This is a genomic window from Mucilaginibacter sp. JRF (genome assembly GCF_015223065.1).
Taxonomy (GTDB): Bacteria; Bacteroidota; Bacteroidia; order Sphingobacteriales; family Sphingobacteriaceae; genus Mucilaginibacter.
Genome location: NZ_JADFBY010000004.1, coordinates 115344 through 230686 on the forward strand (window position 1 = coordinate 115344; position 115343 = coordinate 230686).

A 115343-nucleotide genomic window follows, 5' to 3' on the forward strand; every position below is an offset into this window, starting at 1 on the left:
CGTACCGCCCAGCAAGGTTACACCGGCATTGCCCAACAGCTTTTTCATGGCCGATACGGTCATGCTGTCCTTCGCGCTTTGCCTGCTCATGGCCCTGCCCGCCCCGTGCGATGCGGAATACAATGCCTCTGCCCTGCCTTTACCTGCAACCAGGTAAGCCGGGGTGGTCATGCTACCGGGAATGATACCCAGTTCGCCCGCATGCGCCGGGGTTGCCCCCTTACGGTGAATGATGGCTTCGCTACCATCGGCCAGCTTATCCTTCCAGGCAAAGTTGTGATGGTTCTCCACCACATGCAGCGCCTTTAAGTCTAATGCCTTTAACAGGTTGGCATGTATACGCTCGTGGCAGGCCTTAGCATAATCGCCGGCCAGGGTCATGGTGAGCCAGTACTCCTGCCCCGCCTCGGTATCCATATCCAGCCAGGACAATTGCTGGGCATGGCGGGGCAGCTTGCAGGTGTTCATGGCTATCTGCGTGTAATGCCTCGCTATGGCCGAGCCCAGCCCCCTGCTGCCCGAGTGGGTTAGTAATGCCGTATACTTTTTGGCCGGTAAGCCCAGGCTGTTATCATCAAACAACTCTATCTCGCCAAACTCAACAAAGTGGTTGCCATTGCCCGATGTACCCAGTTGTCGCACCGCCTTGCCCCGTAATGGTTTCAAAAAAGGTATCTCGTTAAATACCTTACTATCCAAAATCTCGTGCTCCTGCCGGGTGTCCAGGCCGCCCTCCATACCAAAATGGGTATGGTTTTTCAGCGCTTGTTTTATCTGGTACTCGTAGCGTTTCAGGTAGCCATCATTCTCGTCAATAATAGATAGCGCCATGCGGCAGCCTATATCCATCCCAACGGCATACGGAATCACCGCGTTGCTGGTAGCCAGCACACCGCCAATGGGTAAACCAAAGCCCATGTGCGCATCGGGCATCAGGGCACCCTGCATGCTTACGGGCAGCAGGTTGGCCAGTTCCATCTGCCTTTTGGCCGATGCTTCTATACCCTTGCCGCCGTAGGTTTTGCAAAACACCGGCTCATGGCGCAGCTCAAACACCTTAAATGGCGCCGCTTCTGTTTTACCTATTATCTTTTCGGCAATGCGGGCGGTTAATTCATCATCCAGATATGCTTCCGGATCGTTCTTAATGTCCACCAGCAAATCAAGCAATTGCTGCTTGCTGTGGTGCTTAAAATTTTTAGAGGCTATGCCGATGACCAAACTTCGCAGCTGATCATTATGATAACCTATTTTACTCAGATCTTTTGTTCGTAAATTGCCCATGTGGGTTATAATTTTAAATCCTGATACGCATCAATGTTGCTGTACCGGGGTAAGTTTTTAATTCTGTTAATATATTTGGCTCGTTGCGTGTACAACTTATTCCACGGGTAGCTTTTGCCGCGTGTTAATCTTTCAATACGATGATAAATTGCGCGCCCATCGATATAATTATCTATGTACGATAGTTCACGCTCAATATCTGCGTCGATCAGTTTAGTATGCGTTATCATGTGCGGAACTATCTTCAGCACAAATCGCCAGGGTTCGGTAACCACATATTTTACCTCGATGCCCTTTGTCTGTAAACTGTAGCTTTCAACGCGGGTAAAACAGGCCTTCTGTTCGTCGGTTAATTTTGCCCAGTTGACATTCCACTCACGTTCATTAAACTCCTGTAGCAATTGCGTTATTAATTCGTATCCATAGCGCCTGCGGCGACGCTTTTTCCTTTTAAATACCCTTTCAGCATTATACTGAACCGTATTTACCGTGGCCAGCAGTGCTGTGTAAAACTCCGCTTGCTTACTATCCCTCACATCATCGCGCAGCACAAAAGTTCGCTTCCACCCGCTTTGATAAGGGCTTTGAAGCGGCACTAAGGGCATTGATAGCTGTTGCTGGTGGAGTTCCTGCAAACGTTTATATAATTGTATCAGTTGCTTATCGCGGTCAGTTTTTACGAGCCTTTTTTTACGGCGTGCCGATTTAATACGGCAAGGCCATTCATGTGCATTCATCACATGCTTAATTAATTATTCTTTAAATCGATGCTGATCTCTTGTTCGTCCGTTGAGTACGGATATACCCTTTTTTAGGAGCGCTCAAAAGATGCCATGAAAGCGGACAGGCAAAAACCAGATGCACAGAATACCATCCGTACAAACATTTATAATTTAATAAAATACAGGGTATGCCTGCCGGTTAGGCAATGAGCGAAAGGGGCGATATGTAAACTTGCTCTGTCATGATTCCTTGATATTTAAATGGTTAACAAATCAGGAATTGGGTGAAAATATATAAAAAGATATTACAAAGCTCAATAATCAAATATATGTTCAATAGTTATTTTTTCTCTTTGCAGCCAATTTATAATAACAGGTAAGTCTTTTACCTTCACTACTAATGCCGTACGGGTTAACCAGGGTTTAGTTGTGATAGGCTGTTTAAATATTACAGTGCAAGTACCATGATAGTCTACAGCTTTATCGGCGATCACGGTAAGCATCACAGCACCGGTATTACCTGCTATTGCTTTTTAGCCAGATCTTTTTCGATAGTGATCATAATGTTTCAGTTTAAATGGTATCTAATAAATTGTCTAATTGGTCAAACTTATCCATCCACATTTTGCGGAAGGCGGTCATCCATACATCTATCTCCTTCATTTTTTCAGCCTCTAATTGATAATATATTTCGCGCCCCTGTTGTTTTTGTTTTAGCGCGCCGCATTCAGTTAATATTTGTATATGCTTTGATACCGCCTGCCTGCTGCTATCAAAATGTTCGGCAATGGCATTGGGTGTCATGGCGCCGCTTACCAACAAGGTTAATATGGCTCTGCGTGTAGGGTCGGCAATGGCCTGGTAAATATCTCGCCTCATGTTATTTGCAACTGATTGATTGCAAATATAAACGCAACCGATCGATTGCGCAAATTTATTTTGAAAAACTTAAACTAATCACGGATATGTACAAATACATACTGCACAAAAAGGGGATGGCTATATAGCCATCCCCTTTTTGTAAAATCGAAATTAAACTCTCTGGTTAACGTAACACATTACGCCAAAAGCTCTTTCAACCCGTAAGCCACCATCGCTTTATCAAATTCAGGCTTAACGGCATCGTTTATCGCGCTGATATATTCGCCGGTAGTTGGGTCAACCACTGTGCGTAATGGTCTTTCGCCTTTAGGCAAGCCTATCAGTTTTACCACACCGTCTGCCACATCCTGCGGATTTGGGTTTGTAGCCTCAAACAATTGACCTATGGCCGCGAAGATTTTTTCGGGATAACCGGCGATCGCCGCGTAGCCATCGGCAACTGAGGCATCAGTCCCCAACTGCACCTTTTGCGACATTTCGGTAGGGAAACCACCCGGTTCCAGTATCACCACATCAACCCCTAACGGCCTTAGTTCATAATGCAAGCCTTCAACTAATCCCTCCAAACCAAATTTTGAAGCGCAGTACACCCCAAAAAACGGAAAGCCTACCCTGCCAAAACCGCTTGTAACGTTAATAATTAACCCTTCCGATTGGTTACGCATGTATGGCAAGGCCAGTTTCGTCAGCCTCCAGGGGGCTATAACATTAATATCAAACATACGCTGCACATCGGCAGGGGTAGCCGTTTCGGCCACGCCAAACATGCTTGCTCCGGCATTGTTCACTAATACATCTATGGTTCCGTCTGTTGCAATGATGGTATCGACGGCATTTTTTACGCTGGCCTCGTCGGTTAGTTCAACATCTAAAACGGTTACATTTTCTAATTGCGATAAGGCCTGGGCCCTTTCGGCATTTTTGCCGGTGGTATCGCGCATGGTGGCGTAAACCTTATGCCCCAGGGCGGCAACGCTATGGGCGGTAAGCCAGCCAAAACCACTATTTGTTCCGGTTATTAATACAACTTTTTTGCTCATTTTTCTATATGATAAATAATTATGCAAAGTTTGCTAACTGCACAGGGAATCCATTTACCATATGGTAAAAAGTGAGTTAACGAATATTTTTCCGGATGCGGCTTAATGATTGCTGGGTAATACCCAGGTACGAGGCCACATATGATAGCGGCAAACGCCCAACCAGCTTCGAAAAATTTTCAAGAAAGGACAAATAACGGGTGGTAGCATCTTCAGCCACCAGCGGACTGCGCCTTTGTATTGATTCGTTAAGGCATTTTTTAACCATCTTGATCTCGATATTATCCCAGCCTACTATGGTGTTCGCAATCTCGTCCCAATCCTTTTTTGAGAATACGAGCATTTTACAATCGGTAACCGCCTGTATATATTCCGACGCTAAAATCTGTGCCTCAAACTTTGGATAGTCGGTAATAAACTGATTTTCGCCGATAAAGTAATGCGTGATCTCCTGCCCCTTGTTGTTGTAATAACAAAACCGCAGCACACCCTGCAACACAAAGGCCACCTGCTTCGGCACCTTGCCGGCTTCCGAAAAATAGGCATCCTTGGGCAGCTCAACCATTTTGGCCTTACTGGTAACAAACGCCAGCTGCTGCTCATTCAACACCCCAAATTGCAGTATATAATCAATGAGTTCTTTCATTGATTGAATTTACCAATAATTGATGGGAGTAAAGTTAGTGCAGGGTAAAATCAATATAAGTAATTGAACAAAATGGACGTCAAAATTCTTCCATCGGCTGAATCATGCCAAATTAAATTTAACTATAATTTAACATAAGAATATAATCCCAAAACAAAAATTTAAAAGTACCTGAAAACAAGTAAGTTAAATATATTAATACTAAGTTAATATTGATTTTTGAAAAATACTTTCAGACCGTTGTAACGTTAGGTGAGCTTAGCCCGTAATGGTTATTAAAATACTGTCTATTTACATTTGTAATTCGATTTAGGTAATGTATATTTGTGTAATTTAAATCTTATCAACGTGCGTTTTTCGAAATTACTTCGACCCTTCACTTTTGTTCTCGATTTATTCGTCTTGAATTTTTCGCTACAGTTAGCAAATTTTTTAGTGATAAATTACTTTTCTTCAGAAGCTGAGATTAGTCATTTTATATTATTAATTAATTTGACTTGGATATCAATTGCGTCGATTACCCGTAGCTACGAAATCAAGCGGCCATTAAATTTCGCACAGAACATTAATCGATTTCTTACCGCTGTCACCTATCATTTAGTGATGGTTCTAGGTATAATATATTTTTTTAAGCTTTATGAGGTAAGTCGCATACTGATGATTACGACCTATTTCATGTTTATTTTGTTCATAGTTGCTGAACGTTCTGTTATTTTTTTTACGCTCGATTATATTCGGAAAAAAGGTTATAATCTTAAACATATACTGATCATCGGTGATGTTGATGTATCAGATAGGGTGAAGAATACATTCAAAAAGTATCCGGAATATGGCTATAATTTTGTGAAAGTCATTTCGACAGAAACCTTTGAAGCAATGAACTCAAAAACATTGTTTGAGCAAATAACTAAAGCGGAAGTTCGTGAAGTATTTATTTGTTATAAAACAATGAATCAATTATTATTAAGTGAACTTGTAAGATTTGGTAGCGAGAACGGCATCAAAATGAAACTTGTACCTGACTTATCACTGAATAATAACTTTGCAAATATTGTTAACTACAAGGATTTTCCAGTAATTGAATTATCGGAGTCAATTGAGCTTAGTCTTAAAGTTAAGTTATTTAAGAGGTCTTTCGATATCGTTTTTTCACTATTGGTGATGATTGCAGGCCTACCGCTTTTTTTAATATTGACCATAATCACGAAGTTATCTTCGAAAGGTCCTATATTTTACATGCAAGAACGTTTAGGTAGGAATGAACGCCCGTTCAAGATCTATAAATTCAGAAGCATGTATATTGATGCAGAATCTTGCGGACCACGTTTATCGAGTGATAATGATCCGAGAATCACGAAGTGGGGACGCATCATAAGAAAATCGCGTTTAGATGAATTGCCGCAATTCTGGAATGTTTTTAAAGGAGAGATGTCAATTGTCGGACCAAGACCGGAAAGACAGTTTTTTGTAGAACAACTTTTAGAATGCTCTCCCAATTACAAAAAGCTACTACGCTTGAAACCGGGTTTGACCTCTTTGGGCCAGATTAACTATGGTTATGCAGAAAGTGTTAATCAAATGCGAGATCGCGTTCGTTACGACTTGATATACCTTAAAAATATCAACTTTGGCAGTGAAATTGCAATTATCTTACAAACGATTAAAGTGATGACACAGCTCAAAGGTAAATAAGGAGATTGTCAATTATTTTTAGTGAGATCTATAATTAATAATAACTTGTTATGTTATACAAATGATTAAAGCTTCTAAATCTGAGCTCCATTGTCCAAGTTGTAAAAATCAAAACGTAGAGCGAATCCCACGACCAAATATTGTCCGGTTTTTTCTTTCTAAATCCTTGAAACGCTACCAGTGTCAAAAATGTCTCAAAAAGTTTTATGTCAGCATTGATAGCCCAGAATTGACGGGATGATTGATACTTTTCCTGTTAGTCACATTATCGCAATAGTGGGGATAATGCCAATCATTGTCAGGTGCAATTAATTAAAATCTTCTGAGGTGCTGTTTCATAATGCTTCATTAAAAATTTCCACTTATAGTGTTTATCAATAAGGATGATTACATAGGATCTTAGAAAGAAAGGAATTACTTGAAACAGTATGAAAATATTAGTTACGAAAAGTTTGAATCAGTACGACATTAAGAATCAATTTTATTTTCAAAAATATAATTGATGGTTTCCATCTAATCAATGATCAATTGATAGTTATGGTTTTAAATTTATGCAAACTAAATTCCTATTGCTTTATATCATTATATTAACATCAAGCAGTGTTTATTCTCAGAATATACCGACTGGGAATTATATTGAAGATGTTTTGCGATGGAAGCAAGTTTCCGGTAAACATGAAATTAAAACTTCATTCGCTATCCGACCGATCTTAATGCCGTACAACGACACGACTATCAACGGCTTAAAAGGAATTGAGGTAAACAAATTATATAACTTACTGAATATCGGTGCCGTCTCTGGATTAAAGATACTCCCATTTAGCCTATTAACTGAATATAATTTCAAGCGCCCCTATGGATACAATAATGGCACATTATACCCTAACCGAGGATTTCAAACCAGATTCAGCGGCGGTTTTTTGTATAGCACGAGGTTTCTAAAGATACAGATCAACCCCGAATTTGTCCATGCAGAAAACAAGAAATTCGACACTTTCACAAGCATCCACGCGACTAACAATTCGCAGCAATTTTTAGCATCATATTTCGAAACTATTAACGGTATAGATGCTCCTGAACGCTTCGGAAACAAGTCAATTAGCCGTATATATCCTGGTCAATCAAAAATCACTTTAAATTACAAAAACGTTGAAGTGGGTATCTCAACAGAAAATTTATGGTGGGGACCAAGCATTAAGAATTCCATTATTATGAGTAATTCAGCTCCCGGTTTTCTACATTGGACTGTAAATTCGACTGGACCAATCAGAACCAATGTAGGTTCTTTTGAGTGGCAATTAATCGGCGGTAAGTTGAAGCAATCGGACTATGAGCCTTACAATATAAATCTTTTAGAATATGGTACCGATTTATACAACCCGAAACCCAGAACGGATCGTTACATATCGGCTGTCACTGTAAATTGGCAACCCAAATGGTTAAAAGGGCTTTACTTGGGTGTGAGTGGTTCAACTTACATGGACATAGATTCTGTGTATAAAAAAAAGAATGTCATCCAAAAAACAGTTCCAATATTCGTGGGCTCTTCCATGAAAGCAAATGACATTAATAATGGTTCAAATGGAGATGGTCAAGATTTCGCGTATGCTTTTAGCCTAAGACAGCTTTTGCCTTATTATTCAGCGGAATTATATTTCGAGTGGGCCCGGAATGACCGAAGTGGTAATTTAAACGATTTCATTCAGGAACCAGGACATTCGTCAGCCCTTACAGTAGGAGGCAGGAAGTTATTTGAACTAAAGAAAAATATTTTTTTACAGCTAAAGTCAGAAATTACTCAATTGCAGCGGCATCCGACATATTTATTACGGGAAAGCCCAATCTGGTATGTTCACTCAGTAAATCCCCGCGACGGGTACACTAATCAAGGGCGCTACCTTGGTGCGGGCATAGGACCCGGTGGCAACAGTTTTATGATTGACGCAAGCTATTTGAATGGATTAAATTCTTATGGATTTACTTTTGAAAGATATGTTCACAATAATGACTTGTATTACCAGGCATTTCGGGGAACGTCTGTCAGTAATCGGCACTGGGTCGATCTCTCCTATTCGTTTTACAGCAATGTTAAGATTCGGAGATACTTATTATCAATAAACGTAACTCCGATCTATACCTTAAATTATCAATATACAAATGGCTCTAGTTTCAATCTGCATGCTAGATTAAATTGTGCTTACTATTTTAACTAAATTAAATTCAGCGTAAGATTAATCTACAATCCAATCCCTTCATTCTTATTACATCGAACATAATACTAATTTAAACGAAATAGATTTACCTTTACAGGAAATAATGTAATCGTGTTATTTCGTTGACTATTTATCAAAATGAATAAATTCAAATTTCTAATTTCTTTAGTTCTTTTTTGCTTCTCATTTGGAGTTTATACAAAGGTGATCGCTCAAACTAACCTGCAAAACATATCTTCAGTGAACGTTGATGAGCTTACAGATCAGCAAGTTGTTCAACTATTAGAGCAAGCTGCTAAAGCCGGGCTTTCAGATGAAAATTTGTTGCAACAGGCTCAGGGCAGGGGTATGTCATCTTCTCAAGTTCAGAAATTACAAGAACGGATTAAAGCACTTAGAAGTCGAAATAGGGCTTCTTCACGCATCGATACAACGGTTAATTCGGAGCGAAGCCTCAATTATCAGCCCGATACTGTAAGTCAGAATTACAGCAATATTGATTTATTTGAAAGTTTAAAACCGAAAGTGTTTGGGGCGGATATTTTCAAAGGGAAGAACAGTTCATTTCAACCCAATCTTCAATTGGCTACCCCTCTTAATTATATTGTGGGCCCAAAAGATCAGCTTAACATCAACGTGTATGGCAGTTCATTGGTTAACTGGAAACTTGATGTTTCTCCCGAAGGTAATATTAATATACCAGGTGTTGGAATATTAAATGTCAATGGAAAAACTATAGAACAAGCTACTGCTCTCATAAAGAATAAGCTTAGCCAAAATAATTATGCTATTAATCGTGGAACCAGCGTACAGGTTACGTTGGGCAATATTCGTAGTATAAAAATTTTAATGATTGGCCAGGTTTTAAACCCTGGAACTTATACCCTACCATCATTGGCTACCGTTTTTAACGCATTGTATTCCGCAGGTGGTCCAAACGATAATGGTAGTTTAAGACAAATAGAGATTATTAGGAATAATCGCATTATCCGGCATCTTGATGTTTATGATTTTATTTTAAAAGGAGATCAAAAAAATAATATTACGCTCCAGGATCAGGACATAATTCGTGTGCCCACTTACAGAACCCGTGTAGAACTCGCCGGAGAAGTTAAAATACCAGCTCTGTTCGAAGTTTTACCTGGTGAAACGTTAGATAACATTATAACATACGCGGGAGGGTTTACCGATAGTGCTTATACCGCACGCATCAAAGTTTCCCAAATCAGCGACCAGCAGAGAAGAATAACAGATGTTCTGGAAGCTGATTTTAAGAATTATATTCCACTCCGTGGCGATAAATATACAATTGAGTCTATTTTATATCGATTCGAAAACAGGGTGGTAATAGAAGGAGCAGTGTTCAGGCCTGGCGATTATGAACTACAGAACGGATTGACATTATTGCAGCTAATCGATAAATCTGCCGGCTTGAAAGAAGATGCCTTTACAGAACGTGGAACAATTACCCGATTGAGAACAGATAATACGACTGAAATCATAGGATTTAATGTAAAGGACGTGATTAACAAGGTGGTAAATATTACTTTACAACGCGAAGATATTGTGAACATTTCGTCCATATTTGATTTGCGCGACAAATATGTTGTTACAATAAATGGGAACGTCAGAAAACCCGGACGATTCGCATTTTCCGAGAACATGAAAGTTGAGGATCTTATTTTAAAAGCAGGAGGTTTTTCAGAAGGTGCAAGCACAAATCGTATTGAAGTTGCCCGTAGGATTACTAATGGCGACCCAGCTTCCAAAAACAGTTCGGTGTCACAAGTATTTAGTGTTAATATTGATGGTCAATTAAAGCCTGCTGACGCAAATTTTGTACTTACACCTTTCGATATTGTATCTGTTTATAGCTTACCAGGATATGAGAAACAAAAAACAGTAAAAATAGAAGGTGAAGTTTTATATCCAGGTTCATACACAATTAAAAATAAAAACGAGAAGATATCCGATTTAGTAGCCAGAGCAGGCGGCCTTACAGCTTCGGCAGATGCTTCAGGCGGCTCGTTGCGACGCGATAACTTTGCAATTCTAGGAATTGATAAAAGTAAATCTGATACTGCATCTATTAATGCTGAAAGAAATGCCAGGATTAGCAGATTAAAAAGATATTATAAAGACTCAACAAATGTAAATACAGACACAGCGCAACTGAGAAATAACTATGTAGGTATTGAGTTGGATAAGATATTAAAATCGCCAGGCTCTAAGACAGACCTGCTCTTGGAAAACGGAGATATTGTACGTGTGCCAAAACAGCAACAGATTGTCCGAGTAAACGGACAAGTACTTTACCCTAGTGCGGTTGTATTTGACAAATCTAAGTCATTCAATGATTATGTCTCTAATGCTGGTGGGTATAGTCCTGATGCACTACGCCGGGGTGCTTACATTGTTTATCCTAATGGAACCGTACAAAGTACTCGTAAATTCTTATTTTTTAACAACCACCCTCCGGTTAAACCAGGCAGCGAAATATATGTTCCTAAAAAAGCCCCAAGCCGAGGTAATCTTATTCAGAACATTTTGGGACTCACAACAGGTATTGCTTCGTTAGGTGCGATAATATTAGGTATAGTAAGTTTGAATAAATAATTAGAACTGTTACGGATAATAAGCTCATGAATCAGGAAGTCCAGCAACAACATTATTCAAACGAATTAACTTTTGCCGATCTAATTTCAAGTGTAAAATCCGGAATTAGGTATTTAAAGAGCAAATGGTTAATTATTTTGATTTGCGCATTAATAGGAGGCTTATTAGCTTTAGCCTATTCTTTTCTTAAAAAACCGACCTACACCTCGGTCAGCACTTTTGTTTTGGAAGAATCAAATCCCGCTGGTGGTTTAGGTCAATATTCGAGTTTAGCATCTCTTGCAGGCATTGATTTGGGCGGCGGAGGTGGAGGTATATTTCAGGGCGATAACATCCTGGAGCTTTATAAATCACGCTTGATGCTGCAGAAAACATTATTAAGTGAATACAATTTCGGTATAAAAAGGGAATTATTAATTGACCGATATATTGAGTACAATGACTTGCTTGAAGAATGGAGAAAAGAGGACAATATAAACAGCATCTCATTTCAGGGTGATCCTTCTAAATTTGGACGCTTACAAGATAGTTTGGTAGCAGATATAATCTTGAAGATTAATAATGGTATGTTAGCTGTGACTAAGCTTGATAAAAAGCTAAATATTATCAAAGTAGAGGTCACAGCCAAAGACGAATTGTTCGCTAAAGAATTCAACGATAAATTAGTTGAAAACGTCAACAATTTTTATGTATTGACCAAAACAAAGAAAACGTCTCAGAGCATCCGGGTTATGCAACATCAAGCCGATAGTGTAAGAAGAGTTTTAAATTCATCGATTAATGGAGTTGCCGCTGCTATTGACGCGGCTCCTAATGCCAACCCATTATTATTGACGCTTAGGGTACCTTCACAAAAAAAGCAGATAGACGTTCAGGCCAGCACAGCGATTTACGGAGAGATTGTTAAAAATTTGGAAATATCAAAAATTTCTTTACGGCAGGAAACACCTTTAATACAGCTTATCGATCAACCTATATTACCTCTTGAAATACATAAAGCGGGTAAAATTACGAGCTCTTTGGCTGGCCTTTTTTTAGGAGCATTTGCAAGTATATTAATGTTGTTTATAAAAAACATCAGCAAAGGTTTATAACCTGTAAGCAAGTACACACTCTGTTAATCATGTTAGTTAATCAAAATTTCTGCACTACAATTCAGCGAAATTCGAATCAACAATAGCCGGTATCTTAATTAAGATTCATCTCTATTAATGGTTTGACAAACGGAAATTCAGTAGCACTAAAAAAAATAATTTGAAAAAAATCAAAGATTACTTTACACAGTCGAGTCGGAGGACAAGCGTTGGGTTGGGAATATTAAAGCTGGTAAAGGCAGTTCTTACATTTTTCATCTTGGTTGTTTCTGCAAAATATTTTGGAGCGTCAAGTGACAGGGATACATGGATAATAGCAGGTTCAATAATTACTGTTACCATTCAGATTCTATTCGGACCGATAAATGAAACGTTTATTACTAAATACATTCACATACGGGAAGAAATTTCGGAGAAAGTAGTTGTTGAATCTACCAATTCCCTTGTTTCGTCAATAGTGATATTATCAATAAGCGTTAGTGGCTTAATATTTCTATTTGCAAGCCCTATTGCTGATTTATTTGCTCCCGGTCTTGATCACTTGGAGAAAAGTACTTTATTGGCAATGATAAAAATACTTATTCCATCATTAATAATTTTGGAAGTAACCGCAATTTTAAGTTCTATATTAAATGCATACAAGTCTTTTTTTATTCCTGATCTGTTCTCGTTTATTTCACTAATACTAAATATCGTATTAATTATATTTCTATCTCCAGCAATCGGCATTTACTCGTTAATAGTATCATCATATCTAAGCTCAGTATTGTTACTATTTATATTGATTAGGCAACTTAGAGTAAAATTCAAAATCAACTTTGGATTAGTTATCCCTCAATACAGATTAATAAAACCATTTTTTCTATTTGCATTACCTATTTATATCAACTACTTATTTTCTCAAACTGATGTTATTATCGAAAGAAACTTAACATCTTCATTAGGTGAAGGAAGTGTTTCAATTTTAGATTATGCGCGGAAATTTTCAGAACTACCAGCAGGGATGCTTGTGTCAATAGCAACAACGGTTTTAACACCGCTGCTTTCATTATATTTTGTAAAACACACGAAGAAAGAACTTTTCGAAGAAACACAGAAATATTTCAGGTTTCTGATTCTTCTAATTATACCAATATCGACGATGTTTTTTGTAGCAGCCCGGGATATTGTTACAATTACTTTGGTTCATGGAAAATTTAGCGATAAGCTTACAGATCCTACAAGTACTTTACTACAGTGGTATGGTTTAGGCTTATTTGTTAATACTATTTACATTGTCTACACTCAATTAATTATAGCTCAAAAGCGTATATATTTTTTTTCGAAGATTGTCATCGTCACTTACATAGTGAAGATCTGCTTCAATCTGTTTTTTTACAAAATCATAGGGTTATCAACCTTTCCAATTTCATCTATGCTTGCTAATTTAATAATGGGAGCAATTATGCTTAGTACTGCTTTAACAGGATTCACCAAAAAGGTACTGTATCAGACTTTACTAATGACCTCAATATTTTTTACCGTTGCGATCTCTTCCTACTTTATACACCACATTCTGCAAGAATATTTAGCAAACGTATATGTAATCACTGCCTTAGTGTTGACATGGGTTTTAATTGTTGAAGCTGTTCTTATAACCTTATTAAAACTGGAAGAGGCTTCAGTAATATTGAATTTTGTAAAATCTATCCAAAATCGCGCTAACAAATGAAGAAAATTAAAATTATAGAATGTGCTAATCAACTTGGATTAGGTGGTACAGAATATGCCCTTCAGTTATATTGCAAATATTTTGATAAAGAAAAATTCGACGTTATAGCCGTTGGATTATTAGATGGAGGCCCAAGAGAGGATCTGATCAGGAATTTGGGAATTAAGGTGGAGGTATTAAATGGCGATCTAAATCGTTTAAAGACATTACTTACCGATACTGATGTGTTTCACTGGCATGGTTCAGGTGATATTAGCTATAGCCTCTTTGAAGTGATTCGAGATAACAGACCCAAGTTAGTCTTACAAACAAACGTTTTTGGGTATTATACTAACACGCCATTATACGATTTAATAGACTACGATCTTTTTATATCAAAAATGATCTTAGTGAGAAGAATGAATGCCGATAAAGGTACGTATCCGGATAAAAGAAAGGTATTACCATATCCAGTTGACATTGATTTTTTAAATAATTCAGACATGCTACCTCAGCAAGATGAAGTCGATGAATTTAAGGTTGCGAAAAACATCCAAAATAACTTTATAGTAGGAAGGATTGGCAGGGCTGATGATCATAAATTTGATCTTATAACACTTGATGGCTTTAAAGAATACACCAAAATAAACGCTAAAGCCAAGTTTCTATTAGTTGGCGCAACTAAAAAAATTATCAAATATGCTGACAAAATAGGTATAAGGGATAAATTGATATTAATTCAAAATACATCTGATCTTAAAACGCTGCTATTGTATTATAAGGTTATGGATGTGTTCTTGGCCGCAAGTAACATAGGTGAAAGTTTTGGTATGGTCATGGCTGAAGCTATGGCTATGGGTACCCCCGTAGTTACTATAAGTACACCTGATAGGGATAACGCCCAAATTGAGGTCGTAGATAATATGAAAACAGGTATTGTAGTACCTCGTTTAAAAGAACAGATTGCGGCTGCTTTAAATAAAATTGCTGCCGATAAAGAGCTTGCCACGAAGTTCTCAGAAGAAGGTAAGAGAAAGATATATAAATCGTTTAGGGCTCAAAGTATAGTGAATAGCATGGAGCAGTTGATCTTGAAGCATTTCGGTCATGATAATAATTTAAAAGGTTCACTAATTGTTGATTGGACTGTGAGTTTAAAAAGCGAATACAATTTAAGATGCGAGGATGTTTATGGGAGTATTAGTAACTCCGACAGAGCAGTATTATGGTTTAGAAGAACCTACCTCTTTAAAGTTTTTATGCAATTGTTAAAAAAACTCAATTCATAGATTCATGAAAATACTTTTCATAAGTCAAGGTTTACAAAGTGATTATCAATGTGATTGTTTATACCACGGCTTAAAATCTCAATTCGGTATTGATGTTGAGTCAACAAGTGACATGTGGTTTATGTATAATACACTCATTGAAGAAGAACGTCAATATATATATGGCAAGGGATTTACCTTATACGGCTTATTGGATTCCTCAATTAAGTGTGTCCCGGAGCCTAGTGAGATTGAAAACAAGATCAAAGAAAGATATTATAACTACATAATTTTTGGATCTTCTACGAGGGATCTATCCTACTTAGACATAGTCTTAACCAATTACTATTCAAATGAGATTGCTTTTGTTGATGGAGAGGACGTAACTCGGGTTAACCTTAAGCTGTTAAATTCCGGCACTTATTTTAAAAGGGAGTTATCTGAAAAAGTAAAAGGAGTATATCCCATTAGTTTTGCTATCCCTGCTCAAAAAATAATATCACATGTACCTGAAAAAAGCAAACATTGGGGAATAAATTATCCTGGTAAACTCAGTACTTATATTTTTGATACAGAGGACGAGTATGTCAAAGACTATCAAACTTCCTTTTATGCAGTAACCTTTAAAAAAGCAGGATGGGATTGTCTTCGACATTACGAAATAATTGCTAATGGGTGCCTCCCTTATTTTACGGACATTTTTAATTGTCCTGAAAATACAATGCATAATTATCCTAAGGCTATAGTTAGGGAATTATGTGAGAAAATTAAAAACAGCACTCTTATTGGTGTAGCCGAATATCAAAACTATGTCAATATACTTTTGGACTACTGTCGCAAGAAACTGACAACAATAGTACTTGCAAACTATGTAATTGATACGTTAGTTAGCATTACCCAAAACAACAAGACGGTACAGGCCACATCTAATCCCAGAGTTGGTATTAACTTTATTAATAAGGTTATAAGAAAACATAAAACCAAAGATGACTACGTAATTAATTATCAAGGCTTATCATCTATACAAGACATTCTCTATTTAAACACTGATGATGCTGTAGTATTTGCGAGTGATGAGTTTCTCTCAGCCCAAAATTCCCTTAAAAATATAGTAAAGAGTGAAAGGCTCAAAATTGGTCAACTTAATGAGAATGCTGATCTTATTATAATTGATCAACTATTACCATATAAAGAAAATCTTCACCAATATATGCTGATGCTTATAAGCATGCTTAATAGCGATGGACGATTAATCATTATAGTTCCAAATTATAGTAATTACGGTACAGTCTTAGGCTTCTTCAAAGGTGATTATAAATTTGGTCGGTTAAAGATGGCTAAACAATCACAGGTAAATTTTTATTCGGTAAAAACTATTATCGAGTTTTTAGAACGTTACGGATTTAAGGTCCTTGGGTATGACGGTTTTGAATATGATGACAACAACAGTGTCAAACGTTTTCTAAACAAAAGAAAATCGTTAAAGTATTGGTCATGCAAAAAAATTATTATAGAAGCATCTTTTGGAAATGAGTAAGGTTTACATCATTTTGGTAAATTATAAAAAGTACTCAGATACGGTTGAGTGCCTTGAAAGTATATTTAAAAATTACTACAACAACTTTCAGGTTTTAATAGTTGACAATTCACCTGACCTTAGTTCATTAACTAATTTAAGCAAATGGCTAAATAATCAATACGGTCAGATTCCTACGCTGTTTGAAGATCTTGTTTATCCTTTAAACAATAAGCTCATTCCTCATGCCACTTTAATGGAAGCGGAATTACAAAATTCCGCAAGGGCTTACCAAGAGCAGGTTTTATTGATAAGAGCCGAAAATAGAGGTTTTGCAGCTGCTAACAATATTGCGCTTAATTATATATTAAAAACAGGTGAAAAAGACGATTTTATTTGGATTTTAAACAATGATACTGTCATCGATAAATACAGTTTAACCAATTTGCTTAACTTCTACAGTAATGGCGATAGTTACGATAAACTTATCGGAGCAAAATTAATGCATTACCATGATAGAAATACATTACAAGCTATTGCCGCTACCTATAATAAATGGTTAGGTATAACCAAGCATATTGGTGATGGTGAAACAGATGTTGGGCAGTATGATAAATATGAAGTTAAGAAAACTGACTATATAGTAGGTGCATGTATGTTTTTGCCATTTGAATACCTGCAGAAAGTAGGTGTACTAAACGAACAGTATTTTTTATTTTATGAAGAACTCGATTGGCTTTTATCTGCTGCAAAATTAAACTTAGGGTATGCAGTACAACCCAAAGCAATTATCTATCATAAAGAGGGATCAACGATAAGAGGCGCTAAAGAGAGCAAAAACATGGACGTTGCTGATTACTATATCAATGTTAATAGAATTAGGTTTACTCTGAAATGGTACCCTTCATACATCTTGTCAGTTTGCACCGGGCTTTCTTACTCATTGTTAAAACGACTAATACAAGGCCGATTTAAATTGGTTTTAAGCATTCTTAAAGGGACATTAAGTTTGATATTTAAAAGGAGGATTATAAATAATAAGTAATTTTTATGACCCCAATTATAATAAATTGTATTGCGCTATGTGCTTTTTCTATAGGGACTTATGCTATATGGTTTGATAGAAAAAATGTGTTTAACCATATGCTTATTGGATTTTGTATAGTAGGTTACATAATACCATGCTTATTGGTTGACTTTGATTTTATTGTAAGCAAGGAAATTTTAAACTTATACATTAAAATAAATACAATTGGTATGGTATTATACATGGCCGGATTGTATTGCGGTTATAAATGGAAAACAGTACCCATTGTTGATGTAGTAATAAAATTCTCAAAATTTGAGATTGCCACTTATGATGAAAATTTCAAGAACAGAATAGTAAAAACATCTACCAAGATTTTCATAGCAAGTTTGATAACAATGGCTTTGTGCTTTATTGCTATGGGATATATCCCCATGTTTGCTTCTGATCCATATTCTGCGAAACAATTTAAAGGAATCTATCAACCAAGTTATCAGAGAGTTGCACTATTTTACCGAACAGCCAAGCAATTTGTTGGGCTTCTATTGCCCTTTTTAGCCATAGATGTATACGTTAACAAAACCGTAAAGTCTACGTTGTTGGTTGGCATCGGTATCGTTATGATTTTTATTACCATGAGTCGCGGCGAAGCTATTTCCGGATTATTGGTCGCTTCGTCTGTAATCATAGCTTTAAAAGGTAATCGCAAAATATTTCTTGCATATATCTTATTCTTGGTTATTGTTTTTTCTTTAGGGAGTAGCTTATGGACCATACTAAGTATTTTTTTTCCTAATAGCGGATTCGCAGCAGGTTGGGAAGATTTGAGCCCATTTGAAGCTATTGCAGCAGGTGCTCCGGATATTAGCGATCAATTGGGATTACTAACTTCATTTGTTAATAATCATGTTGGTTACACTTATGGTTTAACTTTTTTTGGAGGACTAGTTCCTTTTAATTTTAAATGGAATCCATCAGTATGGTCAATTGCCATTCTAAATCAAAATGATGACATTTCTGAAATAGCATCCGGTGGTTTAAGGGCATCGGTATCATTATGGGGCTACTTTAGTTTCGGTTGGCTGGGTGTAGTGTTGGTCCCTTTCATTTCAGCATTTTTTACGGGCTACATAATCAAAAAAATAAAAAACATTGTTAACAAATTAAAGGCCGACTTTAATGGGATGATTGTTTTTTGCTTTTTGGTCTTTATCTATAATAACATAGCTCTGGTATACATAAACTTCTTTAATCTATCAATTTACAGTCTGCCTGCATTTATTTTTTATGCATATATTTTTTATTCAAAAAAAAAGCAGCTTACATAGATATATAAATATCAATAAGAACATTTGCTATGAATCAAACTAAAATATACTTAGATACCATTGTTTTTAGAATCCAAACTTTTGGAGGAGCATCAACCTATTGGAAAGAGCTATTAGTTAATTACTCAAAATTGAACAACATAAATCTTGTAATTCAGGATGATGATACAAACAAGCTAAATCATGATGGAAAATCAGTTATAGATTCATATCGAAACAACCGACTGATTGTAGAAAACAAGCTTCCGGTGGGTTTATTAAGATATATGCCTTTTACTAAAAGGCTTCCTCCAGCATCGTTATATCATGCCAGTTATTACAGAGTGTCTTTTCAACGCGATATAGCGAATATATTCACTGTTCACGATTTTACACATAAGAGAGGATATGCATCAAGGTTCCCAAGAAAGTTGGTACATATTGGTTTAACAGCAATTGGCTTAAAAAGGGCTGATGGAATAATTTGCATATCAGAGAACACAAAAAAGGACCTACTTCACTTTTATCCTGAAATTGAAGAAAATAAGGTTAAAGTGATTTACCATGGTGTTAGTGATGACTTTCACCCTCTGCAGAAGAATTCAGGCTATAAATTTAGAGACATAACTGATTTAAATGAATCCTATGCATTATTTGTTGGTAAAAGAGGAGGATATAAAAAATTCGACCTCGTTCCGGAAGCAATAAAAAGAAATACAGATTTAAAGTTATTCATAATTGGTGGTGGTCCATTATCTGCTGCTGAGTTGGAGCTGCTTGAAAATAATTTACCAGGCAGATATGTTAAGTTAGATAATGTTAATAATTCTGAACTTAATATATTGTATAATTATGCTCATAGTTTAATTTATACCTCCATTTACGAAGGATTTGGCATTCCTCTATTGGAGGCAATGAAAGCCGGATGCCCGGTAGTGACCAATCAACTGTCATCACTCGGAGAAATTTCAGGCGATGCTGCATTATTTATAGATCAAATAAACTCCGAGGAGTTAGCGAAGAAACTTAGCGCTTTAGCAGACATCAACCTTCGAAAAACACTCATAAGTAAGGGTTTTGATCAAAGTGCAAAATTTACATGGGATAAATGCGCCGCGGATACTTATAATTTTTATAAAGAAATTTATTATAAACGGTTTAGTAAACATTTAGATGATTTATAAAATAAAGTGGCTTTTAATGACCTTGTTAGTTAGATTAAAAGTGCAAAAAATAGGTTTATTATCATACGTAGGTAAGCCTCTGTTTATCATCGGTGGCCGTAGAATTATTATTGGTAACAAGGTGAGAATATTTCCCGGAGCTCGTTTTGAAACACATAATAATGGCCACATTCTTATTGAAGATGATGTATCAATTGGCCAAAATTTTCATTTAATCAGTTCTAATCAAGAATTAGTTATCGGTAAACATACCACCATATCAGGTAACGTATTTATCACCAATATGGATCATCAGTATGACAAAATTGGTATACATGTTCTAAAGCAGGATTATTTAGTCAAAACCACTAATATAGGTGAAAACTGTTTTATTGGATACGGTGCAGTAATTCAGGCGGGGACTACTTTAGGTAAGCAATGTATAGTGGGGGCAAATTCGGTAGTTCGTGGATCTTACCCGGATTACTGTGTTATTGTCGGTTCCCCCGGGCGAATTGTAAAACAATATAATGTTACTACCCAAAAATGGGAGAAAATGAATTAATATAAAGAACTTTGAATATTACTATATGAGTAAAAGAATTTTAATTACTGGAGGAGCTGGTTTTATAGGCTCAAATTTGGCTTTAAGGTTAATTGGTAAAGGGCATATTGTTACCGTTTTGGATAATCTGTCCCAACAGATACATGGAAATGATCCGGAGCGATCTTCTCCTTTATTTCAATCAATACAAAATAAGGTAACCTTTATTAAAGGCTGCGTCACATCACGTGAAGACCTGAAAAAAGCGATTGAAGATCAAGAAGTGATTGTACACCTCGCTGCAGAAACAGGTACAGGCCAGTCAATGTATCAAATAGAGCAATACGTAAATATAAATATTGCGGGCACCGCAATACTACTTGATATTTTAGCGAATGAAGCAAACAGTATCACTAAAGTAGTGATTGCATCATCAAGATCGATTTATGGCGAAGGCAGGTATTTGAGCAAAGAGTTGGGATATGTTTATCCCTCGCATCGTGCAGATCCAGACATGGCAACTGGAAATTTTGAGGTAAGTTACCCCGGAATTGTAACGCCATTACAATTAGTTGCTACTGATGAAGAATCAAAAATACATCCATCTTCAGTGTATGGCATTACTAAACAGAACCAGGAACAAATGATAATGACTGTTTGTCCAACTATTGGTATAGCTCCCGTAGCATTAAGATATCAGAATGTATATGGGCCAGGCCAGTCTCTTTCTAATCCATATACCGGAATTTTATCTATTTTTTCGACTTTGATCAAAAACGACAAAGAGATAAATATTTTCGAAGACGGTAAGGAATCTCGCGATTTTGTATTTATTGATGATGTTGTCGATGCTACCATACTTGCAATCGAAAAAAATGAAGCCGATAACAATGTATTTAACGTAGGAACCGGAATAGCTACGGATGTATTAACTGTTGTAAATCAATTATTTAAAAACTATCAAAAGGAAATTCCTTATAAAGTTTCCGGAAATTACAGGTTAGGAGATATCAGACATAACTATGCTGATATCACTAAAATATCGACTATGCTTGGTTTTAGGCCGAAAGTTAGCTTTGAAGATGGAATTGTGAAATTTACCAAATGGGTAAATTCACAAGTCATAATAGCTGATAAATATTCTGAATCGATAATTGAAATGAAGGAGAAAGGTTTGTTTAAATAATTATGCAAAAGGGATCAGTTTTATTTATTTCACCAGCTTTCTTTGGTTACGAAACCGCCATTTGCAGCGCCATTAGGGCAAATGGATATGATGTTGATTTTTATGATGAACGAACATCCAATAATTCATTTTTAAAAGCAGTTTTTAGAGTAAAAAAAAGTTTATTGTCCTATTCAATTAACAAATATTACCATAAAATTCTAAATCAAATAAAGGGTAACAGGTACACCCATTTTCTCTTAATCAAAGGTGAGGTAGTTCCGATTTGGTTTATTAAAGAATTTAGGAAGCTAAATCCAGATGCAAAGCTAATTTATTACACATACGATTCATTTAATAACAACAATCAAAATTCACTCTTCATACTGGATCAATTCGATCATTGTTTTAGCTTTGATTTTGAAGATGTAAAACTAAATCCGGTTTTTAAATTAAAGCACTTATTTTTCACCAACGAGTTCCTAAATCATGCTGAAAATCCGGCAAGAACTTATACTGCTGCATTTGTTGGCACGCTACATTCAGGGCGATATGCTATTGTGAAACAGTTGTTTAATAAATTAGAAAACGCATATGTATTTTTCTACTCTCCGGCCAGGTGGTTCTTTTTTTTGGAAAGACTTTTAAACAAAACATATAAAACTATCGACATATCTGACGTTAGCTTTAGTAAAAAAGATCGAAAGGATGTCGCAGATGTTTTTAAATCATCAAAGTGCGTACTAGATATTCAACGCACAGGTCAAACCGGATTAACAATGCGAACATTTGAAGTGTTGGCATCTGGAGCAATACTATTAACTACCAATTCCTACATAAAACAAACTGAATTTTACGATCCGTCTTATATAATAATCTGTGATCCTACAAATCAGTTAGAATTAGACAACTGTAAAAAAGAAATTGAGCAAATCGTTGTACCCGAAAAGCCACTTTTTAACAGATCAGATGATTGTTACATAAATAATTGGGTACAGGAGTTTTTGGTAGTTGACTAAATTTGACGTAGGATCTTGCATTGAAGTTAACTAATTATTGCTGAAACTTATCGTCGTTAATCAATACTACCTGTCTATTACTGCTTAAGTCATAATCACCTGCTTTGGTGTATTAAACCACTTATCGAATAATAGTATTAATGTTCTTTCTACAAGTCTATAAAAAACAATGCTAAGGATTACGCAGAAAGGAATCACTGAAATCAAATAAAACTCTATGCCCAAATGCAAGTATTTAAATAAATATGCCTGTATTGCATATAGTTGCGCATGAATCAGATAGCAAGAATAAGAGGCATCGCCAGCCAATACTAAAACATTTACAATCCGCTGATGAAAAACTCTTTCAAACAATATAATTCCTAACATAAATATGGCCGATGGGACTCCCCAAACAATAGCCCGATAGAAAGCATGACCATTGTTGTTTTCCAATTCGTGCATTGAATGCAAATCAAAATTGGGAGTTACGAATATTGTAATACTCATTAATGTTAAACCGATAACTATGCTAAGAACTACCAGAATTTTCAAATCATTGCCTATATGAGTCAACTTGTTAACTCGCTTATATATCAAGCCACAAATCATTCCAAACGCAAATTCTAATAGTATTGGACTGGTTAAAAATTTCAATAATGGACTTTGAATATTAAAGGTCAATCCAACTATGACTAATAATGAAATTGCGATAAATAACGATTTATAAATGTTTTTTCCAAATACCAAAAAAATACTGATTAACGTATAGAAATAGATCTCATACGATAAGGACCACCCTACTCCTACAATTGGGTCAACAAACTTATAATCATCGAAAAATGGAAAAAACAATATAGACTTAAGCGCGCTTAGAATTGTTACTGATTGATGGTGAACAAAAATCATATTTAACGCAGTTAAGATCGTGAGCAGATAATACAATGGAAGTATTCTGATAAGTCTTCGTCCAAAGAACTTCTTCCAGTCGCTCCGCTGAGAATAGGAGGGAACAACAATCGTCATTATGAAACCACTTATTGAAAAAAACAGATCTACACCGATTGCCCCCCAGGTACTCAGATGATAAAATGATGCTAACGAATTTTCGACAGATAGTTTTTCACTGCCACTCAATCCTGCATGAAGAAATATGACAAGGCTAACTGCTATAACCCGTAATAATTGTACCGAGTTTATCTTTTTTGCGGACATGTAGTAATTTTTGCGCGAGTAGAATAAGACCAGCAAATCTGTGTCTTAATTCAAATTTGTAACGAAGTTTTTTTAGCGATAGCATTGACGATACAGCAAATATCTCCTCATTTACAAAGAAACATCCCGAGTAAGTAATGACACCTGCACAAAATTAATGAAAAACTATATACTTAGCCGGGTTATATAATTTAAGAGTATATAGCATTAAGGTTAGAAATTTCATTTGTCTAAGTTTGTTTCGATAAGGATAAGTTGAATGTAGGAAAAGAACGGCTCTCGGCACCAATTATTGCAACCAGTATAAAGCTTAGTACTTACAGCGTTCGATGGCGTATATTCAACACAACAAGTATCGCGGCCTGATTGGTCTTAAATATTATGCAGACAATGTACGTTCACATCTATTGATCGAATGTCTTTCAGGCTGGAAATAAAAAATTTAATCATTGTTAGGAATGGTCGTTTTATTATTAAGAATCAGATCATTGCTTAACCGGAGAGAATTATCTTAATAGTGTGATGAACCCTTTGATTTCGGACAGCCCGTTCCCAGGTCGAACAAGATAGTAATAAGTGCCGGCGGGAAGAGGTTTGCCTTGGTGATTGCCATCCCAGGCCAGGACGTGATCTGTCGAAAAAAATAGCAATTGACCATAACGATTAAATATGGTGACCGACGCACCCTGGATATTGAGACAAGCCGTCGATTTTCCATTGGTCATTGATCCCGTCGCCGTTCGGCGTAAATGTATTTACGATTTCCAGTTTAGGAAGTACGTTTACCCGAATGTTTGCGTAAGCGATGCAGCCTCCCTGTGACAACTATAGGGTGTAGTTCATTGTTTTTGCTGGGTCGGCGATCGGTCGCTGCCCTTCTGCGTCACTTAGTCCGCTTGCAGGGGACCAACGATATTTGATTCCTGTGCTTGTTGATTTAGGATCGAGTACCACATGGCCCTCTATGACAAATACTTCCTGGGCAGTAGGGTAACCGGAGGGGGCAGGACTTGGACCGATCGTTTTGCGGAATCTACACAGCCGCTCACTGAGCGGAAATAATAAACGATCCGATGAGTACCAAGACCAGCCATCTGCGGATCAAAGCGGCCGTCAGCATTGACCCCTGCGCCACTGTAATATCCTTGTCCCGGCACTGCAGAGCTTTCCCGCCCCTGATCGAGTATGACAGGTTGGCTATCCACGCAAATGTCTGGAATGGAAACCAGTTCAGCTATTGGTTTCTGATAGACATGGATAATGTGGGTACGGACCACCTTACACGACCCGATCTGCTACTTCCTAAAGCTATCGAAACGATATCAAACATCGCAGTTTTATATCAAGGAGCTGATAATGAAAACAAAAGAGCTATAGTTGGTTCGATGTACCCCGAATGAAGTAAACACCAATTATTTGATTTATAATATTTTATACTATATTTACTAACATTGAATACAGTATTATTCAACGCCTAAAATCCTTCTAAAAATATCACAATTAAACAATGAGAAAACTATCATTGCTAACCCTCTTGATGTTTGTATTAGCAGGTCATCTGCTTGGGCAGGATGTCAACAATTTTCCTGTAGGAACCCCAACTATAAAGTATGACCTAAAATCTAAAAAACTGGAAGGTAAAATCCCTATAGACCATCCATTTATTTTTAGCATTTCCGGTATAAATGGTAAGGCCATAAATGCAATAGAAATATTTAAAGTATACTATGAAGATGGGATCAGAAAACTTGACAGTGGCAAAGCAAGTTTGATCGTCAGCAAAAGAGATCGTTTGATAGAAGACAACGGTATTAGTATTGCACTTCCAGCTTTTCGTGGTAATAAAGATTTCGACATCCTACTAACAAAGCCTATTTCGGATAATGTCCGGGAGGAAATATTGGAACTTAACAAAATCTTGCACAAGATGCCTGCAGCGACCGATGCTGAACTTAAAGCGAATGATTCCTTAAACAAGAAAGCAAGAAGCATTTTTGACCAGATTAACGATTTCGCTCCTAACGTCCAAAATCGATATTTCAGTGATGATTCCACTTTATTGCAAATAAAGTCCAAAATATATGATCGCGCTAAGCCATCCTATAATATTTTAACAAATCCATTGCCAGTTACGGTATATGTCCGTCAAGATTACCTACTACAATCTGAAGTGACGACCATAGCTAATGCAATTGATAAAACTTCTCCCGTCTATAAAAGATTATTCATTATTCAAAAACTAGTTAATGACACTACTTTTCTTCCAATTTCAAGGGGGCATTATGGAGTGGATTATAAATATCCTTTACTAAAAAATCAGATAGATACTTTTGCTTTCAAAAAAAGAATAGAAAATCTAAATGCTACAACCAATTACCTGGATTCTCTTCACAATGAAGTAACATTTGTTCAAGCACAATCACCATTGATTTTTGATTTAATTGAAAAAAAGATCAGATTGTTACTCGATGCATCCATTGCCAATCAAAAGTCAATTACCAAATATTTCGCAAAAATAAATGAGGCTATAGATACGGTATATAAAGAACAACCTATCTGGATTACAGCAACGAGTAACGTCGACGATTTGAATGCAAAAGGAGGTCGAATATTTGCGTTGGATGCGGGTATCATGTCATTAGGCGCGTTTGATAACAATAATCATTTTACCACTATCCCCAAGTTATTTCTTGGTCTGAATATTTTCTTTAAACCGTACGATAAAAACATATCATCGAAGTATAGTATCAAAAGAAAACCCACTAAGAAGGAAACCCACAGTTTGGAAAGCTACCGGTCTATTTGGAACAAATTATGTCTTACTGCCGGTTTTACACTGGGTGCGATGCAAAATAAAGATTTCGACAATCTCACAAATGGTGTAGCCATAACCCTTGGCCCGAGTTATAGTTTTTTCAACGCAGCGAGACTAAGTGCGGGAGTGTCTTTTCTGCGTAGAAACACCACCAACCCATTAGCATCGGACAATAAAGTCATTCTGGGAGGATATGTTGCTATAAGTGCCGACTTAGACTTATTAGAACCAATCAAAAAAATCACATCTATCTTTTTTTAACCGTTCATTATGAAAAAATCAATTACACTAATACTTATTGTTTTATTCATGGGATGTAAAACGGAAAAAATCGATCCGAATAAGATAATTTATGACTTATTCATTAGTAATCGTACCCCACCGGCGAATGGGAGTAGCATAGTTGACATTGCTGTTCAATTAGATCCGACTGCTGACGACGATAAGAGAGAAGTTGTTTTTCATACATCAGCGGGCACATTCACAGGGAATAAAGACACGCTTTTTACTCGAAAAGCGGAATACATTGATGGCAAACTAACAGCAAACGTAAAGCTCTCTATTCCAATGTCACCGACTAAAATCTATCTGACCGTAAAACCAGCGAGTACCTCGAGATTTAATTCTTTTAATTTGAAGGATTCCCTTGAGGCAATTTTGGTAGCACCTGATAAAATTAAACTTAGTCCTTCAGCTCTTGCCGTTTCAACGGGATTCAGTGGGGAAGTATTATTAACGGCAACTCTTTCCAGGAATGGTGATAATGTGTCCCGAGGTACTAAAGTCTTATTCGAAGATTTTCTGACTAATGGTCAACCAGCAAATGGTAGATATAGAATGGTCAAAGCTTCATCGGACGCCTCATCAGTTGCAACTTGTTACTATTCCCCCAATTACTTGACTCCAGGTACCGATATCTTGATTAAATGCACTTATATAGACAATGTAAGCATAAAAGATTCTTGCTTTATAAATGTTGTACCTAAAAATTAAAACAATGGAATTAAATGACGAACACATGGAAGGGGTTAACAACCGCTTACCCGACCTAATCAAAAAATTCAATTCACTTCTTGACGAAGAGGGATTTAAACATTTAGAAATCGCAGACTTAGTTTTCCGACTTAGTCAATGTACCCCCCCAGGCTACTGCCCTTCAGGTATAGGACGATGGGTACGAAATAATCAAGGCGGTTTCGATTGTGTTTGCCAATAAGTAAAAGCCTTTTACATCGAGAATCAAGCTCATATATCAGTGAATTTGATTCTCATCTCTTCTTCTTTATCTCGAAATATTTAACCTTAATAATATGACCGATACAGATAAAAATAAAGATAGAGCACCAGAAGACAAAGAGATCAAAGTAGCAAAAATCGCGGCATGGCAGGCTATCATTATTGCAGTTATAACAACTGCCGGGGGATACTTTGTTGCTAAAATTTCGGCTGGCACATCTGACCAAAACCCTACACCTGTTAGTGTCACCCCAAAGCAAAACACAAACCTGGTAAACAAACTTCCAGAAGAAAAGAACTCCGACTTGTATGAACTGCGTAAAGACATCAGCATCTTTGATCTAAGACAATGAAAATCAACACCAGACAGCTTAAAAGATACAAGATTCAGCCCAGTCAACTATACCAACTACCTGCATATAAAAAAATCAAAGAACTCGACAATATTGTAATTCACTATGCAACTTCCGGTTACGCTATTGACATGCGGTGTATTACTAATAACTCAAAATTTTACCAAAAGGAAAAGCCCAGTAACCATGATGGCAAGTCTTACAAAGAATATGCTTTGGTAATTGATATAAAAGATATCCCTCTAAATCAGGAATTTTTAATAGTTGTAGAGGCTACTTATTGGAATGGTTTTAAAAATCCACTTGAAGAAGATGCTTCTACCTATACAGATGATGAAATTCACGGGCTCGACGAGTTAGGATTAATCATTTTTTTCCCAGAAAGTAAACCTTTTAAAAGCATTGAAAAACTGGAACGCAACAATTCGACGGGTGAAGAAAACACATATAGAGCTGTCGATAGTTATTATGAAGACAAAAATAAAAAAGTTTGTGTATTGGAGTATCAAGAGCAAGCATGCCAATCATCACTACCGTTTTAAATGGCATTGGTAATAATTAAGCTTTAACAAAGCTATCTCCCATATCAATCATCGTATAGCTTAATAACGTTATGCCACCATCATTCATTTCCGCGATATTCAAGTAGTGCTGCCTTTTCTTTGGCGCTACTTGTTTTATCCTATCGGTATTTAAAAGGCAATATTTCACATCGCTCGACCCGCGGCTACAATAACCGAACTCCTCGATCACTTTACCTTTAATAAGATAGCAACTAGACCTTTTGAAAGGCTTAAACTGAAATGACAGCAGAAAATGACAGGCATAATGATATTTTTTCCTTACATCAAAAAAGGCTAGCTGGCTCTGATCAACGCCTTGTGATATAAATTGATGCACCTCCCAAATAAAGACTTGTTTATTTTTGCTGGTAATTCGTAATACCCAAACACCGATCAGGATTTATCTTGCTTAAGGGGAATTCTGGTATGACATACAAAATCTTCGAGGTCAGCAAAGACACCGTTACGTAAACCCTCAAACGGTATATTTTGATAAATTCTATTTCCAAGCCTGCTATCCCTCAGTAACCCAACCGAGCATTAATGCCATATATGCAAACCTCTACCTCGCTATAGTTAAGGGAAAGTAAATGGATACAGGCACCCGACTTTTACAATTCAAAAAGATACAATCAGAGTGCGTAAAATCAACATACCCAATCAATACCCCGACAATAAATCCATGGGGACAATAGGTTTTAAGAAATAAGCTTTGATAACTTTCAACGGCGAACGAGCCTAAGTTCGCTTTAGAAAAACTGTAACCTGTAAATGCATTGACCACTTCCCTAATGTGCAAGGATATCGCTTCAATTTATCAGAGCCAAATTAATCAAATGGCAGTTCTTGAAGACGCCGTATGTAGCTCATAACGTGTTCATCAAAAAGTAAAGAGTTTCCGGGTATATCTGAATAAGAATTTGTAATATCTGCTCCTGATTTTTTTAAATGCAATGCACGTTGAAGCATAAAGCAGATGAGCAAAAAACTCTTATTCCCCCCTATGCTCAACCACTGGCCAAATACCTGAAATACACCAGAGAGTTGTGCTGACATCTCCTGTTTAAATTCATAGCCCGGAAGCACTAATGGATTGGCAAGATATATTGTCAGAAGCTGCACCTCTCTCCGGTAGTAATACGAAAACATAAATATTAACGACCATACCTGTTGCGGGGTCCAGGTAGTAACTCTTTTGGTAGAACCCTCACGTTCTAAGTAACCAACAAACGCATTTAAACTAAATTTCAAACATTCTTCCTTGATCACTGTGATATTCTTAAATACTGCAAAAAGCTGAGAGCGCTTGACCTTAGAGCTTACTACGATTTGATTCATGGTTAAGGATTCAAACCTATATCGATTTACCAAATATAGCACAGCATGTATAACATAGATTTTGATCTGAGGAACCGATTTTGGAGGTGCTTCTTTATCTATTTGTTTTTTACGTGTATTCATTACTTAATTAATATAAACAGCACACTATGATCAGAATATGTACTGTTAGCCCTGATAGTATAATATTTCCATGAGTTAATCATCACTTAGTAGCATAATCAGAAATGCAATCAAAATGGTAATGACGGTCAAAATAAAGGGGCGTCGCCAGCACAAGTAATTCCAATAGAAATTCAGCCATGTGCCGAGACTCCTTCTTTTTTTTGTATTGAAAACGTTCAATGTAAGTTTGCGCCTTGTGATCGGAATGATGCATTGTCCCAGATATCTATCGGCTGTTTGAGCAACCCGCCACATTTATGTAAAATCTCGAATAGTCCACATTATACGAGAATGTTTTGTTCTTGCACCTTTTTGCGTGCTGGCAAAGGGCGGGTTATGTATCTATCTCTTTCAGGATGCAGCCATGGCCAGGGAGCACCATCCCGAGATCCGGCTGGAAACCGATGCGATCGACGAAGTTTATAAACAAATTGTTGCTTCCCATCCTGAGTTTCTGCATCCGAATCTTAAGGCGGTTACACTTAGACCATGGGGAGCAAAAGAATTTGCGCTGATGGATTGCCAGCTTGGAGTGAGATTACAGCAGTGGTCGTAATTGGGAGCCGATGGCTATTTCAGAGATCAACTCATTTTCCGTACTCCAGCTCTTACTTCATACGGCCGGTTGAAAGCCTCTTGTTTAACTTTAAAGTGAGCTCCTAATTTGCGGATCACATCTTTAGACAGGCTTTTTTTGTAATTAAGAATATCTGATACATAACCTTTACTTACCCCAAAAGGTCAACTAACTGTTGTGCCTTTAAGTTATGCTCTGACATAAATGAGCGCAATAAGGCAATGGGGTCAAGTTCCGAAAGCGAATTATTTCTTTCGTCATACGTTTCGATCAGCAAGTTAAGCAGATCGATCTCATCCTGATCGAAGCTATTAATGGATGAACTCAAAAGGCCGTCCAATATTATGCAATATGAATCATATTGCGCCCGGTCCTTGATCACCTTGTATTTTAATCCGGCCATGTTTACGATTATAAATCAACAAAAATAACAAAAGTTCACATATTGTGAACTTTTGTTAGATAATCAATTTGTTTATGACGATCAAAATACCAAATGGAAATGGCCGTTTAGCCCCTTTTCAACGATATTCTGAAGTGTCGAAAAGCGTACATCTTTAAGGTTATTTTCAACTTTGGATATGTAGGCTTTGTTCGTACCGCACTTTTCTGCGAGTTGCTCCTGGGTCAAACCTTTTGAAAGCCTTGCTTCCTTTAACATCGTACCAATGATAAACGCTTCAGCATCCCTGTTATAAGCTTCCCGTTCAACCGTTCCTGGTAGGCCGAATTCTTTGTCCTTAAATTCGTCAAAGGTCGTTATATCCTTATTTGCTGTCTTCATACTCTTTTTTAATTTTTAAAGCTCTTTCAATTCCGTTAGCAGGGGTTTTCATAGTTTTCTTTTGAAAGTCGTTCATTAATACAACAAGCTTGCCTTTATCGAAAAAACAAAATATCCTGAAAATATTAGTTCCCGCCGCTATTCTTATTTCGAATAATCCATTCGTGCCTGCTATATGCTTCAAATATTTTTCAGGTACCCTTTCAATGATCTCAATGAGATCGATCACCCTTGAGATCTTAGCCAGAATCTTTGGAGAAAGTTCACTGGCAAAATCTAAAAAGTATCGTTTATAAAAAATTACTTTTCTGATCCGCTCCATACAAATTTAAATAAAGTTGCCCAATTGGGAAACTCGTTAGATAATATTTTTATAAGAAAAAAGCTGTTCGATAATGAGCACACTTACCTGAGCGGCCCGAGGACCTTTCAGGACACTTGAAAGCATAAATAGCCCTCCATTTGTAAATGCCAATGGAGGTATCTTTTTTGCCGCGGCAAGTCCGGGCGATATTTCATCAGCGACCTACTTCCATTCATCTTGGGTTAGCCAAAACATGAAGTCGGCTGGAAATCGTCTCGAATGCCTCGTGACTGTTTTATGAAGTGTAGAAATGTTTACTTCATATAAGGCGGCTGCGTCAAAATCAAGCACTACTGCCTGCCCACGCACCTTGAATACTTTTCCGGTCAATATTTCTATTAATTTATCTGGTGTTGACATACGATCTTTAATGATTAATAGTTGGGTTTAAGCAACTGTTGCAAAAATGCAACGCTTGCCTTTTTATTCTTCTTCGTTGCTAGTCTGTTTATTCTCAATGATCTTTTTGAGTTGCCCCATATCATCGCTGATCTTCTTTAGTAGCACCCAGGCATAGATCTGCGTGGTAGCGATCTTGGTGTGGCCCATCATTTTGCTCACCGTCTCGATCGGAACATTGTTGGAAAGGGTTACTGTGGTGGCGAAGGTGTGACGCGCAACCCCGAAAGTGAGCACTTTTTTGATCCCATTCATCAAACCGATCTCTTTCAGGTAACTATTCACCTTCTGATTGGACAGATTGGGAAACAGTGTGCCGGTGATCTCTGCCCGGTCCGAGCGGAGGTAACGATCCAGTATTTGCTGTGCGACAGGAAGTATCGGGATGTTGGTCGGCTCGTTGCTTTTCTGGCGAAACAATTTGATCCATTGCGCGCCATCTTCGCCGGCAGTGATATTGGACTCTTTGAGATTCATCAGATCTATGTAGGAGAGCCCCGTATAACAACTGAATACGAAAAGGTCCCGTACAATATTCAGTCGGTCCACTGCGAAATCTTTTCCCTTGATGGAGTCAAGTTCTTTTTGATTAAGGAAGGCGGTCTCGACCTTTTTGTAGCGGAATTTATAATTCTTGAAAGGATCACGGGATATCCAGGTAAGTTTGAGCGCCAGGGTCGTCATCTTACGCAGGCGGATCAGGTGTTTCATCACGCCGTTGTTGTTCATCGGCCGCTGATGGTCTTTGGGCTTGTGGTTCCGCAAATAGGTCTCAAAATCAATGATGAACTTATAATCGATATCATTGATCCGGATATCCGTCGTATTTCGCTTTTCTTTTAGAAATTTTTCCAGGTAGCGGCGTGTAACGGCGTAATGTTTAAGCGTGCTCCAGGTCAGGGCCGCTGCGGCCGTCTCGTAATGGTAATCCATCAATTTGCTCAGCGAAAAGGTTTCCTCAACTTCTTCTCCCTGGTAATAAGTGGTGATCGTGAATTTGACCTGCTCCAGGTAAGCATTGGTCTCTTTTGCTTCGGGGACTTTGATCTTCAGGCCGCCCCGTCCTTTGTCCCAGTTGTCAACCTTGACGTAGTGCTTGAGCGCAAAATGGATTCGCTCTTTGTTGATCGTTACGGATACGTAAACGTTGGTCACGCCATCCTTTGCCTTTTCTTTTTTGATGGTGAAATGCACACCAAATGACTGCGATGTTTTCATCTTTTTACAGTTTTTAAGTGAATAAATGAATAATTACCGCCTGAAACCGTCATTTTTCAGGGCGCAAAAAGGGCGCAGGAAAGATTTGAATAGCAGTCTTTTTAAGTCTTTTTTGATCTATATTTCAAGACTTAAATAACTGTTTAACAGTCCATTAACCAATAAATGCGCCTAAAATTAAAATTTAATTCCAGGGTGCCGGATTGGTGTTTTTCCCTGTGCATTCGTAAGGACTGAAAAGGATCAGAATAAAAAAAAAACCCTCTAAATCAGCGATTTAGAGGGTTGAGTGATCTTAAAAAATCACGTTTCAGTGCGCCCACCTGGGCTCGAACCAGGGACCAAAAGATTATGAGTCTTCTACTCTAACCAACTGAGCTATAGGCGCTGAAAATTTTGTTGATTTTCGAGGCGCAATATTACATATTTGTCCTGAATTAGTAAAGCAAATAATGAAAAATATTAAAAATATCATCTTTGATTATGGCAACGTTATTTTCAACATCAGCTTCGAAAAAGCGCAACAGGCTTGGGCTGAGCTGGGTATAAACAACTCAGCCGACTTTTTTGGTCACCTTAAACAGGATGCTATTTTTGATGCCTTTGACCGTGGCGAGATCAGCGCGGCACAATTCCGCGCGCACATACGCCAAATTACCGGCAATGCCAACCTTACCGACGCGCAAATTGACACTGCTTGGAACAGTATGCTGATCGGCGTAGCCGAGGGTACGCACGATCTGTTATTGCAATTAAAGGCCAAATACCGCACCTTTTTGCTCAGCAACATCAACCCTATCCATTACGATTTTATCATGAACTACCTTGAAAAGGAGTTTGGTTTTTTGGGGAATGACCATCTGTTCGAGAAAACATATTATTCGCACCTTACCGGCAAACGCAAGCCCGAGCCTGCCATATTTGAGCAGGTATTGCAGGAGAACGATCTGAAAGCTGAGGAAACGCTGTTTATTGATGATAGTCCGCAACATTTAGAGGCTGCCGGCAAACTGGGCATCAACACTTTTTTAATGACGGCGCCCGATACCTTACAGGATTACTTTAAGCGTAACAGCTTATTGTAATTGTTGCTGCTGATCAAAGGGCACCTTGATAATGAAGTAGGTATACTGCTTTAGCTTGCTCTGCACATATATTTCGCCGCCTAATGATTTTACCAGTCGGCGTACCACGTATAAGCCAAGGCCGCTTCCGGTTGATTCGGAGTGGCCGCGGTAATACATATCATATATCTTGCTAACAATGCGTGGCGATATGCCCTGCCCGTTATCGCTGAATTTGATCACCAGGTTGCCTTTAAAGCTGAACACATATACCTGTATCAGCAAATTGCCTTTGTGAAAGGTGATCGAGTTCTCGATCAGGTTATCCAATATGTTGATATAGCTGTGCGCATTGGCTACGTGTTGTTCGGTCAGGTTGATATCAAACAGCATACGGCCCCCTATATCATCTAACCTGTACTGATATTTATCGCGCAGATCGCGCAGCAATTGCTTAAAGTTAACCTCGGTTATCTGGCTCTCGTACGAGTAAGTGCTCAGTACGTTCAGCTTTGATAGCATGGCGTCCAGCTTTTGCACTACCTGCTGGCATTTGTCAAACAGGTCGAGCGCGTTCTGATCATCAGTAACCAGCTTAGCCAGGTTAGCCAAACCCATAATGTTGGCCAGCGGTGCCCTAAAATCGTGCGAGGTACGGTAAAAAAGTGTTAACAGCTCCTGGTTGGCGGCGGTTACTTCGGCGGTGCGGGTAGCTACTACCTGTTCAAGGTTGCGGTTAAGTTTTGTGATCTGCTGATTCTTTTTCTTGAGCTCACGATTGGTTTGCTCTATCTCCTGCAACAGTTCCAGTTGCAACAGTTTATTGGCCGCCAGATCGGCAATGCTGCGTATGAACTTAAAATCAAGATCAACGTGCATTACCTGCGATTTTGCCGCCGTAGTTACCACTACCGATTGATCTTCAAAATAAAATACAGGCAACGAGCGCACATACTTTATCTTCGGGTCAACAAACGTGGTTTTAGCTAATGGCAATACCGCTATATCATCCGCCGTGTAACTTACCGGCAAGCCATTGGCCAGCACCTCAAGCTCAAACTTGCGTATGGCATCCTTTTTAGGCTTGAATATTTCACACTCGCCGCGCGATACCTCAAAGCACCATACCTCATCACGGTGGCTGTGGCATATCCGCAAAATATAGGTATCGATTATGTACTTGGCATGCGCGGTAAGCGCCTGTCCAATATCGGCAAATGAGGTGGCCTTATTTAAATCAGTAGCGAAGTTTGATAACGCCTCGTAGCGCAGCCTTTGTGAATTCTGGAGTATCCCCGCGGTGGAATCCATATTATTTAGGCTCCATCAATTCGTTATCAATATGTATGCCCGATATATCGGCAATAGTATTCACCATATTAGTCAGGTCGGCAAGGGCCATTAGTTCCTGTACTTCCTGCAAACTAAAACCTTCATCGCGCAGCTCCTCAAAATCATCATCAGTAGTATTGCGTGGCGCCAGGGCACAACGGGTAATTACCTCGATAGCCTTGCGGTATGATGACGGAATATAGGTACTCTCCAGGTTATCGGTCAGCTTCAGGTCATCCTTACCGGTAAGCGCCTTGCCCAAACTATCGGCAATAACGCCATGCGTTTGCGCACAGTAATCACAACCTTTTAAGTTTGATATATTATAAATGATGAGTTGCTTTAACACAAATGGCACCGAGCCGCGTAACATGGTATTGCGGAGTTTCTCCCAGTTACCGCGCAGTACGGTGGCATTATTGCCCTGGCATTTAAACCAGTTTAATACGAACGGGATTCCCATCTCCTTCATGGTTTCCTCGTATATCAACTTCACTTCCGGACCGGCATCTTCGTACTCAACTAACTTAAATCTTTGCGACATATATATTAAGGGTATTTACACAATAAATCACCCCTTATCAGAAACGAAAACGGCTTGCTTTTCAGTAAATAACAATGGTAGATGTAATGGTTACAGCCAGGGCTGCTAAGTGTTCAGGATGATATTTCTCAGATACCCCTGCGTTTCTTTTCCTTTACAATGAGGCTCAATTCGCGGCCCATTTGCCCGGCAATGGCGGTGTTCTCCTGCGCGCGGCGAAACAAGTAAGGCAACACAGCCTTGATTGGTCCGTAAGGTACATATTTTACAACATTATACCCCGCGTTGGCTAAATTAAAGCTCAGGTTATCGCTCATACCCAGCAGCTGCGAAAAGTACACATGCGGATGCCTGTGTTCTATGCCCTGCTTATCCATCAGTTCGGCTAACAGGCGGCAGCTATTCTCGTTATGCGTACCGGCAACAACGGCCAGGGTATTTATATTTTCAACCGCATAACGCACGGCCTCGTCATAATCCTTATCGGCCGATAACTTATCGGGCTGAATAGGCGATTGATAGCCCATCTCAGCGGCACGCTTACGCTCTTTTTCCATATAAGCGCCACGTACTATTTTGGCACCTAAAACAAACCCCTCGTTAACCGCTACAGCATGGTCGGCCTTTAATGAAGCCAATTTATCATGACGGTACAACTGGTAGGTATTATAAACAATGATCTTCTCTTTGTTAAAGCGGCGCATCATGTCCATAGCCAGTGCATCAATGGTTAGCTGTATCCAGCTTTCCTCGGCATCTATCATTACAGGTACGCCTGCATCATAAGCCTTTTGGCAAATATCAAGCACACGTTGCTGTACCTTAGCCCACTCGGCCTGCTCATCGGCAGTCAATGTGGTGCCTGCATCCAGCTTCTCCAGCAATGAAAAACGACCTACGCCGGTTACCTTGAATACGGTTATGGGTATAGCCGGATCGCCGGTGGCGCGTTTTATGGTGCGGATGATCTCGTCGCGGGTTTCATCAAATACGGCTTCCTCGTCCTCACCCTCAACCGAGTAATCAAGAATGGTACCTACCCCGCCATCGTGCAGGTTTTTAATGGTAGCATCGCACTCGGCAATAGTTTCGCCGCCGCAAAACTGCTTAAATATAGTAGCCTTGATAATTCCCTTTATGGGCAAGCCAATATTAACGGCAAAATTGGTAATAGGCGGACCTATCTTCACCAAAAAATTCACATTGATAATGCGAAACAGCCAGTAAGCACGTTTTAGCTCAGCATTGCTTGAATGCCTGAAAGCCACTTCAGTATTATCAAAAGATAATCCTTCGGCGGGTTTAGCACTGCCGTTTGTATAGTACGAGGTCATATAAATGCAAAAATATAAAATGCTTAATTAAATCGTTCATTTATGGTGCAATAGTTTAATTTTGCCTCACACATGATCGATTTTGAACTACAGGGCGAGTACATCCCACTAATTCAGCTACTTAAAGCCACTAACCTGGTACAAACCGGCGGCGAAGCGCAAATTGTTGTTACCGAAGGCGAAGTAAAATATAATGGCCAGGTTGATTACCGCAAACGCCTTAAGGTTAAACGCGGCGACGTTGTAGAGTTCAGAAAGCAAACCATCAGGATCATTTAAATTATGCAAACCATACAGAGCGATAACTACCCTATTTTTTTTGAGAACAGTATTGATGAGCTTATAGCGTTTATTGAGCGCGGCAAATACAGCAAGTTTTTTGTTTTAACCGACGAAAATACCAGCGTACACTGCCTGCCCAAACTAACCGACAAGCTTAATACACTGGGTAATTACGACCTGATAGAGATAAACGCCGGCGAGGAAAGCAAGAACATTGACTTTTGCATTGGCGTGTGGAAAATGCTGATAGATTTTGAGGCCGACCGCAAAAGCCTGATGGTGAACCTTGGCGGCGGCGTGATTACCGATATGGGCGGCTTTGCGGCATCAACCTATAAACGGGGTATCGATTTTGTGCACATGCCTACTACCCTATTGTCGCAGGTTGATGCATCGGTAGGTGGTAAAACGGGTATTGATGTGGATGGCATTAAAAACATCATAGGCACATTTACCCAGCCAAAAGCGGTATTTATTGATACTGTTTTTTTGGAAACCCTGCCGCCACGCCAGATACTATCGGGCCTGGCCGAAATGTTGAAACATGGCCTTATACTGGATGCCGCTTACTGGAACGAGTTAAAGAACAGCGACCTCACTAAACCATCAACTGCGCTGGTACACCGCTCGGTAGTGTTGAAAAATGAGGTAGTGATTGAAGACCCGACCGAAAAGAACATTCGCAAGAGCCTGAACTTTGGCCACACCATAGGCCATGCCATTGAAACCTGGGCATTGAATGATAAACCCGACTCGCTTACCCACGGCGAAGCCATTGCCATAGGCATGATATGCGAAAGCTACCTGGCCCATAAAAAAACCGGACTAAAGGCTGAAGAACTGAACGAGATCACCTCCACATTCAATAAGCTATACCCACGTTTTAGCTTTAGCCGCGATATTTACGAGGAACTTTACAGCATTATGCTGAAAGACAAAAAGAACATGGACGGCAAAGTGAACTGTACGCTGCTATCAGCCATCGGCCAATTCAATATTGATAATATTTGCACCAAAGAGGAACTTTTTGAAGCGCTGGATTATTATTTAGCGGGTTAAGGTGTGTCATGCTGAGCCCGTCGAAAGCATTAACGGACTAGACTATTACAGCTAACCAAAGAAAATTCTGTAAATTCAAAAATTCCGCAAATTCTGGTTCAGACCACCTTCTGGTTTAGACCACCGCTACAAATCCTCACCTGCCGGGCCTTGCTCTTTGTTTGAACTTTCTGATTCTTCCTGCTCAATAGCATCGGTTTTAATGCTCTTGTTCAGCAGCGTATCGGTGCCGGTGTTCTCCCCTATTTCATCGCGGTGCAGGTCGCTATCGTCGTTGGTTTGTTTGATATCTTTTGGATCGTTATTCATGGTGTAGATGTTTAATTGAATAACGCTTAGTGGGGGTTTTGGTTTAAATAACTATATTAGTTAATAATACTATGCCTAAACTCATATCAAAAGTACAGTACAAAAATTACGAAACCGGAGAATTTACGAACGAGCAACCTCGTGATTTGGATGAAACCATAGCGCTTATTAAAGCCTTCCCCTGGGATGATGAACGGCATTTAACCGACATTCAACTTACGGGACCATCGATTATTATATGTAATGAAGCGGATGAGTACTTAAAGATCGGGCTTTATTTTAATGGCAAATTTGCATTATACTATTTTGACCATAAAGAAAACCTTTACGAATACTACGTACCCGACCTGGATAAAGTAACATCAATAGTTCGTAGTTTTTTTCAGGACGATCTTGATAGGAATCCATTTCAAAAGAAGTTCTTTAGTTTTGGTAGTGAGGGCCATTTTTTAACCCATAATTTCACCTATGAACTAAACATTTATCGATGGTGGTTCATGGCTCTGTTGGGTGGCACGTTTACATTATTTTTTGCCTGGGTCGGCATCATGGTTTTATATAGTTCCGCTTCGGTACTCGCTATATTTAGTATAATACCCGCATTAATGTTATATCGTAGTATAAACAATTACATATACGCTAAAGATGTTAAGCTTAACATATCAAAAGGCAAGGGTTACTTCTATTTATATCAAAAGGAAATAAAAACCAAGATCTATAAAAAGGATATTGAGAAAATAATCATTTCGGAAATTCCGTTTACTGATATGCCTGCATTATTATGTTCAAAGATCATCTTAAAAGATGGCAGCAGCATAAAATTATCATCGAATGTAATACAGCCTTTAACATTGATCAAAAAAATTAAGGATGTGCCACATGAGTTTAAATTTGATGTTTTCCCTCTTTTAAATAGGCGATCCATCAACATACAAAACCCAATAAAATTCTGAAAACACCCCTTTTCAACCAAAAAATGAAATTTTATTTGGAACAAATATTTCAAACGCTTACATTAGCGGCATCAAACAAAAACATGATAAATAACAACGCATATTTTTACGGTTTTTACTTTTACTTTAACAGGTAAGAGCCGGGACTGATATGCACTAACTAACATACAGAAGAAACTGAAAAGTCCCGGCCCCACAAGGTCGGGACTTTTTGCTTTAACAGGGTTATGATAAACGGAACACCACGGGTTGCAATACAGGGCATACGCGCTTCCTTCCATGAGGAGGCCGCCTTCAGGTACTTTGGCGAGGACATTCAAACCATTGAATGCAACTCATTTAAACAAACTTTTGAGGCCCTTAAAAACGGCGAAGCCGACTACGTAGTTATGGCCATTGAGAACAGTATTGCCGGTAGCCTGCTGCCCAACTACTCGTTGCTGTTAAACTATAACTTCCCGGTGGTGGGCGAGGTTTACCTGCCTATACAACTACACCTGATGGCGCTGCCGGGCGTGGCCTTTGAGGATGTTAAAACCGCCATGTCGCACCCTATTGCCATACGCCAGTGTGTTGATTTTTTTGATGATTACCCGCAGATAAAGGTGATCGAAAGTAACGATACAGCCGCCTGCGCCAAACGCATCCGCGATGAGCAGCTTACCGATACCGTGGCCATTGCCAACACATTAGCCGCCAAGCTATACGGCTTGCAAATATTGGAGCGTCGCATCGAATCCAACAAAAAGAACTTTACCCGCTTTTTGATACTCACCACGCATGATAATGCCGCCAAGGTAGAGGCTAACAAGGCTTCGCTATGTTTCCAGGTGAGCAATGAGGTGGGCTCGCTGGCCAAGGTGCTTAATATTTTGGCCGAGAACAACATCAACATGAGCAAGATACAGAGCATGCCGGTGCTGGGCAAACGCAACGAGTACAACTTTTACCTGGATGTAGAGTGGGACGAACAAGCCAAATACGATACCGCCCTGCGCCAGATATTGAAATATACACACAACTTTAATATTCTGGGTGAGTATAAAAGGTATGAGGAGGGGATTTAGTTCATAGTCGATAGACCATGGATCATAGCCCATAGCTGAATTTAGAAATAGCAATTAAGAAACATTCGATTTATAACAATTAACAAAATTTGAACATCACCATGGACCATTAACTATGGCCTATGGACAAAACAAAAAACGACCATGAAACTGAATTTAAACATACAGCCGTTAAGTACCTGGATAACTTCGGGTAAAGAACCATTGGTGATTGCAGGACCATGCAGCGCCGAAACTGAGGATCAATTAGTAGCCACCGCGCACCTGCTGGCTAAAACCGGAAAGATCACTGCCCTGCGTGCAGGTATCTGGAAACCACGTACCCGCCCGGGTGAGTTTGAAGGTATTGGCAGCATTGGCCTGGAGTGGTTAAAACGCGCTAAAGAAGAAACCGGCCTGCCTACAGCAGTTGAGGTTGCTACCGCTAAACACGTTGAAGAAGCCTTGGCTGCCGGTGTTGATATTCTTTGGGTAGGTGCACGTTCAACCGCTAACCCTTTCACCGTACAGGAAATTGCTGATGCCCTTAAAGGTACCGACGTGCCTGTTATGGTTAAAAACCCGGTAAACCCTGACCTTTCATTATGGATAGGCGCTTTAGAGCGTATCAACAACGCGGGTATCACTAAACTGGCAGCTATTCACCGTGGTTTCTCATCATACGGTAACACTACCTTCCGTAACGACCCAATGTGGGACCTGGCTATCAGCCTGAAAACTCAGGTACCAGAGCTGCCTATCATTAACGACCCAAGCCACATTACCGGTAACCGCGACCTGATCGGCTACATCGCTCAAAAAGCGTTCGACCTGGATATGCAAGGTGTAATGATCGAATCGCACATTGACCCTTCAGTTGCCTGGACAGATGCTAAACAACAGGTTACCCCTGCTGCCCTGTCAGACCTGATCGACAACCTTACCCTGCGCAAAGCCGAAGTAAAAAGCTCGGCCGTAAACGATAAACTGGCTGAACTACGTGGCAAGATCGATAAGATTGATGACCTGATCATCCAAAAAGTTGCTGAGCGCATGACCATTGCCGAGCAAATTGGCAAGTATAAAAAAGATAACAACATCACTATCTTACAGGTAAACCGTTGGGAGGAGATCCTGAAAAAAACTACCGATTATGGTAAGGCATTAAAACTTGATGCTGAGTTTACCGAGAAACTGTTAGAGCTGGTTCACACTGAATCTATCCGTCGTCAGGGTATCATCCTTAACGAAGGTCAGGACAAGGTAGAAGAAAAATTAACGCACGCGTAATTAGGGATAATGAGTAGCAGTAACATCATCCTTAGCAAAAACAACAAAACCGCCAACGGCACCATACAACTTACAGGCTCAAAAAGCGAGTGCAACCGTGCACTCGTTATTGAGGCCCTTAGCGGTGGCCGTGTAAAGGTTAAAAACCTATCGGACGCGGCTGATACCGTTACGCTGGCGGGGATACTTAAAGACCATAGTTTATGGATCATAGACCAAGGACAAAGTGTTGACCATGGACCATCGACCATAGACCATGGACTAAGTGTTGACCATGGACCATCGACCATAGACCATGGACTAAAAACCGTCAACATCGGTCCGGCTGGTACGGCTATGCGTTTTTTAACGGCTTATTTTGCCCTGCAACCCGGCGAGGTATTGCTTACCGGTACCGAGCGCATGAAACAACGCCCTATTGGTATTTTGGTTGATGCCTTGCGCAAATTGGGCGCTAACATTACTTATGCTGAAAAGGATGGCTTTCCGCCGTTGCAGATAAGCGGTGGTTTTGAGCAGCAAACTAACCAGATAGGCATTAAGGGTGATATCAGCAGTCAGTATATTACTGCCCTGTTGCTGATAGCCGCTAAACTGCCACAAGGCCTCGAACTGCATATTGAGGGTGAGCTTACCTCACGCCCTTACGTGGAAATGACTTTGGCGATGTTAAAGCAAGCAGGCATTCAGCACAGCTGGCAGGGCAACGTAATCAGCATAGCTAACCAAGAGTTCAGCGAAACGGCCTTGCCTGTTGAGCCTGATTGGAGCGCGGCATCATACTGGTACGCCATAGCTGCTTTGGCTGATGAGGCTGAACTATTTTTACCCGGCCTTACATCATACAGTCTCCAGGGCGATAGCGTGATCACCGAGATCATGGCTAACTTTGGCATCACCTCACAATTTAAGGATGGCGGCGTTCACCTGAAAAAGGAGCCCAAGCCTATCCAGCGCAAAATATTCGACATGAAGGAATGCCCTGACCTGGCGCAAACCGTTATTGTGGTATGCGCAGCATTAGGTCACGAAGCTACCTTTACCGGCCTGGAAACCCTTAAGATAAAGGAAACCGACCGTGTAAAGGCCTTACAGAACGAATTGGGCAAAATGGGCGTTAAGCTGATTGAAAAAGGTTTAGTTTACAAACTGGATTGCAGCGAAAAGTTCATTCCCGAAAGCATGTTCATCAACACTTACGAGGATCACCGCATGGCCATGGCCTTCGCGCCGCTGGCATTGGTAATTCCGCAATTAGAGATTGAAGATGCCCGGGTGGTCGAAAAATCATACCCGGCATTCTGGCAGGATCTGGAGAAGGTCAATTTCGAGGTTAAAGCATAAAGACCAAAGCTAAAAGCAAAGTATAATAACAAAACCGTCATTGCGAGGTACGAAGCAATCTCTAAACCCACCCAACCCTCCCAAAGGGAGAGCTTAAGAAACAAAGTCCTCCCCTTGGGGAGGATTTAGGAGGGGTTACCTCGCAATGACGTAAACATAATATCTAACATCTCATATCTACAGGCACAATGGCAGGCAATACCTTCGGGCAAATATTCAGGATAACAACATTTGGCGAATCGCATGGCGAGGCTATCGGTGTGATAGTTGACGGCTGCCCGGCGCAGTTACCGGTTGACCTTGACTTTATTCAGGCCGAGCTGGATAAGCGTAAACCAGGGCAGTCAAAGATCACTACACAGCGTAAGGAGAGCGATACGGTACAGATACTTTCGGGCACGTTCGAGGGTAAAACTACAGGTACACCTATCGCCATGATCATCCCGAATGAAGATCAACGCTCAAAGGATTACGGCCATAATGTGGATGTATTTCGCCCCTCGCATGCCGACTTTACCTACTTTACCAAGTATGGTATACGCGACCACCGTGGTGGCGGCCGTTCATCAGCCCGCGAAACCGCGGCACGTGTGGCGGCAGGCGCGCTGGCTAAAATGTTCCTGAAAACACAGGGCATCGAGGTGTTTGCGCATGTTAGCAGTGTAGGTAAAATAAATGCCCCCAATGTTGATATTAATAATGCTACCGAGTTTATTGAAGCCCGTGAGCAAAATATAGTTCGCTGTGTTGACCCAGCCACTGCCGAAGAAATGATCGAGTTTATTGACGGCATACGCAAGCAAGGCGATACCGTAGGCGGCAAGGTTACCTGCTTTGCTACCAATGTACCCACAGGCTTAGGCGAGCCGGTATTTGATAAACTGCATGCTGATCTGGGCAAGGCCATGCTGAGTATTAACGCTGTGCACGGCTTTGAATTCGGCTCCGGGTTTGAGGGCAGCGAGATGCGCGGCTCTGAGCATAACGACATCTTTCGCAACAATGGCGGTAAGGTTGAAACCATCACCAATTTTTCGGGCGGTATACAGGGCGGTATCAGCAATGGTATGCCTGTTGAGTTCCGTGTGGCGTTCAAGCCTGTGGCTACCATTATGCACAACCAGCAAACGGTAAACAGCGCCGGAGAAGCATCAGAGATCAGCGGCAAAGGCCGCCATGACCCATGTGTGGTACCACGCGCTGTGCCTATTGTTGAGGCAATGGCCGCGTTGGTTTTGGCCGACCATGTGCTGCGCAACAGGGCTGCCAAAGTGTAATTTTCTGAAACATCGATATAAAAAGCACGTTATCTTTACATGATACGTGCTTTAATATACGACCTCGACAATACCATTTACCCGGTAAAATCCATCTCCGACGGATTATTTGATGGCTTGTACAAGCTGATCGATGACAATGCCGATGGCCTCAGCCTGGCTTCGGTTGAAGCGGCTAAAGAGGAGATCACCCGCCGCCCGTTTCAAAAGGTGGCTGATGAATTTGGCTTTAGCGATGAGCTGAAGGAAGAAGCTACCGAATATCTGCGTGGCCTCACCTACAGCAAGCCGATGCAGGCTTATGATGATTACCGCTACGTTAAAACGCTTGATGCCGATAAATTCCTGGTGACTACCGGTTTTGTTAAGCTGCAAAACAGCAAGGTAAAAATGCTGGGCATAGCCGCGGATTTTAAACAGGTATACGTGGTTGACCCCGACAGTACCGAAAAAACCAAACGCCACATTTTTACCCAGATACTGGAAAAATACAATTACAAGGCTGAGGAAGTATTGATAGTTGGCGACGACCCGGAATCTGAAATTAAGGAAGCCAAAGCTGTAGGCATTAAAACCGTACTGTACGATCCTGAAAAGAGGTATACCGCCGCCGATGCCGATTACCGCATCACCAACCACCGCGATGTTGGCGAACTGATATTATAAGCTTGCCTGCAATATTTTCACTGTAACCAATAATTGCCCCGTATGGCGCATGGTATGCTCGGCAGCGTGCACCAACAGGCCTATTACGGTTGAGGGTATTTGCGCACGCCCTACCCCGCGCCCGTCGGTCAGGGTGCTTTCGTCGGTATGTTTTATTTGATGGATAGCCTTTTGCACCTGGCTGCTAAAGGCTGCGGCAAGTTGGGTTGCGGTGTATGCTTTTTCGGCCACCTTGCCCTCATTTGCAAGATAATTTAACTGCTCCGGCGATAACATTTCCGCACGGGCGTAGGTCAGCAATCTATCTAACACGCCGGTTAAGTGCTGCAAATGGAAAGCGGGCGATGCTAAACCTGCCGGCTTCTCGTACAACATATTATTCTGAAAATCGGCCATTAGGGCTGTAATCTCCTCATCTGCCTGCAATAAGGCATGTGCCACGGGCTGTAATAATGCCGGTACACCTGCTGTTGGGCCACGCTGCCATACTTCCGGGAGTTTGTTATCATCCATAATACTAAGCTATATAAAAAGCAATTCATCAGCGTAAGCCCTGTGTAAATACTATGTGGTACGGCTATTGCTTTATACGGTGTAACACATTTATCCATTTATGATAACCAAAATATATAATAAAAAACCACTACTGCTTATCGCATCTATCATCCTGATTTGTATAGCCATTATACCCGGATGTAAAAAAAGCCAATCAGATTTAGGGAAAAAACTGGCCGAAGCTACCGGCAACAAGGCATTTAAGCAAATGACCGACGAGGGTTATGCCGAGGCATTTAACAAAGCCATGGCCGATAACAAGGCCATTATCAGCTACCCTAAAGTTATATCATCATATTATAAACAAAACAACTACGAGCCTGTACTGGTGCTCAACAATATTAAGGGCGATGGCCTGCAAAGCCTTACCACTTATTTAGGTAACGCGGCGCAGCATGGCATTAATCCGCAAATATTCAGGGGTGATAGCATTAAAATCCTGCTTGCCCATATTAAAGATAAAAAGGCGATAAAAAACGTCGACGAAGCGTACAGTACCCTTGCCAAATTGGAATTGCTTGCAGCCAACTCGCTGATAAGGTATTCAATGGCATTACAGTACGGATTGATCAGTCCGCAGAAGATATACCAGCGTTACTATACAAAAACCCAGCGACCGGACAGCGCGGCCATGAGATCGGTATTCGCGGTTAAGGAGTTAAAAACATACCTGGATAGTATACAACCCGCTAACCCGCAATACAAGGCGCTGCAAAAGGCCTTAACGGATAAGGTGCAGGCTCCGGGTATGTCGCCCGAAGAAAGCGAGCGCTACTTTGCCGTTAACCTTGAACGCCTGCGCTGGAAGAATAAACCCGACGCTAAAAAATACGTCATCGTAAATATTGCTGATTACCGCCTGGATGTAATGGAAGACGGTAAATCGGCCCTGAATATGAAGGTTTGTGTGGGCGAAGGCCGCAATATGGATAAGGAAAAAAGCCTGGTAGAATATAACGAGAGCGATAAGACCGACCAACCTTTCTCGCGCGAAACGCCGCAGCTAAGCAGCGAGATATACACCGTGCAGGTTAACCCGGTATGGAATATCCCGAAAAGCATAGCTACTAAAGAAATTACGGTTGAGGCCGCTAATGACCCTTATTACCTGGATAATAAAGGCATTGATGTGTACCATAATGGCAAAAAGGTAGATGACCCGGAAAGTATTGACTGGAGCAAGGCATCAAAAGGAGGCTATACCTTTAAGCAACGCCCCGGCGATGAGAACGCATTAGGACAAATAAAATTCCTGTTTAAAAACGGCAGCAGCGTTTACCTGCACGATACCCCTGCCAAAAATGCCTTTAACCAAAACATGCGTGCCGTTAGCCACGGTTGCGTACGTGTTGAAGAACCCAAAAAACTTGCCGAAGCCCTGTTTGGCGAAGGCGAAAAATACGACAAGATTGTGGATAAAATGGATAACCCAAGCGACGAACCTACCAATATTGCCCTGCCCAACAAGGTACCGGTATACCTTACCTACGTTACCTGCTGGGCCGATAGCAGCGGCAAATTGCAGTTCAGGCCGGATGTGTATGGGTTAGATGTGGTACTGTATGGCCACATGAAAAAGCTGATAACGGTGTAATTATTCCAAACAATTACAGCAAATAAAACGGGGCAGGCCTGGCGGCTTGCCCCGTTTTACGTTTATTTAAAATGAAGGATATTATTAAAGTACCTGTGCCGTATCTGCCTGCATAGCAGGGAACAGGAATTGTTCGGCTACATTTTCGTCGAGGTATTTTGACGAGTAACGGTTATCATTACCGGCAATATATAGCATGTTTTTGCCTTTTATGGTATTGATAACGGTTTCGCACACCTCGGGCGATACCGCGGGGCAACCATGGCTGCGGCCTAAACGGCCCAATTGATTAATTGAGGATTGGCTCACATAGTCGGCAGCGTGTACCACAATGGCGCGCTGGCGGGCATTACTGTTAAAACCTAAATCCATACCATCCAGTTTTAATGAGCGACCGTGTTTACCTACGTAAACATCATCGGTAACATAAAAGCCCAAACTGCTTTGGTGCGAATGCTCGGTGTTTGAAAAAGCGGTGGCCATATCATCACCACTACCCTGCCCGTGCGATACCCATGTATTCAACAATAGCTTTTTGGCTACCACATCAATTATCCACATACGTTTTTCACGGCTCGATCTGTTAAAATCAACCACGGTAATAACGCTGCTGTTTTCGGGTAATTTGTGTGCCAGCTTAAGGTTAATGTAACCTGTTATGGCTTTTTGAAATACAAAGGCATCCATACCGCTTAGCTGTAGCTGCGCGGTATTATAAATATCGGTAACATACTGTCCGTACAATTCGCTAAGCGAGGCAGCATGTTTTGTGGTTGAGGCGACCTTATTTGCACTTGTTTTACCATTTGCAGCAGGACTCCAGCTGATAAAACCTATCGAAAACACGATCAAAAAAGCGCAGATCACCCACCAGAAATTTTTTCTCATACTCAGTTAAAATTTATCAGTTAATAATTTTAAAAGCTCTGAGATTTAGGTATAGAAAGGATCGTTAATCCCGAATTGTTATACAAATATACGTACAAACGGATGATTTATTGTCACCCCATTTACATAAAATAGCCTTAAAAGAAAATAAATTTCTTTTAAGGCTATTTTAAATATTAAAGTTAAATTTTTGACCTTATTTAACCCATTTGACCTTTTGCTCAAGCGGGGTAACCCTGCGGCCTTCAGGCTGATTATCAGTATGGCCTAAGTACAGTAAACCAAGCACGGCATCATCCTCACCAAGTTCCAGAAAATCTTTCATGGCCGGTTTAAGCGTCATGCCGCCGGTGCTCCAAAACGAGGCGATGTTTAGCGATGTAGCCGCCAGCAAAATGTTTTGTACCGCTGCCGATGCCGCCGCAACCTCCTCTATAGCCGGGATGTTAGGGTTGGCACCACGTTTCATAACCGCAATAACCACGTGCGACGCATTGTTGCCCAGGTTTTGCAGATTAGTGTAAGTAGCCTCCTTAAAGTTTTCGGCCGGGGTGTGGGTTTTGTATAGTTCGGCGTGTTGCTTGCAGAAAACGGTCGGATCTTCATAGATCACAAAGCGCCAGGGCTCGGTAAAGGCGTGGGTTGGAGCCCAGTCGGCCAGTTCAAGAATAGCGGCAATGTGCCCGTTTGGAATTTTTTGACCGTTCATCATACCCGGTTTAATAGTACGGCGGGTTTTAATTACGGTTGATATAGTTGAAAATGTGCTGTTATCCATAAAATTTGATCTTGCTTTAAAAACGGGCGCAAATTAAATAAATTTTATGGCGTGGTGTAATAGCTTTGGCTTAATTACTCGAAATACTCAAAAAATTCGGGCTTTTTAAATGAGAACTTGCGCATTTGCTTGCGGGTAAAGTGATTGGTTATTTTATAGTTATCACGATATAGTAGCTGAACCAGTATAGGGTAATTATTTTCGGCGCTTACATTAACAAACTTTCCATCCCGAAAGTTGAACATATCAAATACCCAGTAAGAGTGGTTGTTCTGTAATAAATAATGCTGTGTAACTATATCAAAGCACCCATCGCCATTCAGATCACGCTCAATATTATCGAAAAAATCCATGTATTGCACGGCCGAGAATTTGTTTTTGCCTTTATTGAACAGAAACAGTTTATTCATTCGCGAGCCAGCCAAACCGCTACCATTATTGTAGGTTTTTAGCTTAAAGTCGACCAAGCCATTACCATCAATATCGGCAGCATAGAGGGTAGAATCTGTTTCTAAAGTCAACCTGGTATAACCTAAATCCGATTGTAATTTTTTGATGAGTTTCTGTTTATAGAACAATCGAAGTATTTGCGCTTCACTATCTACATCCTCTAAGGTTATATGATACCCTTTATAACTTGCTGATCGTAAAACATACTTTTTTTCATTATCAACAATAACCTTAAAAGGCACAACCTTATACTTAGGTTTCGGATATTTCTCAAACGGATATTGGGCGTAACTATTCAACCCAAAGTTTAGCAGGATAATAAGGATGAGGTATTTCATGATAAACAGTGCCTTCCCAAATATATCAGGAAGGCATTGTAATTCAATATTTTACAGACCATAAATTTTACAGTAATAGCTGTGACTTAATTACTCGAAATACTCAAAAAGCTCAGGCTTTTTAAATGAGAACTTGCGCATTTGCTTGCGGCTAAAGTGCCTGGTTATTTTATAGTTATCACGATATAGCAACTGAACTAATATTGGACAATTATTTTCAGCGCTTACATTAACAAACTTTCCATCCCGAAAGTTGAACATATCAAATACCCAGTAAGAGTGGTTGTTCTGTAATAAATAATGCTGTGTAACTATCTCAAAGCACCCATCGCCATTCAGGTCACGCTCAATATTATCAAAAAAGTCCATGTATTGCACAGCAGAGAATTTGTTTTTGCCTTTATTGAACAAGAACAGTTTATGCATCCGTACACTTGCTAAACCACTACCGTTATTGTAATTCTTAAATTTAAAGTCGACCAGGCCATTACCATCAATATCAGCGGCGTAAAGTGCAATATCTGACTGTAAGGTTATTTTTTTATAACCTAAGTCAGGCTGTATCCTTTTGATGAGCTTTTGTTTGTAATATAAACATAGGGTTTTTACCCGGCCGGTATCTTGCTCTATGGTGATATGATACCCTTTATAATTTGCTGATCGTAAAACATAGCTTTCACCATTATCAACTACCACTTTAAAAGGTATAACCCTATACTTAGGTTTAGGATATTTCTCAAACGGATATTGGGCAAAACTATTCAGCCTAAATGTTAGCAGCAGGATAAGGATAAGGTATTTCATACAAATAACAATGCCTCCCCAAATATATCAGGAAGGCATTGTTATTCAATTAATTTGAGTCAGGTATTTTTAGAAATTAATACCAATATTTAGTGCCGATACTGAGCTACGTATGGTTGAACCTGAATTATCTTTGAACAGATCAGAAATTCCGCCCTGTCCGTTGAATTCTATAAAGAAACGGGCTTTGTCTGATACGGGGATCTTTACACCTATACCCAAATCAAGACCCATTTCAGGGCTTGCCATGTAAGGTTTTAAATCAGTACCACCCGCAACTTCTGATGCTGAAAGCAGTATGCTGGCATACGGACCAAAATTCAAATACCAGTTTTTGGTACGACCAAAATGCCAGTTAGCTAATACAGGTATGGTTAAGTAGTTTAAGCTGTAATCGGTGGTCATTCGTAAATTATCAAAAGCTACATAGCCATTGTCCCAACCTTTTTGATCGTAGATCAGTTTAGCTTTTAAGCTCCAGCTTTCTGAAAAATAATGATCAATTGATACACCGGCGTTAAAGCCAACACGGTAGCTACTGTTGGTTATGCCATCAGCATGTACGGTTGCGCCGTTTAAGCCAATTTGAACACCGAATTCGTTAGAGTTTTTTGTTTGCGCGGAAGCCGCTGAGCAGAAGCACACCAGTGCTAACACTGCTTTGAAGAATTTTGTCATGAGTGTGATAAAGTTTGCTAAAAAAATTACGGCGCAAATATAATACTTTAAAGTATCGGCCGAAATTTATTCACATCGCTTTAGTTTACCATGTCGGCACCGCTTATATATCGTCAACATTTAAAGAGTAAATAGTTTATTTTAGCTTAGAAAGCTTTTTAAAAATTCAACCCAACATTAATGCTCGAAACGTTACTGCGGATCAATAGCGCCCGAACCCTCGTTAACAATATTATTTAATCCTTTTTCACCATTAAGTTCAAAAAACAGTTTAGCCCTATTTGAAAGCGGTATCTTGATACCGATACCCAGATCAAGATCGTTTAAGGCTGATCTTACATCCCTATCAGATCCTACTTCCTCAACATTTAATAATATACTTGTATATGGTCCAAGATTCAGATACCAATTTTTGGTACGGCCAAAGTGCCAGTTGGCTAAAACCGGAATAGTTAAATAATTAAAATCATATTGGGCTCCATACAAAGCGCCCCTCATTAATAAAGAGGGGCCTTCCCAGCTTTTTTGATCATATAGAACCTTCGCCTTAATACTCCAGCTTTCAGAAAAGTAATGATCTATTGAAACACCTGCGTTAAACCCAACTCTATAGTGAGTTTCATCCATAATACCGAGTTTCGAGCTCGACGCATTCATACCAAATTGAACGCCGAATTCATTAGAATTTTTTGTTTGTGCAGATGCTGATGAGCAAAGGCACACAAGTGCCAGCACCATCTTAAAAAGAAATTTCATGATAAGTTTTAAAGTTTATATATCAAATATAACACTTTAAAATATCGGCGGAAATTTATTCGGATTGCTTTCGCTCACCATGGCATATACCGCTTCAATTACATCATCAACATTGGGTTTGGTAAAGTAATCACCATCCGAGCCGTATGGCGGGCGGTGTTCTTTAGCCGTTAGGGTTTGTGGTTGGCCATCCAGGTAGTAATAACCTTTTTGGTTCTCCAGTATCTGCTGCAATATATAGGCCGATGCTGATCCGGGCAGGTCTTCATCTACCACCAGCAACTTATTGGTTTTTTGCAGCGATGCGCCACAGGCATTATCCAGATCGAACGGATATAATGTTTGCGGGTCTATAAGCTCAACACTAACGCCCAGCTTATGCAGCTCGGGCAATGCCTCCTGTACCACGCGCAGGGTTGATCCGTACGATACTACGGTAATATCAGTACCCTCATTCAATACCTCAGCTTTGCCCAATGGCACGGTAAAATCGCCAACGTTGGCCGGTAATTTTTCCTTAAGGCGATAGCCGTTCAGACATTCCACAACAATGGCAGGTTCATCGCCACGCAGCAGGGTGTTGTACATACCGGCAGCCTGGGTCATGTTACGGGGAACGCAAACATGCAGGCCGCGCATAGTACTCAATATCATTCCCATTGGCGAGCCCGAATGCCATATACCCTCTAAACGGTGGCCACGGGTACGCACTATTACCGGCGCTTTTTGGCCGCCCGCGGTGCGGTAGCTTAAACTGGCCAGGTCATCGCTCAATACATTCATGGCATACAACAGGTAGTCCATGTATTGTATCTCGGCAATAGGTTTAAGGCCGCGCATGGCAAGCCCAAGCCCCTGCCCTATAATGGTTGATTCGCGGATACCGGTATCCGTAATGCGCAGATCGCCGTATTTGGCCTGTAAGCCTGCAAAGCCCTGGTTAACGTCGCCAATGGCGCCTACATCCTCACCAAAAGCTACAATACGCGGGTCGCGCTCAAAGTTGGCATCAAAGCAAGCGTTAAGCACTTCACGGCCATCAATCAGTTTGGCGTTATCATCATACTCGGCAGCTACAACAGGTATGTTAAGCGGCGAGTATGGCGTATTTGAAAACAGCTTTGAATTATAGCGAACACCGTTTTTAGCAAGCTCCTCGGTCAGCCAATCCAGCAAGGGTTGGCGTTCGGCCAACTGCTCGTGCGCGGTTAAGCGCAGGGCCTGGCGTACAGCGGTGGTCATATCCTTACGTCCCGGGTCAACCTCGGCCCGCAGGCGGGTAATTATAGCGGTAATTTCGGCTCTGGCTGATGAATACTGCGCCAGCTGATCTATCAGCTTAACAGTTTCATCCATTTCGGCCTCTATCTCGGTAGTCAACTCGTTCCAGGCTTCACGCTGGCACTCGCGTACGTATTTTTTGGCCGTAGCCTCCATTTCGTCCAACTCCTCAACCGTTGCAATGGCCGATTCTATCATCCATTTACGCATCTGTTTCAGGCAGTCGTACTCCTCCTCCCAGGCCAAACGCTCGGTTGATTTATAGCGCTCGTGCGAGCCTGATGTAGAGTGACCCTGCGGCTGGGTCATTTCGGTAACGTGTATCAATACAGGTACGTGCTGCTCGCGGCAAACACGTATGGCATACTGGTAGGTTTCGCAAAGAGCTACATAATCCCATCCGCGTACTTTAAATATCTCGTAACCATTGGTGCCTTTTTCGCGCTGAAAGCCCTGTAAAGCTTCAGATATATCCTCTTTAGTGGTTTGCAGACTGGCGGGTACCGATATGGCGTAAGCATCATCCCAAACAGAGATGGCCATAGGCACCTGCAATACACCACCGGCGTTAAAGGTTTCAAAAAACAAACCCTCGGATGTTGAGCCGTTGCCAATAGTACCAAAGGCAACCTCGTTACCACATATCGAAAAATTATCGAACTGGTGCAGATCCGGGTTTTGGCGATACAGCTTTGAAGCATAGGCCAGCCCTAATAAACGCGGCAGGTGCCCCCCGGTGGTCGACATGTCTGACGAGCAGTTCATGTTCTCAACCTGGTTTATCCACGTGCCGTCATCATTTACAAAGCGGGTAGCGTAATGGCAATTCATTTGCCTGCCGCCCGATGCGGGTTCTTTTTCAGTATCAGGATGCGCATATAACTGCGCGAAAAATTCTTTCAAATTGCTCATGCCCGTAGCGAACATGAAGGTTTGATCGCGGTAATAGCCCGCGCGCCAGTCGCCATTACGGAAGGCCTTGGCCATGGCAATTTGCGCCACCTCCTTACCGTCGCCAAATATGCCGAACTTGGCTTTACCGGTAAGCACTTCGCGGCGACCAAGCAAACTTGCCTGGCGACTTTCAAAGCCTACACGGTAATCATTAATGACGATCTTTTTAAAATCATCAAAACTGAGCTCGGCAGCATCATCTTTTCCGGCGGTATAGAGGGCAGTTTTTGACATATAAAATTCCGTTTGAGCGGTAAAATTATAAAATTCTATTTTGTAAATTTATATTTTACAATCAAACAACCGTCAATTAACGTACGTTTATATTTAATATAAGTATATTTGTTACACCAACTATTGTGAATATGAAAAAATTATTAATGATATGCGCGGTCGTATTCGGCTTTGCTTTAACAGCTTCGGCGCAAGACAACAAACCAGAATTTAAATTTGTGGAAGAAAAACACGATTTCGGAAAAATTCCGCAAGGCACTCCGGTTTCAACTGTTTTTGTGTTCACCAACACCGGCGATGAACCACTTATTTTGGCTGATGTAAGGCCAACTTGCGGTTGTACCATTGCCGATTTTACCAAAACCCCTGTTAAAAAAGGCGAAAAAGGTAACATCAAAGTAACTTACAATGCTGCCGCGGTATCGCCATTCAGCAAAACCATTGTGGTAACCTCGAACGCTAAAACGCCTCAAAAAAACCTGATTATTGTGGGTGAGGTGGTAGCTAAGGATGCCAAAGCAACAACCAGATAATTTTTACTTTAATTATAAAACACAAAGGCTGATCTTTTCATTAAGATCAGCCTTTGTGTTTTATGGTATAATGGATTTTAATCAGTCAACATCTATACCGACTGAGAACTTGCTTCTTTCAGATAATCTTTCAACCTCCTTTTGTGTTTCCGATTTGCTCTCGTAAGGCTCTTGTTGCTCGGTCATTACTAAAAATGATTCTTTTTCTCTTTCCAACCTCTCCGAAAAATCTATCACCGGGAACCTCAATCGCTCAAAAAAAGAAAAGCTATTTTGCTCCATAAATTCACTTGAAGCAATATGCATCTCCTCTTTTATCTTCAAAATATCAACTTTATCTTCTGAAATATCTTCAATAATACAATGCAGTTTAAGTCGGCGCTCATACTTAATAAACTGATCGCCTGAAGCTCTATCCCAAACCTTGTAAGAAATACCGTGTATTAAAATATAGGTATCCTTTTCCGCACGGCGCCACCAGGATTGTGTATTGTATCTTCGATCCATTTCCTCATGTTTCTCAAAATAGTATGGATCTATCGAAAAAAAAATTACAGCATCCTGCTTGCTCAATATCTTCATAGTTGTTATTTCAAAACAATGTTATTTATAAAGATAGCGTACCAACACCAGTATTTTTAAAAAAAAATGCCTTACCGTATCGGTAAGGCATTTTTTTATGCAGTTAACTCTACCGCTTAGCGGGTATAGTTCGGAGCTTCTTTTGTAATGGTGATATCGTGCGGGTGCGATTCGCGGATGCCTGAAGCCGTTATGCGTACAAACTTGGCTTTTTGCAGGGTTGGTATATCCTTAGCGCCGCAGTAACCCATACTGGCGCGTAAACCGCCTACGTATTGGTAAACTATTTCGGCCAGGGTGCCTTTGTATGGTACACGGCCTACAATGCCTTCAGGTACCAGTTTTTTGATATCATCCTCAACATCCTGAAAATAACGATCTTTTGAGCCTTGCTCCATAGCCTCTATCGAGCCCATACCACGGTATGATTTAAAACGGCGGCCCTCGTATATAATGCTTTCGCCCGGCGACTCCTCAACACCGGCAAACAGCGAACCAGCCATAATAGAGCTTGCACCGGCTGCAATAGCCTTGGCAATATCACCTGTGTGTTTTATACCACCATCGGCAATTACTGGTACGCCTGTACCCTCAAGGGCTTTAGCACACTCGTAAACCGCGTATAATTGAGGTACACCTACACCGGCAATGATACGGGTAGTACATATTGAACCCGGACCAATACCCACCTTAACGGCATCAGCACCTGCATCGGCAAGGGCTTTGGCAGCATCTCCTGTGGCAATGTTACCGGCTATAACCTGCAAGTCAGGGTATTTGGCTTTTACTTCTTTCAGTTTATCAATAACACCTTTTGAGTGACCGTGGGCGGTATCAATAGCGATAACGTCAACACCGGCTTTAACCAGGGCATCAACACGCTCCATAGTATCGGCAGTTACGCCTACCGCGGCGCCTACACGCAGGCGGCCATGCTCATCCTTACAGGCGTTAGGGAAATTCTTAAATTTCTGGATATCCTTAAAGGTGATCAAACCGATCAGTATATTCTGATCATCAACTACAGGCAGTTTTTCAATTTTGTGGTTTTGCAATATCTCCTCGGCCTGTATCAGCGTAGTGCCTTTTGGCGCGGTGATCAGGTTAAGCTTGGTCATTACATCCTCAACCTTTTTGTTGCCGTCTTTCTCAAAACGCAGGTCGCGGTTGGTGATGATGCCCTTAAGCTCGCCATTATCACTCACTACCGGGATACCACCTATCCTGAACTCGCGCATTATCTTAAAGGCATCAGCCAGTAAAGCGTTTACGTTAAGGGTAACCGGGTCCTGTATCATACCACTTTCTGAGCGTTTTACCTTGCGCACTTCATCGGCCTGGCGTTGTATGCTCATGTTTTTGTGGAGCATGCCCAAACCACCTGCCTGCGCAATGGCAATAGCAAGCTGTGCTTCGGTAACGGTATCCATAGCGGCGGAAACCAACGGCACGTTCAGCTTTATTTTTTTAGTAAGATAAGAGGATGTGTCAACTTCGCGCGGTAGTATCTCTGAGTATGCCGGTAATAGCAATACATCATCATACGTTAAACCTTCGGCGACAAATTTTGAGGAGTCTGGCTGCATAGCAAATAATTTTAGGAGTTATTATTTGCCGGGCAAAGGTAAGATTTTATTTTGATTTTCCGAATGGTGGGCAACTAATTCGTACCGGCCAGCCCTAATATTGCTTTGGGGTGATAATGCAAAAGAGGCGGCCTTAATTTGCCGCCTCTTTCTTTATTTCTTTGTTTCCTACCCCATCAATACTTACCCACAATAACCTTATAAAAGTTATCAAAGTTGAGGTATTGGTTAGCCAGTTGTTGCAGCTCGGCAGCGGTAACGGCTTTTACCTTTTGGGTGTATTGCTGGTAATAATCAAGCCCTATGCTTGCGAAATATACATTCTTGAACTTATCGGCATGCGAAAAAACATTTTCCAGACTGCCCAGCAGTGAGCCAAGCATGTAGTTTTTTACCAGTACCAGTTCATCATCGGCTATCAGTTCTGTGCGTAGCAGGTTCAGTTCTTTCTCTATCTCGGCAATGGCGGCCTTGCATACATCGGCCCCAACTTCGGATGCGATGAACCATAACGCGTTATGCTTTAACGAGCTGATACCCGAGCCTATGCCATAGGTATAACCCTTATCCTCGCGGATGTTGGTCATGAGTCTTGAACCAAAATAGCCGCCCAAAACGGTGTTCAAAACCTGTAAGGCCGGAAAATCGGGGTGGGTACGGTTAACGGCCGGTATACCTAAACGTATGGCCGATTGCAGGGCATCCGTTTTCTCTACATAATAAAGATACTCGGTACCACGCACTACTTCTGGTTGAGTAGTGTCGGCCGGTTCGCCGTTGTTCTCCCAGCTTTTGCCGAACAGATCGTTGATCATATCCAGCGCCTGCTGCTCTATTTTACCGGCGATGATGAGCGTACAATTATCCGGGCGGAACATGTGTTTGTAATGCTCCAGCAGATCAGCACGGTCAAGCGCCTGGTAGTGCGTAGCCTCGGCAGCGAAACCGTAAATGGTATCCCCATTCAGGGCCTTGTTGAACACCCGGCGTGCCACCACATCATTTTTTTGCAGACTTACCTGCAATTTTTGCTGTTGGTTGCGCACATAGGTTTCCACCTCCTTTTGCGGGAAGATGGCATTGGTGAGCACTTCCTTAACCATCGGCAAGGTTTCGCTTAAATGCTTGTTAAGGCTAAACAACGTAACCTGCGAATGATCAAACCCATACTCGGCTTGTAAAAACGCGCCGTAAAAATCAACCTTATCGGCAATTTGTGCCGAGGTATAGTTTTGCGTCCCCTCGGTAAGCAGGGCCATTATGGCCTGGTTAAGCAGTGGCTTGGCGGCATCAAAACGCAGATTGCCAAACACCCACTCCATCCGCAGCAGCTCCTGTCCGCCGTTGTTAAAGCAAAACACATTACAGCCGTTAGCCAGCTTAATATGCTGCGGCTCAATTAAACTTATATCATTTATCGCCTTAAATTCAGGCGCTGTTGTTCTATCTATTGTCATTGGTCATTTGTCATTTAGACATTCGTCATTGGGCATTGCAAACTGTTTAACGGCCAACTGCAAACTAACTACTGCACACTGCTTACTGCTCACTGTCAACTGCCAGTTCGTCGCTTAAAACTGATTTCTCGGCCAGGTAAACCAGGGTTGATGAATTATCTCGCCTGAATATGGCATTGGCCTGCTCCCTGATCTGCGCGGTTGTGATCTCCAGGTATTTTTCGGTTTCGTGGTTCAGCATTTCGGCATCGCCTAACAGCTCGAACCAGGCCAGGTTCATGGCCTTTTCAAGCAATGCCATTTCCGAGAATACCATGGTCGATTCAGTTTTGTTCTGCACCTTGGTCAGTTCGTCAGCAGGTATTTCTTCCTCCTTTAATCGTTCCAGCTCCTGCCAAATGGCCGCCTCGGCAGCTTCAATGGTGATGTTTTCCAGCGGCTTGCCCTCAAGCACGAACATGCCTTTATCCAAACTACCGGTTATGTAGGCATGTACCTCGCTAAACAATTGCTTCTCCTTAACCAAACTGCGGTACAACCGCGCCGAATTACCGCGCGATAAGATATCCGACATTAACTCGGCAGCGTGGTAACCCTCATCCAGCCTGCCACACATCTGGAAAGCGATGTAAACATCATTCAAAGGCACCTTGGCGGTAACCGTATCGCGACGTTCCTCGTGCTGTTCGGGTTCAACGGGCAGGTCGCGGTTATATTTTTCACCTGCGGGGATAGGGCCAAACCATTTTTCGGCCAGCTGTTTTACCTGCTCGGTAGTAACATCGCCACCCACTACCATAATGGCATTTTGGGGGTTGTAATGCTTTTTAAAGAATGCCTTAACATCCTCCATCTTAGCATCGGCAATATGGGCTATCTCCTGCCCTATGGTAGCCCAGCGATAAGGGTGCTGCTTATAAACTATTGGGCGCAGCTTTAACCAAACATCGCCATAAGGCTGATTAAGGTAACGCTGCTTAAATTCTTCAATTACCACATTACGCTGCACCTCCAGGCTTTTCTCGCTAAAGGCGAGGCTAAGCATGCGGTCGCTCTCCAGCCAAAAAGCTGTTTCCAGGTTGGCCGATGGCAGGGTGATGTAATAGTTGGTAATATCGTTACTGGTAAATGCATTGTTTTCGCCACCTACGCGCTGCAAGGGTTCATCATAAGCCGGTATGTTTACCGAGCCGCCAAACATCAGGTGCTCAAACAAGTGGGCAAAACCGGTTTGTTCGGGGTTTTCATCGCGCGCGCCCACATCATACAATATATTAACCACCGCCATGGGTGTTGTATTATCTTCGTGAACAATTACCCGCAGGCCATTGCCCAGTGTAAAACGGTTGAATTTAACCATGTATCAATATCTATTTTTCAGAATGTGGTAAAGGTATAATTTTTAGGTATTGAAGCGCAGTTTACTTGTTTTGATTTTGTAAAAAAGCAGCGCATCATTTAACCCTGAATTTAACCATACTTCATATTAAGAAAACCATTACCCCGTAAACAAGTTTTATAAGGCAGGTTATAATTAATACAGCTGCTATGGTTATAAAAACAGGAAAACAAACACGTAACATCACCCTTAACCGGTATTTATATATGCTGATGATAGCGTTATTCGCCGTGCTATCAACCTATAAAAACACCACAGCGCAGGATAAACCCGCCCCGGCAGATACCATCAACACCATACCCGATACCTTACTTTTTAAGATACAGCAGGCGCAGGCGGCCATAACCGACATTAACTCGGCCAATAAAAAGGGGTACCGTATTGATGGTATACGTAACGGACTGCAAGATGTTAAAACCAACCTGTCGCCGGTTAAAACTGAACTTTCTGTTACCAGCAAGGTTATTGATACCAAAAGCCTGTTAAGTTATAACCTGATACTAAAGGATGCGCAATCAAAACTAACCGACTGGCAAACCCGCCTCACCAAGCTTAACGGCGAGCTGCAACAACGCGCCGATAAGGTGGTGGCGCTGAGCAACGATTCGCTGCTTACGGTTGATAATAAGGATACTACACAAAAACGCCTGTACTCCACCCAATTAGCTGATATAAAGCTACGCCTGCAAGGCGCGGGTAAGGTTACCACCGCAGGATTAGATACCGTGAGCCAGTTACTGGCCGATGTATCGGCACTATACCTTACGGTGAATGATATGCAAAGCCTTATCGACGACAAGTTGCAGCAATCGGGACGTAGCGCGCTGGGCAGGGAGGCGCCGTATATATGGTCGGCACCGGCCACGAGTGAGAATAATGATCTGTTCAAACTTATATCGACATCCTTTGAGGGGCAGAACAAAATACTGGGCTATTTCTTTGATTCATCGTGGGATAACAGGGTAATGCTCATATTAGCCGGGCTGGCATTTTACTTCTGGGTATTCCGCAACTTTAAAAAAACCAGGCAACCCGGCTTACGCGAAAAGATAGGTGAGCTTGATTTTAAATACATCAGCCCGTACCCCATATTGGCCACGCTGATCCTGATGCTTAACCTTGCCCCCCTGTTTGAGCCGGACGCGCCATCACTGTATATTGAGCTTACGCAGTTTCTGTCACTCGCGGGCATTACCCTTTTATTTTGGAGGGAACTGCAAGCTAAAGATATGCGTAACTGGATGATTGTAGCAGGGTTATATGTAGCGATGGTGCTCACCACATCCGTAGTGCAGGATGCCGTTTGGATGCGCCTGTTGCTGATGGGGCTTAACGTTTTTGCCATTTACGTTGGCATACATTTTATGCGCAAACTGCGTGAGCAGGGCGTGGCTAAAAAGCTTACCAACCCGGTGTTGTACATCTATATATTTTTGAATGCGCTGGCTGTTATCCTCAACATCTTCGGGCGTATAAGTTTGGCTAAGGTTTACAGCACAACGGCCATTATCGGGCTTACTCAAATTATCGGGCTGGCGGTATTTATACAGATATTGATAGACGCGTTGGAATTGCAGATCAAGGTAAGCGCATGCTCTGATGGTTTGTTCTCGCGCATTAGCGTAACCCGGTCGCGGGCATCATTTAAAAAGGCGCTAACGGTAGTGGCGGTAATATCGTGGTTTTTGGTATTTATGATAAACCTGAGCATTGCCGGTGGCATATACGCCCTTGTTGAGCAATTGCTGATAAAAGAGCGAGCCTTTGGCAGCGTTAAATTCACGCTGGGTAATGTGCTGTTCTTCGGGGTGATAGTTTACATGGCCAATATGCTGCAAAAGCACGTAGCCGTACTGTTTGGCGAGGGTAACACCAGCAATACCATTACCGATAAAATAGAGCATAAGGGCTCCAAACTGGCGCTCATCAGGCTGGTGATTATTTTAATAGGTATGCTGTTAGCCATAACGGCATTAGGTATTCAGGCTGATAAGCTGACCGTGGTTTTGGGTGCCCTGTCCGTTGGTATTGGTTTGGGTATGCAGAATATCGTTAACAACTTTGTATCGGGCATTATCCTCATTTTTGAAAAGCCTTTCCGCATAGGTGATTATATTGAGCTGGCCGATAAAAAAGGCAAAGTGCAGGATATTGGCATCCGATCGAGCAAAATGCTTACACCGCAGGGCAGCGAGGTGATCATCCCTAATGGGGATCTATTATCAGGCCGTTTGGTGAACTGGACTTTGAGTAATGATTACCTGAAAACGGAGATCATATTTAAGGTTGCCATTGATACCGATATTGATGCTATCCGCAAGATAATTGAGGAAGAAGTAAGCCAAACCGGCGATACCGTAAAAAATCTTCCGCCCGAACTGCTTATCAACTCCTTTGGTGCCGATAATATTGAAATTAAGGTACTGGTATGGATAACCAACATATACGCCGAGGCAGGCTTTAAAAGCCGCTTACTGCAACAATTGCTAAGCCGCTTTAAAGCCATCGAGGTAAAAACTATGTAGCCGTTATTTTTTCGTCTTTTGCGATGAGCCGCGCACCACCAGATCGGTATGTAATACTACCGATTGGTTTTTGGTACCCACACCGTTATTGTTCAGCTTATCAAGCAATATGGTGATGATGTGCTCGGCCATATCCTCAACAGGCTGGGCAACGGTGGTAATTTGCGGGCTGTGCAACTCAAAGGCATCCGAATCATCGAACGATATAATGGCAATATCATCAGGAATACGTATACCCAGGTTATGCATAATTTTTATGCCGTAGGTAGCATCGCGGTTGGTACCAAACAATATGGCATCAATACCCTTACGTGATTTTAGGAAAGCCGTAATTGATTCCGTCAGATCCTCCGAAAATGGCAACTCCTTGATGATCTCCTTAAAGTTATGCTCCTTTAAGGCCATTTTATAACCTTTTATACGGTCAACCATCTGGGTTTGATCGTTAGCGAAGGTTATCAACGCTATGTTTTTATATCCCTGCCCTACCAAATACTGGGTAGCATTATACGCGCTGAACTGGTTGTTAACCACCACGTAATCGGTATCAATGGTAGATAAATAACGGTCAAACAATACCACGGGCATTGATTCATTGATCAGCGAGGTTATATCTTCCTCCACCCCCTCGGGCGGGGCAATGATGTAACCATCAACATGCCTGTCGCGAAACATGCTGATCATGTCTTTGGTCTTCTGCGTATCGTTATAGGTACTGCAATAAATTATTTTGTAGCCGTTTTTGTAGGCCTTATCTTCAATTAAACGGGCAATGCTGCCAAAAAACGGGTTTGAAATATCCTCAACTATCAGGCCTATGGTGTTTGATTTACCTGTGCGCAGGCTTTTGGCCAGCGAGTTTGGTTTGTAGCCAACCTCTTTAACATACTTCAGTACCTTTTCAACCATATCGGCACTTATGCGCTTCTCTTTGGCGCGGCCATTAAGTATAAATGATACCGTGGTTTTTGATATATTCAGGTTATTGGCAATATCGACAATAGACAGCCTTTTTTTCGACATTTAATTGGTGTATTAGATCTTCAATAATTAGTTCAAGGTTTACCGGCTGCTATATTGCTGGTGATGGATTAAACCATTTTTTTCAAAAATGCGAATAATCACATCATATCGCGGCCTGCGGTTGTATTCCAAATTTATTGTAAAGTATACATTTAAAGCAAACTTTCATAAATAATTTAAAATGTTTTAGCAGCACAGGTTTAAACCTGTAATATATCATCGCTATTAAAAATGCAACCCTAACGAAATATAGGGAATAGCCCCCTCGCGCGAGAAACCCATCATAGCCTCAATAAGCACCAGCCTTGCAGGTATAACATACAGACCGCCACCATAGCCTAAGTGTATCTTGTTCGAGTTTTCGCCCGGCGACCATACCCTGCCCGCATCCGTAAACCCGATCAACCCCAGCGAACCGGGCAGCAGGTACGAGTTAAAATCAAACAGCTTAACCCGTGTTTCCAGATCGTTATATAGCATGGTTTCGCCGGTAAAGCGATTGGTGTGGAAACCGCGCAAGGTAGCCAGGCCACCCAGTTTTACCTTTTGAAAATACTCGGCATCGCCAAATATGCGGCCGCCACCTGTACGGTTAATGATCACCCATACCGAATCGCGATCAGGATTCACCACAAAGCCAAATTCTGATTGCAGCTGCAAATACTTGTTATGCCCGCCACTCACCCCGGCGTAGCCCGAAAAGGTGGTGTTCCAAAATATGCCTTGTGTGGGTATCAGGGCTTTGTTGCGGGTATCCAGCTGTGCATTGGTTATAAAACCGGCGTAGGCCCTGTCGGCAAATACTTTTTGATCCGGGTTTTGCTCATCATATAAACCCAAAAACTTACGATCATTATTATCGCGCGACGCGGTGTAGTGTTGCCCGGCCACACCAGCGCTAAAGTGCCAGTTGTTAATATTTTGATAGAGCGATACATCACCGGTTATCAAATCGTACCTGTTACGGTAATAGCCTATCTCGCGGCGGCCACGGTTTATAAAAACACTCTCGTTACCCAGGCCAAAGAAGTTGTTCACGTTGTTAGGGCCACGTGCCTTAAGGTTCACCATCAGGTTGGTGTTACCAAACACCTTTATAAAATCGCCGGTATAGGTAAACACGAATGCCTTGCGGGCCAATGAGTACTCTGTTAAAAACTCGTGCCGGTAAGCATAAGGTTCCTTACGAAAGCCGTGTTTCTCGTACGAGAAACCACCGATGAGCGACATACCCTTATCAACCCCATAATTAGCCAACGTTATAATGGCGAACCTATCGTACTTAAAGCTTTGCCTGTCGTAATTATTAACAGCGCTATCGGCAGACAGGCGCAGCTTAGCCTGCGAGCGCGACGGCAGCACATTGTTTTCCTGTTTCAGATCGTACACATAAATGTTGCCCTTGTTATGCAGGCTATCGGCAATGGTTACGGTATCAGTACCTGTACCGGCTACAATACGCAGCTTTATTTTAGATGGATGCGAGCCGGTAATATTGAACCTATCGCTATTATCAAAACCGTACAGGCGCACCTCCATGGTTACATCGGGGTAAAAGGTGCGTTTGTAGGTAGAGTGGTCAACACTGCCATTCTTTTTTATTTTGTTGACGGTAACCCGCAGACTGCCATCGGCGTTGTTGGTTACTGTGAAGCCATCGTGCTTGTCGGTTGCGGGTATCTCAATATATGCTGAGATGAAACGGTAATATTCCAACCCCTGCTCCATCAACTTGTTGCGGCGCGATATAAAGTTGGCCACTATCCTATCGCCCGATATTTTGTAGACCGTATCGGGCATACGTTTTACTGCTGAGATGATCAGTTCATCGGTTAAGGTTTTTTGTACATAGGCTATCTCTTTTTTCCAATCGTCCTCGTCCAGTCGGTTCAAAAAGTACCTGTCAAAGTACCGGGCCTGCACATTCCAGCCGTTAATGTCACGTATATGATCGCCATAACCCTGAAACTTTGACGACAGCCATTGGTGCGATACTATCCACGGAAACAATCCATCGGTATAATAAAAAACCTGGTCGCGGTCGCGGGGTACGGGCTGATAGATATCGCCGTTTTTACCTTTGGTACGTTCCCAGCGCCATTGATCCTCGTGGCGGTCCCAGTCGCCCAGCAGCATATCTAACAGGCGGGCACGCAGCACCAGCTTTTCGTCTACCTTATTGTCGTTATCGTCGCGTATTTTTTGCTGTACCTTATCGGTATTGTATGTTTTATCAGCATCGAGCGGGGCACGTTCTTCCAGCAAGAAGATCTGATTGGCAAAATCCTTACGATAAGTGCCCAGCCCTTCATCATCGGCCACATAAACCACTTCAGGGTTAGCATGGGGTATACCTAAAGCCTGTGCCAGCGGCGGCACAGTGAGCGAACTGAACGGATGCGCCGACGATACCTGATCCTGCAAAATATCCTTGGCTACCGTTTTTTTCAGATTGTCGGGCAGTTTGCGGTCGGGGTATTTTTGCAGGGTACGCAATACCCATTGTTGCCCGGTAGGGTCTTCTAACCTTAACGACCGGGTTTGCATGCCACCGCCCAGCTGCAATATCTTTAAGCCGCCTTTTTCTGTTGATAAATGGATGATACGCAGCTTTACCGGCGCCGCCCATGCAGCACGGTTATGGCTGCCTAAAAAAAAGCGGTGCAGTTTGCTTACCTTATTATATTCGGGCGCTACGGCTATGGTGATGCTATCACCGGTCGGGTTTTGCTGCGCGGATGACAGCTTCGGTATAAAAAACAAAACCGCTATGAATAATAATATGTAGTAAAGTTTATTCATAGCGGTTGATGCATTGTTTTTCTCTAATGCAATTCTAATAATTTTTATTCGATATATTTTACCCCCGCACGTATAGCTTTAAGGCCAGATACCCCTTGCAATTCTTCCAACTCCAACTGCTCAACCTCGCCGGTTAAGTAACCTTGCTCTTGCAGGTATTGTATGTATTCCAGGTACTCATTGGCTTCCTGCTGATTGAAGTACACCAGCGCTACCTTGCCCGGTTGGGTAAGGCGTTCGGTAGTGCCCTTTATCAGCACTTTGTCAATACGTTTTTTAACTACCTCGTAGCGTATGTTATAGGCCCCTTCCACATCAAAACGGCGTTCATCATTCCTGAAACTGATGTTTATAGGATTAGAGTGAATAAATATCATGTGCGTGGTATGCAGCGGCTTCACCATATCCTTCGCCAAACCGGCGGTAAGGCGGGCTATCTCAACCATTGAGCGTATTTGCCACAAGCGCAGGTTTTTAAGATACACATTATTAAAAGGCATCTCCGGCGCTATGGATTGGCCGATATAAATATCGTACTCCACCCCATCCGTACGGAACTTGCTGAAATAGCACGGGTAAGATTTTTGCAGCATGGCCTGCGCTTTTTCCAAATAATGGCTTACCGAGGTATTGATCAGTTGCATGGATGCTTCCAGCTCCCGGCGCTTTTGGTAGGCTATGCCGCTCTCCTCACGTACCGAATTAAAGTACTCGTTAATAATATTTGCCGTAGCCGGATGCCCGGTGCGTATATGCTTCAACAGCGGGTCAACCTCAGTATCCAGAAACGCGCGCAGCATTACCTCATCGTTAGCGTTGGTGTATTCGCTTATGCGTATCTTCCACTCCTGCACGTTATACAGTAGTTTGTCGATCAGACTCATATCAACATGCTCCTTAACTGTTTTAAGTGTATCGCCCAAAACATTAAGCAGCTGCTTTAAATCCTCCTGCAAGGCTACATTACGTTCAATGGTTGAGTTACGTATATCAATAGCGCCAAACAGCGGGTACATATCCTCAAACACTACGGTGTCAATGGTAGGTATACGGTCGCTGGTTTTGAGGCCGCGCAGGTAGGTTAAGGCTACCTCATTAAATTTCCATTGTACGGATGGTTGCAGGGCGGTAAATTTATCCTTCAAAATAACATCAATAGCCGAGTTGAACCTGTCGATACTATACTGAAACAACTGTGCCAGCAACGGTATGGCCCGCTGTAGTTTTGATAGCAGCACTTCGTCAATTATCAATTCCTTTTTGGAGTGCAGCTCCATAGCCCCGGCCAGTTTTTTATTGTAATATATGGGGATGAGGGTATACGCCGTTACCCCTGCTTTTTTAATGATGCGCAGCACCACATTATCTACCGCCTTTTCATCCGTTATTTTGGTGTAGATGATAGGGCGCGGATTTTTGCGGTATTCTTCGACCAGGGCATACAGCACCTCATCGGCAATACCGGCCTCGGCGGCGGCATTTATCAATACGCTGTCCTGGCATTCATCGGTATCAAAAACCAACTTATCATTCAGGGTGAGAAATGGCATAACGCCAAACTCAATATCAGCATTACCGGCCAGTGTTTTAAGCGACTGTATTACCTGCGGATAGGCCTCCCGCTCATCAGTATGCTCAACCAGTATTGAACGCAGGTTATCAATAGCCTTCGTCATAGTGATATCGGTAAGCGTGAGTATGGTAAAGCCCTCCAACTTGAACAGATGCAGGGGCAGCAGTTCAACCAATATCTCCAGCTCCTTACCCTCGTGCATTTGCTCGCCAATGGCTTCAAAATCAAGCGTGGGCAGTTCGCCATCTACATGTATATCAATAAAACTGGTATCGGCATGTATGCTGTAATATTTGCTGATATGCGTTACCGGGTCGGTATAGTTCAGTATCTTTTCATCCTTAAATATGGATGTAAAGTTGTAAAAGCGCTTCAGTATCAGCTGATAGATGAATTGCAGCTGCTTTTTCTGGATATGATCTTCCTCCTCATAGCCCTCAACATGCGCCACGTGCGATTTATTGGTGTAAAAATCAAAGAACGCATCGGTGCTAAAAAATATCTTATCGGGCACGGGGGTGCTCATCGCCCAAAAAAATTCTTTTTCGCTGGCAACAAGCGGGGTAAGTATGGTGTATATCAACACCAGTGTTTCCTGATGCTGATCAATATCGGCCACCCTTATAATATAATCGCTGGCCTCCAGCTCGCTCAGTTTTTCGAGCAGGAATTTATAGAACTGAGCCTTTATAGGATGCTCGGTTTTAAGGCGCTCCTTTAAATGGTTTACCAGTGGTTTAAAGGATAGCCTTGTTTCAACCTGGCAAACTACGCATCGGTCCTGGTTTATTTCAAGTATTTCGGTGTGCATTGTGGTGTGTTTGTTTAATATCTAAATTTCATAGATATGTAGGGGTACCAGCCCTCGTTTGAATGGCCGGCAACCAATTGTACTACTGCCATACGTGCCGGTGCAAAATAAATGCCACCGCCATTGCCTATGTGCCATTTATCGCTTTGTTCGCCTTTTTCCCAAACCCGGCCTACGTCAAAAAATCCGGTTATGCCAAACTGTCCGGGTAATATGTAGCTGGCAAAATCGCCCAGTTTAATACGCAGTTCCAGGTTATTGTAGGCACTGTGCTGGCCCGCGAACCTGTATTGCCTAAAGCCTTGCAGGTTTTGTATGCCGCCCAAAAACAGCGATTGATAGAATGCCGTTTTACCAATGGTAACGCCGCCGCCTATCCTATCGGCAAGCACTATGGAACCACTCGCGTTCAGGCTTTTATAAAAGGCCACTTCGGGCAGTATTTGTATGTACGATTTGGAGTAATTGTTTAACCCTGCATATCCCTCTACTTTTATGTTAACTACGTTGCCCCATGTTGGCAATATCGGGTTGTTACGCTTATCGCTGATAAAGTTGAACACAACGCCCGCGTGTACTTTATCCTTATCAATAGTAGCACTATCGTACGAGCCAATGAGCGAGGCATTGTTGATAAACCTGCCCTCGTTATCATCCCTATCCAAATGATAGTACTGGAACGATGGGCCAATGCTTACCGATGTACCCGGCGAAGTTCGCCAACGCAGTGCCGGATCTATCTCGACCGTATTGTACCTTGTACGATAGTATCGTTTCCAATTACCAACACGGTCAAAATCAGTATTGTTACCTCTGCCAAAAAAGTTGGCCGTATTATCAGGGGCTTGTATTAACGCCTGCAAAGTTATATCGGCTTTTCCAATTGCTTCCATCCACTCGGCATTATATTTAATGCGGAAGGCTTTTGTTGCAAACGCGTGACTGACCATCAGCTGATGCGCATCATTATAAGGTGCCTTGCGGAAACCTTCCTGGTGTATATACTTGAAGCCCAGCCCGAATATTAAACCATCATCGGCATTCAGCGCGCCGGTTGCCAGCGGTATAAAACGGTTATACAACTCTACCGGTACAAAGGCCGTGTTAGCGCTATCGGCACGTAAATGTTTTTTAAAGCGGCTACTATCGCCCTTAAAAGTGATCTTTTTATCGCCCTTGTTATACAGTGGGATGCTTTTGGTGGTATTAGCTATCTCGTAAACCTTATCGCCCTTTTTACCTATAACACGAAGTTTTATGGGCGATGTTTTGTTATCAACCACAACATGGTCATCGCCATCCTCAACATACAGCCTTATCTCCTTGGTAATATCACGACTAAAGGTGTTGCTCATCAGCACATCCTCAGTTTTGCCGCTCTTGCTTATTTTTTTGATGACCACCTTTAACGAGCGAGCCGTATCGCCGGTTATTTCAACCAGTTCGTTTTTATCGGTGGTGCGTATATCCACTATCTTGTTGGCGAATTTGTAGTATTTGGCCATTGCGGCGGGGATGTTATTGCGGCGCTCTTTCAGCTTAGCTAATAATTCATCATGGCGAATGGCGTAAATTTCGGCAGGCAGTTTTTTCAGACCGGCTTCCAGTACCTCATCGCTCTCGGCAGATACAAACTCGGTAGCCATGTTCATCCATTCCTGGTAACTGAAATTGGCCTGCGGATACATATTAAAGAAACGCGATTTAAACAACGACCATTTGGCGCTCGGTATATCACCATCAAAACCCTGTAAGGTAGGCACCACCCAGGGCAGCCCTGCAATACCCGGAAACAAGCCCTCGTTCACATACAAAGCCTGGTCACGGTCGCGCGGAACGGCGGTGTAGATGGTATTGTCGCCCTGCTTTTTCTCGGCCCAGCGCCATTGATCTTCGTGGCGGTCCCAATCGCCAACCAGCAGATCGAGCATGCGGGCACGCACAAATTCGCGGGCATCAAACTTATTATCGTTATCCTTATTTAGCGCCTTAATGGTTTTCAGGGTGTTTTTTGAATCGCCAATGGGTTCGCGCTCCTCCAGCAAGCATACCATGTTGTTGAATATGGCACCATACTTACCCAAATTTTCATCGGGCGACACCACACCGATAATCGGGTTAGCATGTGGCACCTTAGCGGCCTCGGCCATGGGCGGTATCATTAACGCCGAGTACGGATGCTGTGCGCTCATGGCATCGTTCACCCAATCCTTGGCAAAGGTTTCCTGCAACTCGCCGGGCAATACCTTTTCGGGGCTTTTTTCAACGCTGCGCAGCACCCACTCCTTGCCGGTCTTATCAACCAGGCGTAATGATTTTGACTGGTAGCCGCCACCCAACTGCGTAGGCTTTAACCCGCCATGTATTTGCGACAAACGGATAACCGGCAGCTTGGTTGGCTGCGCCCATTCCTTACGGTAATTTTCGCCGAAAAAGAAACGGTGCAAGCTGCCGCCCTTATTATACTCGGGCCTTACGGCAACCGTGGTGCTATCAGTTGTAATGGGTTTGGGTATCGAATCGCGGTAATTTACAGGCACAAAGGGTTGCGTGTAGGTAAAGGCCTGCTTTACCGTGCCCTCATTAAAAATGTAGTAGGTAAATACAATGCTTTTATCCTGCATCATATCGGCGGTAACATAGCCCTGTGTGGCATCAGCAAAAAGGGAGTGCTTGCCTTTTTTAGCGTAGGTACGTTTGGCACCGGCTCCGCTTACTACCTGCACCATTTTTTTATCCTTGATGAATTGCAAACCATGATCGTGCCCTGCCACGTGGATCAGGTCGGGGTAGCCGTTAAACACACCATCAATACCCTGTATCATGTTTTTATACAGCGGATGCCCGGTATCTTCGGGATTGGTAAACAGCGTGCGCAGCAAAGGGTATAACGAGCCGATAACCGGCAGCGGGATATATAAATTCTTTTTAGCAGCAGTTAGCGGGAATATATGATCCTTCAACGAAAAATAGCCGCCATGCGTACCATAGGTTTTAAACGGATGGTGCGATGCCAGCAATATCATTTTACCCCTGTTTTTGGCAAATAACTGCTGCATGCGCGCCAATACTTCCTGGCGGCTGTTGCAATCACATTCGGCATCAGGGTTATCCTTGTTATACTGAAAAAGCCACCACTCGCTATCAAAGGCTATGATGGTTAGGCTATCAGTCAGGTTGATCTCCACCGGGTCGGGGCATCCATCGCGCGGAACAAGCTTGAGCAGGCTATCCTGCTGGGCATCTAAAAAAGCCCATTGTTGCTTTATCTTGGCTAAACCTTGCGGCCCCATCCTGTCCCAGTCGTGGTTGCCGGGCACAAAATACACAGGCACGCCCTTAGCTCTGAATGGCTGGTATTGCGATTGTAGTATTTGCTCCGTTTGCTGTTGCTCGGGGCTACCGGGCAGGCCCATACCGCGGGGATAAATATTATCGCCCAGGTACATCACCATACTTTTGCCGGGTATGGTTTGGGCGGTAGCATGTGCCAGTACCGCGCCTTGCTGGGTATCCATTTCGCCGGCGTCACCAATAAAAATGACCCGGTAACTTACCGGGCCTTTTTGTGCGATGGCGTTATGTATGCTTAATATGAGTATTAATAGTATGGTAAATTTAGTACGCATAGGTTTTTGGTGTGGTGTAGTAGCGTTTAAATAGTTTACGGTTAAGCCAATGGCTTGCATAACCCGCTCCTATCCCTAACGCCGCACCGCCCAATACATCCGAGGGGTAATGTTTACCTAAGTACATACGTGAATACCCTACCGATGCCGCCCACGCGTAGGCAGGTACGGTAACGTACCACTTTTTGTATTGTAATGATAATGTTGTAGCCGTTGCAAACGCCATACTGGTATGGCCCGATGGCATTGACATATCAGTTGTTGCCGATACCGGGTATATCATATCCGGATATTTATCGCCGGGGCGCGTACGGTTAAATGATTTCTTCATCAAATCAGTAACCAGCATATTAGCCCCCAGGCTAATGAACAGATCGAACGAGCTGTGCTTGGCCTTTTCGTCGCCGCTTATTAATCCATAAATAAGCGAACCCGCAGGCACTGCCGCGCTTGCCCAATACACCGAGTTACTGGTATTTATCCAATACTGCGAATTCGGGTTTTGGGGGTTGATCTTGTTCAGCAATTTAGCATCCCATCCCTGGGCGCTAACCGGCTTGCAAAAACATACAATAGCAAAAGTAAACAGTAAAATACATTTCATCACCACGCGCATAGTCTAAATTTACTTTAAATATACAAATTACTTGTTATACAAATACTTAAGTAGTGTACCACTACCTGTTCCACCTTCGTTTGAAATGTATATGTTGCCCTGCCTGTCAAATGCGATGCCTTCAGGCTGTGGGAAAAGTGATCTGGTTAGCGAGTAAACATCCTTTACCTTAAAATCAGCATCAGTAACTACTATCATTTTGTTGATGGATGATAGCACATACCAATCATTAGTTAGCGGATGTTTAGCGATAGCCGAAGGCATAAACTTGGCCTTCTTTTTCTTTTTTCCTCCGGAGATGGCCGCGATCTCCTCGGTTGATATGCTAAACTCACCTGCCTGTTTTACGTTACCACCTGCTAAAAGGTTGAACTTGTAACCCATGGTATGGTTCATTTTTTTGTCAGCTTTGCAGTTTTTGCAGATGATGTAAATGGTGCCTGTTTTTTCATCGCCATACATACCCTCATACTCGCCTTTGGGCAATATATTATTTACGGTTTTTACTGATGTTACCTTGCCCGCCTTTAACTGCGCGAACGGGAAGATAAACAGCACCCCATCGCTCCTTAGCATAATAACCTGCTCGCGGCAAATGGTAATGTCCTCATAATCGCCATGACCGCCAAATTCGGTATAGGCTACATCCTTAGCGCCGGGTTTAAAATGATATACACGGCCGCTTTCATCTTCCTCAGCATATACTACCGATGGATCGCCCTTATAAAAAGTATGACCTGATATTTCAGTAAGGCTGGCCGGCATCACAAATTTTTGTGGTTTAGCCAGATCATATCCCGGCGGATTTTTAGCCGCTTCCTTTTTTTGCATGCACGAAAAGCTGACGAACACCAGCGACAGCACCAATACGAACGCTGCCTGAAACTTAAACTCCTTATATATTTTCTTCATGCTTATTGTTCTTCAAAAATTCATAGATCGCCTGCTGCGATCGTACCGCATCGCCCTGCCTTTCAACCGGGGTATTGCTCATGGCCTCATCAATATAAACCGCCTGTACATTATCCTGCAATTGCAGGTCGATCAGGTGCAATATCTGCGCCTTAATACCGGCATCGTACACCGGAAAACACACCTCAATACGGCGATAAATATTCCGGTTCATCCAATCGGCCGACCCCATGTACACCTGCTTATCACCACCATTTTCAAATATAAACACACGGCCATGCTCCAGGTAGCGGTCAACAATGCGGCGCACTATGATATTGTCGCTCATGCCCGTAACACCAGGCACTATGCAGCATATCCCCCTAACTATAAGCTGTATCTTCACCCCTGCCCTTGAAGCATCATACAGTTTACTAATGAGCACCTTTTCTTCCAGGTTGTTCATTTTCATGGTGATAGATGCAGGCAAGCCTTGCTGCGCGTTGGCTATCTCATTATCTATCAATTCCAAAAAACGCCTTTGCAGGTTAAACTGCGATACCAGCAATTCGCCAAAAGGTATCAGCTCAGGCGATGGTGGTTTTTGCCTTTTAGCCAGGAATAGCAGTAGCAACTCCATTTCGCGGGTTAGCGCCGGGTTGCTCGTCATCAAAATATGGTCGGTATAAAATGATGCCGTGCTCTCGTTAAAATTACCCGTGGCCAATAAGCCTGTGTACTTTATCCTGTCGCCGTCGCGGCGTTTTACCAAGGCTACTTTGGCGTGCACTTTAAGCGCCGTAATGCTGTAAATAATGCGCACACCGGCATCCTTCATTTTACGTGCCCACTTAATGTTGTTGGCCTCATCAAAACGGGCCTTCAACTCAATCATCACCGTTACCTTTTTGCCGCTTTTGGCCGCGCTGATAAGCGCGTTAACAATTTTTGATTCGCGGGCTACACGATACAATGTAATGTATACCTCCTCCACATCGGGATGGGTAGCGGCCTCGTTAAAAAAACGTAATATGCTGTGGTATGATTGATACGGAACGTTCAATAAAACGTCGCGCCCGTCCAGATATTGCAGCAAGGTTGTATCATCCGGTATGTTAGGGTACGCTACCGATGGCCATCGGTTATAGCTCAATGCGGCATTTTTTACCGGGAAGTCGGCAAAATCTTTCAGGTTATGATAACGGCCACCCTCAACACTTACGGCGTTAGCCAAACCAAGCTGTTCGGTAGTTAAATTTAAGCTGTGCATAGGTATACCCGGCTCAAACAAAAAGCGGGTAGCCAAACCCTGATCGCGCTTGTTCAGTTGTTTTTCAACCTGCTCGGCAACATCACTGGTGTATTCATCCTTCAGGTCGAGTTCCGCATCGCGGGTTATTTTAAAGCTGTAGCATCCCTTAACCGTTTTACCCGGAAAAAGCAAATCGAGGTTGAGCCGCATAATATCATCCAGAAAGAACACGGCTGTTTCGCCATTCAACTCCGTAGTATAAAAACGGGGCACCTTGTCCGACGGGATATTCACGATCACCGTTTCGGCCTTATCTCCCCCATCAAGCGTAACCAAAAAGTACAGCTGGTTATTTTGCGGAAAAAAGTTGATATCATTCACCCCCACATACACCGACTGCAAAAAGCCCAGCACATCGCTATAAAAATAAGCGGTAAGCAGGGGCTTGTACTTATCGGGGATCTGCTCGTTATAAAACAGGTGTATGCTGTTCTGCCTTAGCTCAGGTATAATTTGCGACAACAGCGTTTTGCCAAACAGTTGCTGCTGCGCCAATATGGTATCACGGGCTTGTTGCAGATTGGCCGTGTTGGCCTCATCGCCATCGCTGGTTATTTTTTGCAGGGCAGCCAGTACCGGCATGCGTACCCTATAAAACTCATCAAGGTTTGACGAGAATATAGACAGGAACTTGATACGCTCCAGCAGTGGCACCTCTGTTTTCGTAGCCTCGGCCAGTACACGCCCGTTGAACGACAGCCAACTTAGGTCGCGGTCGTTAAATAAATTATCATTTGCCATTAACTACCGACGCGATGATGTAAGCAAAAACCGACACGATCAACCCGAACATGAATATATTGTATGATATACGCAGCAAACGGTACTTTTTGCCCAGCACTACCCCCTGCGAAAAATTATCGCGGATGAGGTTGCCATACAAAAACTCCTTATCCTCCATCAGCTGGAACATACCCGCGCTGTACTCATCTAACGACATACGGTAGAAATTACCGAAGAAAAGCAGGTTAACATCCTTATTCTTCAAATTATCGCGCGTAAAACGGCCATCGGGTATTGACGGACGGGTAGCCAAAATGGAGAATGTAATAGTTAATAAACTTACCGAGATCAGCATAACGGTTGGTATCAGCCACGTACTATCCTGATCCAGCTTGCGCAGCACCAAACTGATTATGGCCGACAGGATAATTGAGTTCACCGTGATCATGATATGCGCCTTGTTATCGGCCATATCGCTCAGCCGCTGGTGGTTGGTTGAGCTGATACGAAACATGGTTTCAATGCCCCGCTCCGGGCGATCTTTCTTCTTTTTCTCCGGCTCGTCATCGTCTTTGGCAACTTCGGTTTGCTTATCAAAAACTACCACATCCTGTTGTTTGGTATCGCTTTTAGTTTGCTTCTCCTTCAGGTCGGCAAGGTTTTTAGCTTTTTGTTCATCCAGCAACAGGCGGCAATAATCAGTAAAATAATGATGCCCCTCCATCAGTTCGATGGTTTTTTTGCGCCAGTCGGCCTTGCTGATATCCTTTTTACAGAACAGCAGCATTTCCTCACGTAACTGCCGGCTTGTTTTACGCTGATCGGCCGTACCCAAGTGAAACAGATCAGCATCGCACATGATCTCCTCCAGCAAGTTTTTAGGATTTTGAGGCATTTTAGTAGCCATTATAACACCCTGTATTTTGGCGATCACCGCAGCATCTACACCTTTGTGCTTCAGGTAGTCGGCGGCTACTTGCGCACTGCTTTCTTCATGTTTTGAGGCATCTACCATGTACCCCATATCATGAAACCAGGCGCCTGCTATCACTATAAAATAGTCTTCATCACTTAGCTGGTAATGGTTGGCTATCTGCATGGCCGCGGCCACCACATTTTTAGTATGATTTAAGTTATGATATACCAGATCGGGATTGTTATGCGCATGAAAATATTTTATTACATGCTCCTTTACCTCATCCAGCAGTTGTTTGTAGTTCATGTTTTGGTCAATAATGATATAAATATCGCTTATTAGCACTTACCAGCAAAATAAGGACGGCGTATTAACGCTTATAAAGGTATTTTATTCTATGCGATTTCCTAAATTCTCCCCGAGGGGGAAGGACTTTGCTTTTATATCTTTTTAAATTTTTTGTCATTCCGAACGAGGTACGAGGAGAAATCTATCGCTGGGCTAATGAACGCGTACAGATTTCTCCGTCGTCGAAATGACAAAAATTGTTAAAGTAATATGAAGTCCTCCCCCCTCGGGGAGGATTTAGGATGGGTTTACTCACCCTCCGCCAATGCCAACAGTCCCTTTACATCTAAAGCTTTGGTGAACATGGTAATGTTGCCCTGCCCGTCGAGGGGCCACTGGTCGCGGGGGCGATCCCAATAGAGTTCAACACCGTTTTTGTCGGGGTCATCTAAATATATAGCTTCGGATACGCCGTGGTCTGACGCGCCGCTGATCGGGTAACCGGCATCAAGCAATCGCTTTAGTATAACAGCAAGGTCCTTACGTTCGGGGTATAGAATAGCGGTATGGAACAAGCCCGCGGTATGTTGCGGTGCGGGGCCGCCATCCTTACTGTACCAGGTGTTTAGCCCTATATGGTGATGATACCCGCCTGCCGATATAAACGCCGCCTGATCGCCATACATGGTGATGAGCTCGAAGCCCAGCAAACCGACATAAAAATCTATAGCGCGTTGCAGGTTACTTACCTTTAAATGTACATGGCCGATGCGGGTTTTGGCGGGTATGGTGTAGTTGTCCATAAAATTACATGTTTAAACTTCAAATTTATAAATTGGCCAAACAGTATTGGTAATCAGTTTGTAAATATAGCTACAGTGCCGCGGTTGCACTGCATTTTCAGCAGGCTATCGCACATGTGTGAACACTAATATCTATCTTTGCGGTTATGATCGTCAAATCAGCAGAATTTATTTGCAGCAATACACAGATATCCAAACTACCGCCGCCGGTAAAACCTGAGTATGCTTTCATCGGGCGGTCAAACGTGGGTAAGTCATCCCTTATTAATATGCTTACGGGCAAAAAAGGACTTGCAAAAACCTCACAAACACCGGGTAAAACACAGCTGATCAACCATTTTTTAATTAACGACGATTGGTATCTGGTCGATCTGCCCGGGTACGGTTATGCCCGTATCTCCAAAAGTAAAAAGGAGGATTGGAATAAGTTTTTGCGCAATTACCTGGATAAACGTGAGAGCCTGCAATGTGTAATGGTATTGGTTGACAGTCGCCTGGAGCCGCAAAAGATCGACTTTGAATTTTGCAACTGGCTGGGCGAGCATGGTTTACCCTTTGTACTGATATTCACCAAGGCCGATAAGCAATCAGCCATAAAAACAGATCAGAACGTAGCCAAATTCCGCAAGGCTTTAATGGCTACTTTTGAGGAGGCCCCACAGCATTTTATCACCTCGTCCGAAAATCAGATAGGTAAAGATGAAGTGCTGAATTTTGTTCATCAGATAAACCAAAACTTCGAGATACCAGAGTACAAGCAGTTTTAAATGGGCTTAGACATCAGTCATTACATTCCCAGCACCCAAAAACAATTGGATTATTTCACTAAAAGTGAATTGATGATCAATCCTGAATATGTTGAGAAATACAAAGATTTGTTTGTGCTGAATGATGATGGTGATGAAATATTATATGTTGAAGAAATAGGTTATCAGCGTAAATCAATGACATATGGTTTTATAAAAACTTTTGTAAATGATAGACCATATTTCACAGTTGATGATGTGATAGAGGCCGGCAAATTTTTAAGTCCTAAATCTGAAACAATGGATGAACTTAAACAAAAATTTACTGCCAATTTTTTAGATAACTTTATAGAAGGAAAAAGCTTTTTTGCTGCCAACTGGTAAGCAATATTAATATTAACATGAAAAAATATTTATCCCTCGTTACGTTTACGCATACCATATTCGCTATGCCGTTCGCCTTTATCGGCTTCTTTTTGGCGGTAACTACAACTAACCATACATTCGAGTGGCAAAAGCTGCTAATGATGGTTTTGTGTATGGTGTTCGCGCGTAACTCGGCCATGGCCTTTAACCGCTATCTGGACAGGGATATTGATGCCAAAAACCCACGCACCCAGCAAAGGGATATTCCGGCGGGTCGCATAAGCGCGCGTAATGCTTTGGTTTTTACTTTGGCTAACTGTGCATTGTTCATTGGTACTACATGGTTTATTAACCCGCTTTGCTTTTACCTGTCGCCCGTGGCTTTATTGGTGGTGTTAGGGTACAGCGCTACTAAAAGGTTTACCGCCTTGTGCCACATGGTGCTGGGTTTGGGTTTGTCGTTAGCGCCAATCGGCGCTTATCTGGTGGTTACGGGGGCTTTTGCCTTAACGCCTATCTTCTTTTCGCTATCAGTACTATGCTGGGTAAGTGGTTTTGATATTATTTATGCCTTGCAGGATGAGGATTTCGACCGCAGCCAAAGCCTGCATTCTATCCCGGCCTATCTGGGTAAAGTAAGGGCATTAAACCTGTCGACTTTACTGCACGTATTTTCGGCCATATTTATCATGATGCCGGCCGTGGTTACGCATGTTGGCTTTCTGTATTATATAGGTATCGCTTTCTTTTGCGCCATGCTCATCTATCAGCACCTGCTGGTAAAACCTACCGATCTGAGCCGTGTAAATTTTGCCTTCATGACCACTAATGGCATTGCCAGCGTGGTGTTTGCCGTATTGTTTTTGCTGGATAGGGTATGGATCAGATAGACCAGCTCAAAGCTTTCAGGCAGTATATTGAAACCTTTGTGGTTTTTACTGCTGATGAATGGCACGAATTGGAAAAGCATCTCACCTTTATCGAACTTAAAAAGAAAGACTATTTTGCCGAACGCGGCAAGGTATGTCAGCTGTTTGGCTTTATAACCAATGGTTCGGTGCGTTACTTTAGTGTGCGTGAAGATGGTGAGGAGATCACCAACTACTTTAGCTTTACCGGCGAGTTAACAAGCTCGTACAAAAGTTTTGTAAGGCAGCAACCCAGCCTGGTTTACATACAAGCGCTTGAAGATACTTCGTTTATTTGCATAAGCCACAGCAACATGCAAAAGCTGCTTAATAACCCGCAGTTAGGGCATAAAATGGAACGCTTTGGCCGCCTGGTAGCCGAGTATTATTTATGCTGTTATGAAGATAGGGTTCAGGCATTTATCACCCAATCGCCCGAGGAGCGTTATGTAAAACTACTTCAGGATGGGCAAGGCGTTTTGCAACGCATACCACAACATTACATTGCCAACTTTTTAGGGGTTACTCCGGTGTCGCTATCGCGCATCCGCAAACGCATATTTACGGCAACAGGCTGATTTTATTATCTTTTGTTAACGTTTTGGCAGCATTGGGTACGGTAGTTTTGTATAAAACAAAACCACAAAAGCTATGCACACTATATTAGGAGCGGGCGGGCCGGTAGCCAATGCACTTACCCGCCAACTTATTGATCATAACCAAACTATCAATCTGGTTAGTCGCCGCCCGTCAAAATTCAGCGGTAATAATATTACCTGGCAAAAGGCCGATCTGCTTAATCGCGATGAGGTGCTGAATGCCGTTAAAGGCTCAACAGTTATTTACCTGTGCGCCGGTTTGGTGTACGATAAGGATATATGGCGCGCGCAATGGCCCATCATTATGCAAAATGTTATAGAGGCGGCCAAACAAACACAAGCCCGACTTATATTTTTTGATAATGTATATATGTATGGCCTGTTAAACGGCGCCATGACGGAGGATACACCATACAATCCGCAAAGTGTTAAGGGCGAAGTACGCGCCAAAATTGCAACCACCTTAATGGATGAAGCTAAGGCCGGAAACATTACTGCCTCAATTTTGCGTGGTGCCGATTTTTATGGTGCCGAAAGCATGAACAGCTTTTACGATATGATGGTGCTTGATAAATTCTCCAAAGGACAAAAAGCACAATGGATAGGTGATGCCAAAACCAAACATACCTTTACTTATGTGCCCGATGCTGGAAAGGCTATGTATCTGTTAGGCCAAACGCCCGACAGCGATAACCAGATATGGCATGCGCCATCGGCACCGGCATTAACGGGGAAGCAGTTTATTGAACTGGCTGCTGATGTATTTAAGGTAGAGCCGAAGTTTTCGAGCATTAACAAACTAATGTTGTGGATGGCCGGCTTATTCAACAAAACTATTATGGGTACGGTTGAGATGTATTACCAGTACGATCACGATTATATTTTTGATTCATCAAAATTTGAAAAAGCATTCGGCATAAAACCAACAACTTACCTCGAGGGTATAAGCCAATTATCGCAAACACAGTTTAAACGCTGAACCTTTTACCTGCACATGATGTTCAATTGTATAACTTAGCAACATAAAAACGTTTACGTTATACCATGATACACAAAAAAACACGTAAGTATATTCCTGCCAATCTGGATATAAAATGGGAGAACCTTGAACCTGTTTATAACGAACTGGTTAACCGCCCTATTAACTCTGTTGAAGAACTGGAACAATGGCTGCGCGACCGCAGCGAGGTTGAAGCCGCTTTAGAGGAGGACTTTGCCTGGCGCTACATCCGCATGACCTGCGATACCACCAGCGAGGAACTGTTGCAAAACTTTCAATACTTCGCTACCGAGATAGAGCCTAAAACCGCGCCATACAGCAACCAGCTAAACCAAAAGCTGGTTGACAGTGAGTTTGTGAACGATCTGGACGATGATAAATACTTCATTTACCTGCGCGGCGTGCGCAAGGCGCTTGAATTATTCAGGGAAGAAAATATACCGCTGCAAACCGAATTACAGATAGAACAGCAAAAATACCAGGGCATAACCGGCTCCATGAGCGTGCATATTGGCGATAAGGAGTTTACCCTTGAGCAGGCATCGGCCTTATTAAAAGGTACCGACCGTGTGCTGCGCCAGGAGGCATGGCAAAAAATAACCGACCGCCGTTTGCAGGATCGTGAAAAGCTGGATGTGTTGTTTGATCACCTGCGCTCGTTAAGGCATAAGGTGGCTTTGAACGCCGGGTTCGAGAACTTCAGGGATTATATGTTCCAGGCCTTGGGGCGTTTTGATTATACGCCGCAGGATTGCTACGAGTTTCATGCCGCTATTGAAACCGAGATAGTACCCATACTGCGCGAGCAGGCCGAAAAGCGTAAGGAAGCATTAGGCCTTGAAACGCTTAAACCCTGGGATGTTGATGTAGACACATCGGGCAAGGCCCCGTTAAAGCCTTTTAAGGATGGCGATGATCTGATCGAGAAATCAATACAATGCTTTAGCGATATTAACCGCTACCTGGGCGAGCGCCTGGAGATCATGAAAGATAATGGCTTGTTTGATGTGGAGAGCCGCAAAGGCAAGGCTCCGGGTGGCTATAACTATCCGCTTGCCGAAACCGGCGCACCGTTCATCTTCATGAATTCGGCCAATACCTTCCGCGATCTGACTACGATGGTACATGAGGGGGGCCATGCGGTGCATACCTTCCTGACCGCCGATCTGGAACTGAACGATTTTAAACACTGCCCGTCTGAAGTGGCTGAATTGGCCTCTATGTCGATGGAATTAATATCAATGGATAAGTGGACAGTGTATTTTGATAACGAGGAGGACATGAAACGCGCCCGCCGTGATCAGCTGATCGATGTGCTTAAAACCCTGCCCTGGGTGGCCGTTGTTGATCAATTTCAGCATTGGATATATACCAACCCCGACCATACCGCCGAGCAGCGCCGCGAAGCATGGATTCAGATATACGAGCCATTTGGCGCCGGTTTTGTTGACTGGAGCGAATTCCCTGATGCCGAAGCCAACCTGTGGCAAAAGCAGCTGCACATTTTTGAGGTACCATTTTATTATATTGAATATGGTATGGCCCAACTTGGCGCCATTGCCGTATGGAAGAACTATAAGGAGAACCCGGAGAAAGGTTTACAGCAATACCTTGATGCACTGAAACTGGGTTACACCAAAACCATCCGCGAGATATATGAAACCGCCGGTATCAAGTTCGATTTTAGCGCGAGCTATGTTAAGGAACTTGCGGAGTTTGTACGCAGCGAAATGGAAAAACTGTAGCAAATAGCAACAATATCTTGAGGCCTGTATACACAATATACAGGCCTTTTTTATGTAACAATAACGTAAGGTTAAGTAGGTGTTAAGTGTTGATATACTATCAACTTAATAAATATTCAATGTACATCAAGTACCTTAAAATCAATATATTAACTATTATTCATACCTAAAAAAATCAGTGTCATGTTATTATAATACTATAGGTAATCAGCTGATATTGTACAGTAAAACATACGCATTGGCACAGTTATAGCATTACACAAAGCATGAAAAAGATAGCATTATTTATACTCGGCATAATGGCTTTCAGTTTTGCAGCAAGTGCGCAGGAATTAAAGCCGGTAAAAATTGATAGTGTTGTTTCTGTCAACCTACCTGTTGAACATGAAGTAAAAGACACATTAGGTCAAAAAATATATTCGGGCAGTGGCTCGTTAGGTTATATGGTGGTTATTCGTGCTTCGAATGCCAGCAACAAACCGCTTGAAAAGGAAAAAGACCTGAACAACGTATTCAAAGAATATATTAAAAAGGTACAAGGCCAGTCGTCAGGTAGCGTGTTAAACGCTCGTGATACTACTATAGGTAACCTTAAAGCTAAGGTATTTGCCCTTGAGGCCGATAACGGTAGCGGTGTTGAGTTAAGGGATTTCGCGGTGATCTACACTAAAGATGCTACTTATACCTTTGAGTACATGTACCCTGAAAGCCGTAAAGCTTTAGTAAAGGCAGAGAACGGAGCATTTTTCAGTTCGATCAAAGCCTCGCAAGAATTGCAACGTACCGACCAGTATGTAAACACCGAACCAAGTGGTGTTTCGCAAACCGGTAAAATAGCTATATATGGTGGCGGTGCACTGTTGTTAGGTTTAATAGCCTTCTTTGTTTTCCGCAAAAGGGAACAAACCGCATTGTCATAATCCAGGAATTAGTATATATAATTAAAGGGTCACGCTCATTTGAGTGTGGCCCTTTTTGTTACCACACTTAAGCGGAAAGCTCTTGTGGGTTTAATTAAAAAAACAAATATTAATACCGCTTTATCCTAATGTCATTTCGAACGACGTATTAGGAGAAATCTGTCGCTTTAACATGAACGCAGATAGATTTCTCGCTATCGCTCGAAATGACAGGACTAAAAAATATAAAAGCACAAACCGCAAATCACCTTTCTCACCGGCATCAGAAATGCCCGGAGTAGCACAAGCCCAGCCAAAGTAGAAACTTTCACCGGGCAGGGCGTAGACGGCGATTTATTCGCTGTTGTTTGTTTTTTTATTGGTGCTCATGAGATCGCTATCGCTAAGGTTTGTTTCTTTTGATCGCTCAAAAGAAATTGAGGACAGGTAATGAAGCGATTTTAAGATAGTGCTATTGTTAGGTGGTTGTGCTTTTAACCATCGTCAGTCTGCTCTTGGCCGCAGAGGCCAGTTACTTTGTCTTAGACACAAAGTAACCAAAAGTCAAGCCGGAAAAAACCTTCATCCGCACAGGCCATACTCCCTGGCCCGGTTTTCCAGCAGGCCTACGCTCTTTTTAAATTGATACTTTTTGGGGTTGCGATGTATAATTTTACTTAGTTATATCATAACATTACCACATTAATTAAACCACTATCTTTATCGCCAATGCAATACACCATACCCCTACAAATTATCGATTTACAAGGCGATGGTTTTCATCCGCTTGTGGATATATCCCTTTTCGGAAAAACATATAAGCTGGTGCTTGATACCGGCGCATCGCGCACAGCACTGGATAAAACCCTGCTGGCCGAAGCTAATGGCGACGAATTCATTTTTGCCAGCGATAAATTGTCGACCGGGCTGGGCACTAACTCCATGGTATCGTTTACAGCTATGTTAAGCGATATGTACCTGGGCGAATTAAAGCTGGATAGCTTCGACGTTGCCGTGCTTGATCTATCAACCATCAACATAGCCTATGAGCAGCTTAACAACCCCAAAGTACTGGGTGTTTTGGGTGGCGATGTGTTGATGAAATACAAGGCCATTATCGACTATGGCAAACAACATATCACTTTAAAAACACGTCGCCGAAAAGCATAAAAAAAGCCTCTCAAAATAAATTGAGAGGCTTTTAGTTTTATATATTGCCAATAATTACGCGTCGATTTTGGCGTATTTGGCGTTCTTTTCAATAAACTCGCGGCGTGGGGCAACCTCATCACCCATCAGCATGCTGAAGGTATGGTCGCACTCGGCAGCGTTTTCAATAGTTGCCTGTTTAAGTGTACGTGTGGCAGGGTTCATGGTAGTTTCCCAAAGCTGCTCAGCGTTCATCTCACCCAAACCTTTGTAACGCTGTACGTGCACGCTATCTTCTTTACCGGCACCTTTTAGGCGTTGTATAGCATTATCGCGCTGCTCATCATTCCAACAATACTCCTGCTCCTTACCTTTTTTAACCAGGTAAAGCGGTGGCGATGCAATGTATACATAACCAAACTCAACCAGCTCCTTCATATAACGGAAGAAGAAGGTCAGGATCAATGTGGTAATGTGCGAACCGTCAACGTCGGCATCCGTCATGATCACAATTTTGTGGTAACGAAGCTTGGTAATGTTAAGCGCCTTGGCATCCTCCGGCGTACCAATGCTTACACCCAGCGCGGTAAACATATTCTTGATCTCCTCATTCTCGTAGATCTTATGTTCCATCGCTTTCTCAACATTCAATATTTTACCACGCAGAGGTAATATAGCCTGCGTATCGCGGTTACGGCCTTGTTTGGCTGTACCACCCGCCGAGTCACCTTCGACCAGGTAGATCTCGCACAATGCAGGATCGCTGTTGGCACAATCGGCCAGTTTACCCGGCAAGCCTGATCCACCCATTACGTTTTTACGCTGCACCATCTCACGTGCCTTACGTGCCGCTGCACGGGCAGTAGCCGCCAGGATCACCTTTTGCACTATCATGCGGGCCTCTTTCGGATTTTCTTCCAGATAGTTGCTCAATATCTCGCCAACGGCAACGTTAACCGCGCCACTTACCTCGCTGTTACCCAGCTTGGTTTTGGTTTGACCCTCAAATTGAGGCTCGGCCACCTTTACTGAAATAATAGCGGTAAGGCCCTCGCGGAAGTCATCACCGGTAATTTCAACCTTAACGTTTTTCAGCAAGCCTTCTTTATCGGCGTATGATTTTAGCGTACGCGTTAAACCCATACGGAAACCGGCCACGTGTGTACCGCCCTCAATGGTGTTAATGTTATTTACGTACGAGTGTACATTCTCTGAGTAGCTATCGTTATACTGCAAGGCCAGCTCAACAGGTACGCCCTGTTTGGTGCCCTCAACATAAATAGGCTCCGGAATAATAGAGGCACGGGTGCCATCTAAAAACTTAACAAACTCTTTAAGGCCACCTTCTGAGAAGAACTCCTCGGCCTGGTAACCACCTTCAGGCATTTCCTCACGCTCATCAGTTAGTGTTAAGCGGATGCCTTTGTTTAGGAAGGCCAGCTCGCGTAAACGTGCCGCCAGGGTATCATACTTGTACTCTAAAGTAGTGGTGAATATCTCCGGATCGGGCTGGAATGTTTGTATAGTACCGGTACGCGCGCTTTCGCCTATTGATTTTACATCAAACAAAGGCTTACCACGCTCATACTCCTGTGTAAATATCTTGCCCTCGCGGTGTACTACAGTTTTTACGTGGGTTGACAGCGCGTTAACACAACTGATACCCACACCGTGCAAACCGCCCGATACCTTGTAAGTATCCTTATCAAATTTACCGCCCGCGTGCAGCACGGTCATTACAATTTCGAGTGCTGATTTATTCTCTTTAGTATTGATACCTGTAGGTATACCACGGCCGTTATCTTCAACCGTAATGGAGTTACCTTTATGTATAGTAACCTTAATATCATCACAATAGCCGGCAAGTGCCTCATCTATCGAGTTATCAACCACCTCATATACCAGGTGGTGTAAACCTTTAACACCGGTATCGCCAATGTACATTGAGGGGCGCTTGCGCACAGCTTCTAAACCCTCTAAAACCTGTATATTATCTGCTGAGTAATTTGATTTATCCTGATTTTGTTCGCTCATAAATAATTGAAAGAATAACCTTCAAAAATACGAAAAATATGCGAGATTACCGCTATGTTGATAAATACGCCGCTGTGGAAACTTGCCCGGTAAATGATTAGGATAGTTACTGGTAAAGATTATATTTGTGAAATTTTTTTACTGAAGGATGATGATACACAAAGCCTCTTACTTTTCAAAACTGACTTTAGGAGCTGCATCAGCAGCATTATTAATAGCCGGAACGTTAGCGGCTTGTAACAACGCGCAAAAACCTGCCGATAAGCCTGCAACAAGCGCTGCTTCAACCAGCACCGCCGCTGCCAAAGAAACCATTGTTTATATTAACCAGGACACCCTTTTGGCTAAATACGACTATGTGAAGGACATGGGCGACCGCCTGCAAAAGAAAGGCAAAGCCGCGCAGGGTGATGTTGACTCACGCAAACAAGCCGTACAACGCGAGATTGTTGAGTACCAAAAGAACGCCGCTACCATGAGCGCCGACCAACGTGCTGCAACTGAGCAACGCTTACAGAAAAAAGCACAAGAAGTGCAAGGTTATGAGCAAAACGCCGGTGCTGCTTTCCAAAACTCACAAGGCGAAGAACAGGACAAACTGTTTAACAAAGTGAGCGAGTTCACTAAAAAATACGCCAAAGAAAAAGGCTACAAAATGATATTAAGCTACTCGCGCCTTAACCCTACCGTGTTATATGGCGACGAAAGCCTTGACGTTACTGCCGATGTGGTAAAACGCCTTAACGAGGAGTATAACAAAAAGTAATTATATGCAGATTTGCTGATGTGCAGATATGCAAATGAAAAAGCCGCAGCTTCTATTTTGAACTGCGGCTTTTTTGTTGAGCATGTATTTTCGGATTATTCTTCGTCGCTGTCTTTGGTGTTGTTTTGAAAGTAGCCTTCCTGCAAATCGTCTATTTCGCGACGGTCGCGTTTGGTAGGACGACCCGCGCCACGGTCGCGGCGTAAAGTTGGCGCCTGAAACATGGATTGAAACGAATGAGTATCCTGCACCGGGGTCAAATCCTCATAAAAATCAACGGCCTTTTTAGCATCGACACGGTTCTCCAGCAATCCAGTAACCTTCACCACCTTGCGCTCCAGGCCTTTTGATACATTGTAAATATCCCCCAGCTTAACCTCGTACGATGCTTTTAGATTTTGGCCATCTTTTTTAATACGCCCCGCCTTGCAGGCGTCAGCAGCCAGCGTACGGGTTTTAAACAGGCGTATGGCCCAAAGGTATTTATCTATACGTAATTTCTCTTTTTCAGGCATGAGGCAAAGGTACAGCTAAGATAATAATTCCAAATAGTGTATAGTTATATAATCTCATGTATTAAAACATCTCAATTAAAAACACATTTATACTTTTGCATCATACATAAATTATATATGGCTACTGAAAACGACAGATACGAGGACGAGTTTGACGAGGAGAACGAAGATAACTACCAGCAAGAGCAGGGTGACTATATTGAGCTGTACTCAAAATGGAGTATATGGGGGTTCAGCATATTTTTTTCGAGCTTTTTTGGGGCGGCATTGCTGATACGCAATCTTTATGTTTCGGGCTTTAAAAGGGCGGCTTGGGGAATAGGGGCTTTTGCGGTGGCTTACTCATGTGTATCGTACGCGGCAATTATGGCTTTACACAACAACGTTGGGGTTATAGTTGCCAATGTAATAGGTGGTTATTTATATGGCGAGTTCTTTTTTAAACGCTATTTTCCGGAGGAGGATTATTATCCTAAAAGCATTTGGGGTGCGTTGGGTGTGGCTGTGCTTGTTTCAGTAGCTTTTGTGTTACTCACCTTTTACCTCGATCCGGAGGCTATAAAACAGTTAAGAGCCCAATAAATCATCATTAAAATTTATTCTACTGATGATAAGATCCACTTTATTACTTGCTGTATTAGGCATAATCCTATTAAGTGCTTGCCGAAATAAAGAGGTTACTACTGTATCGATAAACAAAGTTCTAATCAATTGTACGTTTGACAAAAATGGCGACGACCATGTAGTTATTTTTTTATCGGTAATTAGTGGCTCAGATCAAGATATAGCAATTAACAGAGGCTCTGATAACCGAGGTTACGATTTATTTCTTACCTCAAAACACTTAATATCCGGATCTGTAAAACTCCGCTTATCAGGAGGTTCGCAGGATATAATTAAAGCTATGCAAACAGTTAAGCTTTCAACTACCCTTGACATAGAAAAATTAAGAAAATTGTTACAAACCGATAGCATCGTTACAGATACTGAAGTTTCAAACTTTATACAAAGCAAAAGCTATTATGTAATGCTATCATCTCACGACAGAAAAGTTTCTTTATTATCTAAAAATGATGATTTTGCCATCACTTGTGCCGGGAACCAATAAAATTGAATGACAACTGTTTGATAAACACTAAAGTTCTGTTTCAAACAGTTATAAATTAAACTTAAAATCGAATAAAAGTTAAAAATCCGTTAATTTGCCCAAAGTTTAAATAATACCATGCAAGATCTGAAAAAACTTATTGAAGAAGCCTGGGAAGACCGCGCCCTGCTGCAATATAACGAATACAAAGACGCCATTGAAACCGTTATTGAACGGTTAGATAAAGGCGAATACCGCGTTGCCGAGGTTATCGGCGGTCGCTGGCATACTAACGACTGGATTAAGAAAGCCGTGATTTTGTACTTCCCTATCCGCAATATGGAGGAGATCAAAACAGGTCCGTTCGTTTTCCATGATAAAATGGCTCTTAAAACCGACTATAAGCAAACCGGTGTTCGCGTGGTGCCGCATGCTATTGCCCGTTACGGCGCGCATTTGGCCAAAGGCGTTATCATGATGCCATCGTACGTAAATATAGGCGCTTTTGTTGACGAGGGTACCATGGTTGATACCTGGGCTACCGTAGGCTCGTGTGCGCAAATTGGCAAACACGTACACCTTAGTGGTGGTGTAGGCATTGGCGGTGTGTTGGAGCCTGTACAGGCTGCACCTGTTATTATTGAGGATAACTGCTTTATCGGCTCACGCGCCATTGTAGTTGAAGGTGTACACGTTGAGTCTGAGGCTGTACTGGGCGCTAACGTGGTATTAACCGCTTCAACTAAAATTATTGATGTTACCGGCGAGGAGCCGATTGAATATAAAGGTCGTGTACCGGCACGCTCGGTAGTTATACCGGGGTCGTATACCAAAAAATTCCCTGCGGGCGAGTACCAGGTGCCTTGTGCCATTATCATCGGCAAACGCAAGGAATCAACCGACAAAAAAACTTCGCTGAACGACGCCCTGCGCGAAAACAACGTTGCAGTTTAATTGGTGAGTAATGAGGTGTGAATAGTGAGTAATATTGAAACTGAGCAATAAACAGATAAAACAATATCTGATAAACGCTCCGATATTCTTACTCACTATTCACAACTCACCATTCACCCCTCATCTCCATCCAAATGAAGATACTGATCAGGTTGCCCAACTGGCTTGGCGATGTGGTGATGAGCACCTCTTTCGTTACCGCGGTAAAGCAGCTTTATCCTGATGCGCAAATTGATGTGATCATTAAGCAGGAGTTGAAGGGCATTGCCGCCCTTATTCCGGGTATCAGCAATATCTATCCCTTTTCTAAGCAGGAATTTAAAGGCCTGCGCGGTGTATACCGCTTCGGCAAAACCCTGCGCAATAAACAGTACGATATTTATTTTAACCTGCCGCCATCGCTGTCATCAGCTATGATGGCCTTTGGTACCCGTGCAAAAAAGCGTGTAGGTTTTGGTAACGAGGGTGGCTTTTTGCTGCTCACCAAAGCTTGTAAGCGTCCAAATAATGTGCACCGGGTACGCGAATACATTGCCCTGTTGGAGCAATTCACAGGCAAACCCATACCATCCGAACCGGTTAAGCTTGTGGCTCATGCTTTGGTTAACGACCCTAAGCAGTTGCTGGTAAACATTAATTCGGAGGCATCATCACGCCGTATGCCTGTCGATAAGGGTATTGCGCTGCTTAACCTGTTGTTGAGTACCTTTGCTGATGTTAGCATCGGCATGATCGGTTCGCCAAAGGATGCAGAGCATGTGAACACTATATTGACCGGTGTTACCGATAAGGACAGAATAGTGAACCACACCGGACAAACCAACCTCAGCAACCTGGCATCGCTAATGGCGGGTAAGGCGGCTTTGCTTACGGTTGATTCCGGTCCGGCGCATTTGGCAAACAGCGTTGGGCTGCCGGTTGTAGTATTATTTGGCGCCGGTAACGAGCACAATACCGAGCCGTTTAACCTGGATGATATGACGGTTATACGCGCCGGTGAACTTAACTGCGAACCGTGTGTGCGCAACACCTGCAAGCTTTACGGCATACCCAAATGTATGCAGTTACTTAACGAAACAAAAATTATTGAAGCCCTGAGTAAATACTTAAATCATGCTTAAAGACGAAGTTGCAAAAGCCCTTAAAGTTATACAGGATGGCGGTATCATCCTCTACCCTACTGATACCATTTGGGGTATTGGCTGCGATGCTACCAACACCGAGGCCGTGAAAAAGATATTCGCCCTTAAACAGCGCGAAGAAGCCAAAAGCATGATCATTTTGCTGGATACCGACAATAAACTGCAAAGCTACGTGCGCGAAGTACCCGACATTGCTTACGACCTGATAGAATATGCCGAAAATCCGCTTACGCTGGTTATGCCGGGCGCCAAAAACATATCCGAAGCATTGATAGCCACTGATGGCAGCGTGGGCATACGTGTTGCCAAACACCCGTTTTGCGAGCAGCTGATACAGCGTTTGCGTAAACCATTGGTATCAACATCGGCCAATATTAGCGGCCAGCCATCGCCCCAAAACTTTGGCGAAATAGCTCAGGATATTATAGAAGGTGTTGATTATGTGGTGGATATCGATCAGCACGATACCTCGTTAAAAAAGCCATCAACCATAATGCGTTTAGCGCCCGATGGCCGGTTTGAGTTTCTGCGGAGGTAATAGGTTGTTTTATTACTCATTTTCCTAAATTTGCACCTTTCATTAATGCCCGACGGGCATTTACCGGTAATGAAGGAGCACCTGCAACACCATATATTTAAAGTGATATCGCAACTGGCGGGTCAGCAAAATGTGCAGGCATATGCCATTGGCGGTTTCGTGCGCGATCTGTTCCTGAACCGCCCCTCAAAGGATATTGATGTGGTGGTGATAGGTAACGGCATCACCTTTGCCGAGGCTGTGGCCAAAAAACTTAACGTACAGGTATCGGTATTTAAAAACTTTGGCACCGCCATGCTTAAGTATCACGATATGGAGGTGGAGTTTGTGGGCGCACGCCGTGAATCGTACCGCCGCGACTCGCGCAAGCCTATTGTGGAGGATGGTACTTTGGAAGATGACCAAAACCGTCGCGATTTTACCATCAATGCGCTGGCGTTATCCTTACATCCTGATAATTTTGGTGAATTGCTTGATCCGTTTGGTGGTATAACCCACCTGGAGCAAAAGCTGATAAAAACGCCGCTTAATCCGGTCGAAACATTTAGCGATGACCCCTTGCGCATGATGCGGGCCATACGCTTTGCCACACAGCTTAATTTTAAGATAGATGATACAGCGGTAGAAGCCATAAAAGCTAATACTGATCGTATCAAAATTATATCGCAGGAGCGGATATCGGATGAATTGAATAAGATCATCCTGTCCCCAAAGCCATCAATAGGTTTTGAATACCTGTTTGATACCGGCTTGCTGCATAAAATATTCCCGCAAATGGTGGCGCTGTATGGCGTTGAGTACCGCGATGGTAAAGGCCATAAGGACAATTTTTACCACACTTTGCAGGTACTGGATAATATTTGCGAAACAACTACCGACCTTTGGTTGCGCTGGGCTGCCATATTGCACGATATTGCCAAGCCGCCTACCAAACGCTTTGAACCCGGCCACGGCTGGACGTTTCATGGCCACGAGGACAAAGGCGCGCGCATGGTGCCCAAAATATTCGCGCAGCTAAAACTTCCGCTTAATGATAAGATGAAGTTTGTACAAAAAATGGTACAGCTGCACCTGCGCCCTATCGTATTGTCGCAATCTGTAGTAACTGATTCGGCTGTTAGGCGTTTACTTTTTGAGGCCGGTGATGATATTGACAGCCTGATGCAACTGTGCAAGGCCGATGTTACCACCAAAAACGAGTACAAGGTTAAAAAGTACCGTCAAAATTTTGAGCTGGTACAACAAAAACTAAAGGATGTTGAGGAACGCGACAGTATACGCAACTGGCAGCCGCCCGTTACCGGTACTGATATTATGGAGATATTCGGCTTAAAAGAAGGCCGCGAGGTGGGCATTATCAAAAACCAGATACGCGAAGCCATACTTGAAGGCGAGATTCCTAATACCCGTGAGGCAGCGCTTGAATTTACAATTGAAAAAGGCACACAAATTGGCTTAAAAGTTGTTGCTCAATCCAAATAAAAAAAACATTATTAATTTTGATAAAAATATAACAAATGGCAGTATACAGGTTTAGGGTCACTTTTGAGGATTATGATGATATTGTAAGGGAGATCGATGTAAAATCGAACCAAACTTTTCAGGATCTTCATTACGCTATACATAAATCTACCGGATATAATCCTGAGTATTCTTCATCATTTTACATCAGTAACGATCAATGGACCAAAGGCGAGGAGATCACCTTTATGCCCACCCAGCGCAAAATTGATCGTGGTATTGCCCTGATGGAAAAAGTGAGGCTGAGCGGTTTTATTGATGATCCGCACCAAAAGTTTTACTACACCTTTAACTTTGACCGCCCTTTCGATTTCCACGTTGAGTTGATGAAGATCATTTTAGATGAATCGCCAAAGGCTGAATATCCGCAGGTGGTACGTTCGGTTGGCGAAGCACCTAAGCAATTCGGCAACGTGTTCAACCCAACCATACTGCCGCCAACCAGCGAGGAGTTTGACTTTTTGAACGAGATGGAATACAATCCGGAAGACACCGAGAACTTTACGGAAGTTGACGAAACCGGCGAAGCCGTTGTTGACGAGGAAGAAGAATCAGCAGAAGATGATGAATTTGGCAGTGAGTTTTCAGATAATGAAGGCTTTGAGGACGAAGATCGCGGCCGTGGCAGCAGGGATGATTATTAATTGGTCCATAGTCGATTGACCATGGTCAATCGACTATGGTCAAGAAATACAACAAATAGCGATGGCTTTAAAAAACCGTCGCTATTTGATTTTTAAAACCTTTATTAACCTGATGGTTCATCAACCCAAAACACTTATTGTAGTAGCAGGCCCTACGGCGGTGGGTAAAACCGCGGCTGCCATACAACTGGCCCGACATTATAATACGGTAGTAGTATCGGCCGATTCGAGGCAGTTTTTTAGGGAGATGAGCATCGGTACCGCCAAGCCTGATGCTGATGAATTAGCAGCGGCAAAGCATTACTTTATTGACTCGCATTCTATAACCGAAAATTTCAACGTCGGCGATTACGAGAAGCAGGCATTACAACTACTGGATGAACTGTTTAAAGTACATGATGTAGTAATATTAGCCGGAGGTTCAGGCTTATACATAAAAGCCGTTTGCGAGGGCTTTGATGAATTACCTGTAGCGGCTGCCAGTGTGCGTGATAACCTAAGCAGGGAATTGGAGCAGCATGGCATCACCCATCTTCAGCAAAAGTTAAAGGATGCTGACCCTGATTATTATAATGAGGTTGACCTGAGTAACCCGCAACGGATTATACGTGCGCTGGAGGTTTTTGAAACAACTGGCAAGCCATTTTCATCATACCGTACGGCTAATACCAATAAGCGGCCGTTCAATATTATTAAACTGGCATTGACCATGCCGCGAGAGCAGCTTTACGATCGTATTAACCGCCGGGTGGACATCATGATGGAACAGGGTTTGCTTGATGAAGTTAGGACATTGCTCGCCTATCGCCATTTAAACGCGTTGAATACGGTAGGCTATACTGAATTATTCGATTATATCGATGAAAAGATTGATCTGAAAACCGCCATCGACATGATCAAACAAAATACCCGTCGTTTTGCGAAAAGGCAACTCACCTGGTTCAGGCGCGATGCTGATGTAAAATGGATAGAGCTGAACGGCGATGATGTTTTGCCGCTGATGCTTAAAAACATTGATATATAGTATATACCAGTTTAAATTTTTGCTGTTAGCTATATAGTTTATACATTTATGAAACAATATTATAGCCGGCATTGCAACATTCAATTTTATTATTAAACACATTGACGGTTTCTGCGTATAAATGCATGATGAACTGATTATTATATTTATTAAAAAATCTATAAAACCTTAGTTTCATTACAACTTTATCATTATTTTCGGCCAATAACAATTATAATTATATTAATCACGCTATATGAAAACAATAATAATTACCGGAGGTGCCGGTTTCATTGGGTCGCACGTGGTGAGGCGTTTTGTTACAAATTACCCTGATTACCAGATCATCAATGTGGATGCACTTACCTATGCCGGTAATTTAGAGAACCTCAAAGACATTGAAAATCAGCCTAATTACATCTTCGAGCGTGCCGATATTAAGGACGCGGCTGCCATCAATGAAATTTTTGAGAAATATGGTGTAACAGATGTGGTGCATCTGGCTGCCGAATCGCACGTTGACCGCTCGATCACCAATCCGCTTGATTTTGTGTATACTAACGTGATAGGTACCGTAACCCTGCTTGAAGCCGCCAAACAATTTTGGAAGGATGATTACTCAAATCACCTGTTCTATCATATATCAACCGATGAGGTTTACGGCTCGTTAGGTACCGAGGGTTTCTTTACCGAAACTACCAAGTACGATCCGCATTCGCCATACAGCGCCAGCAAGGCATCAAGCGATCACTTTGTGCGTGCTTACCATGATACTTATGGCATACCTGTCATCGTATCAAACTGCTCAAACAACTACGGGCCAAATCATTTCCCTGAGAAACTGATACCACTGCTGATCAACAATATATTGAACAACAAACCGCTGCCGGTTTACGGTAACGGCATGAACGTGCGCGATTGGTTGTATGTAATTGACCACGCCCGCGCTATCGACCTCATATTCCATAAAGGCAATAACGGCGATACCTACAACATTGGCGGCTTTAACGAGTGGGCTAATATTGACCTGGTGCGCGTGCTTTGTCGCCAGATGGACGAAAAACTTGGTCGTGAGGCTGGTACTAACGAAAAGCTGATCACGTTTGTGAAAGACCGCCCGGGCCACGATGCCCGATACGCTATCGACGCTACCAAACTGAACAAAGAGTTAGGTTGGGAGCCATCAGTAACGTTTGAGCAGGGCCTTTCAGCAACTATTGACTGGTATCTGAACAATAAGGCCTGGATTGAGCATGTTACCAGCGGCGCATATTCAGACTATTACGAAACCCAATACGATAAACGCTAAATATGACCATTGAACTTACCCCGCTTGAGGGTTGCGTGTTACTAAAACCACGGGTATTTAATGATGACCGTGGCTACTTTTTTGAAAGCTATAATCAACAAACCTTTAACGAGCTTACCGGCACCAATACCACCTTTGTGCAGGATAATCAATCCTATTCATCAAAAGGTACATTACGTGGTCTGCACCTGCAAAAAGGTGAACACGCCCAGGCTAAACTGGTACGTGTAATTAAAGGCGAAGTATTGGATATCGCTGTTGACCTGCGCCCAGGCTCGGCTACTTACGGGCAGTACTATGGCGCACGCTTGAGTGAAGAAAATCAGCATCAGCTGTTTGTACCACGAGGTTTCGCGCATGGGTTTGTGGTATTGAGCGATACCGCCATTTTTGCTTACAAATGCGATAATTTTTATAACAAAGTATCAGAGGGTGGTTTGCATTATGCCGATCCATCACTAAATATAGACTGGATATTACCTGCCGATACATTGCAAACATCAGAGAAGGACAGGATATTACCCTACCTTGCCGATGTGCAGGAACCATTCTTTTAACATCTACCACAAAGCATGAAGAATATAGTAATATTCGGGGCGAATGGCCAGTTGGGTACCTGCTTCAAACAGATAGCCGAAAACGAGGGCATTACCGAAATTTATTTTCCGGGCGAGGGCGAGGCGAACATACTCGACCTTGATGGGCTGAAGAAGATATTTGAAACGCAACGCCCGGCCTATGCCATTAACTGCGCGGCCTATACCGCTGTTGATAAGGCTGAGGATGATTACGAAACAGCCGATAAGGTAAACAAGGTAGGTGCCGAAAACCTGGCCAAATTTTGCCTTGAATATGGCACCACGCTCATTCACACATCAACTGATTTTGTGTTTGAGGGCAACGCCTCCACCCCTCGCGTTGAGGATGATATTGCCAAACCGATAAACGCTTACGGCCAAACCAAACTGGATGGCGAACTGGCTATCAGCAGCGTGTTAGAGAAGTACTTTATACTGCGTACCAGCTGGCTATACTCTGAGTATGGTAATAACTTTGTTAAAACCATGCTTAAGCTGGGTGCCGAGCGGGAGCAATTAACCATTATTGCCGATCAGGTGGGTACGCCTACTTACGGCATCGATCTGGCGTATGCCATATTGGAGATCATTAAAACCGAAAGCACCGCTTATGGCCTGTATCATTACAGTAACGAGGGTGTGGCATCGTGGTATGATTTTGCCAAGGCGATATTCGCGCTATCAGAAACGCATGTTAAAACCTTGCCTATACCAACCAGCGCTTACAAAACAAGGGCGGTGCGCCCGGCCTATTCGGTAATGGATAAAAGCAAGATCAAGAACGCGCTAAGCATCGAGATTCCTTACTGGCGCGATAGTTTGGAGATTTGCATCAACAGACTGAAAAACAACTAACAAAAACAATAAAAAACCGTTAACCAACACAAAACCATCGTACATATGAAAGGTATTATTTTAGCAGGCGGATCAGGCACCAGGCTATATCCTATTACCAAGGCCATCAGTAAACAGCTTATGCCTATTTATGATAAGCCGATGATCTACTACCCGCTTTCTGTTTTAATGCTGGCCGATATCAAGGAGATATTGATCATCACCACACCCGAAGATAATGAGAGCTTTAAACGCCTGCTGGGCGATGGTAGCGAGCTGGGTTGCCGCTTTGAGTACGCCGTTCAGGAAAAACCGAACGGACTGGCACAGGCATTTGTAATTGGTAAGGATTTTATTGGCGATGATAAAGCCGCCCTTATTTTGGGCGATAATATATTTTACGGTTCGGGCTTCAGCAAGCTGATACAAAGCTTTAACAATGTAGAGGGCGCGGCGGTATTCGCTTATCCGGTTGCTGACCCTGAGCGTTATGGTGTGGTGGAATTTGACAAGCAATTCAATGCGCTTTCTATCGAGGAAAAGCCGGAGAAACCAAAATCGAACTACGCGGTACCGGGTCTGTATTTTTACGATAACAGCGTTATAAATATAGCTGCTGATCTTGAGCCATCTCCACGCGGCGAGTACGAAATAACCGACGTAAACAAGGTTTACCTTGAACAAGGCACACTTAAAGTAGGTGTAATGGATCGTGGTACAGCATGGCTGGATACCGGTACTTTCGATTCACTAAGCGATGCTACCGAGTTTGTACGCGTAATTGAAAAACGCCAGGATACCAAAATAGGTTGTATTGAAGAAGTAGCTTACCGCATGGGCTTTATTGATGCCGAACAGTTAGGCGCTTTGGCACAACGCTACATAAAAAGCGGCTATGGCAAATACCTGCAAAAACTGCTTAGTTAAAATATTAATTCTTACCCTCAGCGGCTACCAAAACCAGTTGCATACGTGTTGTTTGATTGCTGCGTGTAGCCTTATTCAAAAAAGCGGGTTTAAGTCGTGTAATTGCATAACGCTCAAATATTTTGAGCGTTTTTGCTTTACGGCCGTTTAGTATGCCGGTTAGCGCATCAGCAGGCGCATATAGCATAAAGGAGTCAGTCGGCAATTTTGCTGAGCCATCGGCAGGTATGGTATTCATCGGCCTGTCCAGGTAAAACTCCATTGCGAAATTCACATCATCACCACTTTGCAGCAGGGGTATGTTAGCGGGTAATTTTTGTTCGCTTACATACATACCAGCTTCGCTGCCCGCCTGGTATTTAAGCACATCGGGATAGAAAACCCAGTTTAAATACAGGTTGACAATTATACAGGCTATAATACCGCGGTAGCCTACCCGCTCCTGCCATTCCGCACCTTTATTTACATACACCAATAAAAGCGTAAGCATTAACGTAAGTACTAACGTAACTACTAACGCATTATTAATGGATGGTTGATAAAAGTATTGCAGGGCAACTAAGACTATCAAAAGCAATGCTACAACTATCCATTGGGTAATATTGATGGCTTTTTTACTTTTTGCCGATTGGATGCCGCAAACATATTGCGCCGTGATAATAGCGAAGTACGGGAACACAATATTGATATAATGCGGCAATTGGAACTTTGAGGCCGAAAACATCAGGAAGGTAAGCATGGCTCCGCAGAGGTTAAACCACTCGGTCGACCGTGCATTTTTGCTGCCTTTTTTAATGAATTGAAATATGGCCGCGAACAATAATAACGACCATGGCAAAAATGCCCATAGCGTGGTATGCACAAAAAAGGAAGGATCGCCGCTACCTTTGATGGGCCCGGTATTAAAGAACCGCCCGAACTGACTATCCCAAAAAAAGAATTTTATGCCTGATACCCCTTGCTGGCCAAAAACTATCTTTTCAGGATGAGCATCAAACTGTTGGTACAGGCAATATACCTCGGGCAACATAAAAACAAATACCAGCACCGCCGCCAGCAACCAGCGCAGGTTAAATAACTGTTTCCACTGTTTGGTAATGATAAGGTGCCCGGCTATGGCGCCGCCAATGGTGATGAGGGCGAATATCCCCTTGGTCATAACCGCGCAACCGGCAAACAGGCAGGCTATCAGCAAATGCCAAAACGAGGGTTTGGTGTACGATCGGTAGAAATGATAAGTAGCGGCAATGATCAACCCGGTAAGGTAAGGCTCGGCACGAACATCGTTATCTGAGAGGACGATGTGCTGGGCCGTCAGCAATATCAATACCGACCAAATGGCTACCTGTTTATTATACAAACTCTTAGCAAACAGCCAGGTATACAGCGCCCCCATCAGCATAAATACAATGCCCGATAGCTTGTAGGCCCAGGTGTTTATACCGAATATCTTAAAGAAAAAGGCAGCCGCCCAAAACGGGAAATGCGGTTTATCCAGCCAGTCGGTACCGCGAACGTAAATGTTCACATAATCATTACGCAGCACCATGGTTTTGGCAATGGTGGCATACAGGGTAGCATCGGGGTTCATGAGCGGCACAAACAACCCGCTAAAGTTAATGGCTACCGCTAAGCCTAAAAATAAGTAAAGCCACTTGTTAAGTGCCGTTGTTTGGGGCATAGTATAAACGCTTGCGGGTAAATATAAACAGATTTTTTACGATACACCGATTATGCAGGCTTTGATTTAACCCCGGCATTTACATAACTTGACCACCTTATATATATGAACAAACTTTTAAAAACCCTTACCTGGCTGGCGGGTATTGCCGCGGCACTTTACATAGCGGTGTGTTGTTATTTTTATTTTGAGCAGGATAGCCTCATCTTCCACGAAGCTAAACTTTCACACAACCATAAATTCAGCTTTGCTTATCCATTTAAGGAGTATAGTATTAAGAGCGGTAACGATACCCTGAGCGGTGTATTATTTAAAGCCGATAGCGCTAAGGGTTTAATCTTCTTTCTGCATGGCAACGCGGGTAATGCTGATGATTGGGGCGATATCACTCCCGAACATACGGCTATGGGTTACGATATGTTTGTTTTGGATTATCCCGGTTTTGGTAAAAGCACGGGGCACATCAGCAGTGAGGCAGATTTGCTGCAAGCCGTGCAAACTGCTTATGATACCTTGAAGAATGCGTATCAGGGTCGGCGCATTATTATCATGGGCTTTTCGATAGGTACCGGGCCTGCCGCGTGGTTAGCGGCTAATAATAAACCGGATAAGCTGGTATTGTTGGCGCCGTACTATAGTTTTATTGATCTGGCTAAGAATTTATACCCATTCCTGCCCTCGTTCATCTCGAAGTATCAGCTGAATACTTACAGCTATATCGAAAAGGTTAAAGCACCGATTGTTATTTTTCATGGCGATGCGGATGGGCGCATCTATTATCAATCGTCATTAAAACTAAAACAGCATTTTAAACCGGGCGACCGGCTTATCATCCTGAAAGGCCAAAGGCATAACGGCATTGATAAAAATGAGGAATATATAAAGCGGCTACCCGCCACGCTGAACTAAGCGTTAATAAACGCCCACAAACTCCTTTTGCTTTACGCTTACGGAGCCGGTGCCTTTACCTCGCCCAACGTTAATAATGATGTGGTACAGATCGTCATCAAACATAAAGATGTTGTTGCCCGCATCCATACCGGTAAAGCTCAACTTAAAGTTTGATTGCTTTGCCTGGCTTATCATATTCAATAAAAACTTGCGGCTGTTGGTGGCGTAGTAAACATTGCGCAGCAGCAAGCCGTTATCCAGCTTTTGGCCATCGCCAATAATTACGGTTTCGCGTTTGGTGGTATCAGTAAGGCCTTTGTAGTTTTCAACCTGTTTGCCATTTATCTTTTGGATATAATCGCGTTTAAATTTGCGCGATAGCACCAGGTAATCGTGCGCTTCGCCATTGCTTAGCTGGGCAAGGTTGGTAAGGTCATTAAGGGTTATGCTTTGCGCCTGCACGTATCCGCAGGTAAAAAGCATCATGATAAGGAGCAATCTCTTCATTTCAACATTAAACTCCCTCAAATATAATCAATTATTAAACAGCTGCAATAAACCTATCGGTGGGTGTACAATTGCTTTTTATACCAGGCCATAGCCAGGTTTATCATTTGGTTATAGGTAAGCAGCCCCTGCGGCTGATTATTCACTTTTAAAAACTTATCATAAAATATGCTGCTGATGGCATCCAGCTTGCCCTCATAGTACTGCCAGTATTCGCGTTCGGCTTTCAAATCGGCCATTACATTTTTGCTGATGCGTTTTTTAAACAGCTTGAACGAGGTGGTATCGGCAGCTCGCAAGGCGTACATAAACTCCTCCATACCTGTATAATAGGCCGAGTAGCGCAGCAATTTATCTTTTGATTTAATACCCGCTAAAAATCCCGCGAAGTTAGCTTCATCCTCCGGCCCGAAACCTACCTGGTGCGAAAGCTCGTGACAAGCCACAAAGGGGCGCATATAAACCGGCATCTGGTAATTAATTTGCGCCTCGCCGGTAAATGGGTTGTAGTAGCCCGACGTACCCAGATAGTTAATTACAAAGGTTAACATGGCCGGTTTTACCCCCGGGTTAAAGGTTTTAAATTGCGATGATGAGTCGGACAGGTTTTTAAGTGCCTGCTGTGCCGAGTTGTAAATACTATCGTTAGGCCTGGCCATATCCGCTGCCGAAAGTTTTTGACGGGTTTGGTTGGCGCTGTCAATTAACACAAGGGTAACCGCTTTCAGATCGGTAAGCGTATAGGCGGTATCCGTAAGGCCGAGGCGTACACTGGCCGGCGGACGAAAATAGTTCAATCCCCAAAACAAATAAAATACAACCACCCCTATCTGTATGCCAATAACAAGACGCAATGAACTGTAAACGGCTTGTTTAAAGCGTTTTTTAAAAAGATGCCTTATAATATTAAAAACCACATAGGCCAGTAATAGTGATACGGCTATGTATACCAAATCGCCAATACTGAATGGCAGCCAGTTAAATAGCGAATGCAGCACCAGGGCAACACCTTGGTAAAGGCCCTGGGAATAATACTGTTCAACCGCCTGCGGATGATCAGCAAACACCATGAGCAGATAAATGGCAAGCCCCAGCGTAAAAACTATGATCAGTAATTTTATAAGAGGCGAATTAGGTTTAAACATTAGCCGTAAATATACATAACAGGAGTAATGCTGCAACAAAAAAGCCCCTGCAAATGCAGAGGCTTAACAAAAATATTTTGATCAGCTTATTTTACTGATACCGGTACGGTTAATTCATCCCAGCTTAGGGTGAAACCTTTAGGGTTAACGGCGTAAACTAAACGCTCGCTTTTAGCAGCGGCTTTTGTTGGTTTAACGGTTACACGCAGTGCATCCTGCGCTTGCTCGTATTTATAAGCGCCCCATTGTTTGGCCACTTTGTTAAATACAACTGTCCACTCGCCCTCGGCAGGGATAGTGAAAAAGCTGTAAGTACCAGCAGGCAGGCTTTTACCTTCAACCTTGATGGCTTTATCGGTAGTAAAAACGGTAGCCTCGTTAGCACCCGCGCGCCATACCTGGCCGTAAGGTACAAGTGAACCCCAAATTTTACGATCCTTTACCGATGGGCTGCCATAGTTAATTGAGATTTGGGCTTTACCGGCTTTGCCGCTTACGCTATCGCGCGGGCTGGCAACGGGTTTAGCATCCTGCGCATTGGTAGTAATTGAAAAGAACATGGCCATCAGCATAACTGCCAATGCCTTTAATTTTAATGCTTTGTTCATGGTGGTATTTCAAATTAGTTACTGCAAAGGTAATTAACGGTTTGGTTTGGCAAATTGTATAACCAAATAAATACACAACCAACAGTATGATGTGTACGTTCGGGGGCAGGTTAGTTATCGTCGCGCACTTCTTCCCAATAAATGGTATTAAGCAACAGGCCATTGTTTGATGCTACCTGGGCTTTCACCTTTTCAAGTTCAATGTTGATCTGTTCGGGAGTGAGGTTACTGCTCAGCGAGTAATGGAATATACAATAACCGGTACCGCTATTAATGAATTTATAGTGTTTGTCGGTTTTCATACTTGCCTGAATTGGTTATAGTTACAACACCACAGGCACCAAATGGTTTTTAGCGTTTGCGCAGTTGCCTGAATGAGCTTGCGGTTAGGGTAAGCTGGTCAACCCCTATTTGTTCGGGCGCGTTAAATTGTTGCATAACCAGGTCAGCAGATATTTTTATGGTGCCGCCGGTGGTTTTAACGTTAACAATGCCGCTGCGCAATGTGTGTCCTTTATAATCTCCTATTTGTTTGTTAATTCCTGATAATCGCATTAATATTTCAACAATGGCATAGGCTGGTAGCGTAGTGTTCGGCATAATGCAAATGTAACATGGATGTTAAGCATACATTAATTAACATTATGCTACAAGTTAGCTATTTGTTAACATTAAAATAACCTTGAAGCTGAAAAATCGCCATTTTAACAAGTTTTTAAATTTTTTAACAAAAAGAATAATTGTAAAGCCTTATACCGATTGTGAAATATCAACGTTATCCCTATATTTACAAATACATGACAAAAAAAACTGACTTCGTTTATTCTGAGTATTCGGAACCACACCGCATACGTACAAAAAAGATATTAAAGGAACACCCGGAGGTGCGCCATCTTATTGGTAGAAATCCAAAGACTATTTTTGCCATAATAGGCTTAGTGCTTTTTCAGGTAGTTGTAGCGTGGCTGGTTCGCGATCAGGCATGGTGGGTAATTGCTGGCGCGGCCTATTTATTAGGCGCTTTTGCCGATCACTCTTTGTTTGTAATGATACACGAGTGCGCACACCACTTACTATTTAAAAACAAAAAACTTAACCGCTGGGCGGGCATGGTGGCCAATATGCCGCAAATATTCCCGAGCTCGGTATCGTTTGAGCGTTACCATATTAAACACCACTCGTTTCAGGGTATACATGAGTTGGATGCCGATCTGCCTAACCGTTGGGAAGCCCGTTTGATCAATAACTCATTTTTGGGTAAAGCCATCTGGCTGCTTTTCTTCCCGGTATTCCAGGTATTCCGTATATCAAGATTAAAGGAGATCCAGAATTTCGACTCGTGGATTGTGGCCAACGTATTGGTACAGGTTGCCTTTACCGCCGCAATATGGTATTTTATGGGCGGAGCCGCGGTTGGTTATCTATTCCTGAGCTTTATGTTCTCGGTAGGTTTGCATCCGCTTGGCGCACGCTGGATACAGGAGCATTACCTAACCCATAACGAGGAGCAGGAAACTTACAGCTATTACGGCCGTTTAAATACCGTATCATTCAACGTGGGTTTCCATAATGAGCATCACGATTTTCCATCAATACCATGGAACCGCCTGCCACAAATAAAAAAGACCGCGCCTGTTTATTATGATACTTTGATATCACATAAATCATGGACGGTATTATTCTTCCGCTTTTTGTTTGATAAGGAGATATCTCTGTTCAGCCGCATAGTTCGTAAAGACAGAGGCAAAGTGCCACTGAAAGATCAATCGCGCCCGGATGCGGAAATTCAAATAGAAAAACCCGCCGCTGTGGTTTAAAAATATCGATCCCCTCCCATTTACGGAGGGGATTTTTTATTGAATAAAGCCTTGCATCGTACTAATTTTAATTGCATATTTGCTAATAAAATTAGCAAATATGATAACTTTAAGCGTGCATGAGCGAGTGATGGTGTTTAGCCGGTACATAGGGCAATTGGTTGTTATAAACAGCTTATTAAGTAACGAACGCAATGTTATAGGGAGCCTGCAAGGCGTACGCAACAATGCCTTATTAATAGAGATTGAAGGCGTTAACCGCTGGGTTCCCCTGTCTGACGATATATTGCTTAACGATATTAAACTTTTGTTGAAGCCTTTAAAAAAGCTCACCCAAAAAATTATTGATACCGCAAACAGCCTGCCCGTGCAGGCCTTTATTACCCCCTACTATCAGCAGTTGGGTTTTGATATGCCGGTATTCATCGCCCCTAACAGCAACCACAATTGCAAGTATGTGTACGAGCTTGGCCTGGCCGATTATCGTACGTTTGATGAGATTGAGCAGGATAATGAGGAACAAGCCGTCGTTGTATCACACTGATTGCAACAAGACATCGCATTAATTAAAAACTTAACAATAAATATTTACTTTGCCTGTTAAATACTCAAAATGAGCAGGCAAAAAAAGTTAGGTGCGCTATTAGTTATTGTTGTTATAGTTTTCTTTTCGGCGTATGGCTGGCACCGTTACCTGCGTTCAAAATTTGAGATAGCCGGCCGATTGCAGGTTATTCAAACTGCCGAAACATCGGGCATAACAGCATCAGCCATAAACAAAAACACCTACTATGTACATAATGATAGCGGCGATACCAGTCGCTTTTTTGGTATAAACGCGCAGGGCAAAATACTATCATTTGTATACTATAACTGGCAGCACAACCACTCCAGGGGCGGGCACGATTGTGAGGACATATCCACCGGCCCCGGGCCTGTAAAAGGTGCCAGCTATATTTACATTGCCGATATTGGCGATAATTATTCGGGCAGGCCGTTTGTAAGTATATATCGCATAAAAGATAAGCCCGAATTTTCAACACAAAGAAAGGTGCACGCCAAAGCCACAGCGCTCAATATGATCTATCCGGACGGGCCCAAGGATGCCGAGGCCATGATGGTTGACCCTGTTGATCGCCTGATTTATATAGTAAGCAAACGCCGCGACAGCGTTGGCGTTTACACCACCCCGTTAGATTTTAAGGCAAACGATACCGTAAAGCTTACCAAACGTTGTAAATTATTTTTCCCGGGGATCAAGCCTTTAAAATGGATCACTGCTGCCGATATTTCAAAGGATGGCCAGCAGGTGCTGGTAAAAAATTACCAAAAGGTATTTTACTGGAAACGTAAACCCGGCGAAGCCATTTGGCAAACCCTGCAGCGCGCCCCGATAGACCTCCCCTATCAGCAGGAAAAACTGGGCGAGGCCATAGGCTTTACCTCCGACGGCAGGAATTACCTTACCACCAGCGAGGGTCTATACGTACCCATCTATCGTTATAAAGTTCCGAATTAGATCTGAGCGGGCTTAGTCAGCATCAGGATTGATGATGTAGTCAAAGGTTTCGTGCCCGTTGTGGAATACAAATTTGAGGCGCTCCTTGGGTTCGTCAATATCAAGCGTTAGGCCGGCAATAGTACCGGGTATATTATCGCGTATCAATTTCAGGTCGGTTACGTTGGGCATGTTAATGTGGATGGCATCATCTGTTTCTTCAACCGTCCACCCCTGCAAATTTGCCCGTTGCAATATCTCCATCCATTTTTGTTTGTAAATGCCCATCTCAAATATTCCTTTTTATATAAAAGCATTAAAATCAGCCTAAAGTTTTTAAAGTCAGGTCATTTTTTAGTTACACATACGGTAATCTAAATGTCAGTAAAGTTTAAAATTAATCGCTATAAACAATATGGTATCTAATTTGTAAGGTATGGGTTACATATTTATAAGGCATAAATAATACCTTTGCGCGCATTAATGGATACAACAAGTACAACACCTCCGCAACACAAACCAGGCTCAAAGCTCCGGAAACGCGTTGCCGACTTTTTTGTTGATCTGTACCGCATTGGCGGCTTCACAGCACGTTTCTTCAAAGAAGCATTTGTAGCACCATTTGAGCTGAACGAGCTTATACGCCAGTGCTACCAGGTAGGCGTACGTTCGTTACCGCTTATATCATTAACAGGCTTTATTATCGGTATAATATTTACCAAGCAATCAAGGCCATCGTTAATGAATTTTGGCGCTACCTCATGGCTGCCATCGCTGGTATCAATCGCTATATTAAAGGCTTTGGCGCCAATGGTTACGGCCATCATCGCATCGGGCAAGGTAGGCTCAGGTATTGGTGCCGAGCTTGGCTCCATGCGTGTTACCGAGCAGATTGACGCCATGGAAGTATCGGGCACAAACCCTTTTAAATACCTGGTTTGCACACGTGTACTGGCAACAACGCTTACCATACCCCTGCTGGCAACTTACACCGCTTTAATAGCCCTGTTGGGTGCTTACCTTAACATCAGCGCTAACGAGGGCATTAGCTACAGCGCGTTTATAGGTGAGGTTTTTGAGCCGATAGATTTTATCGACATCAACCAATCGTTAGCTAAAGCCATCGTGTTTGGTTTTACTATCGGCTTGGTTGGCTGCTACCAGGGCTACCACTCAAACAAAGGTACCGAGGGCGTAGGTAAGGCCGCTAACAACGCGGTGGTTATAGCCATGTTTTTGGTATTTATTGAGGAGATACTGATCGTTCAAATAACCGGCTGGTTCAGGTAATATGGAAAAGGCAAAATCACATATCGACTATAACAACGCGGTTATCAGCATCAGGGAACTCCAAAAATCATTTGGTGATTACCATGTACTGCGCGGTATAGATCTTGACATATTTCAGGGTGAGAACCTGGTGGTGCTTGGCCGTTCGGGTACAGGCAAATCGGTATTGATAAAACTAATATCGGGCCTGTTACGCCCCGATGAAGGCAGCATTAACGTACTGGCTAATGATGTGCTTACCTTAACTGATAAGGAGTTACAGCAACTACGCATACGCATAGGCTTCTCATTTCAAAACAGTGCATTGTACGATAGTATGACCGTGCGCAAGAACCTGGAGTTCCCGCTGGTGCGTAACCGTAAGGGCATTACCCGCAAGGAGATAAACAAGGCGGTTGAAGAAGTGCTTGACGGCGTTGGTCTGTCGCAAGCCATTAACCAAATGCCGTCTGAACTTTCGGGCGGGCAGCGTAAGCGGATAGGTATAGCACGTACGCTGATACTGAACCCCGAGATAATGATGTATGACGAGCCCACCGCGGGCCTCGACCCGATAACCTGTATCGAGATCAATGACCTGATCAACGAGGTGCAGCAGCGTTATCATACTTCATCTATCATTATTACGCACGACCTTACCTGCGCCAAAAGCACAGGCGACCGTATAGCCATGTTGCTCGACGGTCAGTTTCAGCGCGTTGGATCGTTTGACGAGATTTTTGAAACAAATGATGCCCGTGTGAAACCTTTTTATGATTATAACTTTATTCAATAAAAACATACCATAACAATGGATGCTTCGGAAAGAAAAAACGCGATAATAGTGGGCATATTTATTGCCCTGGGTACTATAATATTTGTAGTTGGAGTGCTTACTTTGGGTAGCTCATCAAAAACATTTGTTAAGAGTATACACATACGCTCAACCTTTACTGATGTGGCCGGTTTAAAAAAAGGCAGCAACATTTGGTTCTCAGGCGTTAAGATAGGTACCGTTAAAGAGATCGCCTTTAGCAACAACTCGCAGGTTGAGGTAGTAATGTCATTAGACGAAGGTGTACAGCCTTACATTCACCGTAACACCCAGGCCAAAATAGGTTCGGACGGTTTGATCGGTAACAAGATCATCGTACTGGATGGCGGTAGTCCGCAGGCCCCGGTTATTGAGGATGGCGACAGGATACAATCAGAAAAGATGCTATCCACCGACGAGATGATGGGTACTTTGCAGGAGAATAACCGCAACCTGTTATCTATCACTAAAGATTTTAAACAACTAAGCAGCCAGATACTGCAAGGTAAAGGTACTGTTGGCGCTTTATTGGCTGATAGCACTATGGCAGTACAATTACGCAAGGCCATGCAAAACCTGCAAGCTACTACAGAAAGTGCATCGCGCATGGCGGTACAGTTGGATAATTTTAGCCAAAAGATGAACACCAAAGGCGGCTTTGCTGATAAACTGCTGACCGATACCGCTACCTTCGGGCAGATAAAACAATCAGTAGCGCAATTGCAGCAAACCGCGGCTAATGCCAGCATGTTGACTGATAACCTGAACAAGGCATCATCAAAATTAAATACTACCGACAATGCGCTGGGTATTTTACTTAACGACCGTAAAACAGCCGTTAAAATGCAAAACACCCTCGATCAGCTGGAAGAAAGCTCAGTAAAACTGAATGACGATCTTGAGGCCGTACAGCATAACTTTTTGCTGAGGGGCTTTTTCAAAAAACGCGAACGCGCCCGTCAGGATAGTTTGAAAAAAGCGAATGGTAAATAATAACACCGCATATAAACAGAAAGCTCCACCCATTCAGGTGGAGCTTTCTTGTTGGATGTTGTTTGGTTAATAAAGGCTTGGTCAGGCTATCTGTCGTTTTTGATCAAGATTATACACATGCTGCGATGATTTGAGCATCACATCCATTTTGCCAACCAGCTGGCCGGCATGATCCAGGTTATCTTCAAGGGTTTCTATTTCCTTATTGATGATGCTGACAGAGCGTTTGCTATCAAATACCTTCACCAACAAATCGTAATTAGCATTTAAAAAGTGCGATAGTTTAAGGAATATTGAGTGTTTATCTTTTAATAACACTTCGCTCTCATCAATAACATCGGTTATGGCGGGCTCTGTTAGTACTGATTTTTTTCGTAGCGCTACAAACCTGATGAGCCTGGCGTAGGCAATGGCTATCTTTTTTAAAATGGTTTGCATCTCCTCATCGTCCGATTTGATTGCATAACAGTTACTGTACTTATAATAGTGATTAAATATCCAGTTGGCACTATGTATACAAGCTTTGTACCTGTTATAAATAAAATTTGTTTTCATAGTAAGATGTTTGACCAGGTAATTCCAAACACGCTGCCATAAAACCAGATACCTTAAATTATACAACCTTAAATTGTGCATTTATTCCGTTAGGTTTTATTAGTCAGCTGATGCAATGATTTTGTTACTGTTTGAAATTTCTTTAAAGGAAGATATTTACTAATTATTAATTTCAGGAAATATGATCTCACTAACCTGTTTACTTTTTGGGACAAATTTCACACAAACGGGTCAACTCATTCTCACATACAAACTATAGTTAGGTTTGGTATTCGAGTTTTTAGGTAAACCTATAAGCATATAAAGCGTTGTGTATTCAAACATTACACGATGCAAAACTACCTGAAACAAATAATAGGCATTGGTATAATTGCCGGTATGCGCGCCATGATGGCCCCGGCGGCTACGGCTACCTATCTATCGCATCAACCTAAAAATGATGATGATGGTAAGGCCATTGATTTAGCAAGATCACCGGTGGGTGTTAAGGTATTGCAGGTACTATCTGCCGGTGAGTTAGTGGGCGATAAGTTACCTGCCGCCCCTAACCGTACAGGCTTTGCCGGAGTGATTGGCCGGGTAGTGAACGGGGCATTATCGGCGGCGGCTATCAGTAAGGTAAATAGAAAGGATGTAATTACCGGAGCGCTTATTGGCGGTGGGGCGGCGCTGGCATCAACCTATGCCTGCTTTTATTTACGCAGATACATCAGCAGCAAGCCACATGTAAAGGATTACGTTGTAGGCGCCACCGAGGATGCTTTGGCCATATCGCTCGCCCGGCTGATATTTAAATAAATTGTATCTTCACTCGCCCCGGCCCTTGCAGGCAGGGCTAACGCGCATGAAAAAACTTTTAGGCACCGTCTTGTTATTGCTTTGTACAGTTGCTGCCATCGGGCAAAAACTAAAGCCTGCGCTAAATCTTGCAAAAGACGGCACCTACTCGCTGCTCATTAAACAAACTACAACCACCACCCAAACCATCAGGCAACGCCCGTTGGAAACAACTTTGATATTAGCGGCTAAGGTGAGCTTTACGGTGACCGATGTAAAAGATACCCTGTATACCATAAGCGCCAAATACGACAGTGTTAACCTGCAAATGGATCTGCCGAATGGCACGCTGCAATTCAGCTCGGAACGGGTAGATTCTGCTAATTTGTACTCGAAGGCATTGGCTCAGCTAAAAGGCAAGAGTTTTCAGTTTACACAATCGCGATCGGGCAGGGTTATAGCCATTGATCAGGCTGATGAAAACCTGGCGAATGTAACCAATAACCTTAAGGCCGATACGGCACAGCGCGAACAAACCTTTAAACAATTGCAGGCATCATTAGGTGATGATGCTTTTAGGGCGATCATCGAAAAGGTATTTTTGATCTACCCATCATCAGCCATAAATAAAACTGAGAAATGGACCATCGGCAGCCAGATACCCGGTGAACCGGCGCTTGCATTGCGTAATTTTTACTTTATTAAGAGTGTTTTAACTGCGGATATTACTATTCAGGGTAATGGTACGGCGGTATCCATCGCCCGGGCTGATACAGCAAAACTTAACGGTATGCCGGTTGAACGCAGCATGGCGGGCAACATCAATTCGGTAATAACCATCAATAAAAAAACAGGCCTGCCCAAAACGGCCGAGATCACCCAAAACCTAAAAGGGAATATTATAATTGCCGATAATATTAAGCTACCGGGAGGCCTTGTTATACCAATAGTTACAAATTCCAACCTAAAGGTTAATACACCTTAAAAGAATAATAAATTGATTTTCTTTATTTTAAAGTAAAAAATTCTGATATTTGAAATGCTTTACAGACCCCCATATATCATTTGAACACGCGTTTACAAAATTTAGCAGACACACCCCTGCAAGCTAAAGTACAGGACGTACAATTTATATATGACCGCTACGCAGGCATGCTGTTAGGTTACATATATGATGTTGTGAAAGATCGTACGCTGGCAGAGCAGTATCTTAATGATACTTTTACAACAGTGGCCCTACTGGCCGATGAACTGACCAAATCAGAAGAAAACATTTATCGTAAATTGCAGCTGATAGCCCGCGGTAAGCTTTCATCGTATTTTAATACAATGCAGCAATGCGACATCAGCGAAACGGTAAAGCATCGCCCAAACAAATACCTGAACAGTATGAGCGAACGCCAGCTACAGGTTTTTTGCGGTGTACATTACCACGGTAAAAAAATCAACACCATTGCCGCCGAAATGAATGAGCCGGAGGATGTGGTGAAGAAACTATTGAAGGAAGCATTTTTAATCATAAGAAAGAGTAACGATGCAAGAGTATATTAACAGCGGCATACTTGAGGCCTATGTTTTAGGCTGCGCTTCGGAACAAGAGGTACAGGAGGTGTTGGGCGTGAAAGAAAGACATCCCGAGGTTAAGAGTGCCCTGCTCGCGCTTGAGGAGGATATGGAAAGGCTGGCCGGATCAATGGCTATTGAACCGCCTGCCCACCTTTGGCCAAAAATTGCCGACGAGATAAACGAGATAACCTTGCGCGAAACACGCCAGCCGAGTATCTATCGTGAGCAACCCAACTATAAACAACCCGAAACTGATAACAAACCGCAGTATATTGATATAGAATCAGAAGCTACGCACATGCGCATACACAAGGCATGGCGCTGGGTTTTTGCTGCCGTGTTTGTATTAGGTAAGATATTTTTAGGCTTCGCCATTTACTATTACCTGGAGAACAGGCAAATGAACGAACAGATGAACGAGCTCAAAACCGAACTGAAACAATTAAAAACTACAAAATGAAAAAGCGCCCTTACGGGCGCTTTTTGTTTGATGTGATAAGGGTTTTAGGTAAGGTATCGTTTATTCGGCCGCGGATGCGGCGTTCTCTTTCTGTAGTTTTTTGAGCATCTCGTTGCCTATCAAGGCATCTATCATTCCGCCAGAGCCACCATCCTTGCCGCTCACCAAAATCTCAGGCACCAGTTTAATATTGTTGCTGGCTAATGCTTCGGCTACACGTACTACGGCATATTGCTCGGTACCCATGGCTTCGGTTTTTTGCTTGGTAACTTCGGCCTCGGCCAAACCTATGGCCTTGATCTTGCCAGCCTCGGCAGTACCGTTA

General features: G+C 42.4%; 109 protein-coding genes and 1 tRNA gene (2 of these 110 cut by a window edge). 62 read left to right on the forward strand and 48 right to left on the reverse strand.

The window, feature by feature from the left end; translation table 11 throughout:
* From IM792_RS11850 to IM792_RS11870, 5 genes are all read right to left on the reverse strand, one after another.
* Positions 1 to 1284: the 5' portion of an RtcB family protein gene (locus IM792_RS11850; protein WP_194102081.1), read on the reverse strand. Its footprint begins 117 nt before the window's first position; 1284 of the gene's 1401 nt are visible here — the first part of the coding sequence; its start codon is at positions 1282 to 1284; the stop codon falls past the left edge of the window.
* A 5-nt stretch (positions 1285 to 1289) separates the two neighbouring features.
* Positions 1290 to 2021 (reverse strand): hypothetical protein, encoded by a 732-nt coding sequence (locus tag IM792_RS11855; protein ID WP_194102082.1) that lies wholly within the window; start codon positions 2019 to 2021, stop codon positions 1290 to 1292.
* A 558-nt stretch (positions 2022 to 2579) separates the two neighbouring features.
* Complete coding sequence (locus IM792_RS11860; protein WP_194102083.1) at positions 2580 to 2885, reverse strand: metalloregulator ArsR/SmtB family transcription factor; 306 nt, start codon at positions 2883 to 2885, stop codon at positions 2580 to 2582.
* Between the two features lie 179 nt (positions 2886 to 3064).
* Positions 3065 to 3928 (reverse strand): SDR family oxidoreductase, encoded by an 864-nt coding sequence (locus tag IM792_RS11865; RefSeq protein ID WP_194102084.1) that lies wholly within the window; start codon positions 3926 to 3928, stop codon positions 3065 to 3067.
* Between the two features lie 76 nt (positions 3929 to 4004).
* Positions 4005 to 4574, reverse strand: a complete 570-nt coding sequence (locus IM792_RS11870) for a Crp/Fnr family transcriptional regulator (RefSeq protein ID WP_194102085.1) — start codon at positions 4572 to 4574, stop codon at positions 4005 to 4007.
* A 348-nt stretch (positions 4575 to 4922) separates the two neighbouring features.
* Between IM792_RS11870 and IM792_RS11875 the strand changes: the two genes are divergently transcribed.
* From IM792_RS11875 to IM792_RS11935, 13 genes are all read left to right on the forward strand, one after another.
* On the forward strand, positions 4923 to 6266 hold the full coding sequence (locus IM792_RS11875) for a sugar transferase (protein ID WP_194102086.1): 1344 nt from the start codon (positions 4923 to 4925) through the stop codon (positions 6264 to 6266).
* Positions 6267 to 6817: 551 nt separating this feature from the next.
* Positions 6818 to 8479 (forward strand): capsule assembly Wzi family protein, encoded by a 1662-nt coding sequence (locus IM792_RS11880; RefSeq protein ID WP_194102087.1) that lies wholly within the window; start codon positions 6818 to 6820, stop codon positions 8477 to 8479.
* A gap of 138 nt (positions 8480 to 8617) precedes the next feature.
* The gene (locus IM792_RS11885; protein WP_194102088.1) at positions 8618 to 11095 is read left to right on the forward strand and encodes an SLBB domain-containing protein; all 2478 of its coding nucleotides are present in this window, start codon (positions 8618 to 8620) and stop codon (positions 11093 to 11095) included.
* A gap of 26 nt (positions 11096 to 11121) precedes the next feature.
* Positions 11122 to 12189, forward strand: a complete 1068-nt coding sequence (locus IM792_RS11890; protein WP_194102089.1) for a Wzz/FepE/Etk N-terminal domain-containing protein — start codon at positions 11122 to 11124, stop codon at positions 12187 to 12189.
* A gap of 160 nt (positions 12190 to 12349) precedes the next feature.
* On the forward strand, positions 12350 to 13900 hold the full coding sequence (locus IM792_RS11895) for a lipid II flippase MurJ (protein ID WP_194102090.1): 1551 nt from the start codon (positions 12350 to 12352) through the stop codon (positions 13898 to 13900).
* A complete protein-coding gene (locus tag IM792_RS11900; RefSeq protein WP_194102091.1) occupies positions 13897 to 15168 on the forward strand; it encodes a glycosyltransferase family 4 protein in 1272 nt (423 codons plus the stop codon). Before IM792_RS11895 ends, IM792_RS11900 begins: the two co-directional genes overlap by 4 nt.
* 4 nt (positions 15169 to 15172) lie before the next feature.
* Positions 15173 to 16684: a hypothetical protein gene (locus tag IM792_RS11905; RefSeq protein ID WP_194102092.1), complete on the forward strand. Its 1512-nt coding sequence runs from the start codon at positions 15173 to 15175 to the stop codon at positions 16682 to 16684.
* A complete protein-coding gene (locus IM792_RS11910; RefSeq protein WP_194102093.1) occupies positions 16677 to 17708 on the forward strand; it encodes a glycosyltransferase family 2 protein in 1032 nt (343 codons plus the stop codon). Before IM792_RS11905 ends, IM792_RS11910 begins: the two co-directional genes overlap by 8 nt.
* Before the next feature lie 5 nt (positions 17709 to 17713).
* Entirely contained in the window at positions 17714 to 19018 is a 1305-nt protein-coding gene (locus tag IM792_RS11915; protein WP_194102094.1) for an O-antigen polymerase, read from the forward strand.
* 29 nt (positions 19019 to 19047) lie between these two features.
* Positions 19048 to 20181 carry a glycosyltransferase family 1 protein gene (locus IM792_RS11920; protein ID WP_194102095.1) on the forward strand — a complete coding sequence of 378 codons (1134 nt, stop codon included), beginning with the start codon at positions 19048 to 19050 and terminating at the stop codon, positions 20179 to 20181.
* 16 nt (positions 20182 to 20197) lie between these two features.
* The gene (locus tag IM792_RS11925; protein WP_228085063.1) at positions 20198 to 20725 is read left to right on the forward strand and encodes an acyltransferase; all 528 of its coding nucleotides are present in this window, start codon (positions 20198 to 20200) and stop codon (positions 20723 to 20725) included.
* Positions 20726 to 20750: 25 nt separating this feature from the next.
* Entirely contained in the window at positions 20751 to 21890 is a 1140-nt protein-coding gene (locus tag IM792_RS11930; protein ID WP_194102097.1) for an NAD-dependent epimerase/dehydratase family protein, read from the forward strand.
* Between the two features lie 2 nt (positions 21891 to 21892).
* Positions 21893 to 22888, forward strand: a complete 996-nt coding sequence (locus tag IM792_RS11935) for a hypothetical protein (RefSeq protein ID WP_194102098.1) — start codon at positions 21893 to 21895, stop codon at positions 22886 to 22888.
* Between the two features lie 84 nt (positions 22889 to 22972).
* On the opposite strand, the gene IM792_RS11940 is transcribed toward IM792_RS11935, so the two are convergent.
* On the reverse strand, positions 22973 to 24082 hold the full coding sequence (locus IM792_RS11940; RefSeq protein ID WP_194102099.1) for an acyltransferase: 1110 nt from the start codon (positions 24080 to 24082) through the stop codon (positions 22973 to 22975).
* 1507 nt (positions 24083 to 25589) lie between these two features.
* On the opposite strand from IM792_RS11940, the gene IM792_RS11950 reads away from it, so the two are divergent.
* The 4 genes from IM792_RS11950 to IM792_RS11965 all read left to right on the forward strand — a co-directional run bounded on the left by IM792_RS11950 (position 25590) and on the right by IM792_RS11965 (position 29028).
* Positions 25590 to 27158 (forward strand): hypothetical protein, encoded by a 1569-nt coding sequence (locus IM792_RS11950; protein ID WP_194102101.1) that lies wholly within the window; start codon positions 25590 to 25592, stop codon positions 27156 to 27158.
* A gap of 9 nt (positions 27159 to 27167) precedes the next feature.
* Positions 27168 to 27890 carry a hypothetical protein gene (locus tag IM792_RS11955; protein ID WP_194102102.1) on the forward strand — a complete coding sequence of 241 codons (723 nt, stop codon included), beginning with the start codon at positions 27168 to 27170 and terminating at the stop codon, positions 27888 to 27890.
* A gap of 317 nt (positions 27891 to 28207) precedes the next feature.
* Complete coding sequence (locus IM792_RS11960; protein WP_194102103.1) at positions 28208 to 28486, forward strand: hypothetical protein; 279 nt, start codon at positions 28208 to 28210, stop codon at positions 28484 to 28486.
* A complete protein-coding gene (locus IM792_RS11965) occupies positions 28483 to 29028 on the forward strand; it encodes a hypothetical protein (RefSeq protein WP_194102104.1) in 546 nt (181 codons plus the stop codon). Before IM792_RS11960 ends, IM792_RS11965 begins: the two co-directional genes overlap by 4 nt.
* 849 nt (positions 29029 to 29877) lie before the next feature.
* On the opposite strand, the gene IM792_RS11970 is transcribed toward IM792_RS11965, so the two are convergent.
* The gene (locus IM792_RS11970) at positions 29878 to 30510 is read right to left on the reverse strand and encodes a hypothetical protein (protein WP_194102105.1); all 633 of its coding nucleotides are present in this window, start codon (positions 30508 to 30510) and stop codon (positions 29878 to 29880) included.
* 358 nt (positions 30511 to 30868) lie between these two features.
* On the opposite strand from IM792_RS11970, the gene IM792_RS11975 reads away from it, so the two are divergent.
* On the forward strand, positions 30869 to 31108 hold the full coding sequence (locus IM792_RS11975; RefSeq protein WP_194102106.1) for a hypothetical protein: 240 nt from the start codon (positions 30869 to 30871) through the stop codon (positions 31106 to 31108).
* 172 nt (positions 31109 to 31280) lie between these two features.
* Here the strand turns inward: IM792_RS11975 and IM792_RS11980 are convergent, their stop codons facing one another.
* From IM792_RS11980 to IM792_RS12005, 5 genes are all read right to left on the reverse strand, one after another.
* Positions 31281 to 31532 carry a hypothetical protein gene (locus IM792_RS11980; protein WP_194102107.1) on the reverse strand — a complete coding sequence of 84 codons (252 nt, stop codon included), beginning with the start codon at positions 31530 to 31532 and terminating at the stop codon, positions 31281 to 31283.
* Positions 31533 to 31613: 81 nt separating this feature from the next.
* Positions 31614 to 31913 carry a helix-turn-helix transcriptional regulator gene (locus IM792_RS11985; protein ID WP_194102108.1) on the reverse strand — a complete coding sequence of 100 codons (300 nt, stop codon included), beginning with the start codon at positions 31911 to 31913 and terminating at the stop codon, positions 31614 to 31616.
* Positions 31897 to 32235, reverse strand: a complete 339-nt coding sequence (locus IM792_RS11990; protein ID WP_194102109.1) for a type II toxin-antitoxin system RelE/ParE family toxin — start codon at positions 32233 to 32235, stop codon at positions 31897 to 31899. Before IM792_RS11990 ends, IM792_RS11985 begins: the two co-directional genes overlap by 17 nt.
* Before the next feature lie 465 nt (positions 32236 to 32700).
* Entirely contained in the window at positions 32701 to 33894 is a 1194-nt protein-coding gene (locus tag IM792_RS12000; RefSeq protein ID WP_194102111.1) for a site-specific integrase, read from the reverse strand.
* 314 nt (positions 33895 to 34208) lie between these two features.
* Positions 34209 to 34282, reverse strand: a tRNA-Ile gene (locus IM792_RS12005).
* 64 nt (positions 34283 to 34346) lie between these two features.
* On the opposite strand from IM792_RS12005, the gene IM792_RS12010 reads away from it, so the two are divergent.
* Positions 34347 to 34979, forward strand: a complete 633-nt coding sequence (locus tag IM792_RS12010; RefSeq protein ID WP_194102113.1) for an HAD family phosphatase — start codon at positions 34347 to 34349, stop codon at positions 34977 to 34979.
* Here the strand turns inward: IM792_RS12010 and IM792_RS12015 are convergent.
* The 3 genes from IM792_RS12015 to IM792_RS12025 form a co-directional block, all read right to left on the reverse strand.
* Positions 34971 to 36269, reverse strand: a complete 1299-nt coding sequence (locus tag IM792_RS12015; protein WP_194102115.1) for a HAMP domain-containing sensor histidine kinase — start codon at positions 36267 to 36269, stop codon at positions 34971 to 34973. The genes IM792_RS12010 and IM792_RS12015 overlap by 9 nt on opposite strands.
* Position 36270: 1 nt before the next feature.
* Complete coding sequence (locus IM792_RS12020; protein WP_194102116.1) at positions 36271 to 36834, reverse strand: carboxymuconolactone decarboxylase family protein; 564 nt, start codon at positions 36832 to 36834, stop codon at positions 36271 to 36273.
* Positions 36835 to 36962: 128 nt separating this feature from the next.
* A complete protein-coding gene (locus IM792_RS12025; protein ID WP_194102117.1) occupies positions 36963 to 38168 on the reverse strand; it encodes a proline dehydrogenase family protein in 1206 nt (401 codons plus the stop codon).
* Positions 38169 to 38240: 72 nt separating this feature from the next.
* Here IM792_RS12025 and IM792_RS12030 point away from each other — a divergent pair, with 72 nt between their 5' ends.
* Together IM792_RS12030 and aroB are read left to right on the forward strand one after the other, a co-directional pair.
* Positions 38241 to 38447: an RNA-binding S4 domain-containing protein gene (locus tag IM792_RS12030; RefSeq protein ID WP_194102118.1), complete on the forward strand. Its 207-nt coding sequence runs from the start codon at positions 38241 to 38243 to the stop codon at positions 38445 to 38447.
* Between the two features lie 3 nt (positions 38448 to 38450).
* Positions 38451 to 39509, forward strand: coding sequence for a 3-dehydroquinate synthase (gene aroB / locus IM792_RS12035; RefSeq protein WP_194102119.1), 1059 nt, complete (start codon positions 38451 to 38453; stop codon positions 39507 to 39509).
* A gap of 126 nt (positions 39510 to 39635) precedes the next feature.
* Here the strand turns inward: aroB and IM792_RS12040 are convergent, their stop codons facing one another.
* The gene (locus IM792_RS12040) at positions 39636 to 39818 is read right to left on the reverse strand and encodes a hypothetical protein (RefSeq protein ID WP_194102120.1); all 183 of its coding nucleotides are present in this window, start codon (positions 39816 to 39818) and stop codon (positions 39636 to 39638) included.
* Positions 39819 to 39889: 71 nt separating this feature from the next.
* On the opposite strand from IM792_RS12040, the gene IM792_RS12045 reads away from it, so the two are divergent.
* The 6 genes from IM792_RS12045 (at position 39890) to IM792_RS12070 (ending at position 46394) form a co-directional block, all read left to right on the forward strand.
* Entirely contained in the window at positions 39890 to 40771 is an 882-nt protein-coding gene (locus IM792_RS12045) for a hypothetical protein (RefSeq protein ID WP_194102122.1), read from the forward strand.
* Between the two features lie 227 nt (positions 40772 to 40998).
* Positions 40999 to 41838: a prephenate dehydratase gene (locus IM792_RS12050; RefSeq protein WP_194102123.1), complete on the forward strand. Its 840-nt coding sequence runs from the start codon at positions 40999 to 41001 to the stop codon at positions 41836 to 41838.
* Between the two features lie 144 nt (positions 41839 to 41982).
* Positions 41983 to 43107, forward strand: a complete 1125-nt coding sequence (locus IM792_RS12055) for a chorismate mutase (RefSeq protein WP_194102125.1) — start codon at positions 41983 to 41985, stop codon at positions 43105 to 43107.
* Between the two features lie 9 nt (positions 43108 to 43116).
* Positions 43117 to 44451 carry a 3-phosphoshikimate 1-carboxyvinyltransferase gene (aroA, locus tag IM792_RS12060; protein ID WP_194102126.1) on the forward strand — a complete coding sequence of 445 codons (1335 nt, stop codon included), beginning with the start codon at positions 43117 to 43119 and terminating at the stop codon, positions 44449 to 44451.
* Between the two features lie 188 nt (positions 44452 to 44639).
* Positions 44640 to 45728: a chorismate synthase gene (gene aroC / locus IM792_RS12065; protein WP_194102128.1), complete on the forward strand. Its 1089-nt coding sequence runs from the start codon at positions 44640 to 44642 to the stop codon at positions 45726 to 45728.
* A gap of 39 nt (positions 45729 to 45767) precedes the next feature.
* Entirely contained in the window at positions 45768 to 46394 is a 627-nt protein-coding gene (locus IM792_RS12070) for an HAD family hydrolase (RefSeq protein ID WP_194102129.1), read from the forward strand.
* On the opposite strand, the gene IM792_RS12075 is transcribed toward IM792_RS12070, so the two are convergent.
* Complete coding sequence (locus IM792_RS12075) at positions 46389 to 46907, reverse strand: DinB family protein (protein WP_194102130.1); 519 nt, start codon at positions 46905 to 46907, stop codon at positions 46389 to 46391. The two genes, IM792_RS12070 and IM792_RS12075, sit on opposite strands and share 6 nt — an antisense overlap.
* Before the next feature lie 100 nt (positions 46908 to 47007).
* Between IM792_RS12075 and IM792_RS12080 the strand changes: the two genes are divergently transcribed.
* Positions 47008 to 48543, forward strand: coding sequence for a L,D-transpeptidase family protein (locus IM792_RS12080; protein ID WP_194102131.1), 1536 nt, complete (start codon positions 47008 to 47010; stop codon positions 48541 to 48543).
* 84 nt (positions 48544 to 48627) lie between these two features.
* On the opposite strand, the gene IM792_RS12085 is transcribed toward IM792_RS12080, so the two are convergent.
* The 7 genes from IM792_RS12085 to IM792_RS12115 all read right to left on the reverse strand — a co-directional run bounded on the left by IM792_RS12085 (position 48628) and on the right by IM792_RS12115 (position 55704).
* On the reverse strand, positions 48628 to 49431 hold the full coding sequence (locus IM792_RS12085) for a murein L,D-transpeptidase catalytic domain family protein (RefSeq protein WP_194102132.1): 804 nt from the start codon (positions 49429 to 49431) through the stop codon (positions 48628 to 48630).
* 196 nt (positions 49432 to 49627) lie between these two features.
* Positions 49628 to 50209, reverse strand: a complete 582-nt coding sequence (locus IM792_RS12090) for a nitroreductase family protein (protein ID WP_194102133.1) — start codon at positions 50207 to 50209, stop codon at positions 49628 to 49630.
* A gap of 74 nt (positions 50210 to 50283) precedes the next feature.
* Complete coding sequence (locus tag IM792_RS12095) at positions 50284 to 50997, reverse strand: hypothetical protein (protein WP_194102134.1); 714 nt, start codon at positions 50995 to 50997, stop codon at positions 50284 to 50286.
* A gap of 90 nt (positions 50998 to 51087) precedes the next feature.
* The gene (locus tag IM792_RS12100) at positions 51088 to 51801 is read right to left on the reverse strand and encodes a hypothetical protein (RefSeq protein ID WP_194102135.1); all 714 of its coding nucleotides are present in this window, start codon (positions 51799 to 51801) and stop codon (positions 51088 to 51090) included.
* 69 nt (positions 51802 to 51870) lie between these two features.
* Positions 51871 to 52479 carry a porin family protein gene (locus IM792_RS12105; protein ID WP_194102136.1) on the reverse strand — a complete coding sequence of 203 codons (609 nt, stop codon included), beginning with the start codon at positions 52477 to 52479 and terminating at the stop codon, positions 51871 to 51873.
* 192 nt (positions 52480 to 52671) lie between these two features.
* Positions 52672 to 53235 (reverse strand): porin family protein, encoded by a 564-nt coding sequence (locus IM792_RS12110; RefSeq protein ID WP_194102137.1) that lies wholly within the window; start codon positions 53233 to 53235, stop codon positions 52672 to 52674.
* A gap of 36 nt (positions 53236 to 53271) precedes the next feature.
* Positions 53272 to 55704, reverse strand: coding sequence for an alpha-ketoacid dehydrogenase subunit alpha/beta (locus tag IM792_RS12115; RefSeq protein ID WP_194102138.1), 2433 nt, complete (start codon positions 55702 to 55704; stop codon positions 53272 to 53274).
* A 131-nt stretch (positions 55705 to 55835) separates the two neighbouring features.
* On the opposite strand from IM792_RS12115, the gene IM792_RS12120 reads away from it, so the two are divergent.
* Positions 55836 to 56237: a DUF1573 domain-containing protein gene (locus IM792_RS12120; RefSeq protein ID WP_194102139.1), complete on the forward strand. Its 402-nt coding sequence runs from the start codon at positions 55836 to 55838 to the stop codon at positions 56235 to 56237.
* An 81-nt stretch (positions 56238 to 56318) separates the two neighbouring features.
* Here IM792_RS12120 and IM792_RS12125 read toward each other — a convergent pair whose 3' ends face one another.
* The 4 genes from IM792_RS12125 to IM792_RS12140 form a co-directional block, all read right to left on the reverse strand.
* Positions 56319 to 56819 (reverse strand): hypothetical protein, encoded by a 501-nt coding sequence (locus IM792_RS12125; RefSeq protein WP_194102140.1) that lies wholly within the window; start codon positions 56817 to 56819, stop codon positions 56319 to 56321.
* A gap of 116 nt (positions 56820 to 56935) precedes the next feature.
* Positions 56936 to 58405 carry an IMP dehydrogenase gene (guaB, locus tag IM792_RS12130; protein ID WP_194102141.1) on the reverse strand — a complete coding sequence of 490 codons (1470 nt, stop codon included), beginning with the start codon at positions 58403 to 58405 and terminating at the stop codon, positions 56936 to 56938.
* A 176-nt stretch (positions 58406 to 58581) separates the two neighbouring features.
* Entirely contained in the window at positions 58582 to 59862 is a 1281-nt protein-coding gene (locus IM792_RS12135) for a pitrilysin family protein (protein WP_194102142.1), read from the reverse strand.
* Positions 59863 to 59944: 82 nt separating this feature from the next.
* Entirely contained in the window at positions 59945 to 61222 is a 1278-nt protein-coding gene (locus IM792_RS12140; RefSeq protein ID WP_194102143.1) for a pitrilysin family protein, read from the reverse strand.
* 188 nt (positions 61223 to 61410) lie between these two features.
* Here IM792_RS12140 and IM792_RS12145 point away from each other — a divergent pair, with 188 nt between their 5' ends.
* Positions 61411 to 63786, forward strand: a complete 2376-nt coding sequence (locus IM792_RS12145) for a mechanosensitive ion channel domain-containing protein (RefSeq protein WP_228085065.1) — start codon at positions 61411 to 61413, stop codon at positions 63784 to 63786.
* Positions 63787 to 63789: 3 nt separating this feature from the next.
* Here the strand turns inward: IM792_RS12145 and IM792_RS12150 are convergent, their stop codons facing one another.
* The 9 genes from IM792_RS12150 to IM792_RS12190 form a co-directional block, all read right to left on the reverse strand.
* Positions 63790 to 64809, reverse strand: a complete 1020-nt coding sequence (locus IM792_RS12150; RefSeq protein ID WP_194102144.1) for a substrate-binding domain-containing protein — start codon at positions 64807 to 64809, stop codon at positions 63790 to 63792.
* Between the two features lie 225 nt (positions 64810 to 65034).
* Positions 65035 to 67611, reverse strand: a complete 2577-nt coding sequence (locus tag IM792_RS12155) for a BamA/TamA family outer membrane protein (protein WP_194102145.1) — start codon at positions 67609 to 67611, stop codon at positions 65035 to 65037.
* A gap of 44 nt (positions 67612 to 67655) precedes the next feature.
* Entirely contained in the window at positions 67656 to 69995 is a 2340-nt protein-coding gene (locus tag IM792_RS12160) for a GAF domain-containing protein (RefSeq protein WP_194102146.1), read from the reverse strand.
* Between the two features lie 14 nt (positions 69996 to 70009).
* Entirely contained in the window at positions 70010 to 73624 is a 3615-nt protein-coding gene (locus tag IM792_RS12165; protein WP_194102147.1) for a BamA/TamA family outer membrane protein, read from the reverse strand.
* A complete protein-coding gene (locus IM792_RS12170) occupies positions 73614 to 74228 on the reverse strand; it encodes a phosphatase PAP2 family protein (protein ID WP_194102148.1) in 615 nt (204 codons plus the stop codon). The genes IM792_RS12165 and IM792_RS12170 overlap by 11 nt, the downstream gene beginning before the upstream one ends.
* 39 nt (positions 74229 to 74267) lie before the next feature.
* On the reverse strand, positions 74268 to 75152 hold the full coding sequence (locus IM792_RS12175) for an SdiA-regulated domain-containing protein (RefSeq protein WP_194102149.1): 885 nt from the start codon (positions 75150 to 75152) through the stop codon (positions 74268 to 74270).
* A complete protein-coding gene (gene ppk1 / locus IM792_RS12180) occupies positions 75136 to 77184 on the reverse strand; it encodes a polyphosphate kinase 1 (protein WP_194102150.1) in 2049 nt (682 codons plus the stop codon). Before ppk1 ends, IM792_RS12175 begins: the two co-directional genes overlap by 17 nt.
* A complete protein-coding gene (locus tag IM792_RS12185) occupies positions 77174 to 78388 on the reverse strand; it encodes a Pycsar system effector family protein (protein ID WP_194102151.1) in 1215 nt (404 codons plus the stop codon). Before IM792_RS12185 ends, ppk1 begins: the two co-directional genes overlap by 11 nt.
* A gap of 290 nt (positions 78389 to 78678) precedes the next feature.
* Positions 78679 to 79173, reverse strand: coding sequence for a VOC family protein (locus tag IM792_RS12190; RefSeq protein WP_194102152.1), 495 nt, complete (start codon positions 79171 to 79173; stop codon positions 78679 to 78681).
* A gap of 146 nt (positions 79174 to 79319) precedes the next feature.
* Here IM792_RS12190 and yihA point away from each other — a divergent pair, with 146 nt between their 5' ends.
* The 8 genes from yihA (at position 79320) to IM792_RS12230 (ending at position 86606) form a co-directional block, all read left to right on the forward strand.
* Positions 79320 to 79940 carry a ribosome biogenesis GTP-binding protein YihA/YsxC gene (gene yihA, locus IM792_RS12195; RefSeq protein WP_194102153.1) on the forward strand — a complete coding sequence of 207 codons (621 nt, stop codon included), beginning with the start codon at positions 79320 to 79322 and terminating at the stop codon, positions 79938 to 79940.
* Positions 79941 to 80303, forward strand: coding sequence for a hypothetical protein (locus tag IM792_RS12200; RefSeq protein ID WP_194102154.1), 363 nt, complete (start codon positions 79941 to 79943; stop codon positions 80301 to 80303).
* Positions 80304 to 80320: 17 nt separating this feature from the next.
* Complete coding sequence (locus tag IM792_RS12205; RefSeq protein ID WP_194102155.1) at positions 80321 to 81175, forward strand: UbiA-like polyprenyltransferase; 855 nt, start codon at positions 80321 to 80323, stop codon at positions 81173 to 81175.
* The gene (locus IM792_RS12210) at positions 81163 to 81771 is read left to right on the forward strand and encodes a Crp/Fnr family transcriptional regulator (RefSeq protein ID WP_194102156.1); all 609 of its coding nucleotides are present in this window, start codon (positions 81163 to 81165) and stop codon (positions 81769 to 81771) included. Before IM792_RS12205 ends, IM792_RS12210 begins: the two co-directional genes overlap by 13 nt.
* Positions 81772 to 81844: 73 nt before the next feature.
* Positions 81845 to 82771 carry an NAD-dependent epimerase/dehydratase family protein gene (locus IM792_RS12215; protein WP_194102157.1) on the forward strand — a complete coding sequence of 309 codons (927 nt, stop codon included), beginning with the start codon at positions 81845 to 81847 and terminating at the stop codon, positions 82769 to 82771.
* Between the two features lie 65 nt (positions 82772 to 82836).
* Entirely contained in the window at positions 82837 to 84537 is a 1701-nt protein-coding gene (locus IM792_RS12220; protein ID WP_194102158.1) for a M3 family oligoendopeptidase, read from the forward strand.
* Between the two features lie 266 nt (positions 84538 to 84803).
* A complete protein-coding gene (locus tag IM792_RS12225) occupies positions 84804 to 85457 on the forward strand; it encodes a hypothetical protein (RefSeq protein WP_194102159.1) in 654 nt (217 codons plus the stop codon).
* Between the two features lie 708 nt (positions 85458 to 86165).
* Positions 86166 to 86606, forward strand: a complete 441-nt coding sequence (locus tag IM792_RS12230) for a retropepsin-like aspartic protease (RefSeq protein ID WP_194102160.1) — start codon at positions 86166 to 86168, stop codon at positions 86604 to 86606.
* Positions 86607 to 86660: 54 nt separating this feature from the next.
* On the opposite strand, the gene gyrB is transcribed toward IM792_RS12230, so the two are convergent.
* Positions 86661 to 88619, reverse strand: a complete 1959-nt coding sequence (gyrB, locus tag IM792_RS12235; RefSeq protein WP_194102161.1) for a DNA topoisomerase (ATP-hydrolyzing) subunit B — start codon at positions 88617 to 88619, stop codon at positions 86661 to 86663.
* A 148-nt stretch (positions 88620 to 88767) separates the two neighbouring features.
* Here gyrB and IM792_RS12240 point away from each other — a divergent pair, with 148 nt between their 5' ends.
* Positions 88768 to 89385: an OmpH family outer membrane protein gene (locus IM792_RS12240; RefSeq protein ID WP_228085067.1), complete on the forward strand. Its 618-nt coding sequence runs from the start codon at positions 88768 to 88770 to the stop codon at positions 89383 to 89385.
* Positions 89386 to 89480: 95 nt separating this feature from the next.
* On the opposite strand, the gene IM792_RS12245 is transcribed toward IM792_RS12240, so the two are convergent.
* Positions 89481 to 89900 (reverse strand): RNA-binding S4 domain-containing protein, encoded by a 420-nt coding sequence (locus IM792_RS12245; RefSeq protein WP_194102162.1) that lies wholly within the window; start codon positions 89898 to 89900, stop codon positions 89481 to 89483.
* Between the two features lie 117 nt (positions 89901 to 90017).
* Here IM792_RS12245 and IM792_RS12250 point away from each other — a divergent pair, with 117 nt between their 5' ends.
* The 12 genes from IM792_RS12250 to rfbA all read left to right on the forward strand — a co-directional run bounded on the left by IM792_RS12250 (position 90018) and on the right by rfbA (position 100437).
* Entirely contained in the window at positions 90018 to 90482 is a 465-nt protein-coding gene (locus tag IM792_RS12250) for a hypothetical protein (protein WP_194102163.1), read from the forward strand.
* A 25-nt stretch (positions 90483 to 90507) separates the two neighbouring features.
* Positions 90508 to 91008 carry a hypothetical protein gene (locus IM792_RS12255; RefSeq protein ID WP_194102164.1) on the forward strand — a complete coding sequence of 167 codons (501 nt, stop codon included), beginning with the start codon at positions 90508 to 90510 and terminating at the stop codon, positions 91006 to 91008.
* A 117-nt stretch (positions 91009 to 91125) separates the two neighbouring features.
* Positions 91126 to 91941 (forward strand): 2,3,4,5-tetrahydropyridine-2,6-dicarboxylate N-succinyltransferase, encoded by an 816-nt coding sequence (locus IM792_RS12260; protein WP_194102165.1) that lies wholly within the window; start codon positions 91126 to 91128, stop codon positions 91939 to 91941.
* 134 nt (positions 91942 to 92075) lie between these two features.
* Complete coding sequence (gene waaF, locus IM792_RS12265) at positions 92076 to 93062, forward strand: lipopolysaccharide heptosyltransferase II (protein ID WP_194102166.1); 987 nt, start codon at positions 92076 to 92078, stop codon at positions 93060 to 93062.
* Positions 93055 to 93621, forward strand: a complete 567-nt coding sequence (locus IM792_RS12270) for an L-threonylcarbamoyladenylate synthase (protein ID WP_194102167.1) — start codon at positions 93055 to 93057, stop codon at positions 93619 to 93621. The genes waaF and IM792_RS12270 overlap by 8 nt, the downstream gene beginning before the upstream one ends.
* Before the next feature lie 69 nt (positions 93622 to 93690).
* Complete coding sequence (locus tag IM792_RS12275; RefSeq protein WP_194102447.1) at positions 93691 to 95103, forward strand: HD domain-containing protein; 1413 nt, start codon at positions 93691 to 93693, stop codon at positions 95101 to 95103.
* A 35-nt stretch (positions 95104 to 95138) separates the two neighbouring features.
* On the forward strand, positions 95139 to 95786 hold the full coding sequence (locus IM792_RS12280) for a hypothetical protein (protein WP_194102168.1): 648 nt from the start codon (positions 95139 to 95141) through the stop codon (positions 95784 to 95786).
* 61 nt (positions 95787 to 95847) lie between these two features.
* Positions 95848 to 96810 (forward strand): tRNA (adenosine(37)-N6)-dimethylallyltransferase MiaA, encoded by a 963-nt coding sequence (gene miaA / locus IM792_RS12285; RefSeq protein WP_228085069.1) that lies wholly within the window; start codon positions 95848 to 95850, stop codon positions 96808 to 96810.
* A 235-nt stretch (positions 96811 to 97045) separates the two neighbouring features.
* Entirely contained in the window at positions 97046 to 98098 is a 1053-nt protein-coding gene (gene rfbB / locus IM792_RS12290) for a dTDP-glucose 4,6-dehydratase (RefSeq protein WP_194102169.1), read from the forward strand.
* 2 nt (positions 98099 to 98100) lie between these two features.
* Positions 98101 to 98655, forward strand: coding sequence for a dTDP-4-dehydrorhamnose 3,5-epimerase (gene rfbC / locus IM792_RS12295; protein WP_194102170.1), 555 nt, complete (start codon positions 98101 to 98103; stop codon positions 98653 to 98655).
* Positions 98656 to 98670: 15 nt separating this feature from the next.
* Complete coding sequence (gene rfbD / locus IM792_RS12300; RefSeq protein WP_194102171.1) at positions 98671 to 99531, forward strand: dTDP-4-dehydrorhamnose reductase; 861 nt, start codon at positions 98671 to 98673, stop codon at positions 99529 to 99531.
* Between the two features lie 45 nt (positions 99532 to 99576).
* Entirely contained in the window at positions 99577 to 100437 is an 861-nt protein-coding gene (gene rfbA, locus IM792_RS12305; protein ID WP_194102172.1) for a glucose-1-phosphate thymidylyltransferase RfbA, read from the forward strand.
* A gap of 4 nt (positions 100438 to 100441) precedes the next feature.
* Here the strand turns inward: rfbA and IM792_RS12310 are convergent, their stop codons facing one another.
* On the reverse strand, positions 100442 to 102118 hold the full coding sequence (locus IM792_RS12310; protein ID WP_194102173.1) for a glycosyltransferase family 39 protein: 1677 nt from the start codon (positions 102116 to 102118) through the stop codon (positions 100442 to 100444).
* 105 nt (positions 102119 to 102223) lie between these two features.
* Here IM792_RS12310 and IM792_RS12315 point away from each other — a divergent pair, with 105 nt between their 5' ends.
* The gene (locus IM792_RS12315; protein ID WP_194102174.1) at positions 102224 to 103027 is read left to right on the forward strand and encodes an alpha/beta fold hydrolase; all 804 of its coding nucleotides are present in this window, start codon (positions 102224 to 102226) and stop codon (positions 103025 to 103027) included.
* A gap of 3 nt (positions 103028 to 103030) precedes the next feature.
* Here the strand turns inward: IM792_RS12315 and IM792_RS12320 are convergent, their stop codons facing one another.
* From IM792_RS12320 to IM792_RS12340, 5 genes are all read right to left on the reverse strand, one after another.
* Positions 103031 to 103516 (reverse strand): hypothetical protein, encoded by a 486-nt coding sequence (locus tag IM792_RS12320; RefSeq protein WP_194102175.1) that lies wholly within the window; start codon positions 103514 to 103516, stop codon positions 103031 to 103033.
* A 53-nt stretch (positions 103517 to 103569) separates the two neighbouring features.
* On the reverse strand, positions 103570 to 104661 hold the full coding sequence (locus IM792_RS12325) for a DUF3810 domain-containing protein (RefSeq protein ID WP_194102176.1): 1092 nt from the start codon (positions 104659 to 104661) through the stop codon (positions 103570 to 103572).
* Positions 104662 to 104747: 86 nt separating this feature from the next.
* Complete coding sequence (locus IM792_RS12330) at positions 104748 to 105269, reverse strand: DUF2911 domain-containing protein (RefSeq protein ID WP_194102177.1); 522 nt, start codon at positions 105267 to 105269, stop codon at positions 104748 to 104750.
* A 110-nt stretch (positions 105270 to 105379) separates the two neighbouring features.
* Positions 105380 to 105571, reverse strand: coding sequence for a hypothetical protein (locus tag IM792_RS12335; protein ID WP_194102178.1), 192 nt, complete (start codon positions 105569 to 105571; stop codon positions 105380 to 105382).
* A gap of 49 nt (positions 105572 to 105620) precedes the next feature.
* Positions 105621 to 105869 carry a hypothetical protein gene (locus tag IM792_RS12340; RefSeq protein WP_194102179.1) on the reverse strand — a complete coding sequence of 83 codons (249 nt, stop codon included), beginning with the start codon at positions 105867 to 105869 and terminating at the stop codon, positions 105621 to 105623.
* Positions 105870 to 106066: 197 nt separating this feature from the next.
* Here IM792_RS12340 and IM792_RS12345 point away from each other — a divergent pair, with 197 nt between their 5' ends.
* From IM792_RS12345 to IM792_RS12355, 3 genes are all read left to right on the forward strand, one after another.
* Entirely contained in the window at positions 106067 to 107086 is a 1020-nt protein-coding gene (locus IM792_RS12345; RefSeq protein ID WP_194102180.1) for a fatty acid desaturase, read from the forward strand.
* Positions 107087 to 107186: 100 nt separating this feature from the next.
* Entirely contained in the window at positions 107187 to 107630 is a 444-nt protein-coding gene (locus IM792_RS12350) for a hypothetical protein (RefSeq protein WP_194102181.1), read from the forward strand.
* Positions 107631 to 107699: 69 nt separating this feature from the next.
* A complete protein-coding gene (locus tag IM792_RS12355) occupies positions 107700 to 108605 on the forward strand; it encodes a hypothetical protein (RefSeq protein WP_194102182.1) in 906 nt (301 codons plus the stop codon).
* Positions 108606 to 108617: 12 nt separating this feature from the next.
* Here the strand turns inward: IM792_RS12355 and IM792_RS12360 are convergent, their stop codons facing one another.
* A complete protein-coding gene (locus IM792_RS12360) occupies positions 108618 to 108872 on the reverse strand; it encodes a hypothetical protein (RefSeq protein ID WP_194102183.1) in 255 nt (84 codons plus the stop codon).
* Positions 108873 to 109067: 195 nt separating this feature from the next.
* Between IM792_RS12360 and IM792_RS12365 the strand changes: the two genes are divergently transcribed.
* The 3 genes from IM792_RS12365 to IM792_RS12375 are packed head-to-tail and all read left to right on the forward strand — an operon-like array spanning position 109068 to position 111660.
* Positions 109068 to 109874, forward strand: coding sequence for an ABC transporter permease (locus tag IM792_RS12365; protein ID WP_194102184.1), 807 nt, complete (start codon positions 109068 to 109070; stop codon positions 109872 to 109874).
* A 1-nt stretch (position 109875) separates the two neighbouring features.
* A complete protein-coding gene (locus IM792_RS12370; protein WP_194102185.1) occupies positions 109876 to 110649 on the forward strand; it encodes an ATP-binding cassette domain-containing protein in 774 nt (257 codons plus the stop codon).
* A 15-nt stretch (positions 110650 to 110664) separates the two neighbouring features.
* Positions 110665 to 111660, forward strand: coding sequence for an MlaD family protein (locus IM792_RS12375; RefSeq protein WP_194102186.1), 996 nt, complete (start codon positions 110665 to 110667; stop codon positions 111658 to 111660).
* Positions 111661 to 111741: 81 nt separating this feature from the next.
* Here the strand turns inward: IM792_RS12375 and IM792_RS12380 are convergent, their stop codons facing one another.
* Positions 111742 to 112215 (reverse strand): hypothetical protein, encoded by a 474-nt coding sequence (locus IM792_RS12380; RefSeq protein WP_194102187.1) that lies wholly within the window; start codon positions 112213 to 112215, stop codon positions 111742 to 111744.
* Between the two features lie 330 nt (positions 112216 to 112545).
* On the opposite strand from IM792_RS12380, the gene IM792_RS12385 reads away from it, so the two are divergent.
* From IM792_RS12385 to IM792_RS12400, 4 genes are all read left to right on the forward strand, one after another.
* Positions 112546 to 113013 (forward strand): DUF4126 family protein, encoded by a 468-nt coding sequence (locus tag IM792_RS12385; protein ID WP_194102188.1) that lies wholly within the window; start codon positions 112546 to 112548, stop codon positions 113011 to 113013.
* Positions 113014 to 113059: 46 nt separating this feature from the next.
* The gene (locus IM792_RS12390; RefSeq protein ID WP_194102189.1) at positions 113060 to 113977 is read left to right on the forward strand and encodes a DUF6263 family protein; all 918 of its coding nucleotides are present in this window, start codon (positions 113060 to 113062) and stop codon (positions 113975 to 113977) included.
* Positions 113978 to 114057: 80 nt separating this feature from the next.
* Positions 114058 to 114543 (forward strand): sigma-70 family RNA polymerase sigma factor, encoded by a 486-nt coding sequence (locus IM792_RS12395; RefSeq protein WP_194102190.1) that lies wholly within the window; start codon positions 114058 to 114060, stop codon positions 114541 to 114543.
* The gene (locus tag IM792_RS12400; protein ID WP_194102191.1) at positions 114527 to 115018 is read left to right on the forward strand and encodes a hypothetical protein; all 492 of its coding nucleotides are present in this window, start codon (positions 114527 to 114529) and stop codon (positions 115016 to 115018) included. Before IM792_RS12395 ends, IM792_RS12400 begins: the two co-directional genes overlap by 17 nt.
* 60 nt (positions 115019 to 115078) lie before the next feature.
* Here IM792_RS12400 and IM792_RS12405 read toward each other — a convergent pair whose 3' ends face one another.
* Positions 115079 to 115343: the end of an SPFH domain-containing protein gene (locus tag IM792_RS12405; RefSeq protein ID WP_194102192.1), read on the reverse strand. It continues 1610 nt past the right edge of the window; only the last 265 of its 1875 coding nucleotides appear in the window; its start codon lies off the right edge, out of view; its stop codon occupies positions 115079 to 115081.

Excerpts from the sequence above, each read along its gene's own strand:
- IM792_RS11855 (WP_194102082.1), bottom strand. The coding sequence starts at position 2,021 with ATGAATGCACATGAATGGCCTTGCCGTATTAAATCGGCACGCCGTAAA.
- IM792_RS11860 (WP_194102083.1), bottom strand. The coding sequence starts at position 2,885 with ATGAGGCGAGATATTTACCAGGCCATTGCCGACCCTACACGCAGAGCC.
- IM792_RS11865 (WP_194102084.1), bottom strand. The coding sequence starts at position 3,928 with ATGAGCAAAAAAGTTGTATTAATAACCGGAACAAATAGTGGTTTTGGC.
- IM792_RS11870 (WP_194102085.1), bottom strand. The coding sequence starts at position 4,574 with ATGAAAGAACTCATTGATTATATACTGCAATTTGGGGTGTTGAATGAG.
- IM792_RS11880 (WP_194102087.1), top strand. The coding sequence starts at position 6,818 with ATGCAAACTAAATTCCTATTGCTTTATATCATTATATTAACATCAAGC.
- IM792_RS11885 (WP_194102088.1), top strand. The coding sequence starts at position 8,618 with ATGAATAAATTCAAATTTCTAATTTCTTTAGTTCTTTTTTGCTTCTCA.
- IM792_RS11890 (WP_194102089.1), top strand. The coding sequence starts at position 11,122 with ATGAATCAGGAAGTCCAGCAACAACATTATTCAAACGAATTAACTTTT.
- IM792_RS11900 (WP_194102091.1), top strand. The coding sequence starts at position 13,897 with ATGAAGAAAATTAAAATTATAGAATGTGCTAATCAACTTGGATTAGGT.
- IM792_RS11905 (WP_194102092.1), top strand. The coding sequence starts at position 15,173 with ATGAAAATACTTTTCATAAGTCAAGGTTTACAAAGTGATTATCAATGT.
- IM792_RS11910 (WP_194102093.1), top strand. The coding sequence starts at position 16,677 with ATGAGTAAGGTTTACATCATTTTGGTAAATTATAAAAAGTACTCAGAT.
- IM792_RS11915 (WP_194102094.1), top strand. The coding sequence starts at position 17,714 with ATGACCCCAATTATAATAAATTGTATTGCGCTATGTGCTTTTTCTATA.
- IM792_RS11920 (WP_194102095.1), top strand. The coding sequence starts at position 19,048 with ATGAATCAAACTAAAATATACTTAGATACCATTGTTTTTAGAATCCAA.
- IM792_RS11925 (WP_228085063.1), top strand. The coding sequence starts at position 20,198 with ATGACCTTGTTAGTTAGATTAAAAGTGCAAAAAATAGGTTTATTATCA.
- IM792_RS11930 (WP_194102097.1), top strand. The coding sequence starts at position 20,751 with ATGAGTAAAAGAATTTTAATTACTGGAGGAGCTGGTTTTATAGGCTCA.
- IM792_RS11935 (WP_194102098.1), top strand. The coding sequence starts at position 21,893 with ATGCAAAAGGGATCAGTTTTATTTATTTCACCAGCTTTCTTTGGTTAC.
- IM792_RS11940 (WP_194102099.1), bottom strand. The coding sequence starts at position 24,082 with ATGTCCGCAAAAAAGATAAACTCGGTACAATTATTACGGGTTATAGCA.
- IM792_RS11950 (WP_194102101.1), top strand. The coding sequence starts at position 25,590 with ATGAGAAAACTATCATTGCTAACCCTCTTGATGTTTGTATTAGCAGGT.
- IM792_RS11955 (WP_194102102.1), top strand. The coding sequence starts at position 27,168 with ATGAAAAAATCAATTACACTAATACTTATTGTTTTATTCATGGGATGT.
- IM792_RS11960 (WP_194102103.1), top strand. The coding sequence starts at position 28,208 with ATGACCGATACAGATAAAAATAAAGATAGAGCACCAGAAGACAAAGAG.
- IM792_RS11965 (WP_194102104.1), top strand. The coding sequence starts at position 28,483 with ATGAAAATCAACACCAGACAGCTTAAAAGATACAAGATTCAGCCCAGT.
- IM792_RS11970 (WP_194102105.1), bottom strand. The coding sequence starts at position 30,510 with ATGAATACACGTAAAAAACAAATAGATAAAGAAGCACCTCCAAAATCG.
- IM792_RS11980 (WP_194102107.1), bottom strand. The coding sequence starts at position 31,532 with ATGGCCGGATTAAAATACAAGGTGATCAAGGACCGGGCGCAATATGAT.
- IM792_RS11985 (WP_194102108.1), bottom strand. The coding sequence starts at position 31,913 with ATGAAGACAGCAAATAAGGATATAACGACCTTTGACGAATTTAAGGAC.
- IM792_RS11990 (WP_194102109.1), bottom strand. The coding sequence starts at position 32,235 with ATGGAGCGGATCAGAAAAGTAATTTTTTATAAACGATACTTTTTAGAT.
- IM792_RS12000 (WP_194102111.1), bottom strand. The coding sequence starts at position 33,894 with ATGAAAACATCGCAGTCATTTGGTGTGCATTTCACCATCAAAAAAGAA.
- IM792_RS12010 (WP_194102113.1), top strand. The coding sequence starts at position 34,347 with ATGAAAAATATTAAAAATATCATCTTTGATTATGGCAACGTTATTTTC.
- IM792_RS12015 (WP_194102115.1), bottom strand. The coding sequence starts at position 36,269 with ATGGATTCCACCGCGGGGATACTCCAGAATTCACAAAGGCTGCGCTAC.
- IM792_RS12020 (WP_194102116.1), bottom strand. The coding sequence starts at position 36,834 with ATGTCGCAAAGATTTAAGTTAGTTGAGTACGAAGATGCCGGTCCGGAA.
- IM792_RS12025 (WP_194102117.1), bottom strand. The coding sequence starts at position 38,168 with ATGACCTCGTACTATACAAACGGCAGTGCTAAACCCGCCGAAGGATTA.
- IM792_RS12030 (WP_194102118.1), top strand. The coding sequence starts at position 38,241 with ATGATCGATTTTGAACTACAGGGCGAGTACATCCCACTAATTCAGCTA.
- aroB (WP_194102119.1), top strand. The coding sequence starts at position 38,451 with ATGCAAACCATACAGAGCGATAACTACCCTATTTTTTTTGAGAACAGT.
- IM792_RS12040 (WP_194102120.1), bottom strand. The coding sequence starts at position 39,818 with ATGAATAACGATCCAAAAGATATCAAACAAACCAACGACGATAGCGAC.
- IM792_RS12045 (WP_194102122.1), top strand. The coding sequence starts at position 39,890 with ATGCCTAAACTCATATCAAAAGTACAGTACAAAAATTACGAAACCGGA.
- IM792_RS12050 (WP_194102123.1), top strand. The coding sequence starts at position 40,999 with ATGATAAACGGAACACCACGGGTTGCAATACAGGGCATACGCGCTTCC.
- IM792_RS12055 (WP_194102125.1), top strand. The coding sequence starts at position 41,983 with ATGAAACTGAATTTAAACATACAGCCGTTAAGTACCTGGATAACTTCG.
- aroA (WP_194102126.1), top strand. The coding sequence starts at position 43,117 with ATGAGTAGCAGTAACATCATCCTTAGCAAAAACAACAAAACCGCCAAC.
- aroC (WP_194102128.1), top strand. The coding sequence starts at position 44,640 with ATGGCAGGCAATACCTTCGGGCAAATATTCAGGATAACAACATTTGGC.
- IM792_RS12070 (WP_194102129.1), top strand. The coding sequence starts at position 45,768 with ATGATACGTGCTTTAATATACGACCTCGACAATACCATTTACCCGGTA.
- IM792_RS12075 (WP_194102130.1), bottom strand. The coding sequence starts at position 46,907 with ATGGATGATAACAAACTCCCGGAAGTATGGCAGCGTGGCCCAACAGCA.
- IM792_RS12080 (WP_194102131.1), top strand. The coding sequence starts at position 47,008 with ATGATAACCAAAATATATAATAAAAAACCACTACTGCTTATCGCATCT.
- IM792_RS12085 (WP_194102132.1), bottom strand. The coding sequence starts at position 49,431 with ATGAGAAAAAATTTCTGGTGGGTGATCTGCGCTTTTTTGATCGTGTTT.
- IM792_RS12090 (WP_194102133.1), bottom strand. The coding sequence starts at position 50,209 with ATGGATAACAGCACATTTTCAACTATATCAACCGTAATTAAAACCCGC.
- IM792_RS12095 (WP_194102134.1), bottom strand. The coding sequence starts at position 50,997 with ATGAAATACCTCATCCTTATTATCCTGCTAAACTTTGGGTTGAATAGT.
- IM792_RS12100 (WP_194102135.1), bottom strand. The coding sequence starts at position 51,801 with ATGAAATACCTTATCCTTATCCTGCTGCTAACATTTAGGCTGAATAGT.
- IM792_RS12105 (WP_194102136.1), bottom strand. The coding sequence starts at position 52,479 with ATGACAAAATTCTTCAAAGCAGTGTTAGCACTGGTGTGCTTCTGCTCA.
- IM792_RS12110 (WP_194102137.1), bottom strand. The coding sequence starts at position 53,235 with ATGAAATTTCTTTTTAAGATGGTGCTGGCACTTGTGTGCCTTTGCTCA.
- IM792_RS12115 (WP_194102138.1), bottom strand. The coding sequence starts at position 55,704 with ATGTCAAAAACTGCCCTCTATACCGCCGGAAAAGATGATGCTGCCGAG.
- IM792_RS12120 (WP_194102139.1), top strand. The coding sequence starts at position 55,836 with ATGAAAAAATTATTAATGATATGCGCGGTCGTATTCGGCTTTGCTTTA.
- IM792_RS12125 (WP_194102140.1), bottom strand. The coding sequence starts at position 56,819 with ATGAAGATATTGAGCAAGCAGGATGCTGTAATTTTTTTTTCGATAGAT.
- guaB (WP_194102141.1), bottom strand. The coding sequence starts at position 58,405 with ATGCAGCCAGACTCCTCAAAATTTGTCGCCGAAGGTTTAACGTATGAT.
- IM792_RS12135 (WP_194102142.1), bottom strand. The coding sequence starts at position 59,862 with ATGACAATAGATAGAACAACAGCGCCTGAATTTAAGGCGATAAATGAT.
- IM792_RS12140 (WP_194102143.1), bottom strand. The coding sequence starts at position 61,222 with ATGGTTAAATTCAACCGTTTTACACTGGGCAATGGCCTGCGGGTAATT.
- IM792_RS12145 (WP_228085065.1), top strand. The coding sequence starts at position 61,411 with ATGGTTATAAAAACAGGAAAACAAACACGTAACATCACCCTTAACCGG.
- IM792_RS12150 (WP_194102144.1), bottom strand. The coding sequence starts at position 64,809 with ATGTCGAAAAAAAGGCTGTCTATTGTCGATATTGCCAATAACCTGAAT.
- IM792_RS12155 (WP_194102145.1), bottom strand. The coding sequence starts at position 67,611 with ATGAATAAACTTTACTACATATTATTATTCATAGCGGTTTTGTTTTTT.
- IM792_RS12160 (WP_194102146.1), bottom strand. The coding sequence starts at position 69,995 with ATGCACACCGAAATACTTGAAATAAACCAGGACCGATGCGTAGTTTGC.
- IM792_RS12165 (WP_194102147.1), bottom strand. The coding sequence starts at position 73,624 with ATGCGTACTAAATTTACCATACTATTAATACTCATATTAAGCATACAT.
- IM792_RS12170 (WP_194102148.1), bottom strand. The coding sequence starts at position 74,228 with ATGAAATGTATTTTACTGTTTACTTTTGCTATTGTATGTTTTTGCAAG.
- IM792_RS12175 (WP_194102149.1), bottom strand. The coding sequence starts at position 75,152 with ATGAAGAAAATATATAAGGAGTTTAAGTTTCAGGCAGCGTTCGTATTG.
- ppk1 (WP_194102150.1), bottom strand. The coding sequence starts at position 77,184 with ATGGCAAATGATAATTTATTTAACGACCGCGACCTAAGTTGGCTGTCG.
- IM792_RS12185 (WP_194102151.1), bottom strand. The coding sequence starts at position 78,388 with ATGAACTACAAACAACTGCTGGATGAGGTAAAGGAGCATGTAATAAAA.
- IM792_RS12190 (WP_194102152.1), bottom strand. The coding sequence starts at position 79,173 with ATGGACAACTACACCATACCCGCCAAAACCCGCATCGGCCATGTACAT.
- yihA (WP_194102153.1), top strand. The coding sequence starts at position 79,320 with ATGATCGTCAAATCAGCAGAATTTATTTGCAGCAATACACAGATATCC.
- IM792_RS12200 (WP_194102154.1), top strand. The coding sequence starts at position 79,941 with ATGGGCTTAGACATCAGTCATTACATTCCCAGCACCCAAAAACAATTG.
- IM792_RS12205 (WP_194102155.1), top strand. The coding sequence starts at position 80,321 with ATGAAAAAATATTTATCCCTCGTTACGTTTACGCATACCATATTCGCT.
- IM792_RS12210 (WP_194102156.1), top strand. The coding sequence starts at position 81,163 with ATGGATCAGATAGACCAGCTCAAAGCTTTCAGGCAGTATATTGAAACC.
- IM792_RS12215 (WP_194102157.1), top strand. The coding sequence starts at position 81,845 with ATGCACACTATATTAGGAGCGGGCGGGCCGGTAGCCAATGCACTTACC.
- IM792_RS12220 (WP_194102158.1), top strand. The coding sequence starts at position 82,837 with ATGATACACAAAAAAACACGTAAGTATATTCCTGCCAATCTGGATATA.
- IM792_RS12225 (WP_194102159.1), top strand. The coding sequence starts at position 84,804 with ATGAAAAAGATAGCATTATTTATACTCGGCATAATGGCTTTCAGTTTT.
- IM792_RS12230 (WP_194102160.1), top strand. The coding sequence starts at position 86,166 with ATGCAATACACCATACCCCTACAAATTATCGATTTACAAGGCGATGGT.
- gyrB (WP_194102161.1), bottom strand. The coding sequence starts at position 88,619 with ATGAGCGAACAAAATCAGGATAAATCAAATTACTCAGCAGATAATATA.
- IM792_RS12240 (WP_228085067.1), top strand. The coding sequence starts at position 88,768 with ATGATGATACACAAAGCCTCTTACTTTTCAAAACTGACTTTAGGAGCT.
- IM792_RS12245 (WP_194102162.1), bottom strand. The coding sequence starts at position 89,900 with ATGCCTGAAAAAGAGAAATTACGTATAGATAAATACCTTTGGGCCATA.
- IM792_RS12250 (WP_194102163.1), top strand. The coding sequence starts at position 90,018 with ATGGCTACTGAAAACGACAGATACGAGGACGAGTTTGACGAGGAGAAC.
- IM792_RS12255 (WP_194102164.1), top strand. The coding sequence starts at position 90,508 with ATGATAAGATCCACTTTATTACTTGCTGTATTAGGCATAATCCTATTA.
- IM792_RS12260 (WP_194102165.1), top strand. The coding sequence starts at position 91,126 with ATGCAAGATCTGAAAAAACTTATTGAAGAAGCCTGGGAAGACCGCGCC.
- waaF (WP_194102166.1), top strand. The coding sequence starts at position 92,076 with ATGAAGATACTGATCAGGTTGCCCAACTGGCTTGGCGATGTGGTGATG.
- IM792_RS12270 (WP_194102167.1), top strand. The coding sequence starts at position 93,055 with ATGCTTAAAGACGAAGTTGCAAAAGCCCTTAAAGTTATACAGGATGGC.
- IM792_RS12275 (WP_194102447.1), top strand. The coding sequence starts at position 93,691 with ATGAAGGAGCACCTGCAACACCATATATTTAAAGTGATATCGCAACTG.
- IM792_RS12280 (WP_194102168.1), top strand. The coding sequence starts at position 95,139 with ATGGCAGTATACAGGTTTAGGGTCACTTTTGAGGATTATGATGATATT.
- miaA (WP_228085069.1), top strand. The coding sequence starts at position 95,848 with ATGGCTTTAAAAAACCGTCGCTATTTGATTTTTAAAACCTTTATTAAC.
- rfbB (WP_194102169.1), top strand. The coding sequence starts at position 97,046 with ATGAAAACAATAATAATTACCGGAGGTGCCGGTTTCATTGGGTCGCAC.
- rfbC (WP_194102170.1), top strand. The coding sequence starts at position 98,101 with ATGACCATTGAACTTACCCCGCTTGAGGGTTGCGTGTTACTAAAACCA.
- rfbD (WP_194102171.1), top strand. The coding sequence starts at position 98,671 with ATGAAGAATATAGTAATATTCGGGGCGAATGGCCAGTTGGGTACCTGC.
- rfbA (WP_194102172.1), top strand. The coding sequence starts at position 99,577 with ATGAAAGGTATTATTTTAGCAGGCGGATCAGGCACCAGGCTATATCCT.
- IM792_RS12310 (WP_194102173.1), bottom strand. The coding sequence starts at position 102,118 with ATGCCCCAAACAACGGCACTTAACAAGTGGCTTTACTTATTTTTAGGC.
- IM792_RS12315 (WP_194102174.1), top strand. The coding sequence starts at position 102,224 with ATGAACAAACTTTTAAAAACCCTTACCTGGCTGGCGGGTATTGCCGCG.
- IM792_RS12320 (WP_194102175.1), bottom strand. The coding sequence starts at position 103,516 with ATGAAGAGATTGCTCCTTATCATGATGCTTTTTACCTGCGGATACGTG.
- IM792_RS12325 (WP_194102176.1), bottom strand. The coding sequence starts at position 104,661 with ATGTTTAAACCTAATTCGCCTCTTATAAAATTACTGATCATAGTTTTT.
- IM792_RS12330 (WP_194102177.1), bottom strand. The coding sequence starts at position 105,269 with ATGAACAAAGCATTAAAATTAAAGGCATTGGCAGTTATGCTGATGGCC.
- IM792_RS12335 (WP_194102178.1), bottom strand. The coding sequence starts at position 105,571 with ATGAAAACCGACAAACACTATAAATTCATTAATAGCGGTACCGGTTAT.
- IM792_RS12340 (WP_194102179.1), bottom strand. The coding sequence starts at position 105,869 with ATGCCGAACACTACGCTACCAGCCTATGCCATTGTTGAAATATTAATG.
- IM792_RS12345 (WP_194102180.1), top strand. The coding sequence starts at position 106,067 with ATGACAAAAAAAACTGACTTCGTTTATTCTGAGTATTCGGAACCACAC.
- IM792_RS12350 (WP_194102181.1), top strand. The coding sequence starts at position 107,187 with ATGATAACTTTAAGCGTGCATGAGCGAGTGATGGTGTTTAGCCGGTAC.
- IM792_RS12355 (WP_194102182.1), top strand. The coding sequence starts at position 107,700 with ATGAGCAGGCAAAAAAAGTTAGGTGCGCTATTAGTTATTGTTGTTATA.
- IM792_RS12360 (WP_194102183.1), bottom strand. The coding sequence starts at position 108,872 with ATGGGCATTTACAAACAAAAATGGATGGAGATATTGCAACGGGCAAAT.
- IM792_RS12365 (WP_194102184.1), top strand. The coding sequence starts at position 109,068 with ATGGATACAACAAGTACAACACCTCCGCAACACAAACCAGGCTCAAAG.
- IM792_RS12370 (WP_194102185.1), top strand. The coding sequence starts at position 109,876 with ATGGAAAAGGCAAAATCACATATCGACTATAACAACGCGGTTATCAGC.
- IM792_RS12375 (WP_194102186.1), top strand. The coding sequence starts at position 110,665 with ATGGATGCTTCGGAAAGAAAAAACGCGATAATAGTGGGCATATTTATT.
- IM792_RS12380 (WP_194102187.1), bottom strand. The coding sequence starts at position 112,215 with ATGAAAACAAATTTTATTTATAACAGGTACAAAGCTTGTATACATAGT.
- IM792_RS12385 (WP_194102188.1), top strand. The coding sequence starts at position 112,546 with ATGCAAAACTACCTGAAACAAATAATAGGCATTGGTATAATTGCCGGT.
- IM792_RS12390 (WP_194102189.1), top strand. The coding sequence starts at position 113,060 with ATGAAAAAACTTTTAGGCACCGTCTTGTTATTGCTTTGTACAGTTGCT.
- IM792_RS12400 (WP_194102191.1), top strand. The coding sequence starts at position 114,527 with ATGCAAGAGTATATTAACAGCGGCATACTTGAGGCCTATGTTTTAGGC.